General features: G+C 48.8%; 114 protein-coding genes and 2 pseudogenes (1 of these 116 cut by a window edge). 78 read left to right on the plus strand and 38 right to left on the minus strand.

Translation table 11 applies throughout. The features are described from left to right. Positions 1–647 precede the first annotated feature (647 nt). From ACIFO6_RS10545 to ACIFO6_RS10560, 4 genes are all read left to right on the plus strand, one after another. On the plus strand, positions 648–776 hold the full coding sequence (locus ACIFO6_RS10545; RefSeq protein WP_430040637.1) for a hypothetical protein: 129 nt from the start codon (positions 648–650) through the stop codon (positions 774–776). An 89-nt stretch (positions 777–865) separates the two neighbouring features. Beyond that, positions 866–1,348, plus strand: coding sequence for a hypothetical protein (locus tag ACIFO6_RS10550; RefSeq protein WP_430040638.1), 483 nt, complete (start codon positions 866–868; stop codon positions 1,346–1,348). A gap of 611 nt (positions 1,349–1,959) precedes the next feature. After that, entirely contained in the window at positions 1,960–2,472 is a 513-nt protein-coding gene (locus ACIFO6_RS10555; protein ID WP_430040639.1) for a hypothetical protein, read from the plus strand. A gap of 256 nt (positions 2,473–2,728) precedes the next feature. Next, complete coding sequence (locus ACIFO6_RS10560; protein WP_430040640.1) at positions 2,729–3,601, plus strand: DNA-binding protein; 873 nt, start codon at positions 2,729–2,731, stop codon at positions 3,599–3,601. Between the two features lie 610 nt (positions 3,602–4,211). Here ACIFO6_RS10560 and ACIFO6_RS10565 read toward each other — a convergent pair. Both ACIFO6_RS10565 and ACIFO6_RS10570 read right to left on the minus strand, forming a co-directional pair. Then, positions 4,212–4,424, minus strand: coding sequence for a helix-turn-helix domain-containing protein (locus tag ACIFO6_RS10565; RefSeq protein WP_430040641.1), 213 nt, complete (start codon positions 4,422–4,424; stop codon positions 4,212–4,214). A gap of 35 nt (positions 4,425–4,459) precedes the next feature. Then, the gene (locus ACIFO6_RS10570) at positions 4,460–4,675 is read right to left on the minus strand and encodes a helix-turn-helix domain-containing protein (protein WP_430040642.1); all 216 of its coding nucleotides are present in this window, start codon (positions 4,673–4,675) and stop codon (positions 4,460–4,462) included. A 175-nt stretch (positions 4,676–4,850) separates the two neighbouring features. Here ACIFO6_RS10570 and ACIFO6_RS10575 point away from each other — a divergent pair, with 175 nt between their 5' ends. Next, positions 4,851–5,510 carry a hypothetical protein gene (locus ACIFO6_RS10575; protein WP_430040643.1) on the plus strand — a complete coding sequence of 220 codons (660 nt, stop codon included), beginning with the start codon at positions 4,851–4,853 and terminating at the stop codon, positions 5,508–5,510. A gap of 261 nt (positions 5,511–5,771) precedes the next feature. Here the strand turns inward: ACIFO6_RS10575 and ACIFO6_RS10580 are convergent, their stop codons facing one another. The 3 genes from ACIFO6_RS10580 to ACIFO6_RS10590 form a co-directional block, all read right to left on the minus strand. Continuing rightward, positions 5,772–6,512 carry a GTP pyrophosphokinase gene (locus ACIFO6_RS10580; RefSeq protein ID WP_430040644.1) on the minus strand — a complete coding sequence of 247 codons (741 nt, stop codon included), beginning with the start codon at positions 6,510–6,512 and terminating at the stop codon, positions 5,772–5,774. 113 nt (positions 6,513–6,625) lie between these two features. Next, entirely contained in the window at positions 6,626–7,435 is an 810-nt protein-coding gene (locus ACIFO6_RS10585; RefSeq protein WP_430040645.1) for a histidinol-phosphatase, read from the minus strand. Positions 7,436–7,497: 62 nt separating this feature from the next. Then, a complete protein-coding gene (locus ACIFO6_RS10590; protein ID WP_430040646.1) occupies positions 7,498–8,400 on the minus strand; it encodes a LysR family transcriptional regulator in 903 nt (300 codons plus the stop codon). Between the two features lie 425 nt (positions 8,401–8,825). Here ACIFO6_RS10590 and ACIFO6_RS10595 point away from each other — a divergent pair, with 425 nt between their 5' ends. The 5 genes from ACIFO6_RS10595 to ACIFO6_RS10615 all read left to right on the plus strand — a co-directional run bounded on the left by ACIFO6_RS10595 (position 8,826) and on the right by ACIFO6_RS10615 (position 13,639). Then, positions 8,826–9,284 carry a chemotaxis protein CheX gene (locus tag ACIFO6_RS10595; RefSeq protein ID WP_430040647.1) on the plus strand — a complete coding sequence of 153 codons (459 nt, stop codon included), beginning with the start codon at positions 8,826–8,828 and terminating at the stop codon, positions 9,282–9,284. 39 nt (positions 9,285–9,323) lie between these two features. Continuing rightward, the gene (locus tag ACIFO6_RS10600; protein WP_430040648.1) at positions 9,324–10,103 is read left to right on the plus strand and encodes an SDR family NAD(P)-dependent oxidoreductase; all 780 of its coding nucleotides are present in this window, start codon (positions 9,324–9,326) and stop codon (positions 10,101–10,103) included. 153 nt (positions 10,104–10,256) lie between these two features. Further along, positions 10,257–11,648 (plus strand): DEAD/DEAH box helicase, encoded by a 1,392-nt coding sequence (locus ACIFO6_RS10605; RefSeq protein ID WP_430040649.1) that lies wholly within the window; start codon positions 10,257–10,259, stop codon positions 11,646–11,648. 18 nt (positions 11,649–11,666) lie between these two features. Beyond that, a complete protein-coding gene (locus ACIFO6_RS10610) occupies positions 11,667–12,413 on the plus strand; it encodes an ABC transporter ATP-binding protein (RefSeq protein ID WP_430040650.1) in 747 nt (248 codons plus the stop codon). 2 nt (positions 12,414–12,415) lie between these two features. Beyond that, positions 12,416–13,639 (plus strand): ABC transporter permease, encoded by a 1,224-nt coding sequence (locus tag ACIFO6_RS10615; protein ID WP_430040651.1) that lies wholly within the window; start codon positions 12,416–12,418, stop codon positions 13,637–13,639. A 112-nt stretch (positions 13,640–13,751) separates the two neighbouring features. Here the strand turns inward: ACIFO6_RS10615 and ACIFO6_RS10620 are convergent, their stop codons facing one another. After that, a complete protein-coding gene (locus tag ACIFO6_RS10620) occupies positions 13,752–13,868 on the minus strand; it encodes a YjcZ family sporulation protein (protein ID WP_209440990.1) in 117 nt (38 codons plus the stop codon). Positions 13,869–14,017: 149 nt separating this feature from the next. On the opposite strand from ACIFO6_RS10620, the gene ACIFO6_RS10625 reads away from it, so the two are divergent. Further along, complete coding sequence (locus ACIFO6_RS10625) at positions 14,018–15,352, plus strand: ATP-binding protein (RefSeq protein WP_430040652.1); 1,335 nt, start codon at positions 14,018–14,020, stop codon at positions 15,350–15,352. Positions 15,353–15,470: 118 nt separating this feature from the next. On the opposite strand, the gene ACIFO6_RS10630 is transcribed toward ACIFO6_RS10625, so the two are convergent. Beyond that, entirely contained in the window at positions 15,471–16,769 is a 1,299-nt protein-coding gene (locus tag ACIFO6_RS10630) for an aminotransferase class I/II-fold pyridoxal phosphate-dependent enzyme (RefSeq protein WP_430040653.1), read from the minus strand. A gap of 180 nt (positions 16,770–16,949) precedes the next feature. On the opposite strand from ACIFO6_RS10630, the gene ACIFO6_RS10635 reads away from it, so the two are divergent. Further along, the gene (locus ACIFO6_RS10635) at positions 16,950–17,735 is read left to right on the plus strand and encodes a helix-turn-helix domain-containing protein (RefSeq protein WP_430040654.1); all 786 of its coding nucleotides are present in this window, start codon (positions 16,950–16,952) and stop codon (positions 17,733–17,735) included. Positions 17,736–17,762: 27 nt separating this feature from the next. Here the strand turns inward: ACIFO6_RS10635 and asd are convergent, their stop codons facing one another. Both asd and ACIFO6_RS10645 read right to left on the minus strand, forming a co-directional pair. Beyond that, complete coding sequence (asd, locus tag ACIFO6_RS10640; RefSeq protein WP_430040655.1) at positions 17,763–18,560, minus strand: archaetidylserine decarboxylase; 798 nt, start codon at positions 18,558–18,560, stop codon at positions 17,763–17,765. A gap of 88 nt (positions 18,561–18,648) precedes the next feature. Next, positions 18,649–19,776, minus strand: a complete 1,128-nt coding sequence (locus ACIFO6_RS10645; RefSeq protein WP_430040656.1) for a YheC/YheD family protein — start codon at positions 19,774–19,776, stop codon at positions 18,649–18,651. 223 nt (positions 19,777–19,999) lie between these two features. On the opposite strand from ACIFO6_RS10645, the gene ACIFO6_RS10650 reads away from it, so the two are divergent. Both ACIFO6_RS10650 and ACIFO6_RS10655 read left to right on the plus strand, forming a co-directional pair. Continuing rightward, entirely contained in the window at positions 20,000–21,160 is a 1,161-nt protein-coding gene (locus ACIFO6_RS10650; RefSeq protein ID WP_430040657.1) for a glycosyltransferase family 4 protein, read from the plus strand. 116 nt (positions 21,161–21,276) lie between these two features. Further along, positions 21,277–22,029 carry a WIAG-tail domain gene (locus ACIFO6_RS10655; protein ID WP_430040658.1) on the plus strand — a complete coding sequence of 251 codons (753 nt, stop codon included), beginning with the start codon at positions 21,277–21,279 and terminating at the stop codon, positions 22,027–22,029. 164 nt (positions 22,030–22,193) lie between these two features. On the opposite strand, the gene ACIFO6_RS10660 is transcribed toward ACIFO6_RS10655, so the two are convergent. The 3 genes from ACIFO6_RS10660 to ACIFO6_RS10670 form a co-directional block, all read right to left on the minus strand. After that, entirely contained in the window at positions 22,194–23,996 is a 1,803-nt protein-coding gene (locus ACIFO6_RS10660) for a M4 family metallopeptidase (protein ID WP_430040659.1), read from the minus strand. A gap of 510 nt (positions 23,997–24,506) precedes the next feature. Next, positions 24,507–26,222, minus strand: a complete 1,716-nt coding sequence (locus ACIFO6_RS10665) for a M4 family metallopeptidase (RefSeq protein ID WP_430040660.1) — start codon at positions 26,220–26,222, stop codon at positions 24,507–24,509. A gap of 533 nt (positions 26,223–26,755) precedes the next feature. Continuing rightward, complete coding sequence (locus tag ACIFO6_RS10670; protein WP_430040661.1) at positions 26,756–28,531, minus strand: M4 family metallopeptidase; 1,776 nt, start codon at positions 28,529–28,531, stop codon at positions 26,756–26,758. 564 nt (positions 28,532–29,095) lie between these two features. On the opposite strand from ACIFO6_RS10670, the gene ACIFO6_RS10675 reads away from it, so the two are divergent. From ACIFO6_RS10675 to ACIFO6_RS10760, 18 genes are all read left to right on the plus strand, one after another. After that, positions 29,096–30,034, plus strand: a complete 939-nt coding sequence (locus ACIFO6_RS10675) for a glycosyltransferase family 2 protein (protein WP_430040662.1) — start codon at positions 29,096–29,098, stop codon at positions 30,032–30,034. Beyond that, the gene (locus ACIFO6_RS10680) at positions 30,031–30,966 is read left to right on the plus strand and encodes a glycosyltransferase family 2 protein (protein WP_430040663.1); all 936 of its coding nucleotides are present in this window, start codon (positions 30,031–30,033) and stop codon (positions 30,964–30,966) included. Before ACIFO6_RS10675 ends, ACIFO6_RS10680 begins: the two co-directional genes overlap by 4 nt. Then, entirely contained in the window at positions 30,963–31,763 is an 801-nt protein-coding gene (locus ACIFO6_RS10685) for a glycosyltransferase family 2 protein (RefSeq protein ID WP_430040664.1), read from the plus strand. The genes ACIFO6_RS10680 and ACIFO6_RS10685 overlap by 4 nt, the downstream gene beginning before the upstream one ends. Further along, positions 31,760–32,491 carry a sugar phosphate nucleotidyltransferase gene (locus ACIFO6_RS10690; protein WP_430040665.1) on the plus strand — a complete coding sequence of 244 codons (732 nt, stop codon included), beginning with the start codon at positions 31,760–31,762 and terminating at the stop codon, positions 32,489–32,491. Before ACIFO6_RS10685 ends, ACIFO6_RS10690 begins: the two co-directional genes overlap by 4 nt. A gap of 72 nt (positions 32,492–32,563) precedes the next feature. After that, entirely contained in the window at positions 32,564–34,045 is a 1,482-nt protein-coding gene (locus ACIFO6_RS10695; RefSeq protein WP_430040666.1) for a glycosyltransferase family 2 protein, read from the plus strand. Between the two features lie 119 nt (positions 34,046–34,164). Continuing rightward, positions 34,165–34,452, plus strand: coding sequence for a nucleoside-diphosphate sugar epimerase (locus tag ACIFO6_RS10700; RefSeq protein WP_430040667.1), 288 nt, complete (start codon positions 34,165–34,167; stop codon positions 34,450–34,452). Between the two features lie 29 nt (positions 34,453–34,481). Beyond that, entirely contained in the window at positions 34,482–34,814 is a 333-nt protein-coding gene (locus ACIFO6_RS10705) for a restriction endonuclease subunit S (protein ID WP_430040668.1), read from the plus strand. After that, positions 34,814–35,113, plus strand: a complete 300-nt coding sequence (locus tag ACIFO6_RS10710) for a hypothetical protein (protein ID WP_430040669.1) — start codon at positions 34,814–34,816, stop codon at positions 35,111–35,113. The genes ACIFO6_RS10705 and ACIFO6_RS10710 overlap by 1 nt, the downstream gene beginning before the upstream one ends. Continuing rightward, on the plus strand, positions 35,110–35,469 hold the full coding sequence (locus ACIFO6_RS10715) for a hypothetical protein (RefSeq protein WP_430040670.1): 360 nt from the start codon (positions 35,110–35,112) through the stop codon (positions 35,467–35,469). Before ACIFO6_RS10710 ends, ACIFO6_RS10715 begins: the two co-directional genes overlap by 4 nt. A 181-nt stretch (positions 35,470–35,650) precedes the next feature. Beyond that, entirely contained in the window at positions 35,651–36,742 is a 1,092-nt protein-coding gene (locus tag ACIFO6_RS10720) for a CgeB family protein (RefSeq protein ID WP_430040671.1), read from the plus strand. A gap of 33 nt (positions 36,743–36,775) precedes the next feature. After that, positions 36,776–37,894: a CgeB family protein gene (locus ACIFO6_RS10725; RefSeq protein ID WP_430040672.1), complete on the plus strand. Its 1,119-nt coding sequence runs from the start codon at positions 36,776–36,778 to the stop codon at positions 37,892–37,894. Positions 37,895–37,954: 60 nt separating this feature from the next. Further along, entirely contained in the window at positions 37,955–39,634 is a 1,680-nt protein-coding gene (locus ACIFO6_RS10730; RefSeq protein ID WP_430040673.1) for a glycosyltransferase family 4 protein, read from the plus strand. Positions 39,635–39,757: 123 nt separating this feature from the next. Further along, on the plus strand, positions 39,758–40,849 hold the full coding sequence (wecB, locus tag ACIFO6_RS10735) for a non-hydrolyzing UDP-N-acetylglucosamine 2-epimerase (RefSeq protein ID WP_430040674.1): 1,092 nt from the start codon (positions 39,758–39,760) through the stop codon (positions 40,847–40,849). Beyond that, positions 40,842–41,828, plus strand: a complete 987-nt coding sequence (locus ACIFO6_RS10740) for a polysaccharide biosynthesis protein (RefSeq protein WP_430040675.1) — start codon at positions 40,842–40,844, stop codon at positions 41,826–41,828. Before wecB ends, ACIFO6_RS10740 begins: the two co-directional genes overlap by 8 nt. Further along, positions 41,825–42,682, plus strand: coding sequence for a dTDP-4-dehydrorhamnose reductase family protein (locus ACIFO6_RS10745; RefSeq protein ID WP_430040676.1), 858 nt, complete (start codon positions 41,825–41,827; stop codon positions 42,680–42,682). The genes ACIFO6_RS10740 and ACIFO6_RS10745 overlap by 4 nt, the downstream gene beginning before the upstream one ends. Continuing rightward, a complete protein-coding gene (locus tag ACIFO6_RS10750; protein WP_430040677.1) occupies positions 42,640–43,668 on the plus strand; it encodes an NAD-dependent epimerase/dehydratase family protein in 1,029 nt (342 codons plus the stop codon). The genes ACIFO6_RS10745 and ACIFO6_RS10750 overlap by 43 nt, the downstream gene beginning before the upstream one ends. Then, positions 43,665–44,378: a glycosyltransferase gene (locus ACIFO6_RS10755; protein ID WP_430040678.1), complete on the plus strand. Its 714-nt coding sequence runs from the start codon at positions 43,665–43,667 to the stop codon at positions 44,376–44,378. Before ACIFO6_RS10750 ends, ACIFO6_RS10755 begins: the two co-directional genes overlap by 4 nt. 31 nt (positions 44,379–44,409) lie before the next feature. Continuing rightward, entirely contained in the window at positions 44,410–45,609 is a 1,200-nt protein-coding gene (locus ACIFO6_RS10760) for a glycosyltransferase family 2 protein (RefSeq protein ID WP_430040679.1), read from the plus strand. On the opposite strand, the gene ACIFO6_RS10765 is transcribed toward ACIFO6_RS10760, so the two are convergent. Continuing rightward, positions 45,606–45,962 (minus strand): hypothetical protein, encoded by a 357-nt coding sequence (locus ACIFO6_RS10765; RefSeq protein ID WP_430040680.1) that lies wholly within the window; start codon positions 45,960–45,962, stop codon positions 45,606–45,608. The two genes, ACIFO6_RS10760 and ACIFO6_RS10765, sit on opposite strands and share 4 nt — an antisense overlap. Before the next feature lie 195 nt (positions 45,963–46,157). Between ACIFO6_RS10765 and ACIFO6_RS10770 the strand changes: the two genes are divergently transcribed. The 4 genes from ACIFO6_RS10770 (at position 46,158) to ACIFO6_RS10785 (ending at position 48,618) form a co-directional block, all read left to right on the plus strand. Next, on the plus strand, positions 46,158–46,481 hold the full coding sequence (locus tag ACIFO6_RS10770) for a hypothetical protein (RefSeq protein ID WP_430040681.1): 324 nt from the start codon (positions 46,158–46,160) through the stop codon (positions 46,479–46,481). 181 nt (positions 46,482–46,662) lie between these two features. Next, entirely contained in the window at positions 46,663–47,172 is a 510-nt protein-coding gene (locus tag ACIFO6_RS10775; RefSeq protein ID WP_430040682.1) for a hypothetical protein, read from the plus strand. Between the two features lie 29 nt (positions 47,173–47,201). After that, positions 47,202–48,422, plus strand: a complete 1,221-nt coding sequence (locus ACIFO6_RS10780) for a glycosyltransferase family 4 protein (RefSeq protein WP_430040683.1) — start codon at positions 47,202–47,204, stop codon at positions 48,420–48,422. Positions 48,423–48,444: 22 nt separating this feature from the next. Further along, positions 48,445–48,618 carry a hypothetical protein gene (locus ACIFO6_RS10785; protein ID WP_200893401.1) on the plus strand — a complete coding sequence of 58 codons (174 nt, stop codon included), beginning with the start codon at positions 48,445–48,447 and terminating at the stop codon, positions 48,616–48,618. Positions 48,619–48,928: 310 nt separating this feature from the next. On the opposite strand, the gene ACIFO6_RS10790 is transcribed toward ACIFO6_RS10785, so the two are convergent. Beyond that, positions 48,929–50,128, minus strand: coding sequence for a macrolide family glycosyltransferase (locus ACIFO6_RS10790; RefSeq protein ID WP_430040684.1), 1,200 nt, complete (start codon positions 50,126–50,128; stop codon positions 48,929–48,931). A 194-nt stretch (positions 50,129–50,322) separates the two neighbouring features. Between ACIFO6_RS10790 and ACIFO6_RS10795 the strand changes: the two are divergent. Continuing rightward, positions 50,323–50,502, plus strand: a pseudogene (locus ACIFO6_RS10795) (IS3 family transposase); the annotation flags it as partial. Between the two features lie 66 nt (positions 50,503–50,568). Here ACIFO6_RS10795 and ACIFO6_RS10800 read toward each other — a convergent pair. Both ACIFO6_RS10800 and ACIFO6_RS10805 read right to left on the minus strand, forming a co-directional pair. Continuing rightward, entirely contained in the window at positions 50,569–50,991 is a 423-nt protein-coding gene (locus ACIFO6_RS10800) for a hypothetical protein (protein ID WP_430040685.1), read from the minus strand. 25 nt (positions 50,992–51,016) lie between these two features. Further along, entirely contained in the window at positions 51,017–51,364 is a 348-nt protein-coding gene (locus tag ACIFO6_RS10805; protein WP_430040686.1) for a hypothetical protein, read from the minus strand. Positions 51,365–51,569: 205 nt separating this feature from the next. On the opposite strand from ACIFO6_RS10805, the gene ACIFO6_RS10810 reads away from it, so the two are divergent. The 5 genes from ACIFO6_RS10810 to ACIFO6_RS10830 all read left to right on the plus strand — a co-directional run bounded on the left by ACIFO6_RS10810 (position 51,570) and on the right by ACIFO6_RS10830 (position 56,630). Then, positions 51,570–52,217 (plus strand): DUF1796 family putative cysteine peptidase, encoded by a 648-nt coding sequence (locus ACIFO6_RS10810; RefSeq protein WP_430040687.1) that lies wholly within the window; start codon positions 51,570–51,572, stop codon positions 52,215–52,217. Beyond that, on the plus strand, positions 52,210–52,836 hold the full coding sequence (locus ACIFO6_RS10815) for a DUF1796 family putative cysteine peptidase (RefSeq protein WP_430040688.1): 627 nt from the start codon (positions 52,210–52,212) through the stop codon (positions 52,834–52,836). Before ACIFO6_RS10810 ends, ACIFO6_RS10815 begins: the two co-directional genes overlap by 8 nt. Positions 52,837–52,962: 126 nt before the next feature. After that, a complete protein-coding gene (locus ACIFO6_RS10820) occupies positions 52,963–53,892 on the plus strand; it encodes an NAD-dependent epimerase/dehydratase family protein (RefSeq protein ID WP_430040689.1) in 930 nt (309 codons plus the stop codon). 145 nt (positions 53,893–54,037) lie between these two features. Continuing rightward, positions 54,038–54,802 (plus strand): M15 family metallopeptidase, encoded by a 765-nt coding sequence (locus tag ACIFO6_RS10825; protein WP_430040690.1) that lies wholly within the window; start codon positions 54,038–54,040, stop codon positions 54,800–54,802. 100 nt (positions 54,803–54,902) lie between these two features. Beyond that, positions 54,903–56,630 carry a methyl-accepting chemotaxis protein gene (locus ACIFO6_RS10830; RefSeq protein ID WP_430040691.1) on the plus strand — a complete coding sequence of 576 codons (1,728 nt, stop codon included), beginning with the start codon at positions 54,903–54,905 and terminating at the stop codon, positions 56,628–56,630. 97 nt (positions 56,631–56,727) lie between these two features. Here the strand turns inward: ACIFO6_RS10830 and ACIFO6_RS10835 are convergent, their stop codons facing one another. The 6 genes from ACIFO6_RS10835 to ACIFO6_RS10860 all read right to left on the minus strand — a co-directional run bounded on the left by ACIFO6_RS10835 (position 56,728) and on the right by ACIFO6_RS10860 (position 63,464). Further along, positions 56,728–57,051 carry a PTS sugar transporter subunit IIB gene (locus tag ACIFO6_RS10835; protein WP_430040692.1) on the minus strand — a complete coding sequence of 108 codons (324 nt, stop codon included), beginning with the start codon at positions 57,049–57,051 and terminating at the stop codon, positions 56,728–56,730. 30 nt (positions 57,052–57,081) lie between these two features. Further along, the gene (locus ACIFO6_RS10840; RefSeq protein ID WP_430040693.1) at positions 57,082–58,518 is read right to left on the minus strand and encodes a glycoside hydrolase family 1 protein; all 1,437 of its coding nucleotides are present in this window, start codon (positions 58,516–58,518) and stop codon (positions 57,082–57,084) included. Continuing rightward, complete coding sequence (gene uxuA, locus ACIFO6_RS10845; RefSeq protein WP_430040756.1) at positions 58,511–59,569, minus strand: mannonate dehydratase; 1,059 nt, start codon at positions 59,567–59,569, stop codon at positions 58,511–58,513. The genes ACIFO6_RS10840 and uxuA overlap by 8 nt, the downstream gene beginning before the upstream one ends. A gap of 89 nt (positions 59,570–59,658) precedes the next feature. After that, entirely contained in the window at positions 59,659–60,954 is a 1,296-nt protein-coding gene (locus ACIFO6_RS10850; protein WP_430040694.1) for a PTS sugar transporter subunit IIC, read from the minus strand. Between the two features lie 18 nt (positions 60,955–60,972). Further along, positions 60,973–61,341: a PTS lactose/cellobiose transporter subunit IIA gene (locus ACIFO6_RS10855; RefSeq protein WP_430040695.1), complete on the minus strand. Its 369-nt coding sequence runs from the start codon at positions 61,339–61,341 to the stop codon at positions 60,973–60,975. Positions 61,342–61,538: 197 nt separating this feature from the next. Further along, entirely contained in the window at positions 61,539–63,464 is a 1,926-nt protein-coding gene (locus tag ACIFO6_RS10860) for a BglG family transcription antiterminator (RefSeq protein ID WP_430040696.1), read from the minus strand. Positions 63,465–63,627: 163 nt separating this feature from the next. Here ACIFO6_RS10860 and ACIFO6_RS10865 point away from each other — a divergent pair, with 163 nt between their 5' ends. Together ACIFO6_RS10865 and ACIFO6_RS10870 are read left to right on the plus strand one after the other, a co-directional pair. Continuing rightward, positions 63,628–64,005: an ArsR/SmtB family transcription factor gene (locus ACIFO6_RS10865; RefSeq protein ID WP_430040697.1), complete on the plus strand. Its 378-nt coding sequence runs from the start codon at positions 63,628–63,630 to the stop codon at positions 64,003–64,005. 84 nt (positions 64,006–64,089) lie between these two features. Further along, on the plus strand, positions 64,090–65,385 hold the full coding sequence (locus ACIFO6_RS10870; protein ID WP_430040698.1) for an arsenic transporter: 1,296 nt from the start codon (positions 64,090–64,092) through the stop codon (positions 65,383–65,385). A 127-nt stretch (positions 65,386–65,512) separates the two neighbouring features. On the opposite strand, the gene ACIFO6_RS10875 is transcribed toward ACIFO6_RS10870, so the two are convergent. Further along, positions 65,513–66,547, minus strand: a complete 1,035-nt coding sequence (locus ACIFO6_RS10875; RefSeq protein WP_430040699.1) for a glycosyltransferase family 4 protein — start codon at positions 66,545–66,547, stop codon at positions 65,513–65,515. Positions 66,548–67,034: 487 nt separating this feature from the next. Here ACIFO6_RS10875 and ACIFO6_RS10880 point away from each other — a divergent pair, with 487 nt between their 5' ends. The 4 genes from ACIFO6_RS10880 to ACIFO6_RS10895 are packed head-to-tail and all read left to right on the plus strand — an operon-like array spanning position 67,035 to position 71,129. Then, positions 67,035–68,075, plus strand: coding sequence for an ABC transporter ATP-binding protein (locus tag ACIFO6_RS10880; RefSeq protein ID WP_430040700.1), 1,041 nt, complete (start codon positions 67,035–67,037; stop codon positions 68,073–68,075). Then, entirely contained in the window at positions 68,072–68,794 is a 723-nt protein-coding gene (locus ACIFO6_RS10885; protein WP_430040701.1) for an ABC transporter permease, read from the plus strand. Before ACIFO6_RS10880 ends, ACIFO6_RS10885 begins: the two co-directional genes overlap by 4 nt. 5 nt (positions 68,795–68,799) lie before the next feature. Then, on the plus strand, positions 68,800–70,191 hold the full coding sequence (locus ACIFO6_RS10890; protein ID WP_430040702.1) for a GldG family protein: 1,392 nt from the start codon (positions 68,800–68,802) through the stop codon (positions 70,189–70,191). After that, on the plus strand, positions 70,188–71,129 hold the full coding sequence (locus tag ACIFO6_RS10895) for a DUF4340 domain-containing protein (protein WP_430040703.1): 942 nt from the start codon (positions 70,188–70,190) through the stop codon (positions 71,127–71,129). Before ACIFO6_RS10890 ends, ACIFO6_RS10895 begins: the two co-directional genes overlap by 4 nt. A gap of 104 nt (positions 71,130–71,233) precedes the next feature. On the opposite strand, the gene ACIFO6_RS10900 is transcribed toward ACIFO6_RS10895, so the two are convergent. Further along, positions 71,234–71,431, minus strand: a complete 198-nt coding sequence (locus tag ACIFO6_RS10900) for a hypothetical protein (RefSeq protein ID WP_430040757.1) — start codon at positions 71,429–71,431, stop codon at positions 71,234–71,236. Between the two features lie 191 nt (positions 71,432–71,622). Between ACIFO6_RS10900 and ACIFO6_RS10905 the strand changes: the two genes are divergently transcribed. Together ACIFO6_RS10905 and ACIFO6_RS10910 are read left to right on the plus strand one after the other, a co-directional pair. Beyond that, positions 71,623–71,985 carry a sigma-70 family RNA polymerase sigma factor gene (locus ACIFO6_RS10905; RefSeq protein WP_430040704.1) on the plus strand — a complete coding sequence of 121 codons (363 nt, stop codon included), beginning with the start codon at positions 71,623–71,625 and terminating at the stop codon, positions 71,983–71,985. A gap of 23 nt (positions 71,986–72,008) precedes the next feature. Next, the gene (locus ACIFO6_RS10910; RefSeq protein WP_252361499.1) at positions 72,009–72,140 is read left to right on the plus strand and encodes a hypothetical protein; all 132 of its coding nucleotides are present in this window, start codon (positions 72,009–72,011) and stop codon (positions 72,138–72,140) included. Between the two features lie 110 nt (positions 72,141–72,250). Here ACIFO6_RS10910 and ACIFO6_RS10915 read toward each other — a convergent pair whose 3' ends face one another. Further along, on the minus strand, positions 72,251–73,831 hold the full coding sequence (locus ACIFO6_RS10915; protein WP_430040705.1) for an esterase/lipase family protein: 1,581 nt from the start codon (positions 73,829–73,831) through the stop codon (positions 72,251–72,253). Between the two features lie 191 nt (positions 73,832–74,022). Between ACIFO6_RS10915 and ACIFO6_RS10920 the strand changes: the two genes are divergently transcribed. Further along, on the plus strand, positions 74,023–75,009 hold the full coding sequence (locus ACIFO6_RS10920) for a YhcN/YlaJ family sporulation lipoprotein (protein ID WP_430040706.1): 987 nt from the start codon (positions 74,023–74,025) through the stop codon (positions 75,007–75,009). 98 nt (positions 75,010–75,107) lie between these two features. Here ACIFO6_RS10920 and nagA read toward each other — a convergent pair whose 3' ends face one another. The 3 genes from nagA to ACIFO6_RS10935 are packed head-to-tail and all read right to left on the minus strand — an operon-like array spanning position 75,108 to position 77,922. Then, entirely contained in the window at positions 75,108–76,328 is a 1,221-nt protein-coding gene (gene nagA / locus ACIFO6_RS10925) for an N-acetylglucosamine-6-phosphate deacetylase (protein ID WP_430040707.1), read from the minus strand. Next, positions 76,325–77,053 carry a glucosamine-6-phosphate deaminase gene (nagB, locus tag ACIFO6_RS10930; RefSeq protein ID WP_430040708.1) on the minus strand — a complete coding sequence of 243 codons (729 nt, stop codon included), beginning with the start codon at positions 77,051–77,053 and terminating at the stop codon, positions 76,325–76,327. The genes nagA and nagB overlap by 4 nt, the downstream gene beginning before the upstream one ends. A 2-nt stretch (positions 77,054–77,055) precedes the next feature. Then, positions 77,056–77,922 (minus strand): MurR/RpiR family transcriptional regulator, encoded by an 867-nt coding sequence (locus ACIFO6_RS10935; RefSeq protein ID WP_430040709.1) that lies wholly within the window; start codon positions 77,920–77,922, stop codon positions 77,056–77,058. 556 nt (positions 77,923–78,478) lie between these two features. Between ACIFO6_RS10935 and ACIFO6_RS10940 the strand changes: the two genes are divergently transcribed. The 12 genes from ACIFO6_RS10940 (at position 78,479) to ACIFO6_RS10995 (ending at position 90,695) form a co-directional block, all read left to right on the plus strand. Then, positions 78,479–78,757, plus strand: a complete 279-nt coding sequence (locus ACIFO6_RS10940) for a phosphopantetheine-binding protein (RefSeq protein WP_014277736.1) — start codon at positions 78,479–78,481, stop codon at positions 78,755–78,757. Between the two features lie 49 nt (positions 78,758–78,806). Beyond that, complete coding sequence (locus ACIFO6_RS10945) at positions 78,807–80,000, plus strand: radical SAM protein (RefSeq protein ID WP_430040710.1); 1,194 nt, start codon at positions 78,807–78,809, stop codon at positions 79,998–80,000. A gap of 49 nt (positions 80,001–80,049) precedes the next feature. Then, complete coding sequence (locus tag ACIFO6_RS10950; protein WP_430040711.1) at positions 80,050–81,426, plus strand: peptide ligase PGM1-related protein; 1,377 nt, start codon at positions 80,050–80,052, stop codon at positions 81,424–81,426. Positions 81,427–81,443: 17 nt separating this feature from the next. Beyond that, complete coding sequence (locus tag ACIFO6_RS10955; RefSeq protein WP_025682535.1) at positions 81,444–81,689, plus strand: acyl carrier protein; 246 nt, start codon at positions 81,444–81,446, stop codon at positions 81,687–81,689. Next, on the plus strand, positions 81,682–82,812 hold the full coding sequence (locus ACIFO6_RS10960) for a hypothetical protein (protein WP_430040712.1): 1,131 nt from the start codon (positions 81,682–81,684) through the stop codon (positions 82,810–82,812). The genes ACIFO6_RS10955 and ACIFO6_RS10960 overlap by 8 nt, the downstream gene beginning before the upstream one ends. 82 nt (positions 82,813–82,894) lie before the next feature. Next, positions 82,895–83,887 carry an ABC transporter ATP-binding protein gene (locus ACIFO6_RS10965; protein WP_430040713.1) on the plus strand — a complete coding sequence of 331 codons (993 nt, stop codon included), beginning with the start codon at positions 82,895–82,897 and terminating at the stop codon, positions 83,885–83,887. Next, entirely contained in the window at positions 83,877–84,683 is an 807-nt protein-coding gene (locus ACIFO6_RS10970) for an ABC transporter permease (protein ID WP_430040714.1), read from the plus strand. Before ACIFO6_RS10965 ends, ACIFO6_RS10970 begins: the two co-directional genes overlap by 11 nt. Before the next feature lies 1 nt (position 84,684). Continuing rightward, complete coding sequence (locus ACIFO6_RS10975) at positions 84,685–85,497, plus strand: ABC transporter permease (protein WP_430040715.1); 813 nt, start codon at positions 84,685–84,687, stop codon at positions 85,495–85,497. A 92-nt stretch (positions 85,498–85,589) separates the two neighbouring features. Beyond that, on the plus strand, positions 85,590–87,083 hold the full coding sequence (locus ACIFO6_RS10980; protein WP_430040716.1) for a hypothetical protein: 1,494 nt from the start codon (positions 85,590–85,592) through the stop codon (positions 87,081–87,083). A gap of 17 nt (positions 87,084–87,100) precedes the next feature. Then, positions 87,101–88,261, plus strand: a complete 1,161-nt coding sequence (locus tag ACIFO6_RS10985; protein ID WP_430040717.1) for a UDP-glucuronosyltransferase — start codon at positions 87,101–87,103, stop codon at positions 88,259–88,261. Then, complete coding sequence (locus ACIFO6_RS10990) at positions 88,258–89,304, plus strand: Gfo/Idh/MocA family protein (protein WP_430040718.1); 1,047 nt, start codon at positions 88,258–88,260, stop codon at positions 89,302–89,304. The genes ACIFO6_RS10985 and ACIFO6_RS10990 overlap by 4 nt, the downstream gene beginning before the upstream one ends. 29 nt (positions 89,305–89,333) lie before the next feature. Continuing rightward, the gene (locus tag ACIFO6_RS10995; protein ID WP_430040719.1) at positions 89,334–90,695 is read left to right on the plus strand and encodes a type III PLP-dependent enzyme; all 1,362 of its coding nucleotides are present in this window, start codon (positions 89,334–89,336) and stop codon (positions 90,693–90,695) included. A gap of 139 nt (positions 90,696–90,834) precedes the next feature. Here the strand turns inward: ACIFO6_RS10995 and ACIFO6_RS11000 are convergent, their stop codons facing one another. Genes ACIFO6_RS11000 through efeO form a run of 3 tightly spaced genes read right to left on the minus strand, consistent with a single transcriptional unit; the run spans position 90,835 to position 94,933 of the window. Next, on the minus strand, positions 90,835–92,649 hold the full coding sequence (locus ACIFO6_RS11000; RefSeq protein WP_430040720.1) for an FTR1 family iron permease: 1,815 nt from the start codon (positions 92,647–92,649) through the stop codon (positions 90,835–90,837). Between the two features lie 24 nt (positions 92,650–92,673). Beyond that, entirely contained in the window at positions 92,674–94,059 is a 1,386-nt protein-coding gene (efeB, locus tag ACIFO6_RS11005; protein ID WP_430040721.1) for an iron uptake transporter deferrochelatase/peroxidase subunit, read from the minus strand. 4 nt (positions 94,060–94,063) lie between these two features. Then, positions 94,064–94,933, minus strand: a complete 870-nt coding sequence (gene efeO, locus ACIFO6_RS11010) for an iron uptake system protein EfeO (protein ID WP_430040722.1) — start codon at positions 94,931–94,933, stop codon at positions 94,064–94,066. 303 nt (positions 94,934–95,236) lie between these two features. On the opposite strand from efeO, the gene ACIFO6_RS11015 reads away from it, so the two are divergent. The 3 genes and pseudogenes from ACIFO6_RS11015 to ACIFO6_RS11025 all read left to right on the plus strand — a co-directional run. Further along, positions 95,237–95,464: a helix-turn-helix domain-containing protein gene (locus ACIFO6_RS11015; RefSeq protein WP_007431813.1), complete on the plus strand. Its 228-nt coding sequence runs from the start codon at positions 95,237–95,239 to the stop codon at positions 95,462–95,464. Between the two features lie 441 nt (positions 95,465–95,905). Beyond that, the gene (locus ACIFO6_RS11020; RefSeq protein ID WP_430040723.1) at positions 95,906–96,904 is read left to right on the plus strand and encodes a virulence RhuM family protein; all 999 of its coding nucleotides are present in this window, start codon (positions 95,906–95,908) and stop codon (positions 96,902–96,904) included. A gap of 31 nt (positions 96,905–96,935) precedes the next feature. Continuing rightward, positions 96,936–97,034, plus strand: a pseudogene (locus ACIFO6_RS11025) (helix-turn-helix domain-containing protein); the annotation flags it as partial. Between the two features lie 164 nt (positions 97,035–97,198). Here the strand turns inward: ACIFO6_RS11025 and ACIFO6_RS11030 are convergent. Continuing rightward, on the minus strand, positions 97,199–97,447 hold the full coding sequence (locus ACIFO6_RS11030) for a hypothetical protein (RefSeq protein ID WP_430040724.1): 249 nt from the start codon (positions 97,445–97,447) through the stop codon (positions 97,199–97,201). Positions 97,448–98,116: 669 nt separating this feature from the next. Here ACIFO6_RS11030 and ACIFO6_RS11035 point away from each other — a divergent pair. The 3 genes from ACIFO6_RS11035 (at position 98,117) to ACIFO6_RS11045 (ending at position 99,720) form a co-directional block, all read left to right on the plus strand. Then, positions 98,117–98,599 (plus strand): hypothetical protein, encoded by a 483-nt coding sequence (locus ACIFO6_RS11035; protein ID WP_430040725.1) that lies wholly within the window; start codon positions 98,117–98,119, stop codon positions 98,597–98,599. A 136-nt stretch (positions 98,600–98,735) separates the two neighbouring features. After that, positions 98,736–99,227: a hypothetical protein gene (locus ACIFO6_RS11040; RefSeq protein WP_430040726.1), complete on the plus strand. Its 492-nt coding sequence runs from the start codon at positions 98,736–98,738 to the stop codon at positions 99,225–99,227. Positions 99,228–99,333: 106 nt separating this feature from the next. Then, positions 99,334–99,720 carry a hypothetical protein gene (locus ACIFO6_RS11045; protein ID WP_430040727.1) on the plus strand — a complete coding sequence of 129 codons (387 nt, stop codon included), beginning with the start codon at positions 99,334–99,336 and terminating at the stop codon, positions 99,718–99,720. A gap of 76 nt (positions 99,721–99,796) precedes the next feature. Here ACIFO6_RS11045 and ACIFO6_RS11050 read toward each other — a convergent pair whose 3' ends face one another. The 3 genes from ACIFO6_RS11050 to ACIFO6_RS11060 form a co-directional block, all read right to left on the minus strand. Then, the gene (locus ACIFO6_RS11050) at positions 99,797–101,152 is read right to left on the minus strand and encodes a dipeptidase (protein WP_430040728.1); all 1,356 of its coding nucleotides are present in this window, start codon (positions 101,150–101,152) and stop codon (positions 99,797–99,799) included. Between the two features lie 189 nt (positions 101,153–101,341). Further along, positions 101,342–101,518 carry a YjfB family protein gene (locus ACIFO6_RS11055; protein WP_137060033.1) on the minus strand — a complete coding sequence of 59 codons (177 nt, stop codon included), beginning with the start codon at positions 101,516–101,518 and terminating at the stop codon, positions 101,342–101,344. Between the two features lie 37 nt (positions 101,519–101,555). Then, a complete protein-coding gene (locus tag ACIFO6_RS11060; protein ID WP_430040729.1) occupies positions 101,556–103,541 on the minus strand; it encodes a methyl-accepting chemotaxis protein in 1,986 nt (661 codons plus the stop codon). A 165-nt stretch (positions 103,542–103,706) separates the two neighbouring features. Here ACIFO6_RS11060 and ACIFO6_RS11065 point away from each other — a divergent pair, with 165 nt between their 5' ends. Continuing rightward, on the plus strand, positions 103,707–104,123 hold the full coding sequence (locus ACIFO6_RS11065; protein ID WP_430040730.1) for a hypothetical protein: 417 nt from the start codon (positions 103,707–103,709) through the stop codon (positions 104,121–104,123). 160 nt (positions 104,124–104,283) lie between these two features. Here the strand turns inward: ACIFO6_RS11065 and ACIFO6_RS11070 are convergent, their stop codons facing one another. Further along, complete coding sequence (locus ACIFO6_RS11070) at positions 104,284–105,411, minus strand: GDSL-type esterase/lipase family protein (RefSeq protein WP_430040731.1); 1,128 nt, start codon at positions 105,409–105,411, stop codon at positions 104,284–104,286. Between the two features lie 226 nt (positions 105,412–105,637). Beyond that, complete coding sequence (locus tag ACIFO6_RS11075; protein WP_430040732.1) at positions 105,638–106,351, minus strand: GT-D fold domain-containing glycosyltransferase; 714 nt, start codon at positions 106,349–106,351, stop codon at positions 105,638–105,640. 202 nt (positions 106,352–106,553) lie between these two features. On the opposite strand from ACIFO6_RS11075, the gene ACIFO6_RS11080 reads away from it, so the two are divergent. The 5 genes from ACIFO6_RS11080 to ACIFO6_RS11100 all read left to right on the plus strand — a co-directional run bounded on the left by ACIFO6_RS11080 (position 106,554) and on the right by ACIFO6_RS11100 (position 111,638). Then, the gene (locus tag ACIFO6_RS11080) at positions 106,554–107,261 is read left to right on the plus strand and encodes a glycosyltransferase family A protein (protein WP_430040733.1); all 708 of its coding nucleotides are present in this window, start codon (positions 106,554–106,556) and stop codon (positions 107,259–107,261) included. Positions 107,262–107,280: 19 nt separating this feature from the next. Then, positions 107,281–108,261, plus strand: coding sequence for a polysaccharide biosynthesis protein (locus ACIFO6_RS11085; RefSeq protein WP_430040734.1), 981 nt, complete (start codon positions 107,281–107,283; stop codon positions 108,259–108,261). 2 nt (positions 108,262–108,263) lie between these two features. Further along, complete coding sequence (locus ACIFO6_RS11090) at positions 108,264–109,613, plus strand: nucleotide sugar dehydrogenase (RefSeq protein ID WP_430040735.1); 1,350 nt, start codon at positions 108,264–108,266, stop codon at positions 109,611–109,613. After that, a complete protein-coding gene (locus ACIFO6_RS11095) occupies positions 109,606–110,436 on the plus strand; it encodes a class I SAM-dependent methyltransferase (protein WP_430040736.1) in 831 nt (276 codons plus the stop codon). The genes ACIFO6_RS11090 and ACIFO6_RS11095 overlap by 8 nt, the downstream gene beginning before the upstream one ends. 89 nt (positions 110,437–110,525) lie before the next feature. Beyond that, entirely contained in the window at positions 110,526–111,638 is a 1,113-nt protein-coding gene (locus ACIFO6_RS11100) for a tetratricopeptide repeat-containing glycosyltransferase family 2 protein (RefSeq protein WP_430040758.1), read from the plus strand. Here ACIFO6_RS11100 and ACIFO6_RS11105 read toward each other — a convergent pair. After that, positions 111,630–112,508: a DUF72 domain-containing protein gene (locus tag ACIFO6_RS11105; protein WP_430040737.1), complete on the minus strand. Its 879-nt coding sequence runs from the start codon at positions 112,506–112,508 to the stop codon at positions 111,630–111,632. The two genes, ACIFO6_RS11100 and ACIFO6_RS11105, sit on opposite strands and share 9 nt — an antisense overlap. Positions 112,509–112,739: 231 nt before the next feature. On the opposite strand from ACIFO6_RS11105, the gene ACIFO6_RS11110 reads away from it, so the two are divergent. The 3 genes in view from ACIFO6_RS11110 to ACIFO6_RS11120 are tightly spaced (at most 53 nt apart) and all read left to right on the plus strand, a layout consistent with a single transcriptional unit that may run on beyond the window. Beyond that, on the plus strand, positions 112,740–113,483 hold the full coding sequence (locus ACIFO6_RS11110; RefSeq protein WP_430040738.1) for a class I SAM-dependent methyltransferase: 744 nt from the start codon (positions 112,740–112,742) through the stop codon (positions 113,481–113,483). A 23-nt stretch (positions 113,484–113,506) separates the two neighbouring features. Then, positions 113,507–114,529 carry an MBL fold metallo-hydrolase gene (locus tag ACIFO6_RS11115; RefSeq protein WP_430040739.1) on the plus strand — a complete coding sequence of 341 codons (1,023 nt, stop codon included), beginning with the start codon at positions 113,507–113,509 and terminating at the stop codon, positions 114,527–114,529. A 53-nt stretch (positions 114,530–114,582) separates the two neighbouring features. Then, positions 114,583–115,105 carry the 5' portion of an NAD(P)-dependent oxidoreductase gene (locus ACIFO6_RS11120; protein ID WP_430040740.1) on the plus strand. It continues 113 nt past the right edge of the window, so 523 of the gene's 636 nt are visible here — the first part of the coding sequence; its start codon is at positions 114,583–114,585; its stop codon lies beyond the right edge, outside the window.

Genomic DNA, 115,105 nt, shown 5'->3' on the forward strand with positions numbered 1-115,105 from the left:
ATTACAGGAATGGCTCCTTAAGGGATTGGTTTTATTAAGGTAAACGGAATAACGATCTCAAAGGATACGGAACGATGGCTAGCATAATGTCATTGTGATTGAGCCCCATGATGAAGAAAAAAATCATATTGAAATCATCGTTTTTAACTATCCATTAAAAATACACTAATGTTCTCATGTATTATTTTTTTACACAGTTACTTATTCATTTTGGGCCGTTCTTCACTTTCTACCTAGTTCTTCTGATATTCCAGTTCATTTATGAACACTTCTGAAATACTAATTTTGTCCTATGCTAGCTTGGGTGTGCAACCCTCCCGGGCTGTTCCACAGTGCGGTGGTCGATCCCCCCGGCTGAAGACCACCTATGCAAGTTTAGTCATGTAGAGTTTCTGGTCGAGAGATCCTCGCCGCGTCGTAGGCGCAGACATCGCCAAGAACCGTGTGCCCGAGCCATCGACTACCGGGGGATTGAACTCGGAAAGGACTATAAGACGTTCGCTGTCGTCGATAATCTGTACGTTATCGGCCAGACTATGCGGAATGCATTCGTCCGGCCGTTAGGGAAACCGCACCGCATCTGGATGACTATCCGGATGGAACCCGCGTGGAGTTTATGATCCAATAATACGTACCGCGTCGGGACATTGATTACGGCTGCTGGTACGGAGCTGCTACCTGGTGCAAGCCGCCCAGCAGCCTGGATGTGGCGAAGCGGGTTGGACGCTGGTCTGTGGGAGCAGAATGTAGCCGGTCCGTTTGATCTGCATCTGTAACTCATCCGGACGTTCACCTACCGATGCGAATATGGTTCGCCGCCATCCAGGTATCTACTTGAGAACAAAATGATCAAGGGAGTATTATTATGACATTGGAAAACATAAAGAAAGGGATTAAGTATTTTTTAATCATCCTTTCCGCATTTTTGGGGACTTGGACCGTTTCTGCTTTAATTGCGTTTTATATTTTTAAGAAGTATGAATCCATTCCGGAATCTACTGTCGAAAGAATCAGATACATATTCAATGATCAGGATGAAGTAAATAGAATTCTGCTAAGTAAATCGTTTATTATTGGATATAAGATAGGAATCGTGGCAGTATTGTGTATTGTGGTGCTTGTCATATTGAAGAAAATGAATCTAAATAATTTAGTGGAAAAGTTGTTCAGTTTTACCCTTATGATAGTAGGTACCTTCAATATAGGTGCTTGCTTAGTCGGTCTTGTTGTTTTGGCCACAATTCATTTTGCTGAAGGGTTTAGTATATTGTTCTGGCGATGTCTTGCTGTGGAAGCTTTTCTAATCTGGTTAATGTTTGCTTTTAAGCGACTTCGCATATGGGAATGAATATTTTTGGAAGGTGAACTTCTTAGAGAGGGAGGGCTTCATAATGGGTAAGGTACCTGCAGATGGACAAGAAGGTATTCAGCGGGACATTTTACGGCTGATGAAATTGTACAGTTTATGAAGTTTAATCCCCATAACATGTTTGAAAACGTTGATCTGGAATAGAGCGAAAGAACTGCGAAATACGCTGCAATATGAAAACTTAGGTAATCTGCGTTTTGTCATTTCAGCTGTAATGGATCGCATATGACTCTGAGAGCAATTATTGCTATTTGTTTGTCCTTTGATCTCAATATGGATAGATATTGTAATTATATAAAACACGCAATTCCATGAAAAAAAGGGCGGCCTTGGTCGTCCCTTTTTTCTATTTTGCATCAGAGCTGCTTCAGCCTTGCAGACTGGCTCGGACCGTCTGTATTTGAAGCGATTTTTTAATAAGTCTTACGTGTGGACATAGGTAAATACGAACAATTAAATTCAGGATTAATATGGAATTAAATAATATATTTAATACTATATTACTATTTTTTTGTCGAAACATTACAATACGTGGAATCTTTTGGTATGATGAGGTGGTAGTTTTATACAAATATAAGGAGGAATAATCTGTGAAAAAGAAAAATTTATTGATTGCATCAGCCTTATCTGTTAGTTTGCTGGGGGCTGTTGCTTTACCAAGTGCGATTTATGCGGATTCAGATGTAACTGATTCTGCGAATACATCCACTACGGCGACCCAAGATGCTGGTACAACAACTACTGGTGATCATGTAGTAACTCCACAAAAAATCGGAAATTCTTTCGGCAGTAGAGTTCAAGGAGGAGCAACTGTCCAAAGCGCCTTTGAGATTCCTAAAGGCTATGGGCATGTTAAAATTACTCTGAAAAATAATGCCAGCACTCCAGTCAAGGTAAGTTTAACGCACAATGAGTCAGGTAAAGTATATATCGACGGATCTACAACAATTTACCGTGGCCAACCACTTGTTTGGAAAAGTACTTCTAAAGGTTTCTCAGATGGTTTGCGTTCGGGAAGCTACACCCTTCAATGGCGTGGTGCCAATAATGACGTTAATGCGGAATTCGATGGAATTGCCGGTTCAGATCCTGGCGACCTCTAATAGCTGAACAACACAAAGAGAGTTCCAGACCTTCATCGGCGGTCTGGAGCTTCCTTTGTGTTGTTGCTTAGGGTTCATTTTGTAGTTTGAACAAACCTAAATCATATCAAATAATTAAAAAAATAGTATTTATGTAAAAATTAATTGACCACAGGTAAATGAATGTCTATATTTGTAATAGATGACTCTAATTTCTGGAACTTGAATCTTAGCGTACATACTCCATAGCCCGAATAAAACAATGGGAGGAAGTAGGATGGAAGAAGTTTTGGAAGGGAAAGATGCTACTTATTTATTGACGGATCACCACAGGTTAGATAAATGCGTGGAATTACTGCATTTGAGATTCTCGCAACATGCCTGGGAAGAAATATCAACCATATCTGACTATCTACACAACTCGGTTGAAAAAATGTATAACGAAGCGCAAGAAGCAAGCTTTCAAAATTTTCCTTATCTCTTTAAGGCAGCACGGCCATTGGTATTCTATTACGGGTTCGGTTACCTGGCCAAGGGAACGGCTCTTCAAAAACTCGGTCTATACGATCAGGCCAGAGAATACATTTTGAAGTATTCGGAATTGGGCTGGTTTGCGGGACTAGATAAAAATGGACTTGAAGAAGTAGAGCGATTCAAATTTTTTGCTAAAGCAAATCTGTATACCAATGATTTGCTGTCCGGAGAATTGAGCGTGCTGCCTGAGTATGTTCAATTTTTAGAAGATAATCCGGAAGAGTTATTACCCGGACTCGTCACGATCATGGAGACTGCTTCGCTTCATTCGGTTAATGTAGATGAGCTACTTGAAAGATTCTCAGAAAAAATTGAGGATTTTGGAAATCTCGAAGATGCTACAAATAGAACTCACTATTTCAGATTCTTGTATCATCGGGCTACTTACTATGCTAAACATCAAAGGTATCAAGATTCTGTACAGCTTATTTTACTGTTTTTAACATCATATAATATGATTAATGATGCGGACTTCAGAAAGTTTGTTGTACTATTTGAAGTTTATCGGCAGTATGCTTCAAACGAGCAGACAGAGCAGTATCAAAATCTTTGTAAGGAGCTGTTGAAGCATGAAGAAGGCATTAGTATCTGTGATGGTGATATTCGCTCTTGTTAGTATTGTACCCCTAAGTAGTTTTACCAGCGGATCAATCACAACTTTTTCACCTTCTAATCACGGCTGGAACTAAATGTGATTATCTGTAATGAGAACCATCAGTGTTGGGGAAGTCCTCCTGACATCGATGGTTCTTTTATATTTGGGATGTTAAGCTCAAAGTGTTGAGATGGAGTGATTGGCCATGCGCCTAATCCGAGCCTTTATATGTAAATATAAGCGACCTCATTTATTTAAAGCTATAAGGTACTAAAGGGACGGGAATTCCTATTGTTCTTTACTGAAGTGAAATCGTGGAGCGTTTTTACTTCCATCAAGGTATGCGCCAAATGTATGTAACAGGCTATTTTCACATAAGAATAGAGAGGTGGACTCTGGACGTTTGAGCATTATTAGGCTTGCTCGTTGCAATTTGATTATTTTGTATTGAAGTTGTAATACATCATCATGCATGAAGACGTTAATAACTTTCAGAAGTATACATATAAGGTATCATGAGTTTTTATCATAGATGTAATGTTTCTTTAAACCTCATTCATTTAAATTCGGTCGTCTGTCCAAAAAAACATGGAGTTTTATCTAATCCTTCCAGTTTCCCTGTAGAATTTCTCTACTCTGTCTCATCGAATTGCATTAATTCTGATATGTCCTTAATATCTAAAGCGATGGCGATCCTTGTTAGCATAGCTAAATTCACTTCTTCCCGAGCATTTCTGCATAATTCCGATATTGCAGCTTGCCGGACATTTGCCATTTTTGCTAATTGTAACTGAGTGATGCCTCTTTCTTTCATAACGTCTTTAAGTTTTATGATCAGTTCCATCTTAGATTTTTCTCCTGACTTGAATTAAGAAGTCATTAGTTATCTTCTTCTAACTGAATTAATTCGGATAAGTCTGTGATCTCCAAAGCGTGAGCGATTTTCTCTAGCATGAGCAGGTTAACTTCTTGTCGATTACCGCTACAAAGAGTAGATATTCTGGATTGGGGTATTCCTGTCATAGCTTCTAAGTTTTTTTGAGTGATTCCTTTTGTTTTTAATACTTCCTTTAGCTTAATTTTGATTTTCAACATTTAAATAGATGCCTCCGGGATTTTTTTATTGATAATTTATATCTTCAAGAGTATATTTTATTTATAGCTATAAGAGTATATATTTACTATAAAATTCATCCTAAACAAGGAGATATGCTTCATATCCTTGGCTTTACTATTGCCATTTTACCAAAAAGAATCGGGGGAAATACATATGACTACACTAGGAAACAAAGTCAACAAACAATACATTCTGGACATTGTTCGCATGGAACCAGTTTGGCCGCAAGAAGTGGGAAGCGATGACCAAGTGATGCATTATTATCACATCACCGATGCTCTGAACCGTAAATGGCAAACGATTGGCTATAATGTCTCGGACGCTATTGAAGTGTTTGAGACAGGAAACACTAATGTGTGGACACGAATCATAGAGCTAGCCCCGTTTAACCCCAAATTGACCACGAACAATCTCATTCAAATGTTTCTTATCAGTCCCGAAGACGAGCACATCCGTAACGCTATGCAAATCATACTGAACTCGGTTGAAAGGCGCAATGAATTCATTGCCCGTTCTATTTATATTAACGAACAAGACACTTTTAATCTACTCTGCAATATGAAAGGTGAATATCTTCGGCAGCATCAGCTTACAGACAAGGAATTTATGGACTTGTATGCTGCAAATCCTGTTGAAGCCTTATCTGTATATTTTCTGGAGTCTGTAGACATTCATCTGTATTGGGAGTGGGCAGGGGCAGGAGGTACGTGTGAGAAGGCCATTCAATATAAACAGGAGGAACCTGAAATGCCCTTGATTCAAGCGATTGAGAAGGCTGAGGACGAAATCGACCGCTATGTATCCGGTTATTAACTGTTTACTAAGGAGGGGTGTGTATGTACAGAACGGGAAGATTAATTAACGGCAAACTGTTTCTAAAGACACTTTCAGGCGATTGGATCAGCCTACAGATGCTTATTGATAATCAATTTTATAGAGGTGTCGAATATGCGTAAGCGTTCGCCTTTGCACTGGGATTCTACCCTTTAAAGGGTTTATACCATCCTGAGAATCCCGTTGCAACAGCGAACGTAAGATCAAATCATTTGCGTAATGGTGGATCACTACATAATCTTACTCTCCGAGCAGCTTCAAAAAGTTGGCTGGCACCGAAAATTGCTGATTGTTAATGATAATTTTCCGAATCTCTTCAATAGAGTCATCTTCACCTTGGGCGTCTTTAATCTCCTTGATTTCACGGTGGAGACGCTCCATTTGGAGGTCAAGCGCATTGGCTGAATCTGCCGCATTTTTTAATTCGCGTGTCAGGCTTTCGGGAACGGACTGGTTGTATTTATAAAAGATTTTATGCTCCAGACTGGCCCAGAAATCCATCGCAATCGTCCGAATTTGTACCTCCACGCAGACCAGCTCCTGACAGTCGGACATGAATACAGGAACCTGGATCAGCAAATGCAGACTTTGGTAACCGTTTGGTTTGGGATTTTTGATGTAATCCTTGACCTCCAGCACCTTCAAATCACATTGTCTCTGAAGCATGTTGCTGACATCATAAATGTCCGAAATAAAAGAGCAGGTAATGCGCAGTCCCGCGATATCCTTAATGTGAGCCTTGGCGGCAGCAAGGGAAAGCTCACTATTTTTACGAAGCATTTTGTTCATGATGCTCTCAGGGGATTTGAGGCGCGATTTGGTATGCTCAATAGGGCTATAATCGTGCAACGCCTGAAATTCCTGCTTTAGTATTTCAATCTTGGTTTCCATCTCGTCGAGCGCAAATTTATAGATCAGCATAAAACGCGTGATATCATGTTTTAGCTTTTTGATCTTGTCCATCGGGTCTTCCAGATACATATGTAATTCTCCTCACACATAGATGTCGTAAAATGTAAATCATATTTAAAATAATGGAGCCGTACAGTTTAAGGTGGTTGGCAGCGAAGAGCAATTCCCACCCTAAACAAATTTTAAAGCGGCACCGGAATTTTACGTTTTTGTTTAAAATAAACCCATTCACGGAAGCCAATATTCTTCAGCATAGCCTTTACATCGTCCCAATCTTCGCCTACCCGCGCAGGTTTATGGGCATCTGAACCAAAAGTGACCTCTACGCCAAAATGATGCGCTCTTTCCAAAATGGAGACTGACGGATACCACCCGCCACTGAGCTTGGTTTTGCCTGAAGTGTTAATTTCAATCGCCACACCAGACTCTGCAATCACTCTCAAGGTTTCATCAATCGCTTCATCGGCAGGAATATCTGAGAAAGCCGGGAAATTCCCCTTCATGGCGTCGATATGACCCAAGATCTGAAACATACCGCTCCGCGCAGATTCTTGAATGAGCGCATAGTAGGCTTGCTTGACTTCAATTTTGCGAGCATCACTTACATCGTTCCAACGGTTACGGTTAAAAATGCTGTCTCCCTCAACATTGTGGATCGACCCAATAAGGTAGTCAAACGGATAAGGGGCCAGGGTGGAACGGTATAGTTCTGCAAAAGCAGGGAAATAATCCGTTTCCAATCCGAGCAGCACATCAATACGGCCTTCATATTCCTTCTGTAGCTGCTGTACCTCTTCTACATACTCGGCAAGCTGTGATTTCGCCATATAAATGTTTGGAAAAGCCTGATCCTGCTCGCTGCATAAGTAGGGGGAATGGTCCGAAATACCAATAGCCTGTAAACCGGACTGAATGCCGGCTTCGATATAGTCTCGAATATTACCGTCTGCATGACCGCAGCGGAAGTGATGGGTGTGCAGATCAAATTTCATAGGATGTCGTCCTTTCGTAATCAAGGTTTGTATTTCGTATGGAGTTCATAGCGGAGTACGCGTTATTCAGAACTGATAAAATTAGTCTCTGGCATACCTTTTAAATCGCTTAGAAACTGCTGCATGGCGGAATTCAGATATCGGCCGGATTTGTAAATGACCCCTACCGGATGGCTAACCTCTAACTCGGTAATGTGAATCATTTTCAACGTACCCGCGCGTAGCTCAGGAGTGACTGACAGCCTGGAGATAATGGCAGCACCAAGATTAATCTCGACCATCCGTTTGACTTCCTCGCTGCTGGACAACTCGATCACGACATGAGGCACAATTTGGTGTTTTTTAAATACATCATCCACGAATTTTCGTCCTACCGTATCGGGTGAGAGCAAAATAAGTGGAATTTCACGAAGGGCTTCAATGGTAGCATGCGGTTGGGAGGCCAATGGATGGGTGGGCGATACGACAAGCTCAAAGGAATCGTAATACAAAATCGAAGTGCTCAAATTTGGATTGCGTTCGATCAAGTAACCAATGCCAACATCAATAAGCCCGTTTTCCACCTGCTGATAAATCATGGAGGAAGCCATGGATTGAATGGAGGTTTTGATGAGCGGGAATTGATCCTGAAAGTAGGAAAGTACACGCGGTAAAATTTGAATGGCGATGGACGTTGTAGTGCCCAGTGCAATATGACCCTGTGGCGTTTCGTTCAGATCGTACAATTTTTGCCGTAGTTCTTCGACAACACTCAAGATCCGCTCTGCATGTTCCAAAAAAACAGCCCCTCGGTCGGTCAGGGTGACGGGTTGGTTGCGGTCGATCAGAATGGTCTTGAACTCGTCCTCCAGACTTTTGATTTGGGCGGATACCGCCGGCTGCGTCAAGTTGAGAAGTTCTCCGGCTTTGCGGAAGCTCATCGTTTTGGAAATCATGATAAGTGTTTCAAGTTGACTGATGTTCATGAAGTTCCTCCTCTCTTTTCTTAATTCTGTCGCAGCAGTACAGGCTGAGGATTTTCACAAATCCACATGCGCATATGTAAAACCATCGTTATGCTTATTTCATTAAATTATAGGTTATTCGAGCGGGAAGGGCAATGAATCGAAGCAGAACACTGTAAAGTATGGTATATTGGAAAATAAAGACTAAAGTCCTGCTATACATCAAAAGTAACCCATTCGAACTCGATGGCAAGCGATGGAATAGGACATTATTCACATTTTTTGTGATTCGGCTATAAAAAATTGCTGAATAGCTGTCGATAAGTGATAGAGAGAGTATTTTACTGAAGGTTGATTCGTTATGCATCATTTTTTTTAAAAAATTCTAATTTAAATGGGACTTTTGTTGTGTGTCTAAAAGCCCATCGTAAAGGGGCGCAATGATCGTGAAGGCAGAAGTGATAAATCCTTTTTTGGAGTCGGCGCAGCGGGTCATTGAACAATTGATCCAAATCTCTCCCTCACCCGGCGATCTCGGTGTGAAAGATGTCGAGCTGGTGGATGACCATATTTGGATTATGATCGGGATGACCGGACAGCTTAGCGGAAATATTGTGTTCGGCCTGAATGAACAGGTAGCGTTGCGCATGGTATCGGCGATGATGGGCGGATTCGTTTTGACTGAAATTGATGAGATGGGCAAAAGCGCCATTTCTGAATTGGGAAATATGATCAGCGGTAATGCCAGCACGATTTTATCCAATCAGGGGATTGTAGTCGACATTACGCCTCCGCAGGTTATGAAGTCGGAAAACTTAACCTCCTTCGTACCTCAGCGTGCCCTTTATATTCCGCTTACGATGGAAGGTATTGGTGAGCTGGATATTCAGGTGATGATCTCTTAATATTAAAGAAGCAGGTTTCTTTAATATGGAGGGATGTCCATGAGTACATTGCAAAACAAGGTGGTTGTCATTACAGGTGCATCCAGTGGAATTGGTGCCCTTTGCGCACGGTTGCTGAGCGAAAAGGGCGCGATTCCTATTTTGACTGCGCGTTCGCAGGAACGGCTGGAGCAAGTGTCGGCGGGAATGAGTGGCAGGCATGAGCTGATCCCTCTGGACGTCACTCGTCAAGAGCAGGTAGAGGCCGTGGCTGCCCGTGTGCTGGAGCAATACGGACGGGTCGATATTTTGCTCAACAACGCAGGTTACGGGAAGTTTGATTATTTTCATGAGACAGACCTGTCGGAGTTTGAACAAATGATGGATGTAAACTATATGGGCGCTGTCCGCTGTATCAAGGCATTTCTGCCGCAAATGACAGCAAGAGGTATGGGGCAGATCGTCAATGTGGCATCCATGGCAGGCAAAATCGGGACAGCCAAATCGTCCTCCTACACAGCAACGAAGCATGCGCTGCTAGGGTTCAGCAATGCGCTTCGGCAGGAGCTGCGCGGGAGCGGAGTTACGGTAACAACGATTAACCCCGGACCGATTGACACGCCGTTTTTTGACCTCGCTGATCCTTCGGGCAGATATGTCCGTAATGTAGGCTGGTTTATGCTAAAGCCGGACAAGGTCGCGCAGCACATCGTGAGAGCGATGGAGCTTCGCAAGGAGGAGGTTAATCTGCCACGGTGGATATCTCCTTTTCTCAAGCTGTACCAGCTTGCTCCCAGACTGACCGACAGGCTGGGCCATGGCGTGATGAACAAAAAATAAAGGATGTCCCGCAAACCATGTGATGGTGGAGGGACATCTTTTTTGTCATTTTGTATTAAAGGGAGGTGGGACTAAAGATCTGCATTTGGTTGCAGGGCAGTTTTCGCATATAATGGAGAGTAACGAATTTACGTATAGGGGTTGGACCTTTTCATGACATTGAATTTTGAATCGCTCGGCGTTGAACAAGACCTGTTGACCAAGCTGGCTGAGCATGAGATTACGCAGCCTTCGCCAGTTCAGGCGCAGGCTATACCAGAAATGATCAAGGGCAGGCATGTATTGGCGCGTTCGCAGACCGGCACAGGGAAGACGCTGGCTTATTTGCTGCCGCTGCTGCAAGCCATTGACCCGCAGAAAAAGGCTACGCAAAAGCTGATCCTGGCTCCCAGTCAGGAGCTGGCAATGCAAATTGTACGCGAAGGCCAGCGTTATGGGGAGCATCGCGGCATCCGTGTGCTCGGCCTGATCGGTGGAGCGGCCATCAAACGGCAGATCGAGAAGCTGAAGGACCATCCGCAGCTTGTGGTCGGCACACCGGGACGTGTACGGGAGCTCATCGCTTCCAAGAAGCTGAAAATGCACAACATTACAACCATCGTCATTGACGAGGTGGATCAGATGTTCCAGCTCGGGGGAGCAGGCGATGTCACGAACATCTTGGGCACCGCCCAGCGTGACCGTCAGCTCGTATTTTTGTCCGCGACGCTGAACGACGAAATTCAAGGGCTGGCCAAGCGGGAAATGCAGGATTACGTGGAAATCGGGATTGATCCTGACCAGAAGACGGCCAGCGGTCTGGAACACTATTACTTTGTATCCGAAGAACGGGATAAGGTGGACATGCTGCGCCGACTGGTGCGTCATTTTAATCCGAGAAAAGCACTGGTGTTCGTCAATACCACCAATGCCATCGGGGAGATTGAGGCCAAGCTCAAGCATATGGGACTGACTACAGCATCCCTGTACGGTGATGCGGACAAAGTTACACGTACCAACGTGCTGGCCCAGTTTCGTGCGGACAAGCTCAAGGTGCTGATTGCTTCCGATGTGGCAGCCCGTGGTCTGGATATTGAGGGACTGGAAATGGTGATCCATTTTGATCCGGCTACGGACAGTCAGGCTTATGTTCACCGTGCAGGACGGACCGGACGAATGGGGCGCAAAGGATTGGTTGCGTCGGTTGTTACCGACCGTGAAACATTCATCATGCGTAAGTTTTCCCGTGAACTGGGCATCGACATTGCAGAGCGTGCGTTGCACGGAGGGCGGGTTGTCGTGCCGCGTCCGGTGGATGCCAAGCGTGCGCCTGTAAGGCCATCCGAAGCCAGACCTACTTCTGATGGAGCACCAGTGGAAAGCCGCAAGGCACCTGCCCGCGGTGAGAACGGTCGTCCTGGCAGAACTGCGGCAAATGGCTCGGCTCCAGGCAAGAGCAAAGGGGCAGCTTTGTCCAAAGCAGGGAAAGCGCAGCGCGAGCGTGATCGTAAAAACAAGGGAGCGCCAAGATGGCTGAAGGAAAAAGGGTCAAAACCGAACGGATAAGTGAGAAGAGGGGGAGCCATGGAACAACAGCCTGTATTGCAAATTAATGGACTGACAGGCGGATACAGCGCCAAGCGCCCGGTGCTGCACCAGATTTCTCTGGATGTAAAGCCGGGCGAAATGGTGGGGCTGATCGGTCTGAATGGAGCCGGGAAAAGTACGACGATGAAGCATATTTTGGGACTGATGACACCGCAGGCGGGAGAAATCCGCGTGCAGGGACATAAGCAGGCGGACAATCCCGAGCAGTATCAGGGAGCCATTGCTTTTGTACCCGAGTCTCCAGAACTGTATCCCGAAATGACCGTGATGGAGCATATGGAATTCACCGCCAGAGCGTATGGAGTCAGTGAAGCTGATTTCCGCACCCGCAGTGACCAAATGCTGGACTTGTTCCGTATGCGGGATAAGAGCGGAAGCATGTCGATGCATCTCTCCAAAGGGATGCGTCAGAAAGTGATGATTATGTGCGCATTTTTGGCGGGACCGCCGCTGTATGTGATTGATGAGCCGTTTTTGGGTTTGGACCCGCTTGGTATTCGTTCCCTGCTTGATTTTATGCTGGAAATGAAGCGCTCGGGCTCGTCCATTTTACTAAGTTCTCATATTTTGTCCACGATTGAAAATTATTGTGATCGTTTCATTGTGCTTCATCAGGGTGCCATCATTGCACAGGGCACGCTGGACGAAGTGACAGCACAGGCAGGTAAGCCGGGCATGCCGCTGGAAGATGCATTTTATGAGCTGGTACAGGGCAGGGAATGAGCATGGATTTGCAACGTTTGCATAAAGAAAGACGTGTTGCGTTCTGGGGACAAGTGCTGCCTTATCTCGGCTATGTCATTCAGAGCGGCCTGGCGGTTGTCTTCGGCTTTGCGCTGATTGCCTTTGCCGCGTGGTACACGTCGCTGATTATGCATATCCCGCCGGATTTGCCCATCCGCTGGATTATGCTCATTGTAGCCGTTCCGGTCGCTCATGTGAGCTTCCGTACGTATTTGAATGAAGCCGATATCGTCTTCCTGCGCCCGCAGGAGCATGCGATGCACCACTATTTTAAGTCCAGCCGTATCCGTGGCGTGGTGTATAAAATATTCGGCCTGCTGTTGCTGCTAGTGATCGCGTGGCCGCTGTATATCCGCAGCGATACTGCGCCTAAGCCACTGCTGCTGACCCTACTGCTGTTCGTGCTGCTGAAGCTGCTGTTCAGCTATGGCGGCTGGCAGGAGCTGCGCATGGTATCGCGCGGCGCAAGTATGGGGTATCGTCTGCTTCGCTGGGCGCTGGCAGTGCTGCTGGTAGCCGCATGGCTGTGGCAGCCCCCGCTGCGCAGCTTGCCGTTTATCGTGCTGGTGGGTGTGGTGTACGTGCTTGTCCTGCGTTTTCCGGTCAAGCTGCTGGTGGCATGGGAAAACCTGATCCGTACAGAAGGAGTTCAGGCTGCCCGTGTGATGCGTACTTTGGGCTGGTTTGTTGATGTGCCGGCCCTTACGCAGAGAGTGACTCCGCGTCGCTGGTTGTCCTGGTTGGGTGGTAACATACCGTGGGACAAAAGGGGAGCTTATCGTTACCTGCTGTTCAAAACCTTTGTGCGCACAGAGCCTGTGGGGATGGTGATACGACTGGGTATCCTCGGCTTGTTGATTATATGGATCACGCATACGAGCTGGATCGGTATCGCTGTGTATATATTTTTTATATTCCTGATCGGCGTGCAGATTACTTCGCTAAGGCAGTACCACAAGGATTCGTTATGGCTCCAGCTCTATCCGCTTCCTGCACATACCCGCCGTGCGTCTTTCCTGGACTTTGTTGTCCGGCTGCTGTTGCCAGTTGCGGTCGTCCTGTGGCTTCCTTTTTTGTTAAGAGGAACTGAAGGGATGATCTCCACGCTGCTTACGCTGGCTGGTGGAACGTTGGTAGTATACCTGGTACGAGGCGCTCAGGCGAAGAAATGGCGCCTGGACGGTCAAGAGGAAGAAGAGGTTTAATCCTGTGTGGATAAAGCAAAGGTTATTCCGCAAGCAGCAAGGGCTGCTTGCGGAATAACCTTTTTTCGTGGGAAGCTGCATTTGTCAGCCGTGGGTGCAGATGTCCGTCTGCTTAAATGAAAATTGTTTTGCTGATGATCACTAACAAAATGAACAGCACCAGAATCGTTCCTGTGCTCGTAAATGCGCCGAAACCACCGTAACCGCCTCTTGTTTCTTCTGCTCCCATGCTCATTCTCCTCTCGGTCATCGTGATGTAGGATACACCGTATATTATGAAGCGCATTTTCGTATTGCGTGGGCCAATGTGGAGGTACATTGCCGGATCGCCTTATTTTTTTCAGCGGATAGGGAGGGATAGAGAGGAAAAGCCACGTTTTGTCGAGAATAGAAGAAGTACGTAATTATTATCACTTGGAAAGTGGGAACGACGAGATGCTGGTAGACAAGCTGCTCGTGAATATATTTCTGGTTTTTGTACCCTTGCTGGTGTATAGCACTTTATCGGATCATCGACATATGAAACATGCCTCATTGCTCATGGGAGGGGTGCTGGGTATCTCTTCTGTGCTTTGTCTTATTTTCTCGTATAGCTGGTACGGCTTTTTTTGGGATCTCCGATATGTTCCGCTGATCCTCTCCGTATTATATTTTGGACCCGGAGCAGGACTAGTGAATATAACACTCATGGTGATGGCACGCATTTATGTTGGACCTGATTCCATCGGGGTGGGGCTGATTAGCATGCTGCTATGTTATCTCGTACCTCTCCTGGTGAGAAAAAGATTTATGCAGCTCAAAGGCATGCTGCCCCGGGTGTGGATAAACTTGCTCATGAGTGTATGGATGAATGTGATCATGCTGGTTATTCTTATGATGCATTCCTGGGCCAATGGCAGACTGGATGAGGATGAAGTCGAGCTGATCAAGGGAGTTCTCTGGTTTGCTATAATTCAATTGGTAAGTATCGGAGCTGCCTCTTGCTGGATGGAATTTAGCCTCGAACGGGAAGAGATGAGAAAAAAGATCAAGTATGCTGAGCGTCTCAATACGTTAGGGGAACTGGCCGCCTCCATGGCTCACGAAGTTCGTAATCCGTTGACAGTCGTTAAAGGATTCCTGCAAATGGCCCAGTCAGGGCTGGAAGGAAAAAACCGCAGATATATGGCGCTGGCGCTGGCGGAGGTAGATCGGGCTGAAAGAATCATTAGCGACTATTTGAATTTATCGAAGCCGCAGATTGGGAAGACAGAGCTGATGGATCTGTCTGGCATGGTTCAACAGATTGTTCTGCTCCTGAAACCGATGGCGGCCAAGCAAGGCGTAAGAATGCAGACGGAGCTGAGGGATGATATATATCTACATACGGATCGTAATCAATTGTTGCAGGCGTTAATTCATATCACGAAAAATGCGATTGAGGCTGCGGAAGATGGAGGCAAGGTATACATAAAGCTGGCAGTTCAGGAAGAGAAGGCATATCTGAATATCAAGGATACTGGAAAAGGCATGAGCCCGGAGCATCTGGAGCGGGTGGGCACTTTGTTTTTTTCGACCAAAGAAGTAGGGACAGGGCTGGGAACGGCAGTCTCCTTTCGCATGATTGAAGCGATGAACGGTAGCATACGATATGAGAGCGAGCCGGGAGCCGGTACGGAGGTTATCATTTTACTGCCGCTGGCACAACAATCTTTGCTGGTTGCTGAGGGATAAGTGCTTCGAGTTGTGAATGAATCGTTCGCAAGGGGGATATAAAACAACGGTATGCCGCAACATCCGGCACACCGTTCCATCAGCTATAAGTCTAACCAGTTCATACCGACCGATTAGATTAGGCGTTCAATAAGTCCTGCACACCACGATACACAATGTCGTACAAGTCTTCCAGATATTCTTCCTCGATACAGGAGAATGCGATACGGAGATCATGCTCACCCAGTGCAATCGTTCCCACCCCATATTGCTCCAGCAGATGTGTGCGCAATTGTTCTGCGGACAAGCCGTTCAGCTTGAGACACATGAAATAGCCCGAGTTGAAAGGATAGTAACTCCATACATCTCCGTATTTTCCGCTATCAAGTAATGCCTTGACCTTGTTGGCACGGCCTTTCATGATTTGGAACTTTTCTTCCTTCTGTTGCTCAAAATCCGGCGATTTGAGAGCATCCAGCACGAAGGTTTGCGACGGGTGAGGGCCGCTGGAAATCGTTGCCCGTATAATTCCCAGTGTTTTTTGCTCCAGTGCGCTCAGCACGTCCTGATGTTCCGAAGCAAAGGTAATAAATCCGACACGGAAGCCCCAAACGAATTCTTCTTTGGTAGCTCCGTCAATTTTGACTGGTAAAATTCTTGGATGAAGTCCAGCCAACGGACCGAATAGCGATTCATGCAGGGAGTCTTCGAAGAACAGGCCAAAATAAGCGTCATCTGTTACAACTACGACATTGATGCCTGCTTCCGCAGCTTCCTGAATGGCAGCAACAATGGCTTTGCCCTCTTCGATTCCCGGTGTATACCCGGTCGGGTTGTTCGGGAAGTTCAGTACAACGATGGCTTTGCCGTATTCCTTCTGCGCTAGCAGCGCTTCACGTAACCCCTCACTATTAAAACGTTGATCCTCTGTGAACAACGGGAAATTTACCAATCGTCCATGACGGCGAATACCGAAGGTCAGCTCATAATTTTCCCAGTTTTTGTCCGGATAAATGACAGCATCCCCTTCATCCGTAAACAGGTCGGCAACGATGCTCAAACCATGAGTCAGCGCGTTCGTAACCACAGGTAGGCCATAGCTTTTTCCAGCGAGCGACGGGTTTTCCTTCAGCATTTTTTCCCGCCATACACTACGCAGTTCAGGCTTGCCCGCAGGGGGGGCATAGGGGTAAAGGTCCTTGGGGCTGTATGCGGACAGCTTCTCCTGAATGACCTCCAAATGCATTGGGCCGCTGCCCTCGGTAGCAATACCAATCGTAGCGTTGTATTTCTTGGCAAGTTTCCCAGCCTCTGCTGATTGACTCAAAATTCCTTCTTTTGGGAAATAAATCTCTTTACCTAAAAGAGAAAGCATTTCATATACATGCTCGTTGCCTGCCTGAATGTTGCGGTTTAACTGCGCTGCAAGTGGATTCATTCCGGTTTCATCCTTCCAAGTCATTTTGATTACATATTATAGCATCACACACGGTAAGCGTCACGCAAAAGCGTCCATGAAAAAGAAGGCGTTATTTTTTTGCGTAATGGCTGTTCTGCGCTTATATTATAATTTAACAGGATCAGGGACAACGAAGAATAGCATAAGGAGGTGCAGATTTTGCTGGATACGTCTGCGTCATCGTTCATCCTGTTGTCCGCCTTTGCCAAAATTGTGTGCGAGCCGGGCTGGAAATGGCAGGTACGCGAAAGGCCGATGCCAAACTATGATTTATTTTATGTATGGAGCGGTGAAGGAACGGTTGTATTGAACGGGGAGTCCTATCCGGTAAGCAAAGGAAGCTGCTTCCTGTTCAAGCCGGGGGATGATACTCGTGCCACACATAACCCGCAGAAGCCGCTAGTACTTACCTATATTCATTTTGATCTTACCGAGCAGCCGGAGATCATCCCTGCCAGCTACCGTATGCTGGAGGAAATGGTCGAGGTGGAGCATATGCTTGCCAGGTACGTCCGTCTGCGCCTGGAACTCGCTTACGGGGCCGAGGAGGAGGGTAGGCTAATCCTGAAGCAGCTCATGATACATTTGCTGCGTGCCGACCGCAAGGAGCCGCAGGAGCAGCCGGCCAGCCATCAACTCACCGAGGTTATCCGGGAAACGGCCAATTATGTGCGCCAGCATCCGGGGCTTCCTCATCGCGTCGAGGATTTGGCGGCACGAGCAGGACTGTCACCGCGCTATTTTTCAATCAAATTCAAGGAGCTGCTGGGTGTTTCCGCTCAATCTCATATCATCAGCATGCGAATTGAGCGCGCACAGCATCTGTTGCTGCATGCCGGGATGAATGTGACTGAGGTGGCAGAGGCTTTGGGATACCGCGATATTTTTTTCTTCAGCCGCCAATTCAAGCAGTACACGGGGAAAAGTCCATCCGAGATCAGGTGAAGGAATGAACTGTGACAGCAAACTCGCTTATGCTTTGGGATTGTGCCGGAAGCAACCGAGACGCTGTCCCATTCTAACTACATCTCCCAGCTTCAGCGCAGGGTCAGGATCAAATGTGGCGCTTTCGGTCAACAAAACGACGGTTGATCCAAACTCGAAATAGGCGAGATCCTCGCCCTTTTCCCATGAGACAGCTTCATCATCGGTGTATCTGATGCTGCTTACATTCATCGCGCCAACCTTGACGACCGCCACCTCGCCGTATTCATGGGCAATGTACGTAATCTGTCGTTCATTGCGGCTCAGAACCGCTCTCATGTGCTGTAAGCCGAAGTCATTCACCGGATATACCTTGCCGCGCAAATGCTCCTTCTCCACCAGTGTACCGGATACCGGCGCATGAATACGATGATAATCGGTCGGGCTGAGATACAGCACAAAGGCATAGCCGTGCGTGTATTTCTCAAGACGCGGCGAACGGTTAAGCAGCTCATTTAGCGTATAGTCCTGACCTTTGACATTCAAAATCGTGCCGGACGTAATTGGGCCAGTGAACGTAATCCGCGCATCCACTGGACTGGTCATCACCTCGGCGTTCGCATCAATCGGGCGCATGCCCGCTTTTAATTTGCGTGTAAAATAGGCGTTCAGGGAACGGTATTCCTTCCATTCCTGTTCGGCCTCATGCGTCTGGATCTGGTACGTACGTATAAAGGTGGGGATAAAAAGTCGGCTTGCACCGCTTTGCGCGAAGGAACCCACAACGCGGCACACCCACTTGCGCGATGATAGCTCAGTCATGAGCCGCAGCCACTGTTTTGCCATTTCAAATCCCCCTTGTTCATTTCCGAGCCGTCTTGGCCGGAACATGTCCGGCCGCTCTGAACTATATTGACACAGAATGTGACGTAAATCAATACAGTGGACGGTCGAGTGAACGGGCGGTGTCCGCCGAGGGCATCCGTTCGAGAAGCCAACGTGCGTAAGCCATCGGCTGAGTGTACGTTTCCTTCCAGACATTGTTCATTCCCGCCTGGCTGAATCCGTAGCGCTGATCGCGGCCGTTGCATTCGATAAAAACAATCTTGCCTTCTTGCGTAATGCCCAGGTCCAGACCGACATCGGCGAGCCGGGGAAGTTTTTGTGCCAGCCTATGGACGATTTGCAACGCGAGCCTTTCCAATTCATTCATCAGACGGGCTGCGTTCATTGGCTGAGCCGTTTGTACCTGTGACAGCACCTCTGGCAAGAAACGGGCTGAGCCACCCTGCGCCACATTGGAAACGAAGGTGTGGGAGGGAGCAATTTTGGCAAACATGCCCGTTACGCTCCAAATGCCGCCATATCCGCGTTGAACCGTCACGCGAATATCAAAAGGGCGGTTGTTATACAAAGCGAGCGGTAAAGTTTCCTGCACGATATGAGGACTATGCAACAGCCGCTTGTGCAGAAATGAAGGCAGTTCTCCGGCATGCAGGCGCAGTGTAGTCCAGCGATCGGGTACAGCGGGATGTGCGCATTGTAAAGTCCAGTTACCACGGGAATGTCTTAGGCGCATAATTCCTCTGCCGATGCTCCCGCTGCTTGGTTTGATGATGACATCTCCGATCTGCTCCATCAAAGTACGAATCGAAGCCAGACTACCTTGTAGCGTTCGCGGAAGATGGGGGTGCAGCAGAGGGTCTTCCTGCAATATCGCATGTATGTGGTCCTTACGGAAACGGTTTTGTTCATTAAAGATATAAATTCCGTTCTGCACCAGTCTGTTGATTTCACGGGCGTTTTCGTTTTGCCGATAGAGAGTCCGATTGTGGATGACCCGTGGCAACGGGAGAGTCATCTGCTGATAGCCGTTACCGTATTTAACAAAAGCCCGGCATGTTCCAGTCGGTATATGAATTTTCTCCAAACGAAGAAAGCAGGGGATTAGCTCATGGCTCAACCCGGCGTCCACGTAATTGGCGAGTGATTCATATCCGGTCCTCATGGCGGGGATGCCCCGGTACGTTGCCGGGTTGAGCATGACGCCGACATGCAGCATAGGTATGTCCGCCCTTCCTTGTTGTGACTCCAACTGACAATTCAGTGGTTCTAGTCCATCATATGTATCCAAGATCGGCCAGGCATGGACGGTAGCCTTGCTGCTTGCCCAAAGTGAGGAGCCAGGCACCTTTCAGGCGGGGGAACGATATGATACACCATGAGTGTTGAAGAGAATTTGCAGGAGAGAGCTTGAATCAAAGAGGAAAGAAGGTGCAGGGCTGATGCAGAGGCCGAAGGTAGCAGTTATTACACCGGGCTCTTTTGTTATACCTTCGCCCCGCAGCAGCTCGGTGGAGCGGGTTATTGCCCATACGGCACCGCTGGCCAGCGATAAGCTTCAGGTACAGATATATGGCATACGGGGGGAAGAGGTACCGGATCACGCCGATGTGGACGGGGTGCCATGTATACGTTATAAGCAGGGGCCAAGTTATATTCCCGAGGTGATTGCTGACCTGAAGAGATGGTCACCTGCGGTGGTGGATGTACACAACCGCCCGGCTACGGCATATGCGATTCACAACGCTTTGCCCGATAGCCGGATCGTGCTAACTTTGCATTCGACCACTTTCATCCGGGAGCCGTACCACAAACGGAAGGAAGTGGATCGACTGCTGTTGCCGATGGAGCGGATCATCGTGAACAGCGCCTACATGCGATCAGTCGTAGCTGCTGACAGCTCTGATGCTGTCAGGCAACGCATCGCTGTAAATGAGCTGGGCATTCATCCCGGCGATTTTCTGCCGCGCTGGACACCTGCGGCAGAAGCGGTCAGAGCGGCGCGGTTGAACGATTACGGCTGGGCAGGCCGCCGGATCGTGCTCTACGCGGGCAGGCTGGTGCCGGGTAAAGGCGTTCATCGGCTGCTCAAGGCCCTGCCGCGCATCGTCCGTGCCTGCCCGGATGTGCTGCTGCTCATTGCAGGCAGTGCCTATTACGGTCAGAGTCGCCTCACGCCTTATTCGGCGTTGCTGCATCGGCAGGCGCGTAAGCTGAGATGGGGAAAGCACGTCAAGTTTCTCGACTATGTTCCCCATCCGGCCTTGGCCTCGCTGTATCAGTTGGCCGATGTGACCGTTGTTCCTTCTGTGGGAAGTGAGGCCTTCGGGCTGGTTAATCTGGAAGCGATGGCCGCAGGTGTACCCGTAGTTGCTTCCCATACAGGCGGCATTCCAGAGATTGTAAGGCACGGGGAGACGGGCTGGCTTGTTTCGCCATCTCCGGGGGAGCAGGAAATGGCCGCTGCCGTCATCGGACTGCTTCAGCAGCCTGAATTGCGACGGCGAATGGGAGAGGCCGGGCTTAACGAGGTGCGAAAACGTTTTTTATGGCAGCATTCAGCACAGCGCTGGGCGAAAATCATGCTGGATTGCGTAACGTAGTGACATGAGCCCAACTGTGAGCATAGGCTACCGTATAGGCATTAGCCATGATTCCCAGCCGGGTGAATGAAGCGGAGCGACCGCTGGTTCACTTCTGTGACAAAGGAGCGGTTATTATGAACCATAATAGTAAGGATAAAAGAACAGCGCGGCGTAACCCTTCCAACGCGGTTCCCTCCCCTCGAATAGACAAAAGTAAAACGTCTTCCGTATCTGGCAATGGCAAACCGATCCAGCGGGAAACGTCAAGTGTAAGGTCAATGGTGGATATCCATGCTCCAGCTCATGACCCTATCACTGTGGATGAAGCAGCATGGCGGAAGCATAAGCTTCCCAAGACACTGGAGGAAGCCATGCTGATGAACCGAGCGTCTGTACTGCTGTTGTCTGTGCCTGAGGCAGATATGGAACTTGGGACGGAATACGGCCCGACGTCTGTAACGTCCAGAGGTCAGTCAGAGCAGGAATCGTTGCTGGATTGCTCCATTACCAGTATCCACATAGCTGAAGGCAGGCATCGCCCCAAGCAGCAGCGGGTAGCATTGTCCGCTGACAAGCCTATTGCTGCTTTTACGGATGATGACGGGCTTCCTCGTGAGCATACATTTAATTCAAGAGTGGCCTCAACTCGGTTTGGCAGTCTTCCTTTTTACATTCCCGCAGAAGCGGACAGGGATGATGTGAGCATTGTGTTTGAGCAGCCCTTCCAGGACGTGCGTTATGCAATCACAGGTAATGCGAGCATACCTGGGGTAATAGTATCTGTCACCAATTGTCAGAGAGATTCGTCGGTGTTCACTGTGGAACGCAGACACGCAGGTTCGGTTTGTGAAGGTGTGATTCTGTGGATTGCAATCGGGCACGATTAAAAGACCTCCGCACAGGATTACGAATGTGCATAAAACAAGAAAAAGGCGTCCCGATGAAGGGACGCCGTATACATGAGGGGGAAGAGGACACACTTGTAATGGTAATATCGCCCTCTTATTGTACATCCTAAGTAGAGCCAGAAGATTACTTGTTTAAGCTCAGCTTATTTCACACCTACAGCGTCAAAGGACTTGATGGCAGAAATGACTGCTATTGAATTTTCACCATAGCTGTCCTTGGCTGCCTGAATAACGGCGGCGCGTGCAGTGGAGAAGTTAGAGGTAGAGGTCAGGTAATTAGTAAAGGCGTTATAGTAAATAAATACAGCTGCATCACGTCCAATTCCATCTACCTTGACACCATGGAAGGTGCCACCTTGCGCCAGCAGATAGTAGGCTTTGTTAATAATGCCGCTATTCGTGTGGGTACCACCATAATCCTCGTTATTAGGGTCGGTATCAAAATTGCTGTAGTGATCGACCTGACCGTATTTGACAGGATTGGAAAGGGAGCGAATGGCGTCACCCTTAATGTTAGGTGTATAAGCGACTTTGCCAAAATCCCAGTTGGTACGCTCAATGTCGTTACCGATAATATCCGAGATGCTTTCACTCAGTGCACCAGATTCAGCGAAATACACCAAACCGGATGAATGCTCGGTCACGCCGTGAGTCAACTCGTGAGCAACAATTTCAAGGTCGCTGCTGAAAGGGGCAAATAACGTGCCGTCACCGTCTCCGTATAGCATATGGGTGCCGCCCCAATGGGCATTATTGTAGTTCTTTCCCCCGTAATGGACTGCCGAGGCAATAGTCATGCCACGTCCGTCGATGCTGTCGCGACCAAATTTTTCTTTATAATAATCATAGGTGCGAATGGCGTAAGCATGGGCATCCACCGCAGCCGGATCTTTCCATACGTTATCTGTACTTGTATAAAGGGTGCCCGGAAGCGTCTCGGTATTGTGAACATTGTAAGTTAAGATGCCTTTACCACGAGTCGTATCCTTTAATTGGTATTTTTTACCTGAGCCTGTTGTTTCGAACGTTTTGGTATCCCCGAATACACCACGGCCTGTGCCGATTACTTCATTGAGGATGTCATACTTGAACACGATTTTGCCGTCATTGGCATCAATAAAGTAACGTGTACGCAGTAGAGTAGGCTGCAAAATATTAACTTCCGTTACATAAACCAGACGTGTTGTTTCTCCATCGGGATAGATGTACAGCTCTGCCTTGGGGTCTACGCTTGGCTCCAGATTGGCGATTTTGGCAATAGATGCAGACGCAGGCTCTACCGTTTCCAATGTACTATTTTTCAGTTCAGCTTCTTTTTCCAGTTCCAGCTTATCCTTGTCAATAGAGGAATATTCTTCGTTGTTAGATGCTTCTGCGTAAGTGTCTTTACTTACACTGCTAACGTTCCCGGAAGGTTCAGAAACGCTATTAGCAGAGGAAGAGAGAGATTGAACGCGTGTAGCTGCATCTTCATACGCAGTATATACGGCCTCAGTAGCGCTGATTTTTGGCGTTGTATTTTCTTTAGCGTCGGCTTGCTGATCTTCTGAAATAACGGCTCCCAGATAAGAGGTGATTTTACCAGCCTTATTCACATGAATCGTCTGTTCAGCTCCAAATACGGGGATGCCGTCCACATACTGTTTTAGGCGATAATGCTGCGTACCGAATTTGTCACTGGTTCGATCCACGATCCGAAATTGCTCACGGGCACTGCTACCGCTGTTGGTGTTGTCCATACTCATTAATTTTTTCTGTTGTCGATTTAAAAAGCTCCAGACCAGATTGTCACCTGATACCGATAAAGGAGATTTCCAGTCCACCGTTTGAAATGTTGGCGTAAACTGAGTGGGCTCGGCAACAGAATTCTCTGCTGCGGCTGCTCCAGGTAGACCAGAGCCTAAGAGCATAGCTCCTCCAAGAAGTGAAACCCATACTTTTTTCATTAAATACTCACTCTCCCAAGTTCATGTGAGGATGAAAATCATCCTGTTGAATAGGCATTTTGCCATGTATGTAGGTCTTGTTGCTCCTTTGAAACGTGAAGATGATGGATAGAAATACGAAGAGAATGGAAAAAAATTACCTTATGCAAAAAAATGGGGATTATTTTTTTGCCATTCAATCTTCTAAGCTTTGATATTAGCACAGAGATTGTCGAACGAGAAGATATATCTTACAAATAACCCCAAAATGATTCGATAGTCCCAAAATATTAATGTATTTGTCAAATTTCGTCGAAATAGATCGAAAACCATATGGTTGAACAGGCACCACGTTGAGAAAAAGGGGCATCCCGTAGAACGAGACGCCCTAATTCAAGGAGGAAGGGGTACAGACTTACACTGCACCCCTATTTTTGCTCTGCTTATGAGTAGGATCAGATGATAGCCACACAACAGGCTTCTGTTCTGTCTACTGAACGAGGATCAATTGGGAGGAATATGGAATAGGATTTACTTGATTCCTACAGCATCAAAGGATTGAATAGTGCTAGTTACTGCTAGCGAATCAGCACCATAGAAATCCTTGGCCGCCTGTATAACAGCAGCCCGCGCGTTAGAGAAGTTGGAGGTAGAGGTCAAATAGTTCGTAAAGGCATTATAGTAGATGAATACAGCCGCTTCGCGTCCGATACCAGTTACCGTTATACCATGGGACGTACCGCCTTGTGCCAGCAGATAGTAGGCTTTGTTGATAATACCGCTATTCGTATGGACTCCGCCTTCATCATCATTGTTAGGGTCCGGGTAAAAATTGGAATAGTGATCCGGCTGGCCATATTTTGTAGGGTCGGATAGAGAGCGCAAAGCGCCATCCAGATTGTTAGGCGTATAAATGCCATCACCAAGAAGCCAGTTGCTGCCATCCATATCATTACCCATAATATCTGAGAAGGCTTCATTCAGCGCACCGGATTCGCCATAATACTCCAGATTGGAGGTGAATTCTGTGACACCGTGGGTGAGTTCATGCCCCACGACATCGGGATCACCGCTGAAAAAGGTAAATAATTTACCGTCGCCGTCGCCGTATGTCATTTGAGAGCCGTTCCAGAAGGCGTTGTTATATTTTTTGCCGTAATGGACAGTCGAGCGGATTTGCATGCCACGTCCATCAATGCTATCTCGACCAAATTTATTTTTATAATAATCGTAGGTTCTAATAGCGTAGGTATGGGCATCAACAGCCGCCGGATCCTCCCATACATTATCCGCATCCGTCAAAATCGTACCCGGCGTCGTCTGACGGTTGGCAGCGGTGTAGGTTACGATTCCGTTACTACGTGTCGAGTCTTTCAACTGATATCCGTTGCCGGAAGCTGTAGTCGTGAACGATTTCATTACACCATCCACGCCGCGTCCGTTGCCTGTTGCGTAGTTAAGGATGTCATACTGGAATACGATTTTTCCGTCTTTGGCATCAATAAAGTAGCGTGTACGCAAAGGTGCAGGCTCCAGAATATTAACCTCTGTCACATAAACCAGCCGTGTGGTCTCACCATCAGGATAGATGTATAGTTCTGCATTAGGCTCTACACTTGGCTCCAGATTGGCGATTTTGGCAACAAAAATTTGTTCCGAGATGGATATATCGTTGTTAGATGCCTCTTCGTAAGTATCTTTACTTACACTGCCTTGATCCTGATTACCCTCAGTAACGTTATCAGTGACAGAAAGGTAGGATTGAATCCGTGTAGCGGCTTCTTCATACGCGGTATAGACGGCCTGGGTAGCGCTAATTTTTGGAGTGGTGTCTTCAGTAGCATCTTGTTGTTGATCCTCCGAAATGACGGCGCCCAGATAAGAGGTGACTTTACCAGACTTATTCACATGGATGGTCTGCTCAGCTCCATATACGGGAACCCCGTTTACATACTGCTTCAATCGATAATGGTTTACACCGGATTTATCGCTCGTGCGATCAATAATGCGAAATTGCTCACGGACACTGGTGCTGTCTGCACCGAGCAGCGTTTTCTTTTGTCGATTCAAATAACTCCATACAATATTGTCACCCGATACGGATGAAGGAGCCTTCCATTGTTCTGTGTGAAAGGTTGGTGTAAGCTGAGTAGGATCGGGAACAGAATTCTCCGCTGCTGAGGCACCAGGTGCTACAGCCCCTAATAACATAGCTCCCCCAAGAAGTGAAACCCATACTTTTTTCATTAAAAACCACTCTCCCCAAATGTAGGTCAGGATGATGTGCATCCTGTTTTGTTTTTTAGGCATGGCGCCATGTATGTAGGTCTTGCTGCTTTTTTAAAACGTGAAGATCATGAAAAAATAAACTTATGCAAAAAAACAAGATTTATTTTTTTGTGATTACATCGTCTTGGATCTGATATTAGCACAGAGAATGTAGGACTAAAAGATGTATATTACAAATTACTCCAAAATGAGACTAAAGACCCTTATTTAGATTTTATTTGTCTTATTTAGTCGAAATTGATCGAAAATAGCCTTGTTGAAGTGTTCATGATTCCGCAATGGCAATGGCCATAACACACTGGTTTTAGAGCATCCTCTATGTAGACAACAAAGAGCGTCCCGCTGGGGGACGCCATACATAAGGGGGAAGGGGCGCAGACTTGTACACTGCACCCCTATTTTTTCGTCCATTTTATGAGCTGGGTTGGATGACAGCTGCACAACGACAATGGTCTATGGACGAGGATGAATAAGAGAATTGCAATTATGATTTAGTTAACTCCTACAGCGTCAAAAGATTTGGCGGCTGCGATTGCTTGCGCTGAATTCGCACCGTAAAGGTCTTTTGCAGCTTGCACCACAGCGGCGCGTGTATTGGAGAAGTTGGAAGTAGAAGTCAGGTAGTTCGTAAAGGCACTATAGTAAATTTGGACAGCTGCGTCGCGACCAATTCCACTTACAGTTACGTTATGGAAGGTACCACCTTGTGCCAACAGATAATATGCTTTATTAATAATGCCGCTGTTGGTATGAACGCCACCGTTATCCGAGCTGCCTTTATACAAATTGGAATAGTGGTCTGGTTGATTGTACAGGCTAGGGTTAGACATAGAGCGCAGAGCATCACCCGCAATGCTTGGCGTATAAATATCATCGCCTACAAGCCAGTTTGTACGCTGAATGTCATTGCCGATGATGTCCGAGAAGGACTCGTTCAACGCACCAGATTCCCCGTAATAATCCAAATTCGAAGTATACTCTGTAACACCGTGCGTGAGTTCATGACCAACTACATCGGGATCACCACTGAAAGCGATAAATGTGGTTCCGTCCCCGTCTCCATAAGTCATTTGGGAGCCGTTCCAGAAGGCGTTGTTGTAGCGGCTGCCATAATGAACCGTCGAACGGAGTTGCAGGCCACGTCCGTCGATACTGTTGCGTCCGAATTTATCCTTATAGTAATCATATGTTTTGGCCGCATAAGCATGAGCATCTACGCCGGCTGGATCATTCCATACGTTATCGGCATCCGTCAGGAGCGTACCTGGAATGGTCTGACGATTGGAGGCTGTGTAGGTCACGATTCCGTTACCGCGTGTTGTGTCTTTTAACTGATAGCTGCTTCCGGACTGTGTAGTGTTGAATGACTTGGTATCACCAAGCACACCTTTACCTGTGCCCGTCGCTTCATTAATGATGTCGTACTGGAATACGATCTTGCCATCATTGGCATCAATGATGTAGCGTGTACGCAGCGGCGCGGGCTCCAAAATATTAACTTCTGTTACATAAACCAGACGCGTTGTATCACCAGTAGGATAGAAGTACAGCTCAGCTTTAGGATCTACTTCAGGCTGTAAATTGGCGATTTTAGCGATGGAACTTTGTGCTTCTACAGCTTCAATTTTGCTGTCCTTCAAATCAGCAGATTTTTCAAGACTCAGCTTGTCCTTATTAATAGAGGTGGTTTGTTCGTTGTTAGCAGCTTCCGCGTAAGTGTCTTTACTTACACTGCTTTGCTCCTTAGCATCTTTAGAGATCGTATCGTCGAAGGAAGGGAGGGCTTGAATCCGTGTAGCGGCTTCTTCATAAGCGGTATATACGGCCTCAGTAGCGCTGATTTTCGGAGTTGTACCTTCCGTAGCTTCTTGCTGCTGATCCTCAGTAATCACGGCTCCTAGATAAGAGGTGACTTCACCAGACTTGGCCACATGAATTGTCTGTTCAGCTCCATATACGGGAATCCCGTTCACATACTGTTTCAGCCGATAATGACTTACACCGGATTTGTCGCTCGTGCGATCAATAATGCGAAATTGCTCACGGACACTGGTGCTGTCCGCACCTAGCAACGTTTTCTTTTGTCGATTCAAATAACTCCATACAATGTCATCACCCGATAACGATGAAGGGGCCTTCCATTGTTCGGCATGGAAGGTTGGCGTAAGCTGATTTGGCTCCGAAACGGAACTTTCCGCAGATGCACCAGACGCTACCGACCCTAATAACATAGCTCCTCCAAGAAGCGAAACCCATACTTTTTTCATGAAAAATTCACTCTCCCCGGTTAATGTCAGGATGAAGACCATCCTGTTAAGAAATAGGCATTGCGCCGTTTATGAAGGTCGTGTTGTCGTCTGGAACATGAAGAAAATGGAACGTGAAGAAGAAAAGCCGAAGTATCTTTCATCGAAGCGTGTGTGAAAAGAGGGTACTGCAATGTGAAGCGTACAGCCTGCAAAGGTAACAAACTCCTCCTTTCCTGTTATATAAGTGAAAGTGGAAAAAAGGTGGATAATGGAAAGAAGTTTTCTTATGCAAAAAAAGCAAATGCTGAATTTTTGAACTCCCATCATCTGGCTCTGATATTAGCACAGAGAATGACGGACGAGAAGATGTATGTCATAAATTTATCCAAAATGATTCTTTAGACCCTAATAACTGATTTATTAAATAGGATTAATAAGTTTTGTAAAATAAAGTCGAAACTTGCTTTGTCGAAAAGACTCCACGCTTGCCGTTACACACGGGTTTTAGAACGCATAGGTTATGTTGAACTGTCCTAATCATGCTGTCTATCCATACAGCAGCAAGGGAGGTGAGGCGGGAGCATGAGGAAGCAGACAAGATTTGGAATCAAGGCTTATCGCAGGCGGCATTCCAGTGCTAATAATCCCTACTCAAAGGTGTGGCTGCCTGTAGGAACGCCATCCGTGCATATCACCCCGTACCTTGTAACAAGAAGGGGACCAGGCACAAAAGCAGAAGCACAAACAGGTGAAGAACGGCCACCTGGTTCGTCATCGGCGGGAAAATTGCTGGTATCCGTCATCATTCCGGCTATGAATGAGCAAAAAACGATCGGGGCGGTTGTCCGTGAGGCACGTCATGTTCATCCACACACCGAGGTCATCGTGGTCGAGAACGGATCAAGCGACAGGACGGCCAAGGCGGCAAAAGCGGCGGGTGCGCGAGTACTTTCCTTTCCGCAACCCTTGGGGCATGATATTGGTCGCCGTATTGGAGCGGAAGCGGCTTCCGGGCAGGTGCTGCTTTTTCTGGATGGTGATATCGTTATTCCCTGCGTAAGACTCAAGCCATTCATACAAGCTGTATGTGCGGGAGCGGATGTTGCACTGAATGATTATCATGGACCAGTAGACCGTACGTCGGTGCATCCTGTGGTTGAAGCAAAGCATGTATTGAATATTTTGTCGAACCGTGCTGATTTAGGAGGGGCATCCATGACTGGAATTCCACATGCCATAAGTCGAAAGGCCTTGAATAAAATAGGTCTAAAGTCCTTGGATAAACCTCCCTTATTTCAGGCCATGACGATTACCTCCGGCTTGCGGGTGGTGACTGTTCGTGGAATAGCCGTGGGTAAAGTGAATGCGACCCGCAAAAAAATGAACGGCAGGGACCCGCTTGTGGATGTGGTCTTACAGGATCATCTTGACGCGATTGCCTGGCTTACATCACATTTGGGAACGCGTGCAGGATATACGGATTTGAAGCGCAAACGGATCAGAAACGAGGTGAGGCCGTGAGCAGAATGTATCGAAAAGGGAGGCGTGATGACCGAAGCCGGGGTATACGACGTGTACAACGTAGACATGGAACGACGACTATGATGGATAGCCGCAGGGTGAGGAAACCCGCGCCCCGGCGGGGGAAAATGACCGAAGCAAATCCGCTGGAGGTACGGGCATTGCCCGGGGATATGCTGCTGCGGGGGACAGCCGCCGCAGTGGTCAGCGCCTGCAACGAGGAATCTACGATTGGCGTGGTGCTGAGCGAGCTGGAAAAGCTGCCTCTTACGGACATCATCGTCGTATTGAACGGTTGCACGGATGACACGCGTTCTATAGTAGCGAAGCATCATCCGGGTGTGACTCTCGTCAGCGTGCCGGCTCGGCTCGGGCATGATGTCGGACGGGCGGTAGGCGCACGTATGACGCAGGCTGAAATCGTATTGTTCGTGGACGGGGATCTGCCGATTACTGCGTTTGACTTGCTGCCGTTCCTCTATGCAGTGGATCAAGGAACGGATGTGGCACTTAATGATCTGAGCAGACATTTGCCACCTTACTTCCGGCAGGACAGCGTGACCCGGTGCAAAGGGTTCCTGAACCGCGTGCTGCGCAGGCCGGATCTGGGAGCAAGCTCCTTGACCGCTGTGCCGCACGCGTTATCACGACGTTCGTTGGAGCTGCTCGGCCCTGCTATGCTCGCTGTTCCGCCGAAAGCCCACGCTATGGCGATACTGCACGGTATGAAGGTGACGGCAGTACATGCCGTAGACGTTATTGGAACGAACCGTAAGCGGACTATCAATATCGGCAAAGGGAATGTCATGGAGCAATTGATCGTCGGCGATCATGCTGAGGCACTGGCTGCGGTGTTTCAGGTAGCCGGAGCTTTCCCGTTGGGTCCTGTTCCAACACGGGCCGACGTCGCCAAAGGGAGGAATGCACGATGAGTCTGACGACCATTATTATTCCGACCTATAACGGTTTGCACCTGCTCAAGCCGTGTATTGAGGCGATTCGGGCACATACGACAGATGTGCCTTATGAAATTATTATTGCAGACAACGCTTCAAATGACGGAACGGATGATTTTTGTGAAGCCGAGCGGCTGATCAGCATCCGTCTCCCCGAAAACCGAGGTTTTCCAGCAGCTTGTAATCAAGGGCTTCGGCTGGCTTCGGGTGATCAGCTCCTTATTTTGAACAATGATGTGACGGTTACACGGGGATGGTTATCCAATATGCTGGTTGCATTGCATAGCGAAAGCACAGTGGGACTGGTAGGACCGGTGACGAATTATGCTAGCGGTATTCAGCAGATTGACAGATTAGCAGGGGATCTGGATAGCTGTCTCCAGTTTGCAGAGCAGAATAATGCAAGTAATCCGTCCAGATGGTATGAGGTCAAGCGGCTGGTTGGGTTTTGTCTGTTGTTCCGACGTGAGCTGATGGAACGGATCGGATTGCTGGATGAACGGTTTAATCCAGGACATTATGAGGATGACGATTATTGTCTGCGCGCGCGCGTACATGGCTACAAGCTGTTGATGTGCAACGATTGTTTTGTTTATCACCAGGGAAGTGCGAGCTTTTCACGCTCGGAATCTGCCTGGGTCGAACAGTTGATTGAGCGGAATTATCGTTTGTTTATGGATAAATGGAACATAGATCCCAGAGTGTTTATTGAGACTGGAAATAGCGGAGCTTTAGGCACCGAACATGCTGTCGAAGGAGGAAGGAAGATATGAAAGGGGTTATTCTCGCAGGAGGAACTGGATCGCGTCTTCATCCGTTGACTTCATTACTCAACAAGCATCTGCTTCCGGTCGGCAAGTATCCCATGATCGTGTATGGTATCGAAAGACTGCGACAGGCGGGAATTACCGATATGCTTCTTATTATTGGCAAACAATCGGCCGGGCTGTACACCGATTTTCTGGGTAGTGGCAGCCATTATGGTGTCCAACTGACGTACCGGATTCAGGAAAAGGCGGGCGGCATTGCGGAGGCACTGGAACTGGCGAAAAGCTACATGGAGCCAGGAGAAAAATTCACTGTTTTGCTGGGTGATAATTTGTTCAAGGAAGATCTGGGACCTGTTATTGAACGGTTCGGACAGCAGCCTCCGGGGAGCGCCAGAGTATTGTTAAAAAAGGTGGCAGATGCCCATCGCTACGGAGTACCCGTGTTTGATCCCGAGCGGCCGGAGAGCATTGCGCGGATTGAAGAAAAGCCGCAGCATCCCCAGTCCAGATATTGTGTAACTGGCATCTACATGTACGATACCACCGTGTTCGATAAGATCCGGCAAATTACGCCTTCGGCGCGTGGTGAGCTTGAAATCACGGATGTTAACAACTGTTATGCGGCTGAGGGCAAGCTTGAATACGATATTTTGCGGCGGTATTGGAGCGATGCGGGGACCTTCGATTCCCTTCAGGAAGCCGGGGCAAAAATGAAAGGGCTTCTGCCCTGATCTCAGCGATACACCATCCGGCCGGGCTAGGCATATAGTATGGACATAATGCCACCCGGAGGAGTGAACGGCATGAAACGCCTGAGTATAAAAAGGAAACACAGCAAGCGGCTCAGTAAGAAAGGCTATTGGGCGGGATATAAAAGGGGTCGGGAGCAGGGCAGCAGATTGGGCCAGGCTTCGTTCGGCAAAGTCTTTGAAGGCGTCAGTATTATCATTCCGTCCTATAATCAGCTTCATCGGCTTCGCACCTGTATTGATCGTATTGAGGAAAATACAAGCTGTCCGCATGAAATCATCGTGGTGGATTGCGGCTCAACGGACGGGACACGCACCTATCTGCTGCGTAAAAGCATCGCTGTGCGTTACGCGCTACTCCAAAAGGATATCCATTTGACAGGCAGCTTGAATCACGGACTGATGATGGCGAAAGGCACGACCATTGTGGTGCTGGACCCAAATGCGCTGGTAACGCCAGACTGGCTGGATCGACTGCTAGAGTGCTTGTACAGTGATCCACGTATTGGTGTCGTCGGACCTGTAACGAATGGTCCGTTCGGAGAGCAACAGATTGAGTCACCTTATACGAACGAAAATGAAGCACGTCTTTTCGCCATTTCTCATAATGTTTCCAATCCGGCTGCATGGCGGGAAACCAAAAGCCTGGCCGGATTTTGTTTACTGCTGAGCAGAGAGACGCTGGATAAGACGGGGTACTGGGATGAATGCTGTCACAGCGGTCAGGAAGCAGATGCAGATTGGCTGCTGCGTGTACGCTTGTTGGGGACACGTCTGGCCATTGCGGGAGATGCTTTTATCCATTGCACGGAAAGTGATCGGGATACGGCTTATGCCTCTCCCCAGACGACCGGAGAAGGCGGTTTGATGGAGGAAAGCAGCCGGAACCGATCCTTTTTTGTACGAAAATGGGGGGATGCGGATAAGCTGCGCCACAGCCTGAAATTTGGCACAGCAGCAGAGCTGGACAGTCAGATATCGCCAACCAAGGCCAGACACGTGTCGGCGGCAACCTTTTATCCCATTGGAGCGCTCGTTCAGGGACCGTCTGGTGCAATATATCGGCTGGAGCCGGGGGGAAGGCGGCTTCTGCATGGAGTCAGGGATGCAGGAGGCGAAGACGTTGCCCCGGTCAGGGTATCACAGCTTGATCTAATGGCGCTTCCGTTGGTGCCAAAGCCAGAGGTTACAATTCCCGGCGATTATGATCCTGTAAACGGGATTTCGCCTCCCGCATCCCTTGTGCCAGAGGAACCAGTTCCAGTGCTGGCGGCTCCGGAACTGGAGAACATGCCCATATTGCCCACACTTAATATCCCGGCTCAACGCATGCGATGGATTGAGGTCCTTTATGTCGAAGGCGGGCAACTGTATCAAATCGGGAAAGACTGGAAAAGGCCGTTCCTTACCCCCTATGCCGCCATGAGCTGGCTGGCGGCTGATTACCAGATTCGGTTGGTGTCCCCCGAAGATTTGGCGGATTTGGTAGAGGGGCATCCCATTATTGCGCCACCTGTGCTGCACGGTCATTTGTAATGATCGGAATAGGCGCTTTTAGGCGGAACCGACTACTCGTTACGGCATACGCTGTAGTAGCGGAAAGCCCGTAGGCAATTCGTGCGTTCCGCACGGCGGAGCACATAAAGGAGGGGCTTATGCATAACCAGGTAGATGATTTGCTGATCCATATTTCGCACTCGCAGCAGCAGATGTCAAGGCTGTTGGATGCGGAACGGCAGGTGGTCGTGCGCATGTCGCAGATCATACATGCACTCCCGGACGAAGAGCCGCGTTTTGATGGAATTCCAGGCATTCTCGACAGCTCGGGACAAGTAAACAAAAGCATTGTTGCCTACTTGAATGGTATTGCCGATCTTCAGGAAGCAATGGCTGAAATGCTCGTTCGTGTCGTGAAAGAGACGGCATACCCGGACGAGGAGTAACGTACCAACCGAGGGCAGGGAGTGAACACATGAGTAGGGAAAAAGCAATGATTCATATGCTGGACGCAGCTTCCAAAATGCAATGGAATGTGTCCATGATCCTGGAGGCCAAGGCGGTAGAAGCCGAAAAAATGCGTAATTGGACGCTGAACCATCTGGAGCCTCCCACATTTGACACGGATGAAGAACAATTGGGACGGCCTTTGGAAATTCATGAGCAGATGGTGGAAATGCTGGAGGGTTTAACCCGGCTTCAAACCGGACTGTGCAGTAATCTCAAGGCATTACTGGATCAGGATGAGCAGCAGGGTGGCGGATTGGAAGGGATGATGGGAGGAATGGGACCGGGGGATATGAACTAATGAGCATGAGGCGCGAACGTGAGATCAAGCTGGATATGATGGAGTCCATTGCTGCCAGCCAGCATGCCGTTGCCCGGATGCTGAGCAGTCTTGCGGACTTGACGCCCCATGCAGATATGTCCGCTACCCGTCTGGAGGAAACCATTCGTATGCTCAGCAACTATCAGGGGGAAATCACGCAGATGTTGGCGGGCATCCCACTAAGACGGCAGGTGTATGGTAAACCGACTCAGCCGTGGCTCCAACTGCCTGTTCCAAAAACGCAACAACGACGAGGAACTAAGGAGGAATGGGAATGAGAATACGGTGGGAACGCGTTACGCGGGGAACAGCCCGCAAAAGACGAAAAAGCACCCGGCGTTCGAGTATCCGAAGATTAAAGCTGAGAAGAAAACGCCTGCTTGCTTTAAGAAGGCGTAAAAGAGGGCTTCATTCCACCCGTAGAAGTCGTCATCATCTGCGTCGGAAGAAAAAACCTCAGCTCACCCCGGCGACAGCCCCTGCTGCGGAGAATCCACAGCCCGAGCCTATTGTGCTGGAGCATGATCCACAGGCATTCCAGCAGGGATATGATGCTTCCTATAACGAGGGCTTCAATTCAGGCTTTGCCAAAGGCTACGAAGATGGACACCAAGTCGCATACAAGGCCCAGTAAACCGTGAACATCATCTATTGCTGCTAATCCCCCGAAGCTAACAGCCTCGGGGTTATTTGTTGTTTGGCAGATGGACGGGCAAACGCCAATTTTGTCCGGGCAGTGGCAGTCGTCCATGATGCGTTTGACCCCTCCGCATATAGTTTAGGAGTGACAGAAGTTTATCCTATAACAGGACAGGGTGAAGGATGTGAATGATCAACGAAGCGGGAATGAACGAGAAGCCTATAGATGTGGCTACCGGGAAGGACGCAGAATGGGGGGGTGTACGGCTGCTCTGTCACAGGTCGTGGCCACGGTGCCTGCTGTTCGCCATTTGAAAGTGCTGTATATTCCGCAAGGCTTTGCCGCAATAGACACAGGGGTACAAGAGGCATTAAGCCAAATATGCAGTGAATTCGTCATCGGTACTCCTGCCAGAATGCTGGCTGATGCTGAAGCACATCGACCCGAGCTCGTACTGGTCATGAACGGGCTGCATGTTTTTCCACCGGATCATCTGGAGCAGGTGCAGCAAATACGGGGCCTGGGTATTCGGACGGCCATATGGTTTGTTGATGATCCTTACTTTACGGAGGATACGGCGTTGATATGCCAATCCTACGATGTTGTATTTACGCACGAGATGTCATGCCTAGCGTTTTATCGAAATCAGGGAGTGGCACAGGTATATTATTTGCCGCTTGCTGCGTCAGCCCGGATCTTTTATCCCCAGCGGGTGGAGAGGGAGCACCAGCATGACATTTGCTTTATCGGGAATGCCTTCTGGAACCGCGTAAAGTTGTTTGACCACCTTGCTTCTTTTTTGGCGGATAAAAGGGTGCTGATCGTGGGTGGAAGCTGGGATCGGCTGACCCGTCGGGATGTGCTGGAACGATTTATCCGTCCAATCTTCATGGAGCCGGAGGAAACAGCCAAATATTATAACGGCTCCAAAATTGTTATCAATCTGCATCGTCCGACGGACCCCGGACTGGATAACCGGAATACACATCAGCTGTCAGCGGAGTCCATTAATCCCCGGACCTACGAAATTGCTGCCTGTGGCACGCTTCAGATGACGGACATTCGGAAGGATCTGAGCCGCTATTACCGACCGGGCTATGACATTGAAACCTTTGGTGGAGTAGAGGAGTTGAAGGTTAAGCTGGACTACTATCTCAAGCATGACTGGGAACGTGAACGCATGGCTTGGCGCGGGCTGCACACCACCATGCAAAAGCATCTGTACACCAATCGTATGGAAGAATTGCTGGACAAGGCGATGGCCTAAAGTAAACACCAAAAACAGTGAGGAGTGAAAGTGATGACGATATCTACGACAGGACCGTTTGACCCGGCTGCAACCTCCTGGGAAAAGGGGAGAGCTGCGGGAATCAGTGACGGCTACGACGAAGGCTATTTGCGTGGACGCGCCAATGCGATTCTTACCCGGACAAAGGCGGTCTTCCCTTTTCGGCAAATTCATGTGCTGTATGTAACCTCCGGTAAAGGTCTTCCTTATTCTCCACTGGATGAAGCGGTGATTACCACATTGCAAAGTATGACAGCTCAGGTTACTGTAACCGACCCGCGTCAGCCAGTAGGTGATATAGCTGCTCAGCTCCGTCCAAATCTGGTGCTGGCGCTGGATGGGATGGAGCTTCCGCTGGAGCAGGTGAAAGCAGTACGTCAGTTGGGTATTCCTACGGCCATCTGGCTAACGGATGATCCCTATTACACGGACACGACGACCCAAATTGTCCCGCATTATGACCATGTGTTTACGCTGGAGCTGAATTGCATCGAAATGTACCGTCAGCTCGGCTGTGGATCTGTACATTACTTGCCCTTTGCGGCATTTCTAACTCAATATTTCCCGCTTAGCTCCCCCACTTCTGTACGGCGTGAAATCGGGTTTACTGGCTCGGCCTACTGGAATCGCATCTATTTCTTTAATCCGATTATGCCGCAACTCATGGCTCGTAATATTAAAATCAACGGAATCTGGTGGGATCGGCTCCCTGATTATCAATCGTATGGCGATAAAATCGAACTGGGTCGCTGGATGTCTCCGGCTGAGACAAACGATACGTATAACGGCAGCAAAATTGTCATTAATCTTCATCGTTCGCATCAGGATGATTCAGTGAATAACAATGCGCTGAAAATGCCGGGGGCGTCGCCGAATCCGCGTACGTTCGAAATTTCTGCCTGCGGCACCTTGCAACTGACTGACACACGGGATGATCTGGCTCGTTTTTACAAGCCGGGAGAAGAGATCGAGACGTACAGTTCCCAACAGGAGCTGCTGGAGAAGATTGAGTTTTATTTGACACACGAGAAGGAACGCCGTGAGATTGCCTTGCGTGCTCTGGAACGGACACTGCGTGAGCACACGTATGGTCACCGGATTGACCAGCTGCTGTCGATCGTATTTGCATAATTCGGTTCATACGCCCGATGGTTGCTACTTTAAAGGAGGTGAACTCCGATCAAACCGAAAATGATGCTATTCAGCCATGTCAGCAATGTCCGCAGCATTACGGGAGCGGAGAAGCTGTTATTGCAATTTTGTGTAGACATTCGTACGTACTTCGACTGCATTCTGGTGACGCCCGGTGAAGGACGGCTGACCACGATTGCTCGCAAGCGCGGGATTACCGTCCAAATTCAGAACCTGCCCATGCTGCACGGCATGTATACCCCGTATGAGGGATTGGCGCAGGATGCGGAGAATTTGCGAAGCCATGCTTCGTACGCACCGTTGCTTCAGTTGCTACAGCAAACGCGTCCAGATGTGGTGCTGGTCAATACCTGTGTGAACGTCATGCCCGCGATGGCTTCCCATGAGTTGAATATTCCAGTGGTCTGGAAAATAACCGAAGTCATTAACCAGAATGAGCATACACCTGTCTCGGTCTCCATCATCGAGCGTTACAGCCGATGGGTCATCGGTATTTCGCAGGCCGTCTTGCGGCCTTTGCACGGGGCGGGGCTGACACGTCCGCATACGGTGTTGTCTCCTTGTCGGGATATGGATATGCCGCCGCACAAAGAGCATGTACTGCAACGGAAACGCAAACGTGAAAAGCTGGGGTTGAAGGAATCACATATCTGTATTGGTTATATTTCTTCCTTTATCTACGAAGCCAAAGGACTGTTGCCTTTTGTTCAAATGGCTCTGAAGCTGTGTGAAACGAATTCGAGCTGCCGCTTCTGGATCATCGGCAGCTCGGTGGACTCGGAATATTACGTGAAATGCGTTTCTTTAATCCGCAAATCCCGTTACAGCCGCCGATTCCAGTTCAGCTCATTTGAGGAATCTGTATCTACTGCATATAGCGCGATGGATATGGTTGTCATCCCGAGCATGGTGGAGGAAGGCTTTGGTCTGACAGCACTGGAGGGGCTGGTTTACGGAAAGCCGGTTGTAGCCTTTGCACAGGGTGGACTGGTGGAGCTGATGGAGGCGACCGGAAATACTGAGTTTTTGGTAGAGCCGGGAAACAGCGATATGCTGGCGGAGAAAGTGGGCTATCTGCTTAATCATCCCGAGGAAGTGGAACGGATTGGTGTACGGAACCACAGCGCGGCTGCACGTGTGTATGGATCTGATTCCTACCAAAACAACCTGCACGTCATGGTCAGTCAATGGGTGTGTCATGATCCACAGTGGTTCCCGCTAATTCAGCAGCCGGGTGGTCCGGTATGGTTGCGAGAGGGAGAAGGGCTACGTCAGGTCACCGCTATACCGGAGGCATGTACCAGCACTATTCGAGAATTTCCTGAATCGCTGGTTGGCCAACTGCTTGTGCTCGGTCTGCCACCTATCGAGTATGCGGCCATTCCGGGCTTGCCACAGCCCCCCCCTCCTGTACCGGAGCTACAGCCAGACCTGCATCATGGCAAGCGTGGCATTCGAGCGAGAGGGCCTGCGGCCCGCAAGCATAGTAGACCTCGCAAGCGCAAGGGTAAGAGCAACGCCAGTAGCAGGAGCTATCGCATTCACTGGTTTCCGCTGTCAGGGCTTCTGCCGAAATCCAAGTCCAGACAGAAATCCCGGTTGAAGCGGAAGCTCAAACGAAAACTCAAGCTCAAGCCTGTGTCGAGGTGTCTGCATCCGCACAAGCGGAAGCGGCTAACGCTCGAGGCTGGACGTCACAAAAAACAACGGTCCGGGTGAAAGCATGCCGGACCGTTGAGGTGAACGCTTAGCTGGAGCACAGACAGTTTGCTGGATGGCTATCTCACTCATTAAACACCACAGTTTAATGAAACAACGACAGCAAAGGTGGGTTCCAACACAATGAAAATATTGACCGTGCTCGGCACAAGACCGGAAATTATACGGCTCAGCCTGATCATTCCGAAGCTGGATCGCTATGCAGACCAGCATGTGCTTGTGCATACGGGCCAAAATTACACGGAAAGCCTGAGCGGGCAATTCTTCCGCGAGCTGGGGCTGCGTTCCCCGGATTATGTGCTTCAGGAGAAGGCGGGAACGCTGGGTAAACAGTTGTCTGCCATGTACTCGCAGATGGAGGATATTTTAAACAAGGAGCGTCCAGATCATGTGCTGCTGCTCGGTGATACGAATAGCGCCCTGTGCGCCTTGCTTGCGGAACGTATGGGCTACCCGGTGGTGCATATGGAGGCGGGTAACCGCTGCTACGATCTGGATGTGCCAGAAGAGAAGAATCGCCGCATCATTGACGCGATTTCTACGATTAATATGCCGTATACAGAGCAAAGCAAGCAGCATCTGATACGGGAAGGCTTTCCGAGCCAACGAATTATATTGACCGGAAACCCGATTTACGAAGTGATGCAGCATTACGAGAAAGAGGTGTCCAGCAGCAACATTTTGAAAAAGCTGGGACTGTCGCAGGGGCAATATTTCCTGGTGACCGCCCACAGAGCTGAGAATGTCGACCATCCGCCACATTTGCTCGCTATTCTGGATGGCCTGAATCGGGTAGCACAGCAGTCCGGACAGCGGGTCATTTGCAGTATTCATCCTCGCACCGCCGCTCGTATCGCGAGCCATCCGCCGATCCAGCTTGATCCGTTGGTGGAATTCCACGAGCCGTTCGGTTTTTTTGACTTCGTACTGCTGGAGCGGCATGCCCGCTGCGCTTTGACGGACAGCGGCACCGTACAGGAGGAATGCTGCATCATGGGTGTGCCGACGGTCACGATGCGCCGGACGACGGAACGGCCGGAAACCGTAGATTGCGGCAGCAATATCGTGTCCGGGCTGGATGGAGAGGTTATAGCGAACGCGGTAGCCTTAATGATCGGGATGAAGCATAAGTGGCAGTATCCCGCAGGATATCTGGCGGAGGATGTGTCAGATAAGGTAGTCAAATTTTTGCTTGGAGGGAAACGGCATGTTTGAAAACCAACGTATCTTGGTTACCGGCGGTACCGGCTCCTGGGGACATGAGCTGGTTACCCAGTTACTGCCGCGTAATCCCAAAGAGATCATTATCTTTTCGCGCGGAGAATCGAGTCAGGTTGCAATGAACAGGCAGTTTGAGGATGAACGACTTAGCTTCTGCATCGGGGATATTCGAGATAAGGATGCACTGGTTACCGCCTGTCAGGGTGTGGACTATGTATTTCATTTGGCGGCTCTCAAGCATGTTCCTGTATGTGAAGACCAGCCCTATGAAGCACTAAAAACGAACGTGGTAGGCACCCAAAACGTGATCGAAGCCGCTGTCATCAATCAGGTCAAGAAAGTCATTTATATCTCCACTGACAAGGCTGCGAATCCATCTAATTTTTACGGCATGACCAAGGCGATTGGTGAAAAGCTGATCGTCTACGCCAATCTGCTGAATAGCGATACACGATTTGTGACGGTGCGTGGCGGTAACGTATTGGGCACGAACGGAAGCGTAGTGCATCTATTTCAAAGCCAGATTCGCCAAAAGGGTACCATTTCGATCACGGATATGAACATGACCCGTTTTTTCCTGACCCTGCGTGATGCGATTAGTTTGCTGTTCAAGGCATCGGTGGAAAGCATCGGCGGCGAAATATTTATCATGACCATGCCAACCTGCCGCATTTTGGACTTGGCAGAGGTGCTGATCGAGGATTCGGGTGTGGAAAATGTGAATATTGTGGAAAAGGGTGTCCGACCCGGCGAGAAGATTCACGAGATTTTAATGAGCGACTTTGAAAGCCTGACGACGGTCGTGTACGACGAGCAATATTTGATCATTCTGCCAACGCTGAATATCCCCCAACTAAAGGATCGCTATAAGCAATGCCCTCCAGTGTCGTTCAGCAGCTTTAGCTCGGAGTTCAATCTGATGTCCAAAGAGGAGATTCGAAGCATTCTCCAGAGCGGGGGGTTCATTAAATGAAGCTGCTTATTTTGGGCGGTAACGGCATGGCAGGCCATGTGCTGGTCGATTACTTTCAAAAGCAGGGCGGATATCATGTGTTCTACACCACGCGGGATCCCAAGAATAAAGGAGGGCTGCTGCTGGATGTGAACGACAGCTTTATGGTGGAGCAGTTGGTGCGGAGTGTGTGGCCTAACGTCATTATTAACGCGGTGGGTGTGCTGAACCAGTATGCCGGAGCGGATCAGATTACAGCATATCAAATTAACGGCCTGCTGCCGCACCTTCTCCAGCGGACAGCGGACAGCATCGGTGCTCGGCTTATTCATATCAGTACGGACTGTGTATTCGAGGGGACACGGGTACCCGGTTTATATGGAGAAACGGATCAACCTGACGGGACAAGCGCCTATGCATTGACGAAAATACTCGGGGAAGTAAAAGCGCCGGGCCATCTGACGATCCGGACCTCCATTATCGGCCCGGAAATCCGGCCGGGGGGCATTGGTCTGCTGAACTGGTTCTTGCAGCAGAGTGGGGACGTTGCTGGGTATCGCGGCGTCTTTTGGAACGGAGTTACAACACTGGAGCTGGCTAAGGCTATACAGGTGTTGATGAATGAGCCGCTGGACGGACTCATTCATCTGGTTCATCCTGAACCGATCAGCAAGTATGATCTGTTGCTGTTGTTCAAGAACATCTGGAAGAGGGAGGATATTCGGATCGTGCCGAAGGATGAGCCGGTGCAAGACCGGACACTTCGTTCTACCCGGGCCGATCTGCTCTATGATGTTCCTCACTACAGCATCATGCTGAAGGAGCTGCTGGAATGGACAGAAGCACAGCGGAACAACGTCGGCCCGTCATTGTAATTACCGGAGCGGCAGGCTATACCGGGATACACGCCTGTCGCCATTTTGCAAAGCTCGGCTGGAAGGTAGCGGCTCTGACCCGTACGGCTGCTTCCGCCCGGGAGCTGATCTTGCAGTTTAACGGTGATGAGAACGTCGGCACAGATTCTGGCACCAGCTTTTACATCACGTCTTATGTATGCGATTTGCTCGACAAGGAGCGTCTTCGCGAAGTGATTGGCCAGATTGCGCCGGATTATGTGCTTCATCTGGGTGGAAAAAATTCGGTGCCAGAATCATGGCGAAGCCCGCTGCTCTACATGGAATCCAATGTGCTGTCCACGCTGTATCTGCTGGATGCGCTGCGTTCTTTTCCAAAGGCCCGGATTGTCGTGGCGGGTTCCCGGCTAAAGGCAATTTTGCAGGCTCCGTATCATCCATCGCATCCATATAGTCTTAGCAAAAGTCTTCAAGAAGCAGTCGCCCTCTCATGGAGCACGTTGTTTGACCAATCCGTCATGCTGGCAGAGCCTTGTAATCTGATTGGGCCGGGTCCATCCACCGGCTTTTGCGCATTGCTGGCGGGTCATATTATCCGTACGGAGCGCACGTACACGGAGCCAGCAACCGAATCAGCATGTGAGCCTTTGCCCGCACTCGAACCCGCACCGTTCCAGGTATCGTCCCGGCATGCGAAGCGTGATTTTCTCGACGTGCGTGATGCCGTTGGGGCATATGGTGTGCTGCTGGAGCAAGGGGTGTCGGGGCAGGTTTACCCGGTTTGCACAGGCCGCATCGTGGAGCTGGGAGATATCGTGGAGCGTATGGTTGCAATGGCAGAGACACCTGTTGCCATCGAATGGGGGGACGCGGCAGAGTCAGCGTATATGGATGCATACCGGGCCAAGGAACTGGAGGACATGGGATGGAGGCCGATCATACCGCTGGGACAATCGCTGGAGGATATGATACGATACCGCCGAGCCAGAAAGGAAGGAACGATATGAGACCGAGTGTAACGATCGTCATTCCATTTTATAACTGTGGATACGTGAATCAGGCTCTGCAAAGTGCATTAGAGCAAACCTACGGTCCGCTTGAAATTATTGTTGTCGATGACGGGTCCACGACACATACGGGGATGCTTCAGCCTTATCTTCCGTATATACATTATTTAGGTAAAGCGAATGGTGGAACAGCCAGCGCACTGAATCATGGCATCCGGCATGCTAGCGGCGAGTACATTGCGTGGCTCAGCTCAGATGATATCTATCACAAGGACAAAATTAACAACCAGGTATCCTTTATGGCGGAACAGGGGGCATATATCTCTCACACCAATTTTAATCTTATCAATCAATACAGCCAAATCACGAACCCGCAGGCGGCAGCTGTATTTCCGTCCATACCGGAGTTTTGCCGTTTTTTCCAGCAAGGGAATCCAGTAAATGGATGCACCGTCATGTTCAAAAAGGAACTGTTTACGCATATCGGTCTGTTCGATGAATTGCTGCCGTACACCCATGATCTGGATATGTGGTACCGAGTGATGCTGGCGGGATACCCATTTCCCTTTCTGAACGAACCGCTGGTCAACTACCGTTGGCATGATGAAATGGGAACCCAAAAGCATTGGACGGCCGTTGAGCGGGAGTACAGCATAACTCAAGCACGGTATCGAAATCGCTTCAGTCAGTTGTTGAACGGTTTTTCCTAATAAAGCCGGAAGTCTGTCAGGGGGGATTGATATGGTAGATACAGGTATTGTGATGCCGCTATACAAACAGGATATCGGCTATCTGCAAGCCGCGATTTCATCTGTGCTGGCTCAGAGCTATAGGGAATTCCGCCTTATCATCGTTATTGACGGAGCGCCGGAAATGGTGGGATCAGCGCTCCACGCAGCAGCGGGAGACCCGCGTGTCCAGTTGATTACACTTCCTGAGAACAAAGGAGTATCTAGTGCCCTCAACCGGGGGTTTGACGAGTTGTTCCAAGATCCTGCGATCACATATGTGACCTGGGTATCCAGTGACAATGTATATTATCCCGGCTTTATAGAACGACTGCGACGTGAGCTGAACCACGGGCCGGATTTGCTCGGCCTTGTATTCTCCACCTTCCGCCAGATTGATGCTTCAGGAAGCCCGTTGTATGATGAGCAGCATCAACAAGCGCTGATCTGGTATCAGAGTCAGTCGCATGAGGAACTGCTGAACGCCAGCATTGTTGGGGTTTCATTTATGTACAAAAGCAAATATGCCCGCCGGATCGACGGCTATCGGTTGCAACCCGTGGAGGATTATGATTACTGGCTGCGACTGACCGAGACGTGCAGCATGAAATTCATCCCGGAGGTCCTTATGGATTACAGGGTGGATTCCGCATTTAGTGTATCGGCCAGCTTGCACAGCCAGAAGGAGCATCGACGCTGGCGGCACGCATTTCAAGTCGCCAAGCATGAGACGAGAGCGCGCCGGGGTATCCCGCTTGAAATGACTATTTTGATGCCCGTTACAGATATGACTCAGGCTGAGTCGTTGCTGGACCAGCTGCTAGAGCAGCATTACAGCAATTGCTTGGTGCGGTTGCTGGATCTTACGCCTGAACAGGGCGCCTCTTCCTTCCTGCCGATGATGCTCGACCCTCGCCTGATCGTAACGCCCAGACCGCATTATTCTGTCACGGAAGCACTGATTCAGGCCATTGGGGAAACGGTGACCCGCTTTGTTGTATGCTACGGGGTTAAACCTTATATCGCCGTGACGGATTTGCTGTATCTGACGAATTTACTCCGCCCACTGCCGAATACCCACGTTTTTTCCTACTATACAGATGATCACTCTACCATAGGCAGCGGGTGGGAAGTCACCGCTGTACCGCCGGAATGGAATTACGTGTATTACACTCATCGAGTGCATCAGGCGCTGGAACAGGGTCGCTTTTAGCTAACTGGAGACAGGGCCGCAATCGTGGTCAGCTCCGATTGAAGGACACGATGCTCCTGCACAACATTGCCAAACTGGTCCAGACCGAAGTTGGAAAGAACCACATTGGATGGAACAGCGGCGGCCACGTTGTATTGCACTTCATAGGCAAGCACACCTTGTATAAAGAAGGTGCGCCGGGCAATGGAGTTTGCAGGTACGTTAACCGATGTCACGTACAAGGGGATCTTAGTATCCGGTACGAGCGAGAAAAAAATTTGTATGGTCACGGTTGCTGCGTTTACCGTATCCTCATTCACCAGATTCACAACGACATTGGAGCAGGCCGTACCAAAATCTCTGGTATTTGTCATATAGCCGGTTGTAAAAGCCAAATGAATCATCCTTTCGAAAACAGAATATTGGAAAACCCCCGAAGGGATGCTCCTATACTATGAATCTACTGAATAGAAAGCTTGTATGCTTGTCGGTAGGCTATGCCGAAAAAAGGTACATTTTGGAGGTACCCCTTCCATGATTACCAATTTGTAATGAAAGGAATGCTCGTCATGCCCTTTAATTTTCAGGTGACACCCAGCGGGTTACCCAAGTTTGAGCCAAGTGTGGCCGTTAATTTGTTGAATCCGAATATTGTGGTGGCTGTCGCTGTTGATTTTAGCAGCGGGCCCCCTCTCATTGGTCTTTACCGATCATTGGACGCAGGGGCGGACTGGACCGATTCTTTACTGCCGCTTCCGCCGGAGCCAGCCCCTATCTCGGGCATGTCTATGTCAGCTGGATTCGTACGGGCCCGCAGACACCGGCTTATTTTATACGGCGATCCTTTGATGGAGGTGCTACCTTTAGCGGGGATATTCTCGTATCCAACATAACGCTGCGTGAACAGCCGCCTGACGATTTTTGCCGGTGTACCGGGAGGTGGAGCCTGATGCCGAACGTACAGTTCACGCAAAGCGGAAGGCTGGCGCAAGAGCCTAGTGTCGCTTTCAATCTGCTCGACGGTACTATTGTGTCTGCGGCTATCGAGTCTACGACAGGACCGTCGTAGACGGTTTGAACGGTACCATTGCTACTTACGTGTCCAGAGACAATGGCAATACATTTGATCCGCCCGTGATTGCCCAGCGGGGGTATGGGACATTTGTCAATAATGTTGAGGTCAGCGTGAAATTTGATACTTCTCAGGTCAGCTCCTATACCGGAAGCATCTATTTATGTTATACGCATCAGTACAATCCCGATTTTTTCGGCGGCTCGGTCATGTTTTTCCAGCGATCACAGGATGGAGGGATCACGTGGGGGGAAATCACCGTGAACATTACAGGGGTGATTTATGTCGGGTACATTGTGACCAATCCTGTTAATGGATACCAGGTCATTGTATCCTTCAATGGGGGGACAGCGTTCAGTTCTTCGCTACCTGTGTCTTCTGTTGTCCCGGTTCCAGTCGTCACGATCGGTAATTTTATTGATGTGACTATCGTGCCAAATAGCGGTTTTTTTGCGGTATGGACAGATGCATTGTCGGGCTTTCAGCAAATTTACGGAAGCGACGGAACATAAATGTACTAGACGGGGGAGGTGAGGCTGTTGTGAAAATTTTGTTGGCTACCTACTGGCCGATCCCTCATTTGGGAGGCGTGTGGCCGTTTATGCTACAAATTAAAAGACGACTGGAGCTACAGGGTCACACTGTGGACTTGATGGGCAACGGGCCGGATATACCCAAATACCATATTGTTTTTGAAAATAGGGAACTGCTGAAGGATCAGTTGTTGCCCATGCTGAACACGAAGCTGAATGAGGCGGCTGTACCTGTATTACACAAGGACTCTTGGGTGCAGACGGTGGAAAAGGACCGATATTGCATGGAACTGGCGGCGGCGTATTTTGGAGTTGAACAGTATGATGTCATTCATACACAGGATGTCATTGCGACACGTGCCCTAAGCCGAGTCAAACGTAAGGATAGCGCACTCGTGGCCAATATTCACGGCTCGTTGGCCCGTGAAGTCATGATGGCGCTTGAACGAGATCAGGAGCCGGGATATCGGGAATCGTTGATGTGGAAATATTATTGGGCGCTGGAGCACTATGGGGCGCTATCTGCTGATATTACAATAACGTCTACAGAATGGATGAAACAGACGCTTGTTCGTGAGTTCGAAGTGCCTGAGCAACAGATTGCTACTTTCCAATATGGCCTGGATACTGAACACTTCTGGGAAGTCCAGGAAAAGGGAACGGACATGACACGACCCGCAGGAAAAAAGGTCATTATTTGTCCTTCACGGCTGGTATATATTAAAGGGTTGCATTACTTAATGAGCGCTCTTAGTTTGCTAAAAGATCGGCGTACAGACTGGGTTTGCTGGATTGTCGGAGAGGGAGACAAAAGGGAAGAGCTTCAAACACAGGCTGAGGAGCTGGGGCTGAGGGAAGAGGTGGTTTTTCTCGGGCATCGTGAGGATGTGCCTGCCCTTTTGCAACTGGCAGATATTTTTGTTCATCCGAGCATACAGGATAATCAGCCGTTTTCGGTTATGGAGGCGCAGGTTTCGGGGCTTCCGGCAGTGGTATCGGATGCAGGTGGACTTCCAGAAATGGTGGAGCATGAACATACTGGACTGGTTTCCCCGGTTGGCGATGTGGAGGCGTTAGCAGCTCATTTGCAGCAATTGCTGGCTCAGGATGACGTGCGTATAGCTATGGGGAACCGTGCCAAGACATGGGGAACTGCGCATTGGTCTCTGGATGTCATGATTGCACGGCTCATCAATATTTACGGGCAAGCGCTCAATCAAGTACGTTGATTCGATAGTGAGGAGGGGGAACATGACTTTTCCTGTAGTTGGAGACTTGTACAACCGTATTTTTGAAATCGAGCAATCGCACCCGGATTTTGAGGTGGATTATGAAATATGGAACCGGATTAACACCTCGTTACCGGAACATTATAAGCTACCGGACACTGAAATTCTGGGACGTCTCAAACAAACTGTGCCATGAGAACGACAGTAATTCTGAATTGGGACGTCCGTAATGCATATGAATATTCGACTGTTTCATTACATTTGGAGCAAGTGTAAAAGGCAGGCCGGAAATCACTGAACTGCCCCCCAATTGTTAGTCACGAATAACATTTGGAGGTGCAGTTTTTTCATGACTAAATTTAATTTAGAACAGAAAAAGGATGCCGTTCTGAGATATCAAGCAGGGTACGACTTGTATCAGAGATGCTGGACAAGGCATTCGTAAGGTTAGCTGAAGAGCCCTCATTCTCATTCGACTTCTTTCCCTCATATTCGAAAGTGACATTTTAATCATCATAGCTTGTCTCCTCTTTTATCTCATTAACAGCTTGATGATACCCACCTGATTCTCGAAAGGATTCCCTAATATTTGCAACAGCTTTCTTGAAAGATGAGTGGCTTAACACATGATCTACAGCTTCACGTAGTTGATTTGCAGTCAAGCTTTGCATTTGTAATTTAATGCCTGCTCCGATATTGGCGACTTGCCCCGCAATGATCGGCTGATCCGCGCTTTGTGGGATTACAATTAGCGGAACCCCATAATAGAGACCTTCATTGGTACTGTTCATTCCACCATGTGTAATAAATAATTTAGTGTAATGCAGTACATCAGTTTGTGGAACATAATTTTTTACGATGAAGTTTTCAGGAATTTCCCCTAAATCAAAGATTTGGGTTTTATTCCCAATAGACATGACAATAGTATGATCCGTATTCCCCAATGCCTCAAAACAAAGCTTATAGAAATCAATTGCTTGGTTAAAGACAGTACCCAGTGAAATGTAAATTGGGTTTTTCCCCTTGATTGCAGTAAAGTCGAAGTTTTCTTGAATTAATCGTGAAGAGATAGATGGACCTACAAATTTATAAGTTTGGTCGAATGCTTCTCCATAAGGTTGAAACTCCCTTGTTGTATAAACGATTGTAAGTGGTGCAGGATTACAAAACACTTCGTAAGGAGAATGGATCTCCACATCATATTTTTCTTTCACCATTTCCGTCAGGCTTTGAAATTTATCGATTATAGGTTTAACAATTTCTGTAGGGACTTTTATAGAAAATTGTTCCAACATTTTATCAAATGATACTTTTGTCTGTGCAAAAGAAGTACAAGAATTGATTGCAGGAAGCTTAAGCATTTGAGCGAGTAAACGTCCACAACCAAACATGGAATCATGGATGATGTAATCAAAATGCTCTCCTTTGATCTGTTCAAGAACGCTTGGTATGACTATATCTGCCGTAAGTAAAAGACCGTTGATTCTTTCGAGTAAATAATCTCTTCCACCTGAGATAAAGGCTTTTATAAATTTTTGATCGTCAAATGTTCGTACTGAAGCTCCCGTCTTCTCGATACGCTCCCGAAAAGCTTCTATAGAAAAGTACACCACTTCTTCTCCACGCGAAATAAGCTCTTGCACAACTCCAATAGTCGGATTGATATGTCCCTCTGATCCACCATTAATAAATAAAACACGCGCCATTTCTACCACTCCTTAGGTATACTGTTCTCTAAATTGTGTAAGAGTAAGGGGCACTGTCCCCTACGATTGCTCGAATCAATTAATGGAATCAAGTTTATCATAGTACAATTCGTGAAAATCTCAAAACTTTAAATAACCATATTATACCAATATTATACCCGTTAGCTTAATGACGTATTGTCAGTCTACAACTTAATTTCAACGGTCTAATACTTCATTTTATTCTTCTATATCTAAAAGAATTTGACAACATGGAGTACTTCAAGCAAGAACTGGAGAAGTATATGGATTACTATAGTCACAAACGTATCAAGGCCAAATTAAAGGGTATGAGCCCCGTACAATACCGAGCCCATACCCAACAAGTTGCCTGAAATAAATTGTCTAACTTTAAGGGGGCACTTCATCACATCCCGGCCTGCCTTTTGGATGATTTCGGATCATGTTCCGTCCGGGTTTTCATTAACCGAATCTTCGTAGACCGAGCCTTGGATCACGAGTGGACCCGTGACAACGGCCCTGCGGTCAGCCGATTGCACGGTCACGCAATATACATATGGCGCTGACTGTCCCGCAGATTCCTCATACCTTAGCTCGGCAAAGCCCTCCTGATAGCAGAAATCCTGCAACCAGTCCAGCACGGGACCCTGCCCATCGTTGCGACGCAGCCGGATAACCAGCTCTCCGATATCCCAGTTGAGCAGCGGATTTTCCCATGCCAAGGAGGTTTCAATGACAATACTCCCTTCAGACTCACTCGCAGGAATGATCAACGTAGATAGCACGCTCTCCTGTTCGGTGACCTGAAAAGGCAGCGCATGTGTGCCTGCTTCGGCTTTGTTTTGTACCGAATATTTTAGCATACCTTCTTCCTCTCCTGTCCGTGGTTTAGGGCGTCACGGTAAAATGACTGGCTGTACGCATAGCGACCACGTTCCCGTTCTCTACAAATTCAGCCAAAATAAATAACGTTTCCGGATTGCATATACTTGTGACCACCCGCAGGTAAAAAGGATTTTGGGCTGTCTCCATATCCTTGAGCTGTACTACGGAGCCAGCTTCGGGAGAAGTGCTCAGGCTAAGTAGCTGCCGTCGGAAAACACCGCTATCATTCCCTATTTCCAACAGTACATCGACAGGTCTCTTTTCACGATTGAACAGGGTCACATGGCAGCTCTGTATACTGGCGCTGTGATAAGTGAGGTGATGATCAGCAGATAAAAGAAACACGGACATATCATGTAGCCTCCTTGAATTCTGTTGTATACCAGCCCTATATCATATGAAAAATGGCCGTGTCTGGACTGGATAGTTGTACGCCTTTTTTGACAAAATACGCGCCGGGGTCCAACCCTTTTAGCCGAGCTGTGCATGTAATGTAGAGTGGAACAACCTGCGGCCTGAGGAAAGGGTTGGGTCGCTTTAAAAAGGAGGCACGGCTATGAGACTTGCACAGCTGGCAGGGGAATATGATGCGGTCTTCAGTTTGGGGCAAAACTGCACGCCTGCCATTCAATTGGAAAGAAACCGCCTGCGGCCGTTTGCCGGGGTGCTGGATTGGATGATGTCTGACACGCTGTCCGATGTGAATCGCTTGCTGGAAAACCGGTTTGCCGGGTTTATGGATTTGCCCAATTTAAGTGTCGTTGGTACGAGCCAACTGAACTATATGGTCAGGGATATCGATTATAACGTGATCTCGGTACATGATTTCCCGCAGGAACGCAATACTTCCGCAGATCTGGCGACTTATCCAGAGTTCAGGGAGAAGATAGACCGCCGTATCGAACGTTTTTTTGCTAAAACGCAGAAGGCGCAGCGCAGCTTGTTCGTCCGTATGCTGGGAACCTATGCAGAGGTAGAGGAACTGGAGCGCATCTTGTACGGCATGATGGCGCATGAATTTCGTCTGCTCATCGTTAATTGTTCCGGTGTAACAGAGTTGACCGAGTTGGACTGGCAGCTTGCGAATGTATGCGCGGTGGAAATGCCTTTTGCCGATGTATGGAATTACCAAAGTGATCCGCACTGGCGTACGCTTTTTCAGGGAATGTCCCTATCTTCGGAAAGGGGAGGACAGCGTGCTTGAGCGATTGCAGGGGGATTATGACGCTGTATTCAGCCTGGGAGGACATTGCCTGCCTTCCATTCAGCTGGATAAAAACGGACTGCGTCCATACGCGGGACCGCTGGATTGGATGATTTCCGGCAACTTGTCGCAGATCAGTCGCTTGCTGGATGCCCGTTTCGCCGGATTTATGGACTTTGCCAGCCTGCGTGTCACGGGGCATGATTATGGCGAGTATAACTTCATGGTCGAGGACGCGTCGTATGAAATTACAGCGGCACACCATTTCCCTGTTACCCTGAATACATCGGAACATCTGACTTCTTATCCTGCATTCAAAACGACGCTTGATCGCCGAATTGCACGTCTATTGGAGAAATCTGCGCTTGCGTCCCGTTTGCTGCTGGTTCGTCTGGGGGGCAGTCGGGATCAGGCGATAGAACTGCACACCGTATTGTCACAGATGATTACCCACGATTTTCGCTTGTTATTCGTGGATTATACAGGGGCTGCCGATGTGACTGAGCTGGATTGGGGACTGGAGCGGCTGGTTTCAGTGTCGCTGCCGCCTGAGGATATTTGGAGCGGGCAGGATGAGATGTGGCGCTTTATGCTGGCAAACGTCAGGCTACACGTCTGAACAACGGGGAGGTACGTCTTAGATTGTCTTTGGTGCCTGTGCTTGTGCCTGCGCCAAGCTGTAGAGCGCCGCATAACATGATGGGAAAGGAAGAAACTTGCTTCGGTTCAAAAGGAGGGTGCGCTAGTGAAGGCTTTGGTCACCGGGGGAGCCGGATTTATTGGTTCCCATCTGGTGCGTGCGCTTGCTGATTCGGGCATCAGGGTGCATGTGCTGGATAATCTGACGACCGGGAATGTCGCAAATGTGGACCCGCGCGCGGTCATGCATATGGCGGATATCCGCAGCTCCGAGACCCGGACGCTGCTCATTCGGGAAAGCCCGGATATTGTGTTTCACTTGGCGGCACAGGCCGAAGTCCAGCAATCCATCCATCGACCGGATGAGGACGCAGATGTGAATGTGCTGGGGACAATTCATCTGCTGCAGGCTTGTCATGAAGCCGGTGTATCCAAACTGATATTTGCGTCCACATCTGGCGTATACGGTGAACTGCAAAAGCAATGTATTCAGGAAGACGATCCCTTGGAGCCGATTTCGGGCTACGGGCTTTCCAAGCTGACCGCAGAATCGTATATCCGGCTTTTTCATCGGGTATATGGCATGAATTACACGATTTTGCGTTACGGCAATGTGTATGGTCCCGGTCAGGCCGCGAAGGGAGAGGGCGGTGTAGTCGCTCTTTTTATGGATCGGCTGAAAAAAGGGAGCCCCTTGCTCATTCACGGCGACGGAACGCAAACCCGCGATTTCGTGTACGTCAAGGATGTAGTCAGAGCGAATATGGCGGCTATACGTGCAGCGGATCAACGTACAGTGCATGTGAGTACGGGACGGACAACGTCCATCAATCGGCTGGCCTACGATTTGCTGAAGCTGCACGGTTCGTCCGTTCGGCCTGTGTATTCAGCTGTGCGGGCGGGAGACATTCACCATAGCTGTCTTAGCAACGCAGTCGCGAGACATTGGCTTCGATGGGAGCCACTATATGGCATCTCTGCCGGATTGAAGGAAACGTATGTGAGCAGTATGGGTTCAGGAAAAGAAGGCGTGTAGCGAGAAAGCGTGCGATTCAGGAAGGGGCTGGAGGATCAGCCTCTTTTTTATGGATAGCCGGGCAGCTGCTTATAGGAAAAAATGTCCTCACCTGATACAATGGTCAGCAGTAAGCCAACCAGTTTCACAAAGGGGAGTCTGATCTATGTTGAAAAAGTCTTTAAGAAAAATCGGCATCGCACTGATTACATATGCATTTTTGCTAAATGCAGGTCCTTTTTCTACTGTTGCTGCCGGAGCCTCGGACGTAACTGCGGATAGCAGTACAACGCAAAATTTGACCATTGAGAAGAAAAATAAATTGCCCAAGGGCTTCGTGTATCTGGATGAAGTGATTCCTGCGGCGCAATATGAAATCCGCTATTATAGTGAAAATAACTTTGTTGGCAGACGAATTGATGGATATAAGGGGCCTTTTGCGATCATGACCCATACAGGTGCAGCCGCTTTAAAAGGGGTCAGCGATGATCTGGCAGCCAAAGGATATCTGTTGAAAGTATACGATGCCTATCGTCCGCAAAAAGCCGTGAATCATTTTGTCAGATGGTCACAGGATAGCGGAGATATGAAAATGAAGCAGCAATATTACCCGAAGCTGGATAAGTGCAATCTGTTCAAGCTGGGCTTCATCGCCAGGAAATCCGGCCATTCGCGGGGGAGCACCGTGGATTTGACGCTAGTACACATCAAAACGGGGAAGACTGTCGATATGGGGAGTCCGTTTGATTTTTTCGGTGATATTTCCTATTACAACACGAAGCTGATCAGCAAGACACAGCAGGCGAACCGAAAAATCCTTAGGGATGCTATGGTGAAGCGTGGTTTCAAGCCTTACAGCAAGGAATGGTGGCACTTTACGCTGATGAAGGAACCTTATGCTAAAACATACTTCAATTTTGATGTGGAATAGGAAATATGGGACGTTTTAACTAAAAATGATAGGCAGAAAGACATGTATAATATAAAATGATGTAAATACAAGTTGGATTATCCAAAGGAGCGTTGGCGGGTTGAACAGTCTGTTGTCACGTATGGTGTTGTTTTTTTCGGGCCTTATTGTAATCGGTGGAGCCATTCTGGGTTTTACCTTGTATCAATCTTCGAGCGAACTGGTGGAAAACTCCATGGGCCAGCAGGCCAAAGCGGTGGCCAAAAGGGCCGCAGCCATGATTAATGTGGACAAATATACAGACATTAAACCCGTTGCCGGGGGAGAGAATGCTTATTTTAATGAGCTGCGCGATCAGCTTAACGAGCTGAAGGAAGCTAACGGCTTCAAGTATTTATACACGCTGGGGAAAGTGGAAGACGGAGGCCAAACGAGCTATGTGTACATCGTTGATGGCGTGGCTGCTTCCACCGCCAAAGAGGACTATTCGCCGCTGGGCACTCCCGAAAACAATGCGTACCCGGGGATGCTGCATACTTTTGAAACGGGCGAGGCTTCCATAGGCGATCTGACAAAGGACGAATACGGAGCAACCGTCTCGGCTTACGTTCCCATTAAAGGCAAGGACGGCAGTATCACAGGGGTTGTCGGGGCAGATCTGGATGCTACAGAGGTATACAAATTAATGGAAACATCCAGAAGAACGATGCTGATCGTAGCTGCGATTGTGCTGGTGGTATGTATTCTGTTGGTCTTTGCACTAGCCAAATATTTGACACATCCGTTATTAAGGTTGACCCGAGACGTCGCCAAGGTTGGGGAAGGCGATCTTACGGTCGTTATTGATACGAATCGTAAGGATGAAATTGGCCGTCTGGCTTCGGCTTTTGGGGTCCTCGTAACGGATACAAGAACGGTAATTGAGGGCATTGGCAAAGGCTCGGACCAGATCCTGTCTTCGTCCGGGGATGTGTACAATCATGCCCATGTTACCGCAGAAGCCAGTCGGGATATTTCCATACATATTAAAGAAGCTGCCGTGGGGGCAGAAACCCAGGTACTTCAGACCATGGAGATGAATAAAGGCATGGAGGACATGACCTCCAGCATGCATCGAATTGCACAATCTGCTGCGATTGTAGCGGACTTATCGCAGGAAACTACCGAGAATGCGCTTCAGGGTAATGAAGCCATTGTCAGGGCTGTGGATCAAATGAAATCCATTGTAGACTCTACAGCGGCGATGGCTGCCGCCACCAAACAATTAGAGGAGCATTCCGTGGAGATCGGAGAGGTACTTTCCCTGATGACGGATATTGCTGGACAAACCAATCTGCTCGCGCTGAATGCAGCGATAGAAGCGGCTCGGGCCGGAGAGCATGGGCGTGGTTTTGCCGTGGTAGCCGAGCAGGTAAGGAAGCTGGCGACTCAATCCCAGTCGTCCTCGGCGGTGATCGCAGGCATTATCACCTCGGTTCAGCAACAGACTTCCGAGCTGTCCATACGGATGGAGGGAAGCGCCCTTGAAGCCAGGGTGGGAATGGACATTGTAAATGTGGCTGGACAATCCTTTGGCCATATTCATTCCGGTCTGGAACGGATCACGACACAACTGCAGGAGGTATCGGCTGCCTCGGAGGAGATCACTTCCGTTTCTGAGGAAGTCGCAGCTTCCGTGGACCAGATGGAGGGAATTTCACGGCATGCAGCCGAACACTTCCACCTGATTGCAGAAGCCTCGGATGGGCAGCTAACCTCCATGGAAGGCGTCAGCCAATCGACGGAGAGTCTGAAAGGGATGTCCGCTGAGCTGCGTCAGTTGATTGGACGGTTTAAGGTGACGGGATAATCAATATCAATATGGTTACCAATATACGGAAAAGCGGCAGTTTCCTGATGGGAGACTGCCGCTTTTTGCTATTCATCTAAAAATGTCTATATGCTTATTATGATTCGCCAGCCAGCTTCAAGGCTTGATCCAGCACGGCGGCACCGTTGGCTCTACCGTAAGCGATCATATCAATGACATCCACCGGGATGCCATAGGGAGCTGCAATTTCGGCAATCGGCTTTTTACGCATCCGTACTTGAGGACCAAGCAAAATAGCAATTACAGAATCTTTAATGCCTTCCAGCTCTTCCTTAATGGTACTTTCGGGGATGGCTTCGATGTTAAGCACTATGGATCTTGCTTCGGCTTCTTTTTTCATCTTGGAAACCAGAATGGATGTGGACATACCCGCAGCACATGCCAGAATAATTTTTTTCATATTTGAGCGCCTCCAGAAATAAATTTTTAATTATTTATACTCTTCATCCAGATCAGCAACAAACGAGCGTTCTTTGATGGCAGCTTGATACCAGTAGCCGGACTTCTTCAAATGCCGACTTCGATCATTCTCCAGGTTAATTTCCACCAGTCCATAGCGATTTTTAAAAGCATTCATGGGCGAAACGTTGTCTGTAAAGGCCCACAGCATATAACCTGTACAGTTCGAACCATCCTCTACAGCTTGTAACGTGTAGCATAAATGCTCCGTTATAAAGCCAATGCGATAGTCGTCCTGAATGATGTGCTCCTCATTTTTGAAGACAACTTCATTCTCAATGCCCATGCCATTTTCCGCGACAAACCACTCGATATTGTTATATTCATTCTTAATACGCATTCCCATATCGTAAATAATCTTGGGATAAATCTCCCAGCCCCGTGACTTGTTCATTCTTTTACCCGGAAGATCGAAATGCTCATAGTAGTAAGAGGGATGAAAGGGAATGTTTTCATTCCAGGCTTTACTCTGCGCCTTGACCCGGTGTGGATAATAGAGATTGATGCCGACGTAGTCCACAGTATGGCCCTTAATTACTGTCAATTCTTCCGCTGTAGCTTCAAATGCAATATCATGCTTGCTCATGAGATCGAACAATTCTTGCGGGTATTCGCCTTTAATAAGCGGGTCCAGAAATACTCGATTATAAAATAAATCATACACATGTGCCGCATACTGGTCATGAGGGGCGCTGGATCGGGCATAGGTTACTTCAGGATTCAAAATAACGCCTATTTTAGCCCCGTTCTGGCTATAGCTTTTGGCCTTGAAGAGCTGTACGCATTTTGCAGTAGCCAACGTTTTATTATAATTCCATTGCATCCACTTCCGCGTATTTTGTTCATAGGGATAGCGAAGGGCATCCAGATAGACACGAGTCTGTACAACAATGGGCTCATTAAATGTAAACCAGTGTTTTACCCGATTACCGTAGCGTTCAAAAACCTTTTCTGCATATTTCACAAACAGTTCCACCACATGCTTGGAAGACCAGCCCTCATATTTGTCCAGCAAATAAGCGGGCACCTCGTAGTGCTCCAGACAAATCATGGGCTCGACCCCGCTGGCAATCAACTCGTCAATGACCCGGCCCATATAATCCGCATACGTTTCATCCACGATAACATTCTCATAATCCGTTAAGAAGCGGGACCAATTAATAGAAGTACGGTAATGGGTCAGGCCAATCTGCTTCATCAGCGCAATATCCTCAGCGTAACGGTTATAAAAATCGGTTGCCCCCGCAGGTCCATATCCATTGTGCCAGACATAGCGGTCATTTTTGTACCATTGGTCGAGAAATGAGTCCTGCCCTTCCTTTTTACCGCTCCAGCCCTCTGTCTGCCAGGCGGAAGCCGCAGCACCCATGATGAAATTCGATGGAATTTGTATCGTATGTTTAGCCATTACATGCTTCTCCTTTTCGTACTATAGATTCCCAAAGGCCCGTTAAGTAGGCCGCTCCCAATGCACGGTCATACAGTCCATAGCCGGGCTTTCCTTGTTCTCCCCAGATCATTCTCCCGTGGTCAGGTCTTACATACCCTTCAAACTGATGACGATGCAGGATATGAATCAGCTCCGCCATATCTATGCTACCCGATTCGGACAGATGCGCGGACTCTTCAAAATCACCGTTAGGATAACGTTTGACATTACGTAGATGAACAAAATGGATCCTTTTCTGCGCGGCGTATTTGTCTAACATTCCGGGTAAATGATTGTCTGGTGAGCTGCCTAACGAGCCGCTGCAAAAGGTAATACCGTTATGCACGCTAGGCTGAAGCTCCAGCAGACGGTCCAAATCTGCTTCCTTGCTAAGAATACGCGGCAGACCCAAAACAGGCCATGGCGGATCATCTGGATGGATCGCCATTTTCACGCCGACCTCTTCCGCTGCGGGAATCACTTCCGCCAAAAAATAAGCTAGATTTTCCCAGATTCCTTCGATTCCCAGTTCTTTATACTGCTTCATTAAAGCAGGAAGCTCTTTCTTTGGATATGATAAATCCCAACCCGGAAGCGTAAAATCAGCAATGTTCGGCTCAATCTTTTTCAGTTCTTCCCCCGAGAAAGCCAATGTCAACGATCCGTCGGGAAGAGGCTTGTCAATGACGGTACGAAACCAGTCAAAGGCAGGCATGAAATTGTAGCAGACTACTTTTACCCCGGCATCACCCAGCCTTCTCAGCGTTTCTTTATAATTGGCAATATAGTTGTCCCTGGTGGGGAGTCCCAGCTTGATCGCTTCATGTACCGGAACGCTTTCCACGACTTCAAATGTAAGTCCCGCTTCCTCGATTTGCTGCTTGAGAGCAGTGATACGGTCCCAAGGCCATACCTCTCCAGGTGGAGCGGTATAAACCGCGCTTACAATTCCTTTGATATAGGGGACATGCCGGATGTAAGAGAGTGGAATGGAATCCTGCTCGCCATACCACCGAAAAGTCATTTTCACCATGATCAGCTTCTTCCTTTAAAGTTGGCGTTAACCTGAATCCATTAAGAATACGCTTTCAATTAGGGGTATATTTCTATAGTAGCGCATTATTCAGTCGTTCGCTTGTTGGCAATTTTGACGAACGGGAAATAAATGATAATCGCTACCACAATACAAATGATCTGAGTTACGACGGCGCCAATGCTTCCACCTGTAGACAGGTAGGCATTAATAATAGGCGGAGTAGTCCATGGAACCATGACGACGGCCTTACCTGCAAATCCAAGCAACGTCGAAAAGTAGCCAATCGTTCCTGTGATAAGCGGAGTAATAATGAAAGGGATAGCCATCAATGGATTCAACATAATCGGAAGTCCGAAAATGACAGGCTCGTTAATATTAAACAGGCCCGGTCCAAACGAAAGCTTGGTAATTTCCTTCATATCCTCGCGCTTGGAAGCAATCATAATACAAATCAAAAGGGCCAGCGTAATCCCTGAACCACCGATACTCATGTATACGTCCCAGAAAGGCATCGTAATAATGTTCGGAATCGGCAGTCCTTGCTCATAAGCAGTCATGTTGACCGTAATCGCTCCAAGCAGCAGAGGTTCACGAATCGGTTTTACCATTTGGTTCCCGTGAATGCCGATCACCCAGAAGATTTGCGCAACCAGCATCAGTACCAATATACCCGGCAGTCCTTGCACCACGGTCTCCAGCGGTTTTTGCACCACATTATAGACGGCATCATACAGGTAGAGACCTGTAAATTTATGAAAAAAGAATCCAAGCATCGAGAAGACAGTCACCGTAATGATGGTTGGAATGAGTGCCGAGAAAGAAACAGCCACATTGCTGGGAACACTTTCAGGCATTTTAATTTTTAGCTTATCGGACTTGCCCAGTTTGCTGTACAGCTCAACGGATAGAATGCTTATGAAAATACCTAAAAACAAGCTCTTGGTATCCGTAAACTGGCGGGCAATGACATCCGTTACTTTCTGCATTTCCCCGTTAACCATCAACTCTATCGTGGTTGGCGTCACAGATATAAAGCAGATTACAGCGAGTAGTCCTGGGAAGAAGTTTTTCTCCCCGTTGATTTTTCCTAGCTCCAGACCAATCATGAAAATAGCCAGGATGGTAAGGATATTCAAGCTGGCATAGTTAATGCCTGAGAAAATCGGTTTGTACTCTGCCAGGAAGGAGAACGGCTTAAAATGGGCCAGACCATTTACCGGGTCCATCACCATATTGGAAATCAGTACAGCAAAGGCACCGACAATGATGACAGGCATTAATGTGATAAAGGCTGATTTGATCGCTATAATATATTTAAAATTGTTGATTGCATTTGCCACTGATGTGAGGCCGTCGACTAGCTTGTTTTTAAAAGCCATGGGATAGCGCCCCTCCCTCTACGATTTGGGTACGAATTGATCAATACGTTCATACAGGTCTACAAACTCTGAGGCCATATCTCGAATGGTGATGGCATTCATCAAATGATCCTGAGCATGTACCATCATGACCGACATCTCTGTTTTTTCACCCGCTGCTTCCTTATTAATGATTCTGGTTTGAATTTTGTGGGAGGACACCAGTTCTTTTTTAGCTGAGGCTAATTCTTCTTTGGCTTCCTGAAACCTTCCCGCCTTTGCAAGCTCAATCGCCTCCATGGCCGAGCTGCGTGCATTCCCAGCGTATAATATAATTTGGAATACAATTTCTGTATCATCCATGCCCTCCATACTCACGTCGTGCTCTGTAGTTTCATCATTATTCATGTTTTTAATCTCCCTTCAAAAGCTGTCTTCTTTAGCATTATAATTTGAAATCGCTTTCAACATAACGCACATTATTTCCTCTTCTTAACGGAAATAAATCGTTCTTTTTACATGATATCTCCATCACTACGCACAAAAAAGGAGAAACCCTGGCCATATAGGCTTCAGAATTCTCCTGTCTTTACACACTTCTATGTTCAGCTATTTTTATGCAGCACTTCTACGAATTCCGTGTACGTTTTGCAGCGGATAAGCTGCTGGACGAGCTTTTCATTATTTAAAATTTCAAGCAAAATATGATACATACTCTGTAAATCTTCTGATTTGGTGCGCTGTATGCAGAGCATACAAATAAACTGTACTGGCTTGCCATCCCAATCAATAGCTTTTTGTAATGTACAGATGGCCCAAAACGTGGAATCAGCGAAAGGTTCCATCGGATGCGGGATCGCGACAAAATTGCCAAATGAAGTAGGGGAAACGGCTTCACGCTCTATCACAGATTCCAGCAGGGGGCCTTTCACAAGATCGGCTTCGTGTATTTTTTTGGCTATAAATTCAAGCACCTGGAGTTTGTTTTCAAGCTTCTGCTGAAGAAAGACCAATTTTTTGCGTACATACTGCACAGCAGGGAGTCTTGCCTCTGAGATTGCTTGTTCAATTTTAGTGATATCGGAACCGCCCAAAAATGTATTCACATGTATCATGGGTACAGAAAGCGGTTCTGAAATGGGGATCGTGCTAATGACAAAGTCCACAGTATCCAACGGCATTTGTTTAAGCTTATAAAATTCAGTAGTTCCCACGATATCCAATCTGGAACCGAAGACCGATTGAAGCTTATAATACAGCAGCTTTGCGCTGCCCAGTCCAGAAGCACATACGATTATGCACCTTTTGGGTGCGTCCTCCATTTTCTTTCTTTCCATCGCGACTCCGATATGAATGGCTAAATATCCAATTTCATTTTCCTCGATGTGTATATGAAGTCGCTGCTTGATGACTTCCGAAGCAATGATACCTGCTTCAAAGGCAAGCGGGTAATTGGCTTTGATCTCATCCAGCATAGGATTACGCAAATTCATCCCGTATTGATAACGGTTAATGACCGGTTTGAGGTGAAGACAAAAAGCAATTAGTAATTCCTTGTCGTTGTGAATGTTCATTTTCAACTGTTGATCAATTTGGTCTAGTATTTCAATAGTTAGCTCGTAGATATCTTTATCAATGATCTTTTTAATCTCGACTTCATCCAAATGGGCACTAACGACTGTCCTTACACCCAGCAGGTGCACAGCAATGTACGCAACTTCAACAAGTGGAAAGGAGTGCTTCATTTTTTGTTCCAAAGCGGATACGATCTCAGTCGCCACCATAAACTCTTTCTGCGCTTCAATTTTTTTCATTTCTTGAGGATAATACGAAACATACCTTTCTTCACGAATGCGCTTACATGCTATAGCAATATGAATGACCAGATTGTTCAAGGCAATGTCCGACAACTGAATATCATTGAACTCAATGCGATCCAGAATCACTTCTCTTATGCATTCCATCTCTTCGTTAGAAATCAGAGGAGGGTGGGACATCTGCTGCTCGCCTATTTCATCTGTTCTACTGAATATATAGTCGGAAATGCAATAACGCAGCTTGGCCTCGTTACCTTTGACTCGAATACCATGATACGGTCTGTTCTCCAGGGATAGTCCGTAGGTTGCCAGTAACTTGCGCAGTTCTTTGAGGTCATTCTGTAAAGTAGATCGACTAACATACAGGATCTCAGCTAAATCATCAAGTTTGATATATGCATGGGTGAGCAGCAGCTTTTTCATTAAAACACGATTTCTGGCTTCAGAAGAATTCGCTAATGGATAGGGCACATGATTTTCATAATCCTTTAACTGCTTCAGCAGATGATGAAATGCTTGTTCGTCCCGAATTTCTAACTTGTAGCCCATTCCTTTAAGGGGTTTGACGGCTGCTCCATGCTTCGACAACAGCGCCCCCAATTCCTTTAGATCTGTTCGTATGGTTCGAGAGGATACCTTCAATACATTTGCCAAGTGTTCTCCGTTGACCATCTGTTCTGCAACCAATATACGAAGAATATCAAAAATACGCAAAATGAGCCTCCTTCCATAGCAGTTCTGAAGAACAGTATACAACGGTAGATGGGTATGAAAAAGTGAAAAATTTGATTATACGATTGTATTGAAAAAGAGTGGTGTTGAGTATACGATTAAGATATAAGCAAATGATTATATATAGAGAGAAGAGGTGGTCATATTGGACCAACTGGCTTATATAGCGGATCAATTAAAGCTACTGGGTGATAGAACACGGCTGACGATGCTCTCTTTGCTCAAAGAGAGGGAATGGTGTGTGTGCGAATTCGTCAAGGTTTTTGATATTTCGCAGCCGGGTATCAGCCAGCATCTAAGAAAGCTAAAGTCTCAAGGGATTGTAAAAGAAGCTCGACGCGGACAGTGGGTGCACTATTCTCTCAATGTGGAGGACAAGCCTCATATTCAAGCGGTCCTTCAATGTATGCCAGATGAGCAGCAAATTTTGAAGCTTTTAAATAAAGAAGAACCAGCCGCTGCTTGCGGACCTAATTCGGCTTCCGCTCCTGCTAAAGATTCGATGGAAAAGTTTCCTCTGTGAGCATAGAAAATGATGCCCGATATATAAGTATATGCTTATAAAATGATTTAACATGATGATACATCTTGGATCGGAGGTTTGAACGTGTTATCGGTTTTCTTGTCATGCGCTATTTTCCTGTTCACTTTGACGCTGGTGATCTGGCAGCCCAAGAACCTGTCTATTGGATGGTCAGCCTCCGCAGGAGCAATTTTGGCTCTGCTTGTTGGCGTGGTTCATATTCAAGATGTGTGGGAAGTAACCCGAATCGTGTGGAATGCCACGCTGGCTTTTGTAGCTATTATTCTCATTTCATTGGTGCTGGATAAGATCGGACTATTCGAATGGGCCGCTTTACATATGGCGAGGGCTGCACAGGGAAGCGGGATCCGTCTGTTTATGTATGTGACTTTGCTGGGAGCGGTAGTAGCTGCTTTTTTTGCAAATGATGGTGCCGCTTTGATCCTGACTCCCATTGTGCTGGCGATGGTACGGGCGCTCAAGTTTGAAGAAGCTAGGGTGTTTCCTTTTATCATAGCCAGCGGCTTTATTGCAGATACGGCTTCGCTTCCGCTCGTCGTCAGCAATTTGGTTAATATCGTGACCGCCAATTTCTTCAACATCACATTTATGGAGTATGCAGGCCGCATGATTATTCCAAATTTTTTTTCTATAGCTGCGAGCATGTTAGTGCTGTATCTCTTTTTCCGTAAAAGCATTCCAGGGAAGTTTGATGTTGCTCATGTAACGGCTCCTGCTGAAGCGATTAAGGATGCGAAAATGTTCCGTCTTTCCTGGATCTTTCTGACTCTCCTGCTTGCAGGTTATCTAATCAGCGAATTTTTCAACATTCCGGTTTCGGTAATTGTGGCAATCATTGCTGTTATTCTCTTATTCATAGCTAGAAAAAGTCCTGTAGTAACTGTAAAAGAAGTCATGAAAAGTGCGCCATGGGCCATCGTATTTTTCTCCATCGGGATGTATGTCGTAGTGTATGGGCTGCGTAATGTGGGTTTGACAGATTTGCTAGCGCATCTTATTCAAGCGGCAGCAGACGAGGGGATGTTTGTAGCTACGATGGCTATGGGTTTTATGGCTGCCGTCATTTCGTCGGTGATGAACAACATGCCTACGGTCATGATTAATGCGCTGGCGATCCACGCTACAAACGCAACAGGAATGATCCGGGAGGCACTTGTATATGCCAATGTAATCGGGTCGGATTTAGGACCCAAGATGACACCTATCGGCTCCTTGGCTACGCTGCTATGGCTGCATGTGCTTACTTCTAAAGGCGTAAAGATTCGTTGGGGAACCTACTTCAAAACAGGTGTAATACTGACCTTACCTACGCTTTTTTTCACACTTTTGGGTTTGTATTTGTGGTTGACGATATTATGACTTAAACACTAAAGGAGACGATCATCATGGATAAAAAAGCGAAGGGTACCGAAGAAGAAAAATGGGCCGCCTGCCCGGCGGCTTTATTCTAGAATCATATAACTTCTGCTCCACTTAAAATAATAGCTTACCCCACGCCCAGCGCATTCATCATTTGCCGGAAGGATTGCACATATTTATCTGGTGCTAACAGGTCGACGATCCTTGTCAGCCCCTTCTGGCGAATGGATTCGCGGTTGGACGTGTTGTTCATCAGATCCAGTCCTTCCAATATCGCCTGCGAGATATCTCCTTGCGCATAAAATTTACCCGTTACGTTGTGATCGATGAAGGCTCGCACCCCGTCAGAATCAGAGCTGAGCACGGGACAGCGGCAAGCCATGGCCTCAGCTACGGCGTATCCAAATCCCTCTACCAGTGAAGTGGACAACAGATACCCTCCCGAATCGCCAATCATGGAGTAATACAGAGGCATTTTAGCATGGGGCACGTTTTTGAAACGTTCTACAATGGAGGACAAGCCAAGCTGTGTAACCATGCTCTCGAATTGTACCTTATCCTCTGGCTGCGAAAGGGTATTATCATAGAACATCCAGATGCGAAGATCCGGGCGGTTTTGCAGCATCCAGTAAGAAATATCGATAAAATGCCTCCAGTTTTTGTTCGGCTCCAGTCGCCCAACCCATGCAATGACCGGATGGATCGGAGGAGTGTTAGGCACATAATTAAATACGCTGGTATCCAGTACGTTTGGAAACACGTAACGCTTAAGCCATGGACACATGCTGGAAAATAGTTCGACCAGATGCGTAGTGGTGGGTAGCAGTACTGCATTGGCGTATCTTTGAAGAAACGGTGTGGCTTCGCCTACTATCAATGCAGCCTCCACGTGCGGACCGAAGCCCTGTGATTCATAGATTAGCACACCCTGATAGCCCAACATGCGCAGTTTTGCGAGCATCTGGTAATCCGACGAGACGACGATGGCATCGTAACGGTGAGTGTGTATCAGACTAGAAATATCTCCCTCGGAAGAAGTCATAAACACGGGAATATCTCCATGTAAGTTTTGCATCCCCGTACCCTGCTGATAGTAGAGAATATGGCATTCAATCCCATCTTGGCTAAGCACCTTGCAGCGTTGGCGGTTCAAGGTTTCCACGCCGCCGCTGGGTATATAAAAGGTAAATAGAACTTTGATCTCAATAACCCCCTTCAGCCAATCGAAAGCTTCTTATATACCAAGGTATTCCAGCAAAAGGACAGGGTGTGGGTATCTATGGAAGCCTAGATGGAATCAGCATAAAATTGTGGCTGATGCGGGATGCAAATGAATGTTAGGGCGAACCGTACAAGTTAACGAGTGTAAAAGCACATTCATTCGTTCACATTTTAGACATATTATTTTAAGCTTATATTTAAGTGACTTTAAGCTGGAGTTATATGTGTGGGATTAACATTAGAGTTTAAAAGTGTTGCATGAGGTGCAGATGAGCCGCTCCGCGAAGGATTTGAGCTTTCGATCAGGCGAGCGCTAGCGCTTCTCCAGCTTCAAATCCTCCGCTACGCAACATTTTGGATGTGTGAAAAGGGAATAGAGCTGTTTGGACGAATGGGTAGTTTACAGTGAAAGACTACGACTTTGCAATATGATAAAAGAAGGGGTGAAGCGTGTGCTCAAGGTGCAGCAGGTGAGCAAGTGGTACGAGGGCAACTGTGGCGTACATAAGCTGGATTTTGAAATGCAGCGTGGTGAGATTGTCGGGTTTCTGGGCCCGAACGGTGCGGGCAAAACGACGACGATGCGCATGATTACAGGGTATCTCCAGCCGAATGAGGGAGTGATTACGATTGATGGCATCCCGATTCAGGAGCAGGGCAGACAGGCTCGTTCCAAAATCGGTTATTTGCCGGAAACGCCCCCTCTGTATGGAGATATGTCTGTTCGATCCTATTTAAAGTTTGTGGCGAGCATTCGAGATGTGCCTGCAAGAGAGCAAAAGCTGCGGATTTCCGAGATGATTTCCAGGCTTGGGCTAAACGGACGTGAAAAGCAGCTGGTACGCAGTCTGTCCAAAGGGTATAAGCAGCGTTTGGGGCTGGCGGGGTCGATTATTCATAATCCGGATTTACTGGTGCTGGATGAGCCGACATCAGGCTTGGACCCGAATCAGATTTTGGAGATTCGCCAGCTCATTCAGGAGATTGGAGAGAATCATACGGTGCTGCTCAGCACGCATATTTTGCCCGAGGTGGACGCCTTGTGCAATCGGGTTCTTATCATTCATGAGGGTGAATTGGTGCTGGATGGACGGCCTGATGCGCTCGGCGGTTCGATGGAAGACGGATTTAAGGTAAAAGTCGAGGTAAAAGGCGGCCGTGAGCAGGTGTTGGACGTTCTTCGTGCCTGGGGGAAAGTAGAGGTAGAGCTATTAACATCTGGCTTGTCTCAAGCTGACACAAAGCCGACTGCAACGGAACAAGATTTGACCGGGCTGTTACTGACAGGCGCTTCCAGTGAGGATTTCCGCGAGGAGCTTTTTTATGTGCTGTCTGGTGCGAAGCTTCCGATTATAGAGTTGAAAAAAGAAAGCCTCAGCTTGGAAAATATATTCCAGCAGTTAACCACTCGCGAGCCAAAAACGGATGAGGCCGGGCAAGATAAGAGTGCAGGAGGTGAACGGCCATGAGGCGCTTGTTCGCGGTTTGTCAAAAGGAGCTTCAAGCCTATCTATGGACGCCGACAACGTATTTTGCGCTTGCGGTGTACATGCTGCTGACGGGGTTGCTCTTTTACACAAATTTTGTCATGTATCAGCCAAGCATCTTGGATTATCGGCTGGTACTCGGTGATACGCTGTCCATGCTGGTGTTTGTCGTCCCATTGCTCACGATGAGGCTGGTTGCGGAGGAATTCAGGCAGGGTACGGATGAACTGTTACTTACCTCGCCAGTGAGTGTGACAGAAATGATTGTGGGTAAATTTTTGGCGTCACTGGGCATGCTGCTGATTTTGGTGCTGTGCAGTCTGGCGTACCCGGTCGTGATGTCCTTTTACGGATCGCTGGACTGGACACTGGTATGTACGTCCGTGGTCGGTTTGTTTATGCTGGGTGCAGCCATGATGTCCATTGGTCTGTTCGCTTCGACGCTTTCACAGCATCAGATGATGTCGGCGGTCGTCAGCTTTATTATTTTGCTCGTGTTTTGGATGCTGGATTCGTTTGGTGGCCAAACGGGCGCATCTGCGACCTTGCAGCAATGGCTGGAGCCTTTTTCACTAACCGCACGGTTTGACAGCTTCACCAAAGGATTGCTGAACGGAGCCGATGTGCTGTATTACGTGACGGTGGCGGCGCTCTTTTTGCTATTCAGCATTCAGGTGGTCGAACGGAAACGGTGGAGGTGATGAACATGAAAAAATGGCTGGGTCATACTAACAGTGTGATATTGTCGGTAGCTGCTGTAGGTATTTTTATTTTGCTGACGTTGTTTCTGCGTTCGCTGGGAGGCTTTCAGCTGGATTTGACGGCAGGCAAACAGTATACGTTGTCTGATCAGACATTGACAGCTATTCAGGGAGTGAAGGAAGATGTACAGCTGATTGCCTTTAGCGTATCGACTTCGCAAAATCAAAAGCTGAACCGGGACGTTACGGATATGCTGAGTGAATACGCCAAGCATAACAGCAAGCTCAAGGTCGAGCAATATGATCTGAATCAGGAGCCGTTGCTGGCTAAGGAATACGGTGTCACCGAAGCATCCATTGTGCTGGTTCAGGGTGAGAAGAAACGTGTTATTGATATAGGTAGTCTGTTTACGCAGGCACAGGGAAGTAGCGAGGGGGCGTACCAGTTTACAGGGGAAGAAAAGCTGACCAGCGGACTGCTTGGGCTATCGTCTACCCGCCAGGGAAAAGTCATTTTCCTGACCGGACATGAGGAAATCCCCTTGTCCCAAATGACCGGATTGAGCAGCTCACTGGCACAGGATAATGTGAAAACAGAAGAAGTGCAGCTCAATCAGGCCGGTAGCGTGCCTAAAGATGCATCGGTGCTGGCTATTGTGGGGCCACAACGAGATATCAGCGCGACGGAGTTGAAAAGCATTCGCACCTATTTGGAGGGTGGTGGAAAGCTGTTTCTGGGGTTGGGCTTTCATCCGAACATGCAATCGGACTGGAAAAATCTTGACGCATTGGCGGCGGATTACGGTGTGAAGGATACACATGCGATCGTGGTGGATCAGGAGCAGACGAATACACTTGGGCCTCTGTTTACAGTGCCCACCTTTGGCAGTCATGCGATTACGGATAAGCTGGCGGCCTCCAATCTGTACCCGGTGCTTTCGCTGTCTATTGCTTTGCAAGCGGGGGAGCAGAGGAATTGGAAGACTACGACCTTGCTCAAATCCTCTGCCGCCAGCTATGGGGAAACGAATATTCAGGGGTTGCTGAACAACGAAACACAAAAGGATGATAAGGACCCGCAGGGGCCGCTTGCTCTGGGTTACGCGGTAGATGGCAAGGATGGCAAGCCTAAAGCCATTATTCTCGGAACGTCGGCCCTTCTGAGCGACACCGAGATCAGCACGGGAGGCAATCGGGATTTTGTGCTGAACAGTCTGAATTATGTACAGGAACAATCTGACGGGCTTACCATTCGTCCTCGTCAGGAGCAGGATTATAAGGTGGTTTATTTGACTCCTGTGCAAGCGAAGACGATATTGACCCTATCCGTGATTGGATTGCCGTTATTGTTTGCGGCAGCCGGAATCTTATTGTGGTGGAGGCGAAGAAGAGCATGAGAAAATGGATACCCACCGTGCTGCTGTTAGTTGTATTGGGAGCGGGTATAGTCTATGCCAAGAGCCAAAACTTTTTTCGTGAACAAGCTCCTGCTGCTCGCCAGCTGGTACAGCTTACGCAGGGGAATATTACATCTTTCGCTATAATGGGGAAGAACGGCAAGCCAGTGGAGCTTAACCAACGTGATGGCAAATGGAGCATGAGCAAGCCGCAGTCTTATCCGTTAAACGGTTATACGATAGACAATTGGTTAGTCGCTATTCAAAATGTGAAGCTCGGTGAGGTGGTGGAATCTTCTCCAAAAGACGTAGCCAAATATGGAATCAGCGCCACCGACAACCAAATTCAGATCAAGACCAAGGGTGGAAGCGAGCATACCTTTGCTTTTGGCGAAACGTTGCCTTCTGGAGATGCTGTTTATGTGCTGTCAGATAAAAAAGAAGTAGCTACTGTACCTGTGGATACCCTTTCCGGGTTGTTACTGGGTGCAGCCGATTTTACGGATACGACCCCGTTTGGCTGGGATGATGACAAGCTGAGCGGACTGGAGTGGGAAGGTCAGTCAGCGTCCTGGATGCTCAAGTCATCCGGTGACGTGGGAACCGGGGAAAGCTCTTCCACAGCTTGGACGCTGAATGGAAAGTCGGTAACCAGTGATACGGCGACCTCCTTATCTCAGCAAATCAAAAATCTGGTCAGCAGCCAGTCCTTGCGTAAAGCCTCCGAGCTGAACCATCCTGTTCACCGCTTTACGCTGAGCGTATCGCTGGGCAAGCAGGATGAATCGCAGCAGGTGTATCAGGGCTGGATGATGAACGGTGAACCGGATATCGTATGGGTCGTGCCTCCGCAAAGCAATTGGGCGTATGGTCTGTCGGCATCTGACGTGAAGCGTATTGAACAGGCTGGACATGACCAGGCTCAAGCTGGAAAATAATCATCTGAACATGATCAGATCCGCAAGCAAACAAATTTTCTGGTATGAAACGAACAAAGAGGCTCCATCGGCGAGGATCGTCGGTTGGAGCTTCTTTGTGTTCGTTATTCATCAGGCTTGCTGCTTTTGGAAGAATCACGGTTCCCATCGTTTAATTCCTTAATGACCTCAATCAGCTCATGGAGCGAGAGATCGAGCTTATCCAGTTTTTCTTCCATGGTGTGCAGGATGTGCCGCAACAAAATAAAGCAAAGACCTGCCGGAAAGCCTACGTTGGTTATGATAGAAAGAGCATCATCCATCTGCAATGGTTTCCCTCCTTTTTAGCCGTATATAAAGGAAGGTAAATCAAAAGAACCGTATACAACCGACTCAAAAAATAGTATAATAAATAAGAACAAATGTTCTGTTTTGGTTGTAAAATGTGTTCTCAAATTACCCTATAATATGAGGATTTAGAAAAGCCAAATCCAAAGAGAAAGGGTGGTTTATGATGAATCAATATCAGCTAACATTGGTTGAACAATATCGTAAGAAGCTGTATCGCATTGCATGGAGAATCCAGTATCGTGCCCGGGTACAAACCAATCATGAATTTGTCATGGAAAAGAACGAAGCCGTCGCTACTCCATCTTTTACAGACTCTGCAAATTCTAAAATGTACATTCTACAGCTCATTAACTCTCTACCATCTGAGATCGGAAAAGCCATCATCTTTGACCTTTACATACTAGACAAAACCGAAGCACAGATTGCAAGAGAGCTGAAGCTATCCCAACAGGCGGTGAATAAATGGAAAAAGAAAATGCTGAATCAATTATCTCAGATGCTGAGTTCATCAAACTCCTCAAATTAGCACGAAACGGAGATCAGGAAGCTATGAGCAGTATACTTCATCTGTTCGAGGAGGATATTCAGAAAACCAGTCGATATATCCGAATGTCCAGGGAAGATGCCGTTCAAAGTATTGTGACTGATTTTATAGAAGATTTGAAGCGTGACGATATATGAAGTGATTAAACCGGATGCCATTATTATGATACACAAAAGAAAAGGTGCAGGCTTTTGAGGGCCTCCACCTTTTTATTTTAGTGAATGATATAAATGATTACGTGGGGAGCTTAATCAACATACTTATTCCCGTCAGCGTCAATGTAAATGGACTGAACAGCTGTACGGCGGTATGGATAGCCTGCCTTTGTAGTTCCCTCGATTTCATAGGTTATGGAATAAATGCCGGGCTTGTCCGCTTTGGACAGCTCGATTTGTCCGGTCGGGTTAACTGTTTTTTGTTGTACCGTCAGACCTTTGGACGCGGGAGTCATTCCTTGCTGTGGATCACCGTAATATTGAACCTGATACGTGACTTGTGCAACGCTTTTAGGGGAATCCTGTGGTTGCAGATTCAGCTTCGGGCCTACGGCATTCAGATTATATTTCAGCTCAGGAACCTGAGCGGCCTGATAACGGGCAATCAGGAGATATGCTCCTGTATCAGGAATCGTGGCATTCAGTTTATAGATACCCGGTTTTGGATTTTGAATGACGGCGTTATGATGCCAGGCACCAGCAAAAATGTCGTCATCGTAGCCTGCTTTCAGATGAATGATCTCGTTGGTACCGTCAGGCTGGGTCAGCTCCAGTTTACTCACACGTTTATCGCTGATCCAATCCAGATTAATGGATTGAACACCATTTTCAACGGTGAGGATTTCGGAGGCTTTTCCGTTATAGTCTCCGCCACGGATAAAGTATGAATTGTCGATCTCGCTATAGGTGGATGTTAAAGCGGAAGCAGGCAAGGAAGATGCTGCTGAAGGTGCTTCAGTTTCCTGATTCAAGGCTGGAGTGTTTGCTAGGAGGTAAGGTTGAATCAGGGGGAAGACGTAAGAGCCGGTACGAACTTTGGCATGATCCCAGGGGCCGACTTTGACTACACGTCCACCGGGAAGCTTGGCATTGTCGACTGTGACTAGTCCATCATTTTTGCCAAAGGATGAGAGGTAAAGTCCGCCCAGTATGTAGGAAGCGGTGCCGTCGGACCATTTATCACCAGCAAACGTGAAGAACGGAATTGTAGTCGCGTTGCTGAGTGCATCGGTCTTGGATCGGAAATACTTCATATAAGATGTCTGTAAAGTGGAGGTACCTGGATTTTGTGAGCCGACAATATCTGCCAGCCATCCGGCCCAGCTACTGTAAGCAAGATCTGCAAGCTGTGAGCCATGATGGGGACTGCTGAGGGTGATAACACGTTGTACATAGGGAGCGGCTCCGTTATATACGAGAGCAGTTTGGGTATCCACTCCACCTTTGCTGTGGGCGATGATAATGAGCTTTTTGCCAAAGTGATTACTAATGACCTTTATTTTGTCGGCTAGAAGCTTACCATTGTCCCACATATCCTGTGATGTGCCATTTGCATCGTACAGATTAATGGTGGCCGTCTGGTATCCGGCGTTACGCGCACGCTGAAGTATATCATTGTTATTTTTGGTCCAGACTTCAGCGCTACTGTTCAAACCATGTACAAACAGTAACGCAGGTTTAGCAGGATCAACCTGATTAGGTGGCGGGCCTTCTACCCAACTTCCAGCAGGTGCTTTCGGGGCTTCGGGTGTAGTGGAGCCTGCAAAAGCGCCGACGGGGACAAGAGTGACGGACAACAAAAAAATGAGCATCAAAACTGTGATCTTTTTCAAGCTTGAAATCCTCCTTTGTAAAATAAAGTATTTCCCATCCCTTATTATACATGCCATCTTGTAGTAAATCATCAATTGTATTTCATATTTACATTAAAATTTTATTTAGTCATTTTTTAGTCAGCATAGCCCTGAGAATCATAGCGCATCCTAATCTCGTCACACATTTTATATGTATGGAGGATGAGTTCATGCCAGGGACTAAGAAGGTAATCAGTTTAACGATTTCTGCTGCTTTGCTCGCCAGTATGGCTGCTTTGACAGGGTGTGGGACTGCGAATCATAATGTCCGCACGAACACTACCCGCTATAACGCGCAAAGTACACATCATATGGATGGTGTGAACCGTTTCGGAGTTAAGTCCAACGGTATGGACGGGATGCGTTTAAACCAAAATGCCAATGGAACTGGACACCAAATTGGTAATCTGCAAGTCGATCGCAATTTGTCCAAACGTATATCCGAGTTGCCGGATGTAAAATCTGCGACAGTGCTGGTTGGTAATCGTAATGCTTATGTAGCAGTTTCCTTGAAGGATCAAGCCAACGGAACAGGAACAGGAACAGGAACAGGAGCAGGAACAGGAGCAGGCATTGGCACTTCAAGTGTTAAAGGTACTGAACATCGCATGAATACACATGGCATGACTACGCATGGGGTGGATGGTACAAGAGGCAACTATACCACCGATGGGATAGCGCCGGGAGTTACGGACAATGGAATGAGCGGACCCGTAACACCTCCGCGTCGTGGTGACGGATTGTACGGCACGATGGGTACGGGTTCTTATGGTATGATTCGTGGCTTGGCGGACGGTACCCGTACGGATATCGGACGCACGGATGGCACCACAGTGGAAGGCGCAAGAACTGCGTATGAGCCTAGTACGTTGACCGAAGCCGTCAAAAGTCGCATCGCCAACAAGGTAAAGCAATTTGCACCTTCGATTGAACAGGTATATGTATCGGCTAACCCGGATTTTGTAAAGCATACCACTGACCTTACACGCAGTGTGCAAAACGGTCATCCGATCAAAGGAATGAGTACCCAATTGGCAGATATTATTCAACGGGTATTCCCGACTCCTGCTGCTGGTGCAACTCATCCAACCAATGAATCAACAACCGCACCAACTCGTCCACAAAATCATACTCCTGCACCTATGAATCATCGCTAATTCACCACATATATGTGTAATGCCAAAGAAAGAGCTATCCATCTCGGCGAAATCGCTGAGGGATAGCTCTTTGGTTTAGGGGGAATCATAAGAAGAAATTATCTTCGTATTCCTTTAATCCATACGCCTTGCAGCTTTAAGTCCGCATCCAGTAACAGAACGTCTGCTTGTTTGCCTGCTGCAAGCGAGCCTGTTCGATGCGCAATACTCAAGGACTTAGCCGGGTTCAGGCTGGCGGCTTGTGATGCCTGGGGAATGGTCAGACCTATATGACGAACCAGATATCGGAAGCCTTCAATCATCGTCAGTGTACTTCCTGCCAGAGTGACGCCATCCTCCAGTCGTGCCACGCCGCCTTGCACGATTACTGGTAAATCGCCGAGTGTGTAACGTCCGTCCTCCAGCCCGGTGGCAGACATGGCATCGGTGATCAGAATAAGATTGTGCTCACGTTTCAGCTTGGCGAGCAGGGAGACAGCAGCGGGATGCACGTGGATACCGTCCGCAATAACTTCCGCTTCAATGCGCGGATCGGCAAGCACGGCTCCGACAGCTCCCGGCTTGCGGTGATGCAGCGGAGTCATGGCATTGAACGTATGCACCGCATGGTTCAGACCCGCTGCCGCGGCGCGTTCCACCTCTTCATATGTGGCATCCGTATGACCGAGAGCCGCAGTAATGTTATGGCTGCGTAGCCAGGTAATCAGCTCCAGCGCGCCTTCCCGCTCCGGCGCAAGCGTCAGCTGGCGGACAAGGCCCGGATAGCGCTGCTCCCATTCCTTCGCCCAGGCCAGATTCGGCAGTTGAATATGCTCCGGGTTTTGCGCTCCCGGCCAGTTCGGGCTAATAAAAGGCCCTTCCAGATGTACGCCCTCCAGTTGTGCATAGGGCATAGGCTGCGCCATATAGGCGTAAACCTCACTTAGCACCTGGTCGATTCGCTTTTTTGGTGCGGTCATGGTGGTAGCCAGCATGGCGGTCGTTCCTTGTGAGCCGTGAAAAGAGGTAATCGTATTCAGTACCTGCGGATCGGCGTCCATAAAGTCCTCTCCGTGACCGCCGTGAACATGAATATCAATAAAGCCTGGCAGCAGGTAGCCGCCTTCCAATCGCACGATGTTTGCCCCCACCGCTACCCCATCACCCTGATTTTCCACTGCGGCTGTAATTAGATCAGCAGGCAAATCATCCTCTGCACCAGCATATACGATGGATTGCCCCTCCATAGCGACAACCCCTTTTTCAATCATGTGATCCCCAATGACGACTTGTCCATACAGTAGTTGGGTTAAATCACCATTCGTTTCATCCGAGTTCAATTCAACCAGCCTCCCGCTTCCTGATCCAGTAAAATCAGCACGTTGGGATGACATTGCAGCAGGGAAGCCGGACATTTTGTGGTTACAGGTCCAGTGAAAGCCTGCTTTACAATGTCTGCCTTATCCACGCCAAAAGCTACCAGTATAATTTGCTTCGCTTTCAGAATAGTGCCTACCCCCATGGTGACGGCTTGCTTAGGTACATCATCTATATTGCCAAAAAAACGGGCATTCGCTATACGCGTCCTCTCTTCCAAATCTACCACATGTGTGGCTCCGGTCAGTCCGTGCCCGGGTTCATTAAAACCGATATGACCATTGTGACCAATGCCGAGCAATTGGAGATCCACGGGGCCGTGATCTAGCATTGCCTGCTCGTGGGCCGCACATTCTGCTGCCAGATCAGCCGCATTACCGTCAGGTACGCGTGTATGGGCAAGAGGAATGTCGATATGCTGAAACAAGTGCTCATTCATAAAGCTGCGGTAGCTTTGCGGATGCTCCGGGGGAAGACCAACGTATTCATCGAGATTCACGGAGTAGGCTCGTGCAAAGCTCACCTGTCCCTTACGGTACATTTCTACAAGATGACGGTAAATGCCGATAGGTGTACTTCCGGTAGCGAGCCCAAGCATGGCCTGAGGCTTGTTCAGCAGTAAACTGGCGATCACAGCGGCAGCAGTAGCATTCAGGTCTTCACGGCTGTTCAACATACGTATGTTCATCTTTAGTGGCCCCCTGGTTGTTTTTTGAGCTTGTTTACTTGTTGATACGAACCTTCCAGTCTCGGAATATATTTGTCAAAATCCGCGCTGACCATACCTGTAAACAGGATATCTATGATATGAAGCTGGGCAATGCGGGACGCCATATCTCCACGCCGCATCCCTTCCTCCAGCGAGGAGGAAAATAGCGCAATATCCGCTACACCTGCCAGCGTGTTATTTCCGAAGGAGGTCAGGGATAATGTTCTGGCCCCCTGTTCCTGTGCACAGCGCAGAGCCGAGATGGTTTCCTGTGTTTCCCCCGAATAGGAGACGGCAAAGGCGACATCTCCCGGCCCAAGCGAGGAGGCAGAGGTAATCTGCATGTGCGAGTCCGCGAAGGCGGTACTATTTTTTCCAATTCGAATGAGCTTTTGATAAAAATCCTGTGCCACAATCGAGGAGGTCGCCATGCCGTACAGATCAATGCGGCTTGTGGCGGCCAGCCATGCAATCGCCTGCTCCAGCTTGCTGAAATCCAGCAGTCGGGTTGTATCCGCAATGGATGCGGTATGATTCGCCTCTATCGCTTCCACGATACGAGAGAGCGAATTTCCGGCGACGATGTCCTGATAGGAGGCTTCGCCGTCACTATGAGAACGGGGCAGCTCGGCGGCCAGCTTCATTTTGAAATCGGGATAGCCTTTAAAATGCAGTGATTTGCAAAACCGCGTAACGGTCGCCGGACTCACACCACAACGCTCCGCCAACTCCCGAATGCCCAGATGCAGCACATCTCCCGGAGCTTGCAGAATGGATTCCGCCAGCTTGCGCTCTTGGACGGGAAACTGCTCCAATCTGTGGGTTAATGTATGAAGAATGGGGGACATGAGCTGCGCTCCTTTGGCTGTAGAGTATTTTACATGAAAATAAATATCGTAAAAACGAACATTAAAAAGAAAATTATTTTCATGTCTATTGTAAAATAATCCTGTCGCACTTGCAAGCAGTTGGAGGCAAGATGTGAGCTAAATGCCAAACTGAAAATGTACATGGTGCGCCACTACGCAGGCGGATGGTGCTTCCCATCGCTGTTGCCCCCAGATTTCCTGAATGAACGCACAATGGTAGAAATCTGGGGGCAAAGGCGACCGCTATCGCTTGTCCAGCACCATTCCGCCTACTCCGTTTTCCATGTAAGATTTTCGAATTTAGCTTATATAAAATAATGAATTAAAAATGAATAAAAAAGATAGCGAAAATTGTAGAAAATAACACACATTAATTTACATATTGTGCGATATATTTACAAAACAACCTATTGACTTGTCTCTTAAATGAAGGAGTATAATTGAATAAAGTTCCAGTGTAGGAATTTTTCGAGGAGCTTTGCAGATGGCATTGTCGGGCGGAACGAATAGAATCACTCACAAGGAGGAGTTTGCTATGCAAAGCCAAGTGATTGAAATGATCAGCGCGGTCAAGGAAGATCCTGAGCTGGTCGGTAAGCTGGATGGACATTCGGACATTATTCATGATGCAGGACTGGATTCGTTACAGTTGGTTCACTTCATGCTGCAAGTGGAGGATGCGTTTGACGTGGAAATTGATTTTGATTCCTTTGAGCTGGAGCATTTGAGCTCGGTAGATGCGTTTTGCAGCTACATTCAGGGGATCAGCGATGCGGAAAAAGCGCCGCATCCGGAGGGAATGGAGACGGTCTGACGTACAGCTTGGTACATGTGCCTGAAAATCCATTAAACGAGGTGTTAGCATGCAGCCCAAAAGCAATGTGCTGATTGATGAGAAAGCGTTCAAGCTCATTAAGCGCAACCTGAAAAACGCTTCTGTATCCTACCGTAACGCAACACAGGACCCTGCCTTCAAAACGGACATGCCCCAGACGATCGGCATTAAGCTGACCAACCGCTGCAACCTGAGATGTACGCACTGCTTTGAATGGAACGAGGAAGGCTATCATCATCAAATGGACAAAGAAGAGCAAAACATGGATCTTGCCCCGGATATGCTTCGACAAATTTTGAGCGAGACGAAGGAGGCCAAGTCCCGGCTGTATATGTGGGGCGGAGAACCGATGTTTCATCGGCGTTTTGACGAAATTTTGGACGTGCTGGCCGAAGATCGGCGCGAAATGACCTTTTGTACCAATGGACTGCTCATTGATAAATATTTGGACCGGATTTTGGATTTATCTGAAAATCTGGAGTTGTTAATAGCGATTGAAGGCTTTGAAAGAGAACATGATCTGATTCGCGGTAAAGGCACCTTTCAAAAAACGCTGCGGCAGATGGATAAGCTGATTGAACTGCGTGACCAGGGATTGTACAAGGGACGGGTGACCGTCCACGCTGTCATTAACGATAACATGATCGGACGGATGTACGAGTTTCTGCAAATGCTGGAGGACAAGAGGCTGGATCTGGTGCTGCTGACGTTCCCCTGGTACATTTCCAAAGAAACCTCCCTCAAAATGGATGACTATTTTACACAAAACTTTTCTTGGCTCCGACAACTGGAGGAAAAAAATATTAGTAGCTGGCATGCTTTCAAATATAAAATCAACCCGGATAACATCGATCCTTTGATGGAGGAGCTACAGCGGATTAATGAGCGGATGTGGAACATTCGTGTGCGCTATCAGCCCGGTCTGGACTATGAGGAAATCGACAAATTTATACATGGCGATGAAATGGTCAGTCGTTGCTCCAATCATTGCCTGGCGCTCACCTCCAGAACGGATATTTTGCCGGACGGAAAGGTGATGCCTTGCAAATTTTTTAGCGAATTCACGATTGGAAGCTTGCGAGAGCACAGTCTGAAGGAAATCTGGAATTCGGATGCGTATGAGAAAACACGCCAAACGATTAATCACGAAGGATTAACGCCGGTGTGCTCCAAATGCAGCGTATTGTATCTGCACGGAGCTGGCTCCCTGAAATATATTTAGTTTCGATCGCAGTTGTTTCTTACTGGATGGAAGAGAGGGATGACAGGACGTGACGACTAAAACCATTAACCTCGTGGAAGCGCTTGCCCATGAACGCGATCATGGAGTCCTGATTTGGCTGTTTAATATTGGCGCAGAGCAGGTATGGCATCCGTCCCCCCGTAAGGGGGGGATGGCAGATCGTGATGAACAGCAGGTGGTAAATCGAATGGAGGAAATGAATCTTCTGTTGTGCCGAAGTCAGGATGTGATCGTGCTGCGAGAACAGCCGGATCAGGCTTTTCTGGACATGCTTCAGCGGTTGGGTTTTAGCCTGCCGCGTATTGAGGTGCCGGAGCCCTCTGATCCGTTAACGCCGATTGCGGAGCTGGTGCTGGCGGACGAGGCACTTTTGGCACGGCTGCGAGTGGTTGCGGAAGCAGGCCACAGTAGTAGCCGTCCCAAAGCGTGGCTCGTTCCGTATGCGGTTACCCCGCAGGAGGAGGCGATTGCGGAGCGCTGTGGACTGGAGCTGATCGGCGCTCCGTCCTCTGTCAGCGCCCAGGTGAATGATAAAATATTCAGCCGCCTGACTGCGCAAAAGCTCGGTTTTGCCGTCAGTGAGGGAGCCGTATGCGCGGACGAAGCGGCGATCCGCAGGGAGTGCGGCAGACTGGCCGACTTGTCGGACGGGCCTGTGAAGCTGATCATCAAGCAGCCGCATGGCGCATCGGGACAAGGCATGTATATGCTGGACGAGCTGTCCAAGCTGGACACGCTGCTAAGTGTGATGAAACGCTTTGGCGGCTCGTCGCCTTCTTCGGGAGGCTGGCTGGTGGAGCGCTGGCATAACAAGCAGATGGATCTGAACTATCAGCTCTGTATTGACGAGGGCGGTGGGGTGACAATGTTTTCATTGAAAAGGCAAAATGTGGACGGCACGGTGTACACCGGGTCCCGCGTTCCGGCTGAGCTTGGCGCTGCGCTGGAAGAAGAAGTGAGACGCTGCGCCTACCAGTTGGGAACGTATCTGTATTCCATCGGTTATACAGGCATGGCTTCCATTGACGGTTTTGTCGATGAAGGAGGCTTGCTGGTTCCGGTGATCGAGATTAACGGCAGGTTTACCCTGTCTACCTATATTTCGTTCCTGTCTTCGGTCTTGGGAGAGCAGCATAAAACGCTGTCCCGCTACTACCGCAACGTTACCGCCACACCGCTGACCTACAGCCGCTTGTGCGGCTTGCTCGCAGAGGAAGGCTTGCTCTACACGCCCGAACGCCCCGAAGGGGTGTTTGTTTATACGGCAGGTACGTTGTCCGGTACGCCGGTGAAGCGGGGGTATGTGAATCGGATTTTCACGCTGATTATGGCAGATAGCTGGCAGGAAGCCGAAGCCTATGCGCACAGGCTGGAAGGTGTCATTGCGGGATTGGGAAGCTCATAAACCGGGAGGAATTTAGGATGAAAACAGATGTGTACCACGTAGTACCTTTGCTGGAAAAGGTATTGAAGCTGGCTCCAGGTGAACTGGAACAATTGACGCCGGAGCAGGATTTGCGAACCTTGGGGCTGAATTCCCTATCCGCTGTTGAATTGATTGTAGAGCTGGAAAATGAGCTGGATATTACGATGGAGGACGACGATCTGGTGCTGGAGCATCTTTCTACACTCCAAGGCATCGAACGTCTGCTGGGCAAATATGCATAAGGGGGCGGCAGAGATCAGACCTGTGCAGATATCCGGCATGGAGGATGTTCATGACTCCGTTGACGATTACGCTGCTAAAGAAATTATAGATGCTCCTCCAGGCAAGCACTGTGTATATTCATCCCTGCGCACCTCGCTGCGGCGATATGGCGTGAACATGGCAGAATCCGAGCTGTTCATGCTGTGTGGCAGTATGTGCGCGGAGTATAGCGGGGATTTGAAGCGCTTCGGTCCCGAGAAATATCCGGAGCAGCTTCAGGAAATGGCAGCCAGCGGTGGTCCGGTGATTCGGGTTGAGCCATGGATTACTGGCGTAAGCGATGAAGCCCATCTGCTTCTGGCGCTGACAACTGGCTACGGTACGATGCTGCACACATCGAGTACCGCTTTAACCTACCACGACGTGTATGTGAAAAATTACCCAAGGGGCCATGTCATTGAACTGTCTGGACTGGACTTGCAGGAGCGAACAGCACAGGTAAATGACAGCTTCCTGCTGGATTCTTCGGGCCATGCCATGACTTACGTCGGTTCGGCCCGGCTCGACGACCTGATGCAGGGCATTATTGAATATGCTTGGCTGGTGGAACAGCCCGCGCCGATTTCGCCAGGCGAATTGCATGCGGCGTGTGCATACCATATTCGTCAATATGTGACTGGACATGAAGCGGTCTGGAGAGGTGTACCTTCGTCCATTGACCCGGGAAATAACCCCGGAAATGTCGCAGTTGGCAAACAGGTCAAGCGGGGAGATGAGGGCTACCGGGCCTTTGTCGAGGACTTCCGCCTGTTGACAGACATGGAGGATGCGGACTTCCGTACGTACTGCCATGAAATCTATTACAATCTGCGTTTGGGCAGTGCCCTTCATCTGACCGATTACACAGCGGATTATTGCATGCTGCATGAAGCCACATTGGGACCGCGAGCGCAGCATGTGGTGGAATTGGCACAGTCATTGAATGCGGAATGGCATAAGCTCAATCTGCATATTTACAAAACAGGTCTTCAACTGCGCAAGCATCGGATGCCTGACATTAGCGAACGCGCCCTCGGCCTGATTGACAAACAGCGGCATATGCTGGAGGAATTGATGATTTTAGCCGAGCAAGCAGCCCAGTAGTTCAGGCATAACGTATCACGTAAATCATATCAGGAACGGCTCACCAAGGTGTCACGGACAGATGAAAGAGGAGGAGAATTGAATGCCGTCCATTACATTGAATCAATTGTCGAAAACGTTTACGTACTATAAAAAGGAGCCGGGCGTGCGCAAATCATTACAAAACCTGTTCAGGCGGGAAAAGCTGACCAAGGAGGCCGTACGGGATGTCAGCTTCACCATTGAGGAAGGCGAAATCGTCGGATTTCTCGGTCCGAACGGTGCGGGCAAAACAACGACGCTCAAAATGCTGTCCGGCATTCTTCATCCTAGTGAGGGGGAAGCCTCTGTACTTGGCTTTACCCCGTGGAAGCGGCAAAAGGAGTTTAAACGGCAGTTTTCCATCGTGATGGGACAGAAAAACCAGCTCTGGTGGGATTTGCCTGCCAGCGAGTCGTTCGAGCTGAACAAGCTTATTTACGAAATAGATGAAAGTCGTTACAAAGAGGCGCTGGACGAGCTGGTTACCTTGCTTGGGGTAGAGGAACAGCTTCATGTTCAGGTTCGGCGCTTATCTCTGGGCGAGCGTATGAAAATGGAGCTGATTGCCGCGCTCCTGCATCGTCCACGGGTCATTTTACTGGACGAGCCGACCATTGGACTGGATCTGGTTTCCCAGCGGCGAATTCGCGAGTTTTTCAAAGCCTATAACCGGACACACCGGACAACCATCCTGCTGACAAGCCATTACATGAAGGATATTGAGGACTTGTGCAGCAGATCCATCATTATCAGCGGGGGAAGACTGGTGTATGACGGGGATTTGAACAAGGTGAATGAGGTGATCGGCGCCCGCAAGCTGCTCAAGGTTCGACTGGAGACCCCTGTGCCTAACCTGACGTTGGCGGGACTTGGCAAGCTGCGCTCCAACTCGGAGCTGGATGCGGTATTTGAGCTGGATGCAGAAGATACTCTGACCTGGTCCAAAAAGATTTTGGATGCGCTGCCTGTCGTTGATTTTACGATTGAGGACGTCCCGTTGGAAGAGGGGATAGCCAATTTGTACGATGGAGGCAGGCTAGCCGATGCGAAATAACAAATATATGAAGGTGCTCCAGCTTGGCATGCAAAACGAAATGGAATACCGGGCCAATTACTGGCTCCAAATGGCGGGGTTCATGCTGCCGATCATGACGCAAATTTTTCTCTGGCTTGCGGTATTCGGTTCTTCGGGACAAGCAAGGGTGCTGGGATACTCTTTGCCAGAAATGCTGGTGTATGTAGTCATGGCAGGGGTAACCGGGAAGCTGATCGCCACGGGGTTTGAATACGAAATTGCTACAGACATCAAGGAAGGCGGACTGGCCAAATTCATGGTGCAGCCTGTACATTATTTTGCTTACCGTTTTTGTCGGTTTATTGGAGGCAAGGCGGTACAGTCCGCAGTAGTGCTGCTGGCGGCTGCGATTTTGCTGCTGTGCCTTAGCCTGGAAGGACAAATCAGCTTCAGGCTGTCGTATATCCTGCTTTACATATTGGCGTTGCCGGGGGCGCTAGTGCTCAATTTTGTGGTCTATTACGCGCTGAGCGGCATAGCCTTTTGGGTGACGGAATCGGCGGGACTGTTTTACACGTTGTCGCTCGTCATTTATGTAGCTAGTGGCACGGTGTTTCCGCTGACGATTTTTGGAGACGTTTTGGCCCGCATGTTCAGTTTGCTCCCGTTTAGCTACACCGTATTTTTTCCAGTGAACGCATTAACAGGCAAGCTAACCATGCTGGAAGCCGCTGAAGGCATTGGCGTACAATGGCTCTGGATTGTAGTACTGGCGGCCGTATCGCGCCGGGTGTGGCAAGTCGGGGTCAAACGCTTTGTCTCGGTAGGAGGTTAGCATGAAAAATGTTATCCGAAACGCTGGACGTTATATCCGGCTGTACTGGAAGTTCGTCCAGTTTTCCGTCATGTCGCAGATGGAATACCGCATTAATTTCATTACTGCTTTTCTGGTCGAAACCGCTTATTTGCTCATCAAGCTGCTGTACGCCTCGGTTCCATACCGGGCCGGGACGGATATTAACGGCTGGTCTCCTGACGCGGTGCTATTATATATCGGCGTATTTACGATGATGAGCGGTTTTTACAGCGGCTTGTTCTACAGCAATTTTACAAGTCTGCCTGACAAAATTCGTACCGGTTCATTGGATGTGCTCATGACCAAGCCGGTGTCCCTGCAATTTATGGTGACGCTGCGGCAATTTGAGCTGGGCTACACCATTCCCAACGTAGTCGGCGGCGGAATCATGACGGGCATTGGCTGGTATAAGCTCGGTCTGCCGTTTAACTTTGAAACGGTCGGGGGCTTTTCTGTGTTACTCGGTTGCGGGGTGTTGACGGCCTACTCCGTGTTTTTGCTGCCCCAACTGCTAGCCTTCTGGATCATCCGCACGAACGGGGTGACAGAGCTATCCAACAGCATTTTCGATACGAACCATGTGCCGATGGCGGTGTATAGTAATCTGATCCAGCGTATTGGCTTGTTCGTGCTTCCGGTGTTTGTAATTTGTAATTTTCCACCGATGTTTATTCTGGGCAAAATGGAACCCGGCTTGATTCTATGGGCATTCCTCGCTCCGGTCTGGCTACTGGCGGTGATCCGCTTTATATGGCAGTTTGCCTTGCGTGATTATACAAGTGCAAGCCAGTAGCGTTACTGTCATATATGAGTTGAAGATGTACATGGAAAGCAGAGTATTTGGGATGGTGCTGTACAAGCGAAGTAGGAAAGGAAGCGAATCATATGAATGCGATACCAAACCAGCGTCATTTGTATATGGGAACGTTCGAGGCGGAGGCTTACTGGCGGGATGTCCAGTTAGCTTCCTTGCCCGCCATTCCTGACCGAGCTTCTTCTGCGATTGTGGCGGCTATGGATGAGCTGCTGTTCAGCTTTTGCCAGCCGGGAGACGCGTTGTTGACCCGCTATGCGATTTCGCCTGTGCATCGTCAGTATATTGCGCAGTTGGGCTTTCGCCCGGCGGTGAATGAACGGGATTTGACTGACGGAACGGAGCAGGCGGGGAATGTGTCAGCGGCTTCTGTTTTTGAACTTCTGGGCAGTCGCAAGGCCGATGCCAGTACAGGGTTTCCGCAACTGGAGGGATGTGTGCTTAGCCCATTTGCAGGTTTGCCTCATGTGGAGGAGGCTGCACGCGCCTGGGGTATTACGCTGCATCAGCCGCCGCTGGAAACGATCCGCAAGGTGAATGCCAAAACCTATTCTTCCGATTTAAAACGCAGTCTCGGACTGCGCCATCCCGGCTATATTGTGACCTCGTTTGCGGATGTAGCCGAGGCGGGACGAAAGCTGCTACGGGATGGAAGCTTTTTAATCAAGGATGATTTTGGCGTATCGGGCAAGGGAAACCTGCACATTACCTCAACACAGATGCTGGACCGGATTGTATCGTATTTACGTGGACAGGAACGAAAAGGCAAACGGGTACTGTTCCTTCTGGAGCCTTTTCTGGAAAAGGAGCAGGATTTTTCATGCCAATTTACGATTGGTGATAACGGAAGTGTCGATATCCTGTCTGTGCAGTGGCTGGCTAACACCCAATTCTCCTACCGGGAATCGTTGTCGCCGGATGAGGCTTTTATGGAGCGGCTGGAGCGTGAGGGCTATTTTCGCTTAATGCAGGATGTAGGGAAGCAGCTGTATCAGGACGGTTATTACGGCGACGTCTGCATTGACTCGATGACACTTCGCGGCGGGAAGCTGGAGCCTATTATTGAAATTAATGCCCGTAAATCCATGAGTCTGATCAAGCACCAATTGGACACTTTTTTGGCTAAAAAAAATATGCGTGGCACGCTGACGAATTATTCGCTGTCCCATGACGGCAGTTTGTCCTATGAAGAATTGCTGGAAGAGCTGGAATGTGAAGGACTGCTGTTCACAGGTGAACGTGAAGAAGGCGTCATGCCGCTGGGCGCCAATACGCTATATGTGAACACGGGCGGACGAGATGGAGAAAACAGGAATGCAGGCCATAAAAGCACGCCAAGCAGAAAAACAACGGAGCGCGGGGGCAGGTCGTCTGCCAAGCAGGCTCGTGTTAGCGGGATTAATAGTGGTGACGGTCCTTCCGTGTCCGGTGGGCCTGAAGGTGTAGCACGTGGAAAAGGTCGTCTTTATTTGGAACTGGTTGCCGCGGGTGATAAGGAAAAAATGCGTCTGACTGCGAAGCTGGAGCAATTTTTGGCGGAGCATCATTTTACAGTGCTGAATTAAACGGGAGGCGTATGAGCATGAGCAAGAGTGTGCATCAGAGTATGAAGGTAACGATTTTGTGTTCCGGTTTCGGATTAGGCTTTTATACTCCCGGCTTGCTGATGCAAGCGGGTCTTCGCAGGCTGGGTGTGGAGACGGCGATTCATGTATTTGAAAATGTGCTGCCCGAGTCGGCCCGTCTCAAGGTGGACAAAAACCGCAAAGCTTACCATGATAATTTCGCTGTGGCCTTAATGTCACAGAAGGTTCCGCAGGATATGCGCAATTCGCTTGATCTCGCTGCCATGGAAGTGCTGCTGACCCGATGGATGGAGGAGGATCGACAGCATTTTATATGCTTGTCCGGTCATTGGATGTATGTGCTGGAGGAATATCGCAAGCGCAGGGAGCCGGGATCGGTGCATGTGGACATTGTGTATATGGATTCGACGCCTTCTCCTTCGTGGAAAAATCTGGCCAAGCATAACCCGCACTTTGCCGATGGGTGTGGAGAAACGACATTTTTTGAAAATGACCAAAATAGAGTCAGCCACTATATTGATGTCCCCGCTGTAGAGCATGTTCCCCTTGAGGCCCGGAAATCCCGCTTATTTGTGCATGGCGGCGGTTGGGGTATGGGCACGTACCGTGAAAAGGTCGGACGGCTGGAAGAAGCGGGCTGGGAACTGGATTTGCTGCTGTATGATCAGGATCAGCCCGATGGGCAGCGGGACGGTATACGCTATTTCCGAATGGACCCGCAGTGGAGAACATGGCAACGGAATGAAGCCGGGGAGCATACCTTTCCGCCTTTCGGTGAGGTGAAGGCTGGCGAGGAGACGTTGTATGAAGCCGGGCCAGATTACCATAGCATGCTGGACCAGGCATGTCATGTCCAGGCCATTGTCAGCAAGCCCGGCGGGGGTAGTCTGACAGATTCGTTCGCCACAGCTACTCCACTCATTATGCTGGAGCCGTTCGGTGTGCATGAAATGCATAATGCGGACCTGTGGGAACGGCTGGGAATGGGGATACGGTACGATACGTGGATGCAAATCTATGGTGGAAGCGCTGAGATTTTGGAGGACATGCACCGGAGGATCGTGGAGTTGCGTAGTCAGACACCACGCTATATGGAGTCATACGTGAGGAACGCCCAGGTGCAAGCAGGCTCAGCGGGATTGGAGAAAGGGTCATGAACACCGCCGCAGCCGCACAAGAGCCTGCGGTACGGGATATCCGCTTTGGCCTCATTGGCTGTTCAGCCATTGCCCCTCGTGCGCTGCTGGAGCCGATCCGTTACGTTGCCGGGGCCCGTGTAACCGCGCTTGCGAACCGGACTGTTGCCAAGGCAGGAGATTTGGCGGACCGTTTTGGCGTTAGTGTCGTTTATCGGCATGCCGAGGATATGCTGAGCGACCCGGAGATTGACGCCGTGTATATTGCGCTGAGTAACGATCTGCATGCGGAGTGGATCGGTAAAGCCTTACAGGCTCACAAGCATGTGCTTGTGGAGAAGCCGTTATGTCTGAACACGGCGGAGCTGGCTCCCCTGGAAGCGGCAGTCAGGCAGAGCAGCGCTCACCTGTTGGAAGGAGTCATGGTGCAGCATCATCCTTGGCAGCGCGAGCTGCGCAATATCGTGGATTCCGGTCGCTATGGTTGTTTGCGCTCTATAGCGACCAGCCTGTGCATTCCCGCAAAGGATGGACATACGGAGAATTATAGATCCCGACCGGAGCAGGGTGGGGGATGCTTTTGGGATTTGGGCGTGTATTGGCTCCAGTTTCTTCAAGCAGTCGTTGGACTGGAGCAGGCGGAGTTCCGCAGTCAATCGGATTTCGACGGTCCTAACGGCTGTGACTGGACATTTCGTGCACAGGCTCGTTATCCGGAGGGAATGGAGGCATCCGCCCTCTTTTCATTCGAGCGGCCATACCGCTGCGCTCATGTATTGACCTTTGATTCGGCGGTCGTTACTTTGCAGGACTGCTTTCGGGCGAATCTGGGCTTTTATAAAATAACGATCAAGACGGAAATAACGAAGGATACAATGACAGACTCCAAAATTAAAACAGCTTTCGAGCCGATGAATTATTACGTCAATCAGTTGGAGGCATTTTGCAATATCATCCGGGGAGTCGCGGAGCCGATTCCGTTTCACGAGGCCGCCGAGCGCGTCAGATTGCTGGCAGCTATTCATGAGGCCGCCCGATCAGGCACGACGATCTATGCGGTATAGGAAAAAGAAGAAGGGGGGAGATTCAGCAGATGGATAAAAAGGACGAAGCCTTGCTGGAACGCTTCGGCGAACATCCGACGCCATTTTACTACTACGATGGCGACGCGCTGCATGCACATGTCAGCTCGCTGCTATCCCGTCTGCACCCGGCTGTGCGTGTGCATTACGCACTCAAGGCTAATGGCAACGTAGCCTTGGCGGGATTGCTTCGCACGTTAGGCTGCGGCGTCGAAATCGCTTCGGCCGGGGAAATGTTCGTCGCGATGGAGGCCGGGTATGCCCCGGAAGACATGCTGTACGCCGGGCCGGGAAAAACGGTAGCCGAACTGAGCGAGGCGGTAGCCTGTGGAATCGGCTGCATTCATGTCGAGTCGGTGCGGGAGCTGCGCTTGCTGGAGGACATTGCCGCCCAAGCAGGCTTGTTTGTCCGCGCTGCAGTTCGTGTGAATCCCGATAACGATTTGTCGGGATCGACGATCAAAATGGGCGGCGTTCCTCGTCCCTTTGGTGTGGACGAGGGGCAGTTGGATCACTTTTTTACGGTGCTGGAAGATTGTCCACATGTATATTTCCAGGGCATTCAGGTGTATACAGGCACGCAAATGCTGAAAGCGGATCAGATTTTAGCTTCATTTGCGAATACCCTTCAATTGGCAGAACGGATACAGGATCAGTATGGTGTTGCGATGCATACGGTAAATTTGGGCGGCGGGTTTGGTGTTCCTTATTTTACTCATGAGCAGCCGTTGGATATGGGACAAGTGATCGACGGACTGAACGCGATGGCAGAGCAGACTCGATCCCGTCTGCCAGGTGCTACGCTGATTATCGAAAGCGGCAGATATCTGGTTGCTCAGGCAGGAATGTATGTCTGTCGGGTATTGTATACGAAGGAATCCAAGGGAGAAAAGTTCGTTGTAGCTGATGGCGGTATGAACCATTATGCCTCGGCTGCCTTTCGAGGACGTCGGATTAGGGACAACTATCCGGTGCGAATTATGCGCGGGCAAGGAGAGGGGCAGGACATGCCTGTTCAAGAGGCTGCTGCTGTCGAGCTGAAATTAGGGAAGGCCGCAGACCGGATCGGGGAGCTTCGGCCAGAAGCAACCATGAAACTGGAAACCGTAAGCATTGTCGGCCCGCTTTGTACACCCGAGGATTGTCTTGTGAAAAAAGCGCAGCTTCCTCCGATTCAGGAGGGTGATTATATTGTCATTCCGAATGCAGGAGCTTATGGACTAAGCTATAGTCCGGTGCATTTTCTGGGACATGCTACGCCGGCAGAGCTGCTGGATTTTCGCGGTGAGGTACACGTGATTCGCGAGCACGGTGACCGTACAGACTTACTCCATCACCAGCGTATGATTCCTTTGCTGGAGGATATTTTCTAATCGTAAAAATCAACACTCGCTTGTCGGGACTAAAAAAACGCCAAAACCGTCGGCCGCTAGAGAATGGGCCTGCGTTTTGACGTTTTTTTCGTTATTTTTGCATTCAGGAATTTGCAAAATTCGATTCCAATCGCTGACTTTAACGTTGCTTGGAGCTGCGCATTTCCTGACGTACAAGCTGCCACACCATGAAGATCAGCACAGCGACCTGTGGGATAAACGTTTCCCAAGTCGGATACATACCCAGCCAGCTAATGGATGGCAGCGAGGAGGCCGTATGCCCCGGAAGCTTGCCAGCCACCTGAAGCGAATGAATACTTTCGCCCAGAAACCGGAATACGAGATAGTAAATCAGTATGGTGGCTGTCAGGAAAAAGGAGCGGATCGGCAATCGTACGCTAAACTTGATGATCGCCAATGCCAGCACAACCAGTATGACAGTTGCCGAGCCAATACCAATCAGCAATTGAGAGGTTTCGATAGCCGGGGCCATACCGATATAAAAGATAGCCGTCTCGGCGCCTTCACGCAAAATCGCCAGCGCAGAAACGGCGAACAGCGACCACAGGCTGCCACGCGCCAGCGCGTTGTCTACGCTGTTCTCGACAAAGCGGTTCCACGCGGCAGCATTGGATTTGGTATGCAGCCAGTTACCGACGGTCAGCATCAGCACAACCGCGACCAGTCCAGTCACACCCTCCAGCAGCTCACGCATGCTGCCCGATGCGGCGGCCGCGACCAGTGTGGTGAACAGCACCGCCAGGATTCCGCTCAGCACCAGCCCCGTTCCGGCACCAGCCCATATCCAGCGACCAGCCACAGCTTGGCCGCTTTTTTTGGCATACGCCAGCAGAGCCGCGAGTACCAGAATGGCTTCCAGCCCCTCACGCAGCAAAATAAGTGCCGCATCCCAAGCGGTGTAGGAACGCTCTTCCGTCAACGGACGAAGCCTTTTCAGCATCTGATCCAGGGTCTGGATCGCTTTGGCCGTGTTCGGTGGAGAAGACAGCAGATAACCGGAAGTCTCGGTCATTTCATTTTCAATCGCGGTATAGGACGCCGGATCGGAAATTTGCACATGTCCTTCGACCGAAGGCCACAGGGCGATGAAACGCCCTACCTTGTCAGCCGCTTGCTCAGGCTGATGGGCTGTCGCATCCTGTCGTGCGGATTCGAGGAGCTTGACCGCATCACTTAGCGAGGCTACTGAGCCATTAGCTGCGTTGTTTGCACCAGCTTTTTGACCCGTATTCACCAGTTTTCCTTGACTGTAATCCGACAACAAAGCCGTTAGCTCCTGCATTTCCTTGAGAGCCTGTTCTTGTCGTATGGGCTCGGCTTGCATGGAAATGCGAATCAGGCTGATTTTAGTTTCCAGCGCACTGTATACCGGAAAATGGTCCGAACGAATCGGTGTCTCCACCTGATACCATGCTTTTACGATCCGGTCGTAATCAGTGCGGGCCGCAGTCCAGTCGCCTTTTTGCATGGCAGCCAGACTACCCTTCGCCATGGGGAGCAGCTTTTCTGCTGCTTTGGCTCCAGCCGGGGCGGGTTTGTCGCCTTCCGCAGCAGCCACAAATTCGTTGACCGAGCGGGCCAGTACGGACAGTGCGGCTTTCGCCGGTTCTCCGCCGCTGCTGGCAAGCGCCTGCTCTGCATCCGCGAGAGCCTTGTCCACCGCTGCGATATGGGCTGTATCACCGCCGTTTGTTTTGGCAACTTCCCACAGCGTACGGAATTCTTTGACGTCCCTGGAAGCTTCCGCCCATTGGGATTGTCCTGCCTCCACCAGTGCGCCACCCACCACAGGCATGAGCTGATCATTGGAAACAGCTTTGGCATCTGTTTGTGCGAAAGCGACCGACCCGGAGCCGGATATGAACGGAGTTGCTGTCAGCAGCAGAGCCACCAGCAGAAACACCCATCCCAAGCTTTTATTGCGCCGATTCATATAAATCCCCTTCCTGGCCTGCTGCTAAAATAACGTATCCCCGATGTAGCCGCCTTGCGATACACCCGGGAAGCAGGCGAACACCGCACTGCCTTTGTGTACAATGTATTCGTTCAGCTTGTCATTGCGCGCAAGCTTCTCCTGAATATGGACGAACTGCTTGAATAGATCACGTTGGTAGCTGATGAACAGCAACCCGGCATCGAGCTGTCCTGTTTGCTTGTCCAATCCGCTCGAATAAGAATAAGACCGCCGCAAAATATTAATGCTTCCGTCTCCATGAGCCAATGCCACATGAGAGGTGGGAGGCGTGATCGGCTTGCCTTCTGGACTTGCGGCCGCCAGATCGAGTTTGTCGAACTCCTTGGCCTTGCCCAGTGGGGCCCCGCTGCTGCGATGGCGTCCAAAGGTATCCTCTTGGTCGCCCAGTGTCGAGCGATCCCATACCTCCACCCGCATTCGTACACGCCGCACAGCCATATAGCTGCCGCCGCCCATCCACGCAGGACCGTCACTGGCCTGTGTCCATACCAGTCGGTTCATCTCGTCAGCCTTGGAGGTATCCGGGTTCCCCGTACCGTCCTTGAAGCCGAGTAAATTGCGCGGCGTGCTTCCCGCCGGATCGGCCTGTGCTGTCCGCTGGAAGCCTTCCTGTGTCCAGCGAAGCACCGCTGTTCCTCTGGCGATACGCGCCAAATTACGCAGGGCATGGAAAGCTACCTGCAAATCATTGGCGCATACCTGTACCCCGATATCGCCACCACACCATTGGTCGTCCAGCGCATCTCCTTGAAAACGGGGTAGCTCACGGAGTCCGGCAGGTTTAAGCCCTGCCAATCCATAGCGTCCATCAAAAAAGGAAGGACCCACACCAAAGGTAATCGTCGTCCGTGACGGCGATAATCCCGCCGCTTCGCCCGTATCGGATGGAGGCAGGTTGAGGTTTTCGTTATCGTTGCCGATCAGCGCGCCAGAAGTCATCGTAGCAGTGGCTTCTGTCCAGGCTTTAAACAGGCTGCGTACCCGTTCCTTATCGCTCGTCGTCAGATCGAAGGCGGCGAAGCAGATGAAATCCTGGGCCGGAGTCACGATACCCGCCTGATGCTTCCCATAAAAAGGAACCACATCCTTGGTATCCGCATCCGTCATCATGCTTTCGAGCCGTTGGCTGGCTGTCAGCACAGCCCCCACGCCACCGCCGCCGAGCAGGAGCCCCAGTCCCCCGACCCCGGCCAGCTTCAATAGATCCCGGCGTGATACAGATTTACTCTTTGCTGAACGCACATCATTTTCTAGCAGAACATCCTCTGACTTAGCACCCTTTTTGACCAGATCAACCTGTTCTTCACGGGAATCTGTACGCTGCTGTAGTTCCTGTCTCGTTCCCTTTTGCCGCTTGAAGCCTTTCATATCGTTATACTCCTAACAATTTTCCCATTTGGGACAATGGCTCTGCCAGCGCATCAAGGTTTTGGCTCAGCTTTTTAATTTCTTCTGGTTTCAGCTTCGTATAAGATACATAGCCTTCGCCTTCCTTGAAAGGAGCCAATTCTTTCTGCAATGCCTCAAAGCGCTCGCCAATTTGCATTTCCAGCGCCGCATCTTTTTGATTCAGGTCTGTTTTCAAAATCTCATATATTTTTTGTGCGCCCTCTACATTGGCTGCAAAGTCGTATAAATCCGTGTGGGAATATCGTTCCTCTTCACCCGTCACCTTGGAGGTGGATACTTCGTTCAGCAGCTCGACTGCACCCGTTACCATCAGGCTGGCGTCAATGTTGACCGTCTCCACCTTGGCACGCAGCAGCTTTGCATCACTCAACAGGCGGTCGGAAAACTCGTCCAACCCTTTGGTGGTGTTTTCTTCCCACAACGTTTTTTCAAGCCGGTGAAAGCCGCGCCAGTCCGCTGCATCCACATCACCGTCACGCGCATCAATATTCGGGTCAAGATCGCCCAGCGCTTCCGCAATCGGTTCAATCCGTTCATAGTACATACGTGCAGGAGCATACAGCGCCTTGGCTTTGTCCAGCTCGCCAGCTTTGACCGCGTTCGTGAATTCTTCTGTCTTTTTCACAAACGTATCGCATTGCTGGGTAGCATAGGCACGGTAAGCGGCTACCGCTTGATCAAAATTGGGGGCAGAGGCCGCAGGAGTCGTAGTTGCTTCCGCATCCTTGGTCGTTGCAGCGGGCTGCTGAGTAGCAGTTCCGGTTTGTCCGCAACCTGCGAACAGAATAGAAGAAACCAGCACTCCGGCTGGTACAGCGTAACGTAATTTCATAATCAATGAACACCCTTTCTGGCCAAGCGGCCATGAGCAATAATCTGTTGCGCGATATCTATATCGAATTATTATTTGATAATGATTATCAGTCGCGGTTTTCTTATCATAAGGCTGCCCCATATGCCTGTCAATACATAAAATTAGACACAGAGTTTAACGATTCAGTAAAGGTGGAAAATAAGTGCCTAGGCCCATTTTTATACGCATATTGAACCATACCTGAGTACATGACATAAAATGTGTTGACTGTATCCCTTAACCTTGTTACACCACACAAAACCCGAGCAAGGAGGGGTGAAATTGACGAAGGGTAACGACCACAAAAACAAGTTTTTGTTAACTCACCGTGAACGTGAAGTATTTGAACTGCTTGTGCAGGACAAAACAACACGTGACATCGCCGGACAACTATTTATTAGTGAGAAGACGGTGCGCAATCATATTTCCAACGTAATGCAAAAATTGAACGTAAAAGGTCGTTCACAGGCGGTCGTGGAATTAATCAGGCTTGGCGAATTAAAAATCTGACCTCTTGTTCCTTGCGGGGTGCAAAGTCTTCTCGATGATCCTTCAAAAGTGAAGGCTGGTCGGGAAGGCTTTTGTTTTGCAAAAATGCAGAAAATATATTTTATTTCTAAAAAAATACAACTCTCAGGCAAACATAGCTGCGACAAATCCTACATCATCTCCAGATGCCAAATATACGTATTACAAAAATGGTCTACTGGATCAAACGGTTTCACTAAGCGGTTTGAACCATCGCGATTCTTAGTGCTGAGATGGAAGCTTCGTTAAGTAAATTGGAGTGAAAAAAATTTAAATGGCTGTGACATATGTTAAATATAGATAAAAAAAGGGCGAGGATTGTAAAATAGGAGACTTTATTGTCAATGTGTTTACTTCAAATATGTTAAAATAAGAACGTATGATTCCGTAAGCGTTAGTTGGAAAGGAATGGGAGTTGAGAAATTGAACAATCGTACAGATATCTTAATGTACCAGACAGAAGATGGTAATACCAAAATAGACGTAAAGCTGGAGAATGGAAACGTTTGGATGACTCAGAAGGCAATTGCAGAGTTATATCAGACAACGTCTCAAAACATTACACTTCACATTAAACACATCTATGTAGAAAATGAACTAGCTTTTGATGCAACTTGTAAGGAATACTTACAAGTTCAAATTGAAGGTTCAAGAGAAATAAAACGCAAGGTCAAGCATTACAATCTTGAAATGATTATTGCTGTCGGGTATCGTGTCCGCTCGCACAGAGGCACGCAGTTCAGACAGTGGGCAACCGAGCGGCTTAATGAGTACCTTGTCAAAGGCTTTACAATGGACGATGAGCGTTTGAAAGATATGCGTCACTTTGGACAAGACTACTTCGATGAATTGCTCCAGCGTATTCGTGATATCCGTGCATCGGAGAAAAGGTTCTATCGCAAGATTACGGATATCTACGCCTTATCGGTTGATTATGACCCCCATTCCAATGTGTCCAAAGAGTTTTTCGCTACTGTACAAAACAAACTTCATTTTGCCATCCATGGTCATACCGCGGCAGAGCTGATTGCCGAGCGAGCAAGCGCTGATAAAGACAATATGGGATTAACGAGTTGGAAAGGCGACAAAGTAAGGAAGAGCGATATAACCGTAGCCAAGAACTATTTGACCGATAAAGAAATACAGGCGTTGAATCGCATCGTAACGATGTATCTGGACTATGCGGAAGATCAGGCGGAACGTCAATCCCCGATGTATATGAAGGACTGGACCCAGAAGTTGGACTCATTCCTGAAATTCAATGAGCGAGATATTCTGATAAATGCAGGAAGTATTTCGCAAGAGATTGCAGAGAAGTTGGCGACAGCAGAGTACAACAAATACAATCGACAAAGATTGGTTATGGACACAAGTGATGATTTTGATGAATTTATCAAGCAAAATCAATGGGATAAAAAGTAGTGCCCTTTTACCTTAACAACAAACTTGGTGTGTTTCAAACCCCATCGCGAACGTAATGCAAAAATTGAACGTAAAAGGTCGTTCACGGGCGGTCGTGGAATTAATCAGGCTTGGAGAATTAAAAATCTGACCTCTTGTTCCTTGCGGGGTGCAAAGTCTTCTCGATGATCCTTCAACAGTGAAGGATGGTCGGGAAGGCTTTTGTTTTTGTGGGATGACCTTGCTAAGTGACCCAACGTAAAAACAAGCGATTGTCACAAAAAAGGACATTCGCTTGTTTTGATCATTTGTAGTTTAAAAATCATAATCCAGAAGCTGTTCCTGACAGTTAGCTATTCTTGATAACTCCGATTTGGGATAGCCAAGTCGATTTGTTTTTTCACTGCACATCCAGCAGGAACAATGAATTTTCCCTTTGGAGAATGCACCGTCGAATTTGGCGACCCAACCCCGGTGTGCTGAAAGTCGCTTCTTACGCTGAATAACTCGCTTTCTGTGATGTCTAAAATAGGCTTGATTACGTTTTTTTCGGTTAGGCTTCATTACCATCACGCTCCCTTGGGCAAAGGCTCAGCCCGCAGGAGAAACCAAGGGTATAATCAATACTTCTGCGGGCTGAGCGTGATGGTCATCTGATTTATATGATTACGCATGCGTCACCTGCCTGGAGTTATTTAAGTGAAAATGGGGAGTGAATCCATGAAAAGAATTCTTCAACGATTTGTACATCGGTTCGACTGGTATGAAAGACATGGGGCAGAGAATCGGAGTGTTCATACACCATAACACTTTTTCTTTCCAAAATGGATTCGCCTCCCTAAGAGCAAATATATCACACGAATGAATTCAAAAAAAACGATTACACCGCTGAAATATGTAGGAATTTGTGCAAAAGTGTTGTAATATATAAGGAAGGAAGAAACTACCATTAGCTCATCCGCCAACTCGCATGAATGATTAATGTAGAAGACTGTACCACAAAGTGATAAAAAGATAAAAATGCATTTTGTGATAGTCTAAGGAGGCGAGTATAGATCCCTGCGAAATCAGTGCTCAGGATATAGACAAAATGGAAGACGGCTCGGGTTTTGAGTTATACTTGTATTAAAAGGATCACAAGGCAGAAAAGCTCGTTGCTTCAGGTAGCAGTAAGTAGCTTTTGCTTAGGTCTACCTGTGGTATATTCTTGATCGGAGGTGAACGGGGAGACATATGACACAAAACGAACATTTGATGACCTATACGCTGAACAGCGGCATAAAGGGAACAGTCGACCTATCCAGTAAGCAGGTTCAGGAATGGATAAAAGCATATCGAATTGGCAGCAAGTTTGTAACGGTAGTTGGTAAACAGTATTTTGGTTTGAATCCTGAATTGGTAGCAGATTTTAAGGTACATAATGAATACTCGGAGCAGCGGGATCATATATCCATGATACAGCCTGCGGTGGTAAGTAAAGCTGTAGACGTAGACCCGTTGGCAGAGGCGTACAGCCAGTATAAAACATGGATTCAGGTAGAGTGCAAATGCGGAGCTTCCTATATAGAAGAGTCGCCGCATAAAAGGACCAAGTGGTCCTGCAAGGAATGCAATAACATTGTGTTCCTAGATCGCAAAAAGGGCATGGTGGATACGGAAAAAGGCAAGGCATGGTATATGACCAACAAATACTATGTGGAAAGACAAAGCAATTGACCTAGGTCAGTTGCTTTTATTCTATATGTCCATTTTCTGAACGTTATAAATCAGCTATAACCTTTTGCCAAATAATAAAATTGATGTTTTTTGCGCTTTGTAGTACATTATCAAGTGTATTATAAGGAGGCTTCTCATGTACGGACATAGACAAGATGATACTTTATACATCATGACTTACACATTAAATAGCGGTATCAAGGGCACGGTGCCTTTGTCTAATCAACAGATACAGGAATGGCTTGAGTGTTACAGAATCGGCAAGAAATTTGTAACCGAGATTGGCAAAGAGTACTTTGGACTACATGCGGAACTGGTGGCTGATTTTAAAGTTCATAATCAGTATTCAAGCTATCAGGAAGTCATTATCCCGGTTCAACAGCCGGTTACAGGCTTGAAAGAGCTGTCCCAAGCTTACAAATCAACAGAGACCTTGATCAAAGTAGATTGCAAATGCGGCACATCCTATGTAACGGAATCTCCCTTTATGCGGACCAAGTGGTATTGCACCAAATGCCGGGAAATTGTTTTTCTCGACAACAAAAAGGGAATGGTCGACACTTCCAGAGGCAAGGCTCACTTTATGACCAATAAGTATTTTGTGGAACGGGAAACAACTGGCGTATAAGCCGGTTGTTTTTTTGTATATGATGGAAGCATACCGATAAAAAGATAACGATATTCAGGTGGTGAACGTCATCCGGGAAAATGATATGAACGGCGCAAGGAATCGCATGAGGACGAATAATGTGTACATAAACGAAACGCTTCAACTGGAACAAATCATAAGTGATCTGCGGGTGATGGGCTATGTGGCTTTTCATCATCATCCGCAAATTACAGGTGAGCTTAAAGAACTGGAAGAACTGAAAAAGCAACTATTGTCGTTTTTTCAACAGCATCATGTATTGTGGATTGAGCTTGACCCGCTAACGCAATATGCCGTGGTGAACAACATGGGGAAGGCCACAGTGTCGAAACTTATGGGTCGGAAAATGAACCTGCTGCGTAATCTGAGAGCGAACGCTGCTATGGCCGGGCAACCGCTTCACGAGTTGGATCGGGAAATAGAGCGGTTGAATCGGCTGGTTCATCTGTTGCGCTACACCCGTTTTTCTTAGTCGACGGCAGCCAATGTAAAAAAGCATCCACGAAGCATGGTTGATCACATGCCGTGAATGCTTTTTTGGTATCAGCTTACACAGATTTCAAAAACTCCACGATGGTTAGCAAACCCTTATCGAAATTTTCCAAATTAAAATGCTCATTCGGCGCGTGTAAGTTCTCATCCGGCAAGCCGAAGCCCATCAGTACGACTGGAGCGGTTAGCACACGCGAGAAGGTTTCCACGATTGGGATGGAGCCGCCGTCCTTGGTAAACAGGGCGCGTACACCATATACCTTTTCAAAAGCATCCGCCGCTGCTTGCAGAAATGCGTGTGACGGGTCGATGTTAAACGCATTTGCTTTTTCACCCTGCTGGATGATCAGCGTGGCACCTGTCGGAACATGGGCGCGCAGATGGCGCTCGATTTTGTCCAGAATGTCCTGCGGATTCTGGTTGGCAACCAGGCGGCACGTAATTTTGGCGTGAGCTTCCTTCGGAATGACCGTCTTCGTGCCTTCGCCCTGGAAGCCGCCATACACGCCGTTCAGCTCCAGCGTTGGACGTGCCCCGACACGCTCGACGAAGCTGAATCCCTCTTCGCCGTAGAGGGATTCAAGCGCAAGATCCTTTTGCAGCTTGCTCTCATTAAAATCTTGCTTCACGAATTCTGATCTCATCTCAGCCGATAGTGGCGCAACATCGTCGTAGAAGCCGTCGATGCTGACGCGTCCCTTGTCGTCATGCAGCGTTGCCAGCAAGGATACTAGAGCATGCAACGCGTTCGGCACCCCGCCGCCAAAGGAGCCAGAATGCAGATCCGTATTGGCGGTGTGGATCGCAACTTCCAGTGAGCACAATCCGCGCAGACCTGTGCAAATCGCAGGCTTGCCTTTTTCGATCAGGGAGGTGTCGGATACCAGTACAGCGTCGGCAGCCAGACGGTCTGCACCTGTCTGCAAAAATTCAAGCAGGCTCGGGCTGGACACTTCTTCCTCGCCTTCGATGCAAAATTTAATGTTCAGCGGCAGCTTGTCTTCCTGCTTCAAAATGGCTTCGACCGCCTTAATGTGCAAGAACACCTGACCCTTATCGTCTGTAGCTCCGCGCGCATACAGCTTTCCGTCGCGGATCGACGGCTCGAACGGTGGAGTTTCCCACAGATGAAGCGGGTCGACCGGCTGTACATCATAGTGACCGTACACGAGGATCGTCGGTTTACCAGGTGCGTGCAGATAATCCGCATACACCAGTGGATGGCCTTTAGTCGGAATGATTTCAACGTTTTCCAATCCGGCAGACGTCAGTTTGGCGGCAAGCCAATCGGCTGCTTTGTTAATGTCTCCCTTGTGCTCGGATAATGCGGAAATACTCGGAATGGACAACCAATCCTTCAGCTCATCAAGCTGCTGCTCTCTGACCTTTTCGAAATATGCAGAATAACTCATGATTTATGTACCCTCCTCTTTCATTGTGCGTTTTTTGCTCTATCCTCCGAACCAAGGCCGTGGACGATATGTATAGTTTACTACGTTTTGCGCTGAACGAAAAATCGCGATGGTAGATGTGTTAAAAAATGGGCGATCTGCTCCGGCCCGTTTAGAACCGAACAGAACGCCCGTCGAATAGCGGTGAAGCTACGCCCGAAGGTCCAGTTGACCTCCGAGATGAGGCTGTACGCTTTTTTCCATCATCTGGATTAGTGCTTGTCCCTGTTCACCTGCTTGATCCTTAGCCATACTCAATACTTTCACGCTCACGGCTTGCGCCAAGCTGGCCTGGCTCATACCCGTTGATAATGCTGCGATATCCATGTTTTCATTCCTCCTTTGTGATGAAGACTCATTCTATTTATCGGTCAGAAGGGTCATTTGTTTCATCCAATTGGAATTGTGTTAGCAAATCTTGAAGCTGTTCTGCCAGACGGGTCAAATCTGCGGCAGACGAACCGATCTCTTCCATGGAGGCGAGTTGTTCCTCTGCGGCTGCGGATACCGTCTCGGTATGGGATGCTGCTTCTTCGGCAATACGAGTAATTTCCTCCATGCTGCCGACCACTGCATTCGTGCCATCTGCTACTCCGGCTGTAGAGACTACCACGTTGTCGAGCTGCTTCGCGGATTTGACGATCGCTCTACGAATACGGGAGAAGGAGCGGCCGGATAGGTCAACCGAATGGATGCCTTCGCTTACGCGTTCTTTGGCAGATTCCATCGCGGTCAGGGCCTCGGAGACGCCGTTTTGAATCCCTTGAATCTGCTCACGGATTTGTTGTGCCGAATGAGCGGAGTTTTCCGCCAGCTTGCGGACTTCAGTCGCTACGACAGCAAAGCCTTTACCATGCTCCCCGGCGCGTGCTGCTTCAATAGAAGCGTTCAGGGCAAGCAAATTGGTCTGGCTGGCGATTTCTGTAATGACGGTGACAATGGTTCCGATTCGCCCGGAACGTTCACTCAAGGCGCCGATAATCGCATCCAGCTCTTCCACTGTAGTACGAATGCCATCAATGGAAACGACACTATTGCCGATATGCTCACTGCCTGCATCCGACGCTTGAATGGCCTGTGAAGAGTAGGTGGTCATTTCAGTCATAGCTTCGGTCATGGCTGCGATATCTGTTGACATGCCTGACACACGATCCTGATTTTCTTTGGCGCTGTTGGCTTGTCTTTCGCTGCCTGCGGCTACATCCTGAATGGCTTCGGTCACATGCTCAATCGCATGGGTTGTTTGTTCTGCACCTGCGGCGAGCTCTTGCGAGGAGGCCGATAGATTGCTTGTCATGGCTTGGATTTCTCTGATCATGTTACGCAGATTATCTACCATTTGCTGAAAATATCTCGATAATTCACCGATTTCATCCGTGCTGGTCGTAGCCACATTAATGGAAATATTACCTTGGCTGATAGCATCCATAGAATTACGCAATCTTTGGATTGGTTTGAGTATACTGCTGATTAGCCACAGCGCCAGCACACCGATAATGATAGCTGAAATGACCAGCACCACGATGGTCGTGATGAGGATCGGCTTGGCGGAGGCACTCGTTTCCGACTTGTCCATCGTTCCGGCAATTTTCCAGCCTGTCAGAGCATTGGTTTTAAAAATCAGGTTTTTGGAAACGCCATTCAGATCATAATTAAGGCTGCCTTCCTTGGAGGCAAACAGTTGCGACAGTTTTTCCCCCAATTGGGTACTTCCGCTGACTTCTGTCGGGTGAGTAACGATACGCTTGGTGTTATCCAATATCATGACATATCCTTGCTGCCCGATTTTTAAATTTGTAATTTCCTTTAAATTATTCAGGTTCAGGGAAAGACCGAGAACACCGCTATTGTCAGGAAGCGTACGTGAAATGTACACGACAGCGACCTTGTTCGAATTGAGTCCGACAGGGCTGATCACCGTTTGTCCGGGTTTCTCCATGGCCTGTTTGTACCACGGACGCTCACGAGGGTCAACGTTCAGTCCTGTGGCTTTGCCAATGATGAGTTTTCCTTCGGGAGTTCCTACGAACATATCGAGGGCTTCCGCATGCATTTTCAAATAGATTTGCAGCTCCGTCAGGAGTGCTGCATCTGCATCTGGAGTGTTGTCACTGGCTGTCATCGTAGTAGCGTAATATTCGATATCTGCAATTTTGGCTTGAATCGTCTGGGTGACTGCGCGGTCGGCTGCGGTAACGCTAGTCGTCGCACTGTCCATTAATTGCTGGTCTGTCTGGTTATACGCTGCCTGATAAGAAAAAGAGCTGACAATAATGCTAGGAACAAGCATGACCAGCAGGAATGCTGCTGTCAATTTTTTGCGAAGCGTTAAAGTTTTCAGTTGTTTCATCAAACCCCCTGCTTTCTATCTACATATTCATTTCCAGTGCTTATATCATATGTATTTACTATCGGTTATTTTAAGCTGAATTGATAGATTTATTGCTAATTTGTCCAAGTCGCTTAAGAATTTCTCGCATATCATGGAGTATCTTGCAATTTGGAGGGATAAGCAATGGGTTTTTTTCTGGATATGAGAAGTTCAACAAATTCATCAAAATCAGGTGAGGGTCCCGATGTCCAGCTGGGTCCTGAACCGGAGCGGTTTGGTTTGATTACCCTGCGAACTTTTCTTGTACCGGGTCCGATTGTGACCTTTAGCGGTTCCATGGGTCTGATTGGTGAACTGGGAGATACGTATGCGGTTGAAATCGTACGTGGCACCGATTATGACCCGAGCGAGGTAGTCTACCGAGCCGAAGGGGTATTGGGAGCTACAGGGGCTAATGAAACACAAGCTTTTAATGCACAGGATCTTTCCGCGCCATGGGCGATACAAACGGTGTATTCCTCTTATATTTCGGGGGTATCGACGACCGTTCGTAACGGTCCAGAGGTATTTACTGGCATCGCTTCGACTCCTTTTTTTTAAATATATCAGACGAGAATTTCCTTATGAAGAACTTGCCGACTGTTCATGGTTCTCCTATGATGGTCAGCAACAACACCCAGAGCACAAATATCCTGGGTGTTGTGATGTTATGTTTACTTCATGAGCGTGGTTCAACAGAGTTGATTCTACTTCATGGATTCTAATTCTTTAAAATTTCTCGCAAATACCCTGTCAACACATTTGCCGCTTGGGTATGGGCGAGAAGCCCTGGATGGCTGCGAGACCCTATCGTTTCTTCCATCGTGTTAGGCAGTTGGAACACGGACACATTCCGATCCCTCGTACTTTTCTTGTACGCGTCTACCGCCCGGTAAATCGCTGGCATTATCGGAGTACCAAGCATCCCATAGGCCCAAACAATATGGGCAGCGGGATTACAGGTACGAAGCTTGACAAGAAAATTTGTGGTAGCGTTTTCAAAAGCTTGTGAATCTTCTTCATTGAATGTGCCATCCTCGTTCAAGCGTTGCTTGTACACTTTCCCACTTACGGGGTCCGTCCATGCAGGAGAATAAAAGGCTCCCCCGTCATTAGTCCCCAAATTCACCACGACCACATCCGGCTGCCATGAGGTAAAATCATGATCGGAAAATGCCCCTAATGCTTTATTTCGCTCTCCAGTGAGCACACCACATACCTGCTCATAATATGCCGGAATGTTCGCATGCGGATTATTATCCCAGCTTGTTAGGACACCCCATCCGCTTTGTGATAACACTCGGTAGTCCGCATTCAGTGCTTCGGCAGCTATGGCTGTATAATTGCGTAGTGCCGTGAACAGCATGGGGACCCAGTCTGTCTCCTCCTTTGCTCCAATCGTTCCTTCTCCTGAGGTAATGCTGTCACCGATAAATTCCACCTTGTGGGGCTTATCTGTGACAGGCAGCAATTTACCGTCAACCCTCAGGGCATGAATTTGCAACAAGCAGCGCGAGTCCGAGCTCATAGGCTGGACATCCTTGACCACCCGGACATTTTTAACCATGTCAGGATTCATTCCTCTCAAAAGACAAATCCAATGCCGTCCTGCCGTCACCATCAAGCGACTCATCGGGGCACCATTGATGACAATACTGATCCAGTGCTCATACACCTGGTAATCGGCCTCCATTTCAATCCACAGCTCCGAGCCCTTGATATTCAATTCAATGCCGCTGCCTGTCCAAAATAGAGTTAGTGGTGTAAGTGTTTGCGTAGTTCGACCGTGAACCTTTACATGCTTAGCTTTGGTAAGTGGATATGTCTTCAATTTCTTGTTAGGTGTCATTTCTAATATCCTCCTTATAATCTCCAAATTTAACTCTAGTTTCTATAATATTGTAAAATAAGTGACGGGAAATCTCAAAGTCTATTTTTAAGCAAGTAAGGTTTCATGGCTTTAAATAGATATTCCATGCGACCACGGACTTTAGGACGGTTTGTAATAGCTAAAAGCACCAGCAAATCTTGAATGTGCTGGTGCTTTTCTTGATAAGAGAAGCCAAGGCTATCCATTAATTCGCTTTGCCGAACATCACGATGTTAATCGCCTTGCCGAAGTCTATCCCTACCTTGCCAGTGAGTTCTGCCGTTTTTTGCGCCAGAACGACCGCATTGACCCCGCAGGAGAATAGCGCAATCTCAAAGTCATCTTTATGCGCTGTGATCCACTGGAGCGTTTCATCCATTTGTTCATATTGATGAAATGCAAGCGTGTGCGGGATATGCAGCTGATACGGCTCAGCTTCAAGGACGGGCTTCACTTCGGCGGCTGTTCGGGTGACGAGCAGGATGCGTCGATTTTTCAGCATGTCCCAGAAAGCGGGTGTCGCAGCCAAATACCGGTTCAGGCAGGCATGGCAAGTTAGCGCAGGAGAGAGGCCGTAGTGAGTAAAAACCTGGTCAGTCAGCTCTCGCTTCATATAGGATGGCGCTTTGATAGATTCGTCATCGTAAGGCAGGATGCCAGCAATGCTGGCTTTGCGTACTGCCTCGGCCACCGCATCTCGCAATTCCGTATTCGGCAGAAACAGTCCCTTTTGTCCGAGATTGGCCTTGACCGCCCATCGTTCCTGCAACACCTTTTTCATCGGCCAGACGGTATCCTGAGACAAAATCAAATTTTCGCCATCCCCGATCCGAATGAGCGAAAAGGGCTGCTGTTGATCCAGTGCCAACTTCAAATGATTCAGTACCTCGTCGATCTCCAGATACTTTGGCTTAGTCATATATGCTTCCTCCCTGTCTATCTTTAGAATGGTGCAAAAAACTCTGTATTCTATCATATGTCGAAAGCGGCAAGGTTTTTGTATGATCGGCTATTCATTTTTGGATTCTACCTATTTATTGTAAGAGTTGATGCATCTGTACGTGCCGTTTCTCTAGCAGTTCCATAACTTGTGAAGAGACGGTTGAAAGGGAGGAAGCTGAATGAATCGCAAGATTGTCATTGAGATTAATTTTAATAACTACGGGATGAATCCCAATCGGCTGACACGGGAGTGGATCAGCGAGCGGCTGGATGTATTCAGAACCTTTACGCTGCGCAGCTTGCTCAGTCAGACGAATGCGGATTTCTTGTCTGTCGTCAAGCTGGCGGGAGGATGCAGTGACATCGTGGAGGATGAATTAGCCAAGCGTGAGCCGATTCCCGACCATATCCGCTTTGGTACCAGCATCGAAAGCAAGCGCCGGATTCATGCGTATATCGAAGCTGCGGACGAACTGCTGATTGCTCGAATTGATTCCGACGATTTGTATCACCAATCGTTTGTACAGCAGCTGCATGATTACGAATTTCAGCCGGACACGGTAGCGCTGGTGAATCAGATGGGTTACCTGTGGGATGCCGTAGAAGGTCAGATGGCACCGGTGTTTCACCGTTCGCCCTCCTTTTATGTGTTCCGCTATCAAGCGAAGGATTATCTGGAGGATTATCGTGTCGTCATTCCCGGCAAGGGCACGCATGGATATGTAACGGAGCTGCTGCATGAGGTGATTTCGCATCGCAACTACGTGAACGTCATTCACTCCGCAAATACTTCCGTAAAAAAAGTGCCAGTGAAGGATCGGCTGACAGAGGATGACATGAAGGCTGTGCTGGCTGAATTTCTGGGAACAGGCGCCGCAAATTCGTAACGGTCAGGAGGAGATTATATTGTTCAAAGGAAAAAAACTGCTGGTGACCGGAGGGACGGGATCTTGGGGGCAGCGTCTGACGGCGGAATTACTCAAGGAAGGGCCAGCGGAAATACGTATTTTTTCACGTGGTGAATTTGCGCAGATTGCCATGCAGCGTCAATTCCAATCTGATCCCCGGTTGAATTTCGTTATAGGTGATATTCGGGATCTACAACCATTGCAAGAGGCATGTCGCGGGGTGGACTATGTGTTCCATCTGGCGGCGTTGAAGCATGTCCCCGTGTGCGAGAGACAGCCAGAAGAGGCTTTCAAGACGAACGTATACGGTACGCAAAATGTAATCCGGGCCAGTATTGAGCAGGGAGTCACCAAGGTTATTGACGTCTCTACCGACAAGGCAGTAGACCCGGTGAATGTATATGGCATGACAAAGGCGATTGGCGAAAGACTGATGATTCGTGCCAACGATCTGAGCGAGCGCACCCGTTTTGTGTGCATTCGCGGCGGCAATGTGCTGGGTACAAGCGGAAGTGTTGTGCCGTTGTTCAAGCGCCAGATCGCGGAAGGGCAGGATTTGACGCTGACCAGTCCTGATATGACCCGTTTTTTCCTCACGCTTGGTGAGGCTATTGGCTTGCTGCTGAAGGCTTCTGTGGCGGCGATTGGTGGAGAGACGCTGGTTATGAAAATGAAGGGCTGCAACATTGCAGATCTGGCGGAAGTGATGAAGGAGCAGGCGGGCCAGCCAGCCTTGAAAGTAAAAGAAATCGGCATTCGTGGTGGGGAAAAGCTGCACGAAGTGTTGATTTCTCCTTATGAGGTGCCGCACACGTACCGCTATGATGATCGTTATTTTGTCATTCTCCCACAGCAGGCAAACAAGCGATTACTGAGCCAATATGGCGGGCTGGAACGGGTGAGCTTTGATCAATACCGCTCGGACGATGAGTTAATGGACCGCGCAGGCATTGCTGAGCTATTGCGAGGTATGGAGTAACGATGAAAGAGGTGGGTATTTTGCAACTTATGGAAAAAATAAGTAAAGGCACGGTAAAGGTTGCGGTGATCGGCCTCGGTTACGTGGGACTGCCGATGGCTGTGGAAATGGCACGAGCTGGTTATGACGTGTATGGTGTGGATTCCGATCCGACCAAAGTAGCCAAGCTGCTTCAAGGACAATCGTACATCATAGATATTGGCGATGATGCATTGGAGGGGCTGATCGGGCAGCGATTACATCCGGTTGCGGATATCCAGGTGCTGGAGCATTCGGATATCGTCGTCATCTGCGTGCCTACGCCACTGACGGATGACCATCAGCCGGATACGTCCTATATCGAAACGGCTATCGACCAGGCTATTCCCCATTTGCAAAAACAGACGCTGCTCATTCTGGAAAGCACCACGTATCCGGGAACGACGGAGGAACTGATCCGCCCGGTGATTGAACAGCGCAGGGGTTGGACGGTAGGTCAGGATTTTTACGTGTGTTTTTCACCAGAACGTGTCGATCCGGGCAGTGTTCATTTTAACATTCGGAACACGCCCAAGGTGATTGGCGGCTGTACGCCGGATTGTCTGGCAGCAGGAGTAGCCTTTTACGGCTCCTTTCTGGAGCAAATGGTTCCGGTCAGCTCGACAACAGTCGCAGAAGCCGCAAAGCTGTTCGAGAATACGTTCCGCAGCGTCAACATCGGGATGATCAATGAGCTGACAGCGGCCTGTGAGAAAATCGGCATCAACATATGGGAGGTGCTGGATGCGGCGGCGACGAAGCCCTTCGGCTATATGCCGTTCTATCCGGGGCCTGGGATCGGGGGGCACTGTATTCCGGTCGATCCGCTGTATTTGTCATGGAAAGCCGAGCAGCATGGGTTTCCACTGGAATTTGTGGATTTGGCAGACCGTATGAATCGGCGTATGCCGCTGTATATTGCGGAGCGAATTGAAACTCTGCTCGCCCAGGAAGGTAAAGCCGTGAACAAGGCCGAGATCGTTCTGGCGGGCGTTGCCTACAAAAAAGACATTGATGATGTTCGGGAATCCCCTGCTCTTGTCCTGTTTGAGCACTTAAAGGAAATGGGTGCTCTGGTGAGCTTCACCGACCCGTATGTAAAGAGCTTTAAGCTGAACGGCGAGGTCATCCCATCTCGTGCGGCGAACACCCGGCTGTGGGAAAGTGCAGATATCGTCGTGATCACGACCGATCATTCTGTGCTGGATTACCAGCATTTGGTCGACCATGCGCCACTGGTGTTCGATACACGCAATGCGACGGTGCATTGCACTGGTGGGCATGTTGTGATACTGGGGCATCCCGGTATTGGAGGGGGCGCCGCTGTTGGCTAACCGTGATCAGGTAAATGAGCGCTATTACGGGCAGATTAACTCGGAAGAATCTCATGAGGCTACCCGCAACCGAATCCACTGGATTTGCCGCCATGTGCAGGGTCATACCGTGCTGGATGCTGGATGTAGTCAGGGGATCACGTCCATTTTGCTCGGGCGGGAAGGCTTTGAGGTAACGGCCATTGATTTGGAAGAGAGCAGTATTTCATATGCAAAAAAAGAACTTCGACAGGAATCTGCACCTGTTCGTGGAAGAGTTCATTTTCAGTTAAAGGATATTGCTCAATTCGAACGTCCGCCCGGCGGATTTGACACGATTATTTTAGGCGAGATTTTGGAGCATTTTGCACACCCTCATACATTGCTTGCTCACGCCTACCGTTTGCTTCATAAAAGAGGGACACTCGTCCTGTCTGTCCCCTATGGATATCATCCGTTTCATGATCACAAGCGGACCTACTATGCCGGGAGCCTGTCCGGTGTGCTGTTTCCTTATGTTGATGAACAAGCGCTGGAGGTGCATCACAAATATTTGTGTTTCGCAGGCCGTAAAAAAGCGAAAGAGCTGCGTGAGGCCAAGCCGGGGGCAGAGCATCTGGCCCGCTGGATGGAGCTGGACGAGGAACAATTCCGGCTGGTGGAGCAGCAGCATGTTCGCAAAATGAATCAGCGCAAGGCAGCGCTCGACAAGGCAGTACAGCGAATTCGACACATGGAGGAGCGGGCATTGCCACCGGAGAGGGCTGCATGTCCTGAGGAGGCAGGCAAGGTGCAGCATGAAGGGAAAGGTGCATATACTGATGGCGGGTCTACCGGAAAATAGACCGGGAACACAGCCAACGGTAAAGGGGATGGCGTGAAGTCATGACGACGGAAATGCCCAAAACGCATAGCTGTAGCTCAGAAGGCTCTATAACTAAACCTCCCGTCACCATCAGCTTGTGTATGATTGTGAAAAACGAGGAGCAGACACTTGTCCGCTGTCTGGATTCGGTGGCGGACCTGATGGATGAAATCATCATCATGGACACAGGCTCCACGGATCGGACGAAGACCATTGCAGCCCGTTATACGGACCGGGTGTATACATTCGACTGGAACGACGATTTTGCCGCCGCCCGCAACGGATCGTTCGGCAAGGCGACTTGTTCCTATATTCTGTGGCTGGATGCGGACGATCTGCTGCTGGAGCCGGATCGGGAGCGCCTGCGTTCCTTGAAGCGGCATTTGTCTACGGACATTGACGCGGTGGTGATGCCACTCCATCTGGCGGAAGGTGATCGGGGGGAGCCATTATTCACCTCGCGCCGTATTCGTCTCGTAAAGCGAGAGCGGCTATACCGCTGGGCAGGGCGTCTGCACGAGGATCTGGTGATACCCGAGGGGCGAATCGCCCATTCCGATGTGGCTGTAACACACCGTCGCATGGAAAATCACACGCTTCGTAATCAACGTATCCTTGCCCGCTGGATCAGCGAAACTGACAAGCTGGAGGGACGACTGCTGTATTTTCACGCGAATGAGTGCTTTGATCGCAAGGAATATGCCGAGGCGGCAGAGGCGTTCAATCTCCTGCTGGGTGAGCCGAGCGGCTACCGGGAAGACCGGATTACCGCTTGCGTACGGTTGGCGGAATGCTATCTTCATCGCGGGGAGCCGGAGCAACAGCTGGATAGTCTGCTGCGCTCCTTCCGATATGATGTGCCGCAAGCGGACCTGTGCTGCATGATCGGTGACTGGTTTTTCACACGAAAAGAGTGGAGCATAGCCGCCTATTGGTACGAAAAAGCACTGGAGCAGCAGGGTGTGTCTGGTTTGCGAGCTGTTCTGCTGCCCTGCTACTCCTGGCTGCCGCATGTACGACTCAGTCATTGCTGCGCCAATCTGGGCAAGCTGGACGCTTCCAATGAGCATAACCAAAAAGCTTTGCGATACTTGCCTGAGGACCCGCATTTGCTGGATAACGAACGCAAGCTCAGGAGTGCTATTCAAAACCGTTCATCCTCAGCTCGTCCTTCAAAATAGTTCAAGCTGTTCCGGTTCATTGTTCTCTTCGGGCGGCTTGCGGGGTGGAAAGGGTTTAGGCTCCATGCCGAGCATGGTCATGAGCTGCTTGGCATTGGCGGCGGCATCTCCACCTGAGTTGTTGTTGAAAATAACGCACACCTCGCGGCTTTGCTGCTCCAGCTCCAGTAAACGGTCCTTCCATTCGGCCAGCTCACTCTCATTATACCGATACAGGTAACGAATCTCTCGCCAGTTGGGTGCGGAGCTTTGATTCCAGCCGGACACATTCCGTCCGTGGAGACGTACCACTGTCATATTGCTGTCCGTAGCCTGCGGCACAATCGGGACGGACCCCAGTCCCGCCTGCGGCTCGTCGCATACGCTGTGTATCCAGCCTTCCTCACGCATAAATGCCAGCGTTTGCTTTCGAAACTCGGGTGTGAACCAGCTTTGATGTCTGAATTCAAGTACGGATGGGACATCTCCCATCCTTTTTTTCGTATCACGCAGCACGGCGACGTTCTCACGTGTACAGTCGAACCAGGGAGGATACTGGAACAGCACAGCCTTGAGCTTGCCCGCTTCGCGGAGAGGCTGTATAGAGGTATGCAATGCTTCGTACATGGCATCAGTTGTTTTGAAATAAGGCTGTTTGCCGCGCGTATGCCCGGTCATGCCCTGATAGGCTTTGACGAGAAATGAAAACGAGTCAGGGGTTTCGGTCGCCCAGCGTGCCATACGATCCGTAGGCTGTACGGCATAAAAAGAACTATCCATCTCCACCACCGAAAAATGGCTTCCATAGACGCTTAGTTTTTGATTGGCTTTGGTGCCGACCGGATACAGATCATCGTGATCGCCCCAACCCGTCAGTCCGATTTGAATCATAACGTTGCCGCTCCTTTCCTTCATGAATAGTATCAAAAGGCGTTCCCTTGATTCATTTTAATGATAAAATGGGGTGAATCGCATGAAGCTGGTATGAAGTTCCTATGAATATTTAAGCATAAATATGGTTATTGTAACATGTTGCTTAATCGTAATGTTTTTGAGTTTCCAGTTTGAAAAAGCTAATATAGTATGTAATAGAGCGAAATGAGTTCATGGAGGAGAAACAATATGGCAGAATGGTATGAGCAGAGCTTTGGGGAAGATTACTTATTAGTATACAAGCATCGCGACTTTCAGGGAGCCTATCAGGAAGTGCAGAAAATGATCTCCTGGCTCAAATTGCCGCAGGGCTCCAGCGTATTGGACCTGTGCTGTGGCATGGGACGTCATTCTCTTGCGCTCGCAGATGCCGGCTATAAGGTAACGGGCGTGGATTTGTCCGGTGTGCTGCTGCGTGAGGCACATGCTTCCGATCCTGAAGGACGGGTTAGCTGGCATCAGGGCGATATGAGAGAGGTGCCGCTGGAGGAAAGCTTTGATGCGGTGGTAAATTTGTTTACTTCCTTCGGCTACTTTGAGGAGGACGCGGAGCAGCTTAGAGTATTAAAAGAAATTTATCGGCTGCTGAAGCCGGGCGGACGTTTTATTATAGATTATCTGAATCCTGCGTACGTAGCTGCTCATCTGGTGCCGCATTCGTCACGGGAGGATGAAAGAAGTCAGATTGAGGAGCATCGGGTTATCGAGGACGGATTTGTGAAAAAACAGATCGCCATTCGTCCAATAGTAGTAGCGGGTGAAGAGCCTGCACGTGTGTATCATGAGCGCGTCAAGCTGTACCCATATGAAAAATTCCGTGCTTTGCTGGAGGAATCCGGACTGTCTGTAGAGCAGGTACATGGAAGCTATAACGAAGATAAATATATTGAAAATGCATCGCCCCGAATGATTTTTGTCGGCGTGCGTGCTTGATACGGAAAGGCGGATAGGAAGCCATGAGGATGCCAGAGCTGACGCCGTGTGAACGAATAGATGGAGGCTTTCAGGTCAAAATATCCATGTCCTTTCCACTGCGTTGGGTGAACAGCTATGTCCTGAAGGGGCAGGACGGCTTTACGATCGTAGACCCCGGCCCGCGCAGTACGGATACGGAGGAAGAATGGGCGCATGTCTTCCAGGAGCTAGGAATGTCCTTTGGTGATATCTCGGACATTGTGGTGACTCATCATCACCCGGATCATTACGGCTTGGCGGGCTGGATGCAGCAGCAAGGTCAGGCTCGTGTACATATGTCAGCGCGAAGCCATCAGGAAGCGATGATGATGTGGGGCCACACAGATGCGCAAGCGGATATCTCTATGCCGATGGAGCAGAGGCTGCCAAGCTTTTTTGTCCGTCACGGCTTTCCTGTGGAGCAGGTAGCGGCCTTGGAGCTGCACATGCAGCAGGCTCATCTGCAAGTGAATCCACAGCCTGACATCACTGTTATTCCTGCCGGGGAGGATGCCCGTCTGGAATGGGGTGGACGTAGCTGGCTGCCCATTGAGACAGGGGGGCATGCGCCCGGACATGTCTCTTGGTATGAGCCGGATAGCGGCGTTATTCTGTGCGGTGACGCAGTTTTGCCAAGGATTTCGCCTAATATCAGTCTGCTGCCGGGGAGTGATGCCCAGCCCTTGCAGTCTTTTTTAGACGGCTTGCAGCGTCTTGGCGAGCTGGAGGTAGCGTGGGCATATCCGGGGCACCGTAATCCGTTTGGTTATTTTCGTGAACGGACGCAGGCGCTGCTGGAGCATCATGAGGAAAGACTGGACAAGTTCCATGAATTGATCCAGCCAGAGGGCAGTACAGCCTATGAGCTGTGTATCGCTGTGTTCAGCGACAAGCTGGGTATTCACCAGCTGCGGTTTGCCATGTCCGAGACACTGGCCCATCTGGTGGAGCTGGAGCGACGTGGTCGGGCCTCGATGAGCGAGACGAACCCTATCGCACGTTTCTATCCACTTCACGGGAAATAATTGCGGAAAGTAACAGAAGGACCAACGGCATCCATGCCGGGAAAGAGGTTTTTATGAATTTGCTGCTGCTGGGGGCTACCGGACGTGTGGGGCGTTTTATCTTGGAATATGCGTTGGCAGACGGTCATACCGTTACAGCCCTTGTTCGTGCACCGGACAAGCTGGAGGATTACATATTAAGATATGGGACGCTACTCCAGATTGTACAAGGAGATGCCACCATCGCTGAGGATGTAGCGCAAGCACTGGAGGGTGGGGGGACGGCTGTCATCAGCGCGCTGAATACGGATGGAACCACGACCTTATCCGTAAATATCCGTTTGCTGATCCGGCTTATGCAGGAGCAGTCTATTCCCCGTCTTATTACAGTAGGGACGGCAGGGATTTTGCAGAGCCGGACGGAGTCGGGCTTGTATCGCTATGAATCCTCCGAGACTCGGCGGCGCAGCACTCGTGCGGCTGAGGAACACCGCCGGGTGTACGAACGGCTGCGCGATTCGGCGCTGGACTGGACGATTGTCTGCCCAACCTATCTGCCGGACGGAGTGCGGACGGGCATATACCGGGTGGAAAAGG

The sequence above is a fragment of the Paenibacillus sp. NRS-1781 genome, from assembly GCF_050467745.1.
Classification (GTDB): Bacteria; Bacillota; Bacilli; order Paenibacillales; family Paenibacillaceae; genus Paenibacillus; species Paenibacillus terrae_A.

What these genes read in the sequence shown, in the direction of transcription:
- ACIFO6_RS10770 (WP_430040681.1), top strand. Translation starts at nt 46,158, where the DNA reads ATGCCCTTTAATTTTCAGGTGACACCCAGCGGGTTACCCAAGTTTGAG.
- ACIFO6_RS11115 (WP_430040739.1), top strand. Translation starts at nt 113,507, where the DNA reads ATGAGGATGCCAGAGCTGACGCCGTGTGAACGAATAGATGGAGGCTTT.
- ACIFO6_RS10605 (WP_430040649.1), top strand. Translation starts at nt 10,257, where the DNA reads ATGACATTGAATTTTGAATCGCTCGGCGTTGAACAAGACCTGTTGACC.
- ACIFO6_RS10600 (WP_430040648.1), top strand. Translation starts at nt 9,324, where the DNA reads ATGAGTACATTGCAAAACAAGGTGGTTGTCATTACAGGTGCATCCAGT.
- ACIFO6_RS10655 (WP_430040658.1), top strand. Translation starts at nt 21,277, where the DNA reads ATGAACCATAATAGTAAGGATAAAAGAACAGCGCGGCGTAACCCTTCC.
- ACIFO6_RS11045 (WP_430040727.1), top strand. Translation starts at nt 99,334, where the DNA reads ATGAGGACGAATAATGTGTACATAAACGAAACGCTTCAACTGGAACAA.
- ACIFO6_RS10785 (WP_200893401.1), top strand. Translation starts at nt 48,445, where the DNA reads ATGACTTTTCCTGTAGTTGGAGACTTGTACAACCGTATTTTTGAAATC.
- ACIFO6_RS10700 (WP_430040667.1), top strand. Translation starts at nt 34,165, where the DNA reads ATGCATAACCAGGTAGATGATTTGCTGATCCATATTTCGCACTCGCAG.
- ACIFO6_RS10730 (WP_430040673.1), top strand. Translation starts at nt 37,955, where the DNA reads ATGATGCTATTCAGCCATGTCAGCAATGTCCGCAGCATTACGGGAGCG.
- ACIFO6_RS10805 (WP_430040686.1), bottom strand. Translation starts at nt 51,364, where the DNA reads ATGTCCGTGTTTCTTTTATCTGCTGATCATCACCTCACTTATCACAGC.
- efeO (WP_430040722.1), bottom strand. Translation starts at nt 94,933, where the DNA reads ATGAAATTACGTTACGCTGTACCAGCCGGAGTGCTGGTTTCTTCTATT.
- ACIFO6_RS10945 (WP_430040710.1), top strand. Translation starts at nt 78,807, where the DNA reads ATGCAGCCCAAAAGCAATGTGCTGATTGATGAGAAAGCGTTCAAGCTC.
- ACIFO6_RS10660 (WP_430040659.1), bottom strand. Translation starts at nt 23,996, where the DNA reads ATGAAAAAAGTATGGGTTTCACTTCTTGGAGGAGCTATGCTCTTAGGC.
- ACIFO6_RS10920 (WP_430040706.1), top strand. Translation starts at nt 74,023, where the DNA reads ATGCCAGGGACTAAGAAGGTAATCAGTTTAACGATTTCTGCTGCTTTG.
- ACIFO6_RS11035 (WP_430040725.1), top strand. Translation starts at nt 98,117, where the DNA reads ATGACACAAAACGAACATTTGATGACCTATACGCTGAACAGCGGCATA.
- ACIFO6_RS10690 (WP_430040665.1), top strand. Translation starts at nt 31,760, where the DNA reads ATGAAAGGGGTTATTCTCGCAGGAGGAACTGGATCGCGTCTTCATCCG.
- ACIFO6_RS10800 (WP_430040685.1), bottom strand. Translation starts at nt 50,991, where the DNA reads ATGCTAAAATATTCGGTACAAAACAAAGCCGAAGCAGGCACACATGCG.
- ACIFO6_RS11040 (WP_430040726.1), top strand. Translation starts at nt 98,736, where the DNA reads ATGTACGGACATAGACAAGATGATACTTTATACATCATGACTTACACA.
- ACIFO6_RS10975 (WP_430040715.1), top strand. Translation starts at nt 84,685, where the DNA reads ATGAAAAATGTTATCCGAAACGCTGGACGTTATATCCGGCTGTACTGG.
- ACIFO6_RS11050 (WP_430040728.1), bottom strand. Translation starts at nt 101,152, where the DNA reads ATGAGTTATTCTGCATATTTCGAAAAGGTCAGAGAGCAGCAGCTTGAT.
- ACIFO6_RS10695 (WP_430040666.1), top strand. Translation starts at nt 32,564, where the DNA reads ATGAAACGCCTGAGTATAAAAAGGAAACACAGCAAGCGGCTCAGTAAG.
- ACIFO6_RS10890 (WP_430040702.1), top strand. Translation starts at nt 68,800, where the DNA reads ATGAAAAAATGGCTGGGTCATACTAACAGTGTGATATTGTCGGTAGCT.
- ACIFO6_RS10615 (WP_430040651.1), top strand. Translation starts at nt 12,416, where the DNA reads ATGGATTTGCAACGTTTGCATAAAGAAAGACGTGTTGCGTTCTGGGGA.
- ACIFO6_RS11105 (WP_430040737.1), bottom strand. Translation starts at nt 112,508, where the DNA reads ATGATTCAAATCGGACTGACGGGTTGGGGCGATCACGATGATCTGTAT.
- ACIFO6_RS10935 (WP_430040709.1), bottom strand. Translation starts at nt 77,922, where the DNA reads ATGTCCCCCATTCTTCATACATTAACCCACAGATTGGAGCAGTTTCCC.
- ACIFO6_RS10885 (WP_430040701.1), top strand. Translation starts at nt 68,072, where the DNA reads ATGAGGCGCTTGTTCGCGGTTTGTCAAAAGGAGCTTCAAGCCTATCTA.
- ACIFO6_RS10665 (WP_430040660.1), bottom strand. Translation starts at nt 26,222, where the DNA reads ATGAAAAAAGTATGGGTTTCACTTCTTGGGGGAGCTATGTTATTAGGG.
- ACIFO6_RS10570 (WP_430040642.1), bottom strand. Translation starts at nt 4,675, where the DNA reads ATGTTGAAAATCAAAATTAAGCTAAAGGAAGTATTAAAAACAAAAGGA.
- ACIFO6_RS10585 (WP_430040645.1), bottom strand. Translation starts at nt 7,435, where the DNA reads ATGAAATTTGATCTGCACACCCATCACTTCCGCTGCGGTCATGCAGAC.
- ACIFO6_RS10880 (WP_430040700.1), top strand. Translation starts at nt 67,035, where the DNA reads ATGATAAAAGAAGGGGTGAAGCGTGTGCTCAAGGTGCAGCAGGTGAGC.
- ACIFO6_RS10645 (WP_430040656.1), bottom strand. Translation starts at nt 19,776, where the DNA reads ATGCTGCATGTCGGCGTCATGCTCAACCCGGCAACGTACCGGGGCATC.
- ACIFO6_RS11075 (WP_430040732.1), bottom strand. Translation starts at nt 106,351, where the DNA reads ATGACTAAGCCAAAGTATCTGGAGATCGACGAGGTACTGAATCATTTG.
- ACIFO6_RS10895 (WP_430040703.1), top strand. Translation starts at nt 70,188, where the DNA reads ATGAGAAAATGGATACCCACCGTGCTGCTGTTAGTTGTATTGGGAGCG.
- ACIFO6_RS10755 (WP_430040678.1), top strand. Translation starts at nt 43,665, where the DNA reads ATGAGACCGAGTGTAACGATCGTCATTCCATTTTATAACTGTGGATAC.
- ACIFO6_RS10760 (WP_430040679.1), top strand. Translation starts at nt 44,410, where the DNA reads ATGGTAGATACAGGTATTGTGATGCCGCTATACAAACAGGATATCGGC.
- ACIFO6_RS10565 (WP_430040641.1), bottom strand. Translation starts at nt 4,424, where the DNA reads ATGGAACTGATCATAAAACTTAAAGACGTTATGAAAGAAAGAGGCATC.
- ACIFO6_RS10980 (WP_430040716.1), top strand. Translation starts at nt 85,590, where the DNA reads ATGAATGCGATACCAAACCAGCGTCATTTGTATATGGGAACGTTCGAG.
- ACIFO6_RS11060 (WP_430040729.1), bottom strand. Translation starts at nt 103,541, where the DNA reads ATGAAACAACTGAAAACTTTAACGCTTCGCAAAAAATTGACAGCAGCA.
- ACIFO6_RS10725 (WP_430040672.1), top strand. Translation starts at nt 36,776, where the DNA reads ATGACGATATCTACGACAGGACCGTTTGACCCGGCTGCAACCTCCTGG.
- ACIFO6_RS10970 (WP_430040714.1), top strand. Translation starts at nt 83,877, where the DNA reads ATGCGAAATAACAAATATATGAAGGTGCTCCAGCTTGGCATGCAAAAC.
- ACIFO6_RS10995 (WP_430040719.1), top strand. Translation starts at nt 89,334, where the DNA reads ATGGATAAAAAGGACGAAGCCTTGCTGGAACGCTTCGGCGAACATCCG.
- ACIFO6_RS11110 (WP_430040738.1), top strand. Translation starts at nt 112,740, where the DNA reads ATGGCAGAATGGTATGAGCAGAGCTTTGGGGAAGATTACTTATTAGTA.
- ACIFO6_RS10985 (WP_430040717.1), top strand. Translation starts at nt 87,101, where the DNA reads ATGAGCAAGAGTGTGCATCAGAGTATGAAGGTAACGATTTTGTGTTCC.
- ACIFO6_RS10650 (WP_430040657.1), top strand. Translation starts at nt 20,000, where the DNA reads ATGCAGAGGCCGAAGGTAGCAGTTATTACACCGGGCTCTTTTGTTATA.
- wecB (WP_430040674.1), top strand. Translation starts at nt 39,758, where the DNA reads ATGAAAATATTGACCGTGCTCGGCACAAGACCGGAAATTATACGGCTC.
- ACIFO6_RS10910 (WP_252361499.1), top strand. Translation starts at nt 72,009, where the DNA reads ATGAGCAGTATACTTCATCTGTTCGAGGAGGATATTCAGAAAACCAGT.
- ACIFO6_RS10765 (WP_430040680.1), bottom strand. Translation starts at nt 45,962, where the DNA reads ATGACAAATACCAGAGATTTTGGTACGGCCTGCTCCAATGTCGTTGTG.
- ACIFO6_RS10900 (WP_430040757.1), bottom strand. Translation starts at nt 71,431, where the DNA reads ATGGATGATGCTCTTTCTATCATAACCAACGTAGGCTTTCCGGCAGGT.
- ACIFO6_RS10670 (WP_430040661.1), bottom strand. Translation starts at nt 28,531, where the DNA reads ATGAAAAAAGTATGGGTTTCGCTTCTTGGAGGAGCTATGTTATTAGGG.
- ACIFO6_RS10550 (WP_430040638.1), top strand. Translation starts at nt 866, where the DNA reads ATGACATTGGAAAACATAAAGAAAGGGATTAAGTATTTTTTAATCATC.
- ACIFO6_RS10990 (WP_430040718.1), top strand. Translation starts at nt 88,258, where the DNA reads ATGAACACCGCCGCAGCCGCACAAGAGCCTGCGGTACGGGATATCCGC.
- ACIFO6_RS10740 (WP_430040675.1), top strand. Translation starts at nt 40,842, where the DNA reads ATGTTTGAAAACCAACGTATCTTGGTTACCGGCGGTACCGGCTCCTGG.
- ACIFO6_RS10590 (WP_430040646.1), bottom strand. Translation starts at nt 8,400, where the DNA reads ATGAACATCAGTCAACTTGAAACACTTATCATGATTTCCAAAACGATG.
- ACIFO6_RS11055 (WP_137060033.1), bottom strand. Translation starts at nt 101,518, where the DNA reads ATGGATATCGCAGCATTATCAACGGGTATGAGCCAGGCCAGCTTGGCG.
- ACIFO6_RS10905 (WP_430040704.1), top strand. Translation starts at nt 71,623, where the DNA reads ATGAATCAATATCAGCTAACATTGGTTGAACAATATCGTAAGAAGCTG.
- ACIFO6_RS10715 (WP_430040670.1), top strand. Translation starts at nt 35,110, where the DNA reads ATGAGAATACGGTGGGAACGCGTTACGCGGGGAACAGCCCGCAAAAGA.
- efeB (WP_430040721.1), bottom strand. Translation starts at nt 94,059, where the DNA reads ATGAAAGGCTTCAAGCGGCAAAAGGGAACGAGACAGGAACTACAGCAG.
- ACIFO6_RS10835 (WP_430040692.1), bottom strand. Translation starts at nt 57,051, where the DNA reads ATGAAAAAAATTATTCTGGCATGTGCTGCGGGTATGTCCACATCCATT.
- ACIFO6_RS10965 (WP_430040713.1), top strand. Translation starts at nt 82,895, where the DNA reads ATGCCGTCCATTACATTGAATCAATTGTCGAAAACGTTTACGTACTAT.
- ACIFO6_RS10705 (WP_430040668.1), top strand. Translation starts at nt 34,482, where the DNA reads ATGAGTAGGGAAAAAGCAATGATTCATATGCTGGACGCAGCTTCCAAA.
- ACIFO6_RS10825 (WP_430040690.1), top strand. Translation starts at nt 54,038, where the DNA reads ATGTTGAAAAAGTCTTTAAGAAAAATCGGCATCGCACTGATTACATAT.
- ACIFO6_RS10960 (WP_430040712.1), top strand. Translation starts at nt 81,682, where the DNA reads ATGCATAAGGGGGCGGCAGAGATCAGACCTGTGCAGATATCCGGCATG.
- ACIFO6_RS10560 (WP_430040640.1), top strand. Translation starts at nt 2,729, where the DNA reads ATGGAAGAAGTTTTGGAAGGGAAAGATGCTACTTATTTATTGACGGAT.
- ACIFO6_RS10850 (WP_430040694.1), bottom strand. Translation starts at nt 60,954, where the DNA reads ATGGCTTTTAAAAACAAGCTAGTCGACGGCCTCACATCAGTGGCAAAT.
- ACIFO6_RS10580 (WP_430040644.1), bottom strand. Translation starts at nt 6,512, where the DNA reads ATGTATCTGGAAGACCCGATGGACAAGATCAAAAAGCTAAAACATGAT.
- ACIFO6_RS10855 (WP_430040695.1), bottom strand. Translation starts at nt 61,341, where the DNA reads ATGAATAATGATGAAACTACAGAGCACGACGTGAGTATGGAGGGCATG.
- ACIFO6_RS10685 (WP_430040664.1), top strand. Translation starts at nt 30,963, where the DNA reads ATGAGTCTGACGACCATTATTATTCCGACCTATAACGGTTTGCACCTG.
- ACIFO6_RS10810 (WP_430040687.1), top strand. Translation starts at nt 51,570, where the DNA reads ATGAGACTTGCACAGCTGGCAGGGGAATATGATGCGGTCTTCAGTTTG.
- ACIFO6_RS10620 (WP_209440990.1), bottom strand. Translation starts at nt 13,868, where the DNA reads ATGGGAGCAGAAGAAACAAGAGGCGGTTACGGTGGTTTCGGCGCATTT.
- ACIFO6_RS11065 (WP_430040730.1), top strand. Translation starts at nt 103,707, where the DNA reads ATGGGTTTTTTTCTGGATATGAGAAGTTCAACAAATTCATCAAAATCA.
- ACIFO6_RS10790 (WP_430040684.1), bottom strand. Translation starts at nt 50,128, where the DNA reads ATGGCGCGTGTTTTATTTATTAATGGTGGATCAGAGGGACATATCAAT.
- ACIFO6_RS10840 (WP_430040693.1), bottom strand. Translation starts at nt 58,518, where the DNA reads ATGGCTAAACATACGATACAAATTCCATCGAATTTCATCATGGGTGCT.
- asd (WP_430040655.1), bottom strand. Translation starts at nt 18,560, where the DNA reads ATGGCAAAACAGTGGCTGCGGCTCATGACTGAGCTATCATCGCGCAAG.
- ACIFO6_RS10750 (WP_430040677.1), top strand. Translation starts at nt 42,640, where the DNA reads ATGGACAGAAGCACAGCGGAACAACGTCGGCCCGTCATTGTAATTACC.
- ACIFO6_RS11030 (WP_430040724.1), bottom strand. Translation starts at nt 97,447, where the DNA reads ATGAAGCCTAACCGAAAAAAACGTAATCAAGCCTATTTTAGACATCAC.
- ACIFO6_RS10630 (WP_430040653.1), bottom strand. Translation starts at nt 16,769, where the DNA reads ATGAATCCACTTGCAGCGCAGTTAAACCGCAACATTCAGGCAGGCAAC.
- ACIFO6_RS10745 (WP_430040676.1), top strand. Translation starts at nt 41,825, where the DNA reads ATGAAGCTGCTTATTTTGGGCGGTAACGGCATGGCAGGCCATGTGCTG.
- ACIFO6_RS11000 (WP_430040720.1), bottom strand. Translation starts at nt 92,649, where the DNA reads ATGAATCGGCGCAATAAAAGCTTGGGATGGGTGTTTCTGCTGGTGGCT.
- ACIFO6_RS10940 (WP_014277736.1), top strand. Translation starts at nt 78,479, where the DNA reads ATGCAAAGCCAAGTGATTGAAATGATCAGCGCGGTCAAGGAAGATCCT.
- ACIFO6_RS10610 (WP_430040650.1), top strand. Translation starts at nt 11,667, where the DNA reads ATGGAACAACAGCCTGTATTGCAAATTAATGGACTGACAGGCGGATAC.
- ACIFO6_RS10955 (WP_025682535.1), top strand. Translation starts at nt 81,444, where the DNA reads ATGAAAACAGATGTGTACCACGTAGTACCTTTGCTGGAAAAGGTATTG.
- ACIFO6_RS11090 (WP_430040735.1), top strand. Translation starts at nt 108,264, where the DNA reads ATGAAAGAGGTGGGTATTTTGCAACTTATGGAAAAAATAAGTAAAGGC.
- ACIFO6_RS10675 (WP_430040662.1), top strand. Translation starts at nt 29,096, where the DNA reads ATGAGGAAGCAGACAAGATTTGGAATCAAGGCTTATCGCAGGCGGCAT.
- nagB (WP_430040708.1), bottom strand. Translation starts at nt 77,053, where the DNA reads ATGAACATACGTATGTTGAACAGCCGTGAAGACCTGAATGCTACTGCT.
- ACIFO6_RS11080 (WP_430040733.1), top strand. Translation starts at nt 106,554, where the DNA reads ATGAATCGCAAGATTGTCATTGAGATTAATTTTAATAACTACGGGATG.
- ACIFO6_RS10575 (WP_430040643.1), top strand. Translation starts at nt 4,851, where the DNA reads ATGACTACACTAGGAAACAAAGTCAACAAACAATACATTCTGGACATT.
- ACIFO6_RS10710 (WP_430040669.1), top strand. Translation starts at nt 34,814, where the DNA reads ATGAGCATGAGGCGCGAACGTGAGATCAAGCTGGATATGATGGAGTCC.
- ACIFO6_RS11070 (WP_430040731.1), bottom strand. Translation starts at nt 105,411, where the DNA reads ATGACACCTAACAAGAAATTGAAGACATATCCACTTACCAAAGCTAAG.